At 63.4% G+C, this 92,327-nt stretch carries 83 protein-coding genes and 12 tRNA genes; 69 read left to right on the forward strand and 26 right to left on the reverse strand.

The window, feature by feature from the left end:
* Positions 1-42: 42 nt before the first annotated feature.
* The 3 genes from QSV36_RS02530 to QSV36_RS02540 all read right to left on the reverse strand — a co-directional run bounded on the left by QSV36_RS02530 (position 43) and on the right by QSV36_RS02540 (position 2,629).
* Positions 43-423, reverse strand: coding sequence for a hypothetical protein (locus QSV36_RS02530; RefSeq protein ID WP_289129540.1), 381 nt, complete (start codon positions 421-423; stop codon positions 43-45).
* Positions 424-564: 141 nt separating this feature from the next.
* Entirely contained in the window at positions 565-1,752 is a 1,188-nt protein-coding gene (locus QSV36_RS02535; RefSeq protein WP_289129543.1) for an MFS transporter, read from the reverse strand.
* Between the two features lie 127 nt (positions 1,753-1,879).
* Complete coding sequence (locus tag QSV36_RS02540) at positions 1,880-2,629, reverse strand: 3-oxoacyl-ACP reductase family protein (protein ID WP_289129545.1); 750 nt, start codon at positions 2,627-2,629, stop codon at positions 1,880-1,882.
* Between the two features lie 118 nt (positions 2,630-2,747).
* Here QSV36_RS02540 and QSV36_RS02545 point away from each other — a divergent pair, with 118 nt between their 5' ends.
* A complete protein-coding gene (locus QSV36_RS02545) occupies positions 2,748-3,686 on the forward strand; it encodes a LysR family transcriptional regulator (protein ID WP_289129546.1) in 939 nt (312 codons plus the stop codon).
* Between the two features lie 16 nt (positions 3,687-3,702).
* Here QSV36_RS02545 and QSV36_RS02550 read toward each other — a convergent pair whose 3' ends face one another.
* Together QSV36_RS02550 and QSV36_RS02555 are read right to left on the reverse strand one after the other, a co-directional pair.
* Entirely contained in the window at positions 3,703-4,173 is a 471-nt protein-coding gene (locus tag QSV36_RS02550; RefSeq protein WP_289129547.1) for a GreA/GreB family elongation factor, read from the reverse strand.
* A gap of 2 nt (positions 4,174-4,175) precedes the next feature.
* Positions 4,176-4,568, reverse strand: coding sequence for a hypothetical protein (locus QSV36_RS02555; protein ID WP_289129548.1), 393 nt, complete (start codon positions 4,566-4,568; stop codon positions 4,176-4,178).
* A gap of 129 nt (positions 4,569-4,697) precedes the next feature.
* On the opposite strand from QSV36_RS02555, the gene earP reads away from it, so the two are divergent.
* Both earP and efp read left to right on the forward strand, forming a co-directional pair.
* Positions 4,698-5,843, forward strand: a complete 1,146-nt coding sequence (earP, locus tag QSV36_RS02560; RefSeq protein WP_289129550.1) for an elongation factor P maturation arginine rhamnosyltransferase EarP — start codon at positions 4,698-4,700, stop codon at positions 5,841-5,843.
* Between the two features lie 48 nt (positions 5,844-5,891).
* A complete protein-coding gene (efp, locus tag QSV36_RS02565) occupies positions 5,892-6,461 on the forward strand; it encodes an elongation factor P (RefSeq protein ID WP_170028870.1) in 570 nt (189 codons plus the stop codon).
* Positions 6,462-6,671: 210 nt separating this feature from the next.
* On the opposite strand, the gene QSV36_RS02570 is transcribed toward efp, so the two are convergent.
* The 3 genes from QSV36_RS02570 to QSV36_RS02580 all read right to left on the reverse strand — a co-directional run bounded on the left by QSV36_RS02570 (position 6,672) and on the right by QSV36_RS02580 (position 8,707).
* Positions 6,672-7,100 (reverse strand): organic hydroperoxide resistance protein, encoded by a 429-nt coding sequence (locus tag QSV36_RS02570; protein WP_289129555.1) that lies wholly within the window; start codon positions 7,098-7,100, stop codon positions 6,672-6,674.
* 139 nt (positions 7,101-7,239) lie between these two features.
* Positions 7,240-7,695, reverse strand: a complete 456-nt coding sequence (locus QSV36_RS02575) for a MarR family winged helix-turn-helix transcriptional regulator (protein ID WP_289129558.1) — start codon at positions 7,693-7,695, stop codon at positions 7,240-7,242.
* Between the two features lie 58 nt (positions 7,696-7,753).
* Entirely contained in the window at positions 7,754-8,707 is a 954-nt protein-coding gene (locus QSV36_RS02580) for a LysR family transcriptional regulator (RefSeq protein WP_289129560.1), read from the reverse strand.
* A gap of 110 nt (positions 8,708-8,817) precedes the next feature.
* Here QSV36_RS02580 and QSV36_RS02585 point away from each other — a divergent pair, with 110 nt between their 5' ends.
* Positions 8,818-9,567 (forward strand): sulfite exporter TauE/SafE family protein, encoded by a 750-nt coding sequence (locus tag QSV36_RS02585; RefSeq protein ID WP_289129563.1) that lies wholly within the window; start codon positions 8,818-8,820, stop codon positions 9,565-9,567.
* A gap of 60 nt (positions 9,568-9,627) precedes the next feature.
* Here QSV36_RS02585 and QSV36_RS02590 read toward each other — a convergent pair whose 3' ends face one another.
* Positions 9,628-10,479: a LysR substrate-binding domain-containing protein gene (locus tag QSV36_RS02590; protein ID WP_289129565.1), complete on the reverse strand. Its 852-nt coding sequence runs from the start codon at positions 10,477-10,479 to the stop codon at positions 9,628-9,630.
* Between the two features lie 96 nt (positions 10,480-10,575).
* Here QSV36_RS02590 and QSV36_RS02595 point away from each other — a divergent pair, with 96 nt between their 5' ends.
* A complete protein-coding gene (locus QSV36_RS02595) occupies positions 10,576-10,794 on the forward strand; it encodes a DUF1127 domain-containing protein (RefSeq protein ID WP_225776846.1) in 219 nt (72 codons plus the stop codon).
* Positions 10,795-10,901: 107 nt separating this feature from the next.
* Here QSV36_RS02595 and QSV36_RS02600 read toward each other — a convergent pair whose 3' ends face one another.
* Entirely contained in the window at positions 10,902-12,248 is a 1,347-nt protein-coding gene (locus QSV36_RS02600; RefSeq protein ID WP_252458536.1) for a class II 3-deoxy-7-phosphoheptulonate synthase, read from the reverse strand.
* Positions 12,249-12,352: 104 nt separating this feature from the next.
* Here QSV36_RS02600 and QSV36_RS02605 point away from each other — a divergent pair, with 104 nt between their 5' ends.
* Together QSV36_RS02605 and QSV36_RS02610 are read left to right on the forward strand one after the other, a co-directional pair.
* Complete coding sequence (locus QSV36_RS02605; RefSeq protein WP_289129685.1) at positions 12,353-13,114, forward strand: spermidine synthase; 762 nt, start codon at positions 12,353-12,355, stop codon at positions 13,112-13,114.
* Between the two features lie 353 nt (positions 13,115-13,467).
* The gene (locus tag QSV36_RS02610) at positions 13,468-15,147 is read left to right on the forward strand and encodes a DEAD/DEAH box helicase (protein ID WP_502945625.1); all 1,680 of its coding nucleotides are present in this window, start codon (positions 13,468-13,470) and stop codon (positions 15,145-15,147) included.
* A gap of 415 nt (positions 15,148-15,562) precedes the next feature.
* Here QSV36_RS02610 and QSV36_RS02615 read toward each other — a convergent pair whose 3' ends face one another.
* The gene (locus QSV36_RS02615; RefSeq protein WP_289129572.1) at positions 15,563-16,330 is read right to left on the reverse strand and encodes a DODA-type extradiol aromatic ring-opening family dioxygenase; all 768 of its coding nucleotides are present in this window, start codon (positions 16,328-16,330) and stop codon (positions 15,563-15,565) included.
* A 102-nt stretch (positions 16,331-16,432) separates the two neighbouring features.
* On the opposite strand from QSV36_RS02615, the gene QSV36_RS02620 reads away from it, so the two are divergent.
* Complete coding sequence (locus QSV36_RS02620) at positions 16,433-17,083, forward strand: thiopurine S-methyltransferase (protein WP_289129574.1); 651 nt, start codon at positions 16,433-16,435, stop codon at positions 17,081-17,083.
* 70 nt (positions 17,084-17,153) lie between these two features.
* Here the strand turns inward: QSV36_RS02620 and htpX are convergent, their stop codons facing one another.
* Positions 17,154-18,041, reverse strand: a complete 888-nt coding sequence (gene htpX, locus QSV36_RS02625; RefSeq protein WP_023661073.1) for a protease HtpX — start codon at positions 18,039-18,041, stop codon at positions 17,154-17,156.
* Positions 18,042-18,288: 247 nt separating this feature from the next.
* Complete coding sequence (locus QSV36_RS02630) at positions 18,289-19,500, reverse strand: pyridoxal phosphate-dependent aminotransferase (protein WP_170028882.1); 1,212 nt, start codon at positions 19,498-19,500, stop codon at positions 18,289-18,291.
* Between the two features lie 167 nt (positions 19,501-19,667).
* On the opposite strand from QSV36_RS02630, the gene msrB reads away from it, so the two are divergent.
* Complete coding sequence (gene msrB / locus QSV36_RS02635; RefSeq protein WP_289129578.1) at positions 19,668-20,063, forward strand: peptide-methionine (R)-S-oxide reductase MsrB; 396 nt, start codon at positions 19,668-19,670, stop codon at positions 20,061-20,063.
* A 14-nt stretch (positions 20,064-20,077) separates the two neighbouring features.
* Positions 20,078-20,566: a glutathione peroxidase gene (locus QSV36_RS02640; RefSeq protein ID WP_289129581.1), complete on the forward strand. Its 489-nt coding sequence runs from the start codon at positions 20,078-20,080 to the stop codon at positions 20,564-20,566.
* Here the strand turns inward: QSV36_RS02640 and QSV36_RS02645 are convergent.
* Positions 20,556-22,913: a hybrid sensor histidine kinase/response regulator gene (locus QSV36_RS02645; RefSeq protein ID WP_289129583.1), complete on the reverse strand. Its 2,358-nt coding sequence runs from the start codon at positions 22,911-22,913 to the stop codon at positions 20,556-20,558. The two genes, QSV36_RS02640 and QSV36_RS02645, sit on opposite strands and share 11 nt — an antisense overlap.
* Positions 22,914-23,018: 105 nt before the next feature.
* On the opposite strand from QSV36_RS02645, the gene QSV36_RS02650 reads away from it, so the two are divergent.
* The 5 genes from QSV36_RS02650 (at position 23,019) to QSV36_RS02670 (ending at position 32,862) form a co-directional block, all read left to right on the forward strand.
* Positions 23,019-23,909, forward strand: a complete 891-nt coding sequence (locus tag QSV36_RS02650) for an ATP-binding protein (RefSeq protein WP_289129585.1) — start codon at positions 23,019-23,021, stop codon at positions 23,907-23,909.
* Positions 23,906-24,397 (forward strand): free L-methionine (R)-S-oxide reductase MsrC, encoded by a 492-nt coding sequence (gene msrC, locus QSV36_RS02655; protein WP_289129588.1) that lies wholly within the window; start codon positions 23,906-23,908, stop codon positions 24,395-24,397. Before QSV36_RS02650 ends, msrC begins: the two co-directional genes overlap by 4 nt.
* A gap of 565 nt (positions 24,398-24,962) precedes the next feature.
* On the forward strand, positions 24,963-28,634 hold the full coding sequence (locus QSV36_RS02660) for an Ig-like domain-containing protein (protein WP_289129591.1): 3,672 nt from the start codon (positions 24,963-24,965) through the stop codon (positions 28,632-28,634).
* Positions 28,595-29,320 (forward strand): immunoglobulin-like domain-containing protein, encoded by a 726-nt coding sequence (locus QSV36_RS02665; RefSeq protein WP_289129593.1) that lies wholly within the window; start codon positions 28,595-28,597, stop codon positions 29,318-29,320. Before QSV36_RS02660 ends, QSV36_RS02665 begins: the two co-directional genes overlap by 40 nt.
* A gap of 227 nt (positions 29,321-29,547) precedes the next feature.
* Positions 29,548-32,862 carry an immunoglobulin-like domain-containing protein gene (locus QSV36_RS02670; RefSeq protein ID WP_289129596.1) on the forward strand — a complete coding sequence of 1,105 codons (3,315 nt, stop codon included), beginning with the start codon at positions 29,548-29,550 and terminating at the stop codon, positions 32,860-32,862.
* A 219-nt stretch (positions 32,863-33,081) separates the two neighbouring features.
* Here the strand turns inward: QSV36_RS02670 and QSV36_RS02675 are convergent, their stop codons facing one another.
* A complete protein-coding gene (locus QSV36_RS02675; RefSeq protein WP_289129598.1) occupies positions 33,082-33,849 on the reverse strand; it encodes a hypothetical protein in 768 nt (255 codons plus the stop codon).
* Between the two features lie 285 nt (positions 33,850-34,134).
* Here QSV36_RS02675 and QSV36_RS02680 point away from each other — a divergent pair.
* From QSV36_RS02680 to QSV36_RS02700, 5 genes are all read left to right on the forward strand, one after another.
* Positions 34,135-34,210, forward strand: a tRNA-Glu gene (locus QSV36_RS02680).
* A 4-nt stretch (positions 34,211-34,214) separates the two neighbouring features.
* Positions 34,215-34,290, forward strand: a tRNA-Gly gene (locus QSV36_RS02685).
* 92 nt (positions 34,291-34,382) lie between these two features.
* Positions 34,383-34,458 (forward strand) — tRNA-Glu (locus tag QSV36_RS02690).
* Positions 34,459-34,461: 3 nt separating this feature from the next.
* A tRNA-Gly gene (locus QSV36_RS02695) sits at positions 34,462-34,537 on the forward strand.
* Positions 34,538-34,623: 86 nt separating this feature from the next.
* Positions 34,624-34,699 (forward strand) — tRNA-Gly (locus QSV36_RS02700).
* Positions 34,700-34,802: 103 nt separating this feature from the next.
* Here QSV36_RS02700 and QSV36_RS02705 read toward each other — a convergent pair.
* Both QSV36_RS02705 and QSV36_RS02710 read right to left on the reverse strand, forming a co-directional pair.
* Positions 34,803-35,216 (reverse strand): PA2817 family protein, encoded by a 414-nt coding sequence (locus tag QSV36_RS02705; protein ID WP_289129601.1) that lies wholly within the window; start codon positions 35,214-35,216, stop codon positions 34,803-34,805.
* 89 nt (positions 35,217-35,305) lie between these two features.
* A complete protein-coding gene (locus QSV36_RS02710) occupies positions 35,306-37,753 on the reverse strand; it encodes an acyl-CoA dehydrogenase (RefSeq protein WP_289129602.1) in 2,448 nt (815 codons plus the stop codon).
* Between the two features lie 202 nt (positions 37,754-37,955).
* Here QSV36_RS02710 and QSV36_RS02715 point away from each other — a divergent pair, with 202 nt between their 5' ends.
* From QSV36_RS02715 to QSV36_RS02725, 3 genes are all read left to right on the forward strand, one after another.
* Positions 37,956-38,579 (forward strand): glutathione S-transferase, encoded by a 624-nt coding sequence (locus tag QSV36_RS02715; RefSeq protein WP_289129604.1) that lies wholly within the window; start codon positions 37,956-37,958, stop codon positions 38,577-38,579.
* 145 nt (positions 38,580-38,724) lie between these two features.
* Positions 38,725-39,657, forward strand: a complete 933-nt coding sequence (locus tag QSV36_RS02720; protein ID WP_289129606.1) for an ABC transporter ATP-binding protein — start codon at positions 38,725-38,727, stop codon at positions 39,655-39,657.
* The gene (locus QSV36_RS02725; protein ID WP_225776860.1) at positions 39,654-40,433 is read left to right on the forward strand and encodes an ABC transporter permease; all 780 of its coding nucleotides are present in this window, start codon (positions 39,654-39,656) and stop codon (positions 40,431-40,433) included. The genes QSV36_RS02720 and QSV36_RS02725 overlap by 4 nt, the downstream gene beginning before the upstream one ends.
* Here QSV36_RS02725 and QSV36_RS02730 read toward each other — a convergent pair.
* Positions 40,317-40,943: a DUF2062 domain-containing protein gene (locus QSV36_RS02730; protein ID WP_289129609.1), complete on the reverse strand. Its 627-nt coding sequence runs from the start codon at positions 40,941-40,943 to the stop codon at positions 40,317-40,319. The two genes, QSV36_RS02725 and QSV36_RS02730, sit on opposite strands and share 117 nt — an antisense overlap.
* 142 nt (positions 40,944-41,085) lie before the next feature.
* On the opposite strand from QSV36_RS02730, the gene QSV36_RS02735 reads away from it, so the two are divergent.
* The 8 genes from QSV36_RS02735 to murB all read left to right on the forward strand — a co-directional run bounded on the left by QSV36_RS02735 (position 41,086) and on the right by murB (position 47,995).
* Positions 41,086-43,299 (forward strand): DNA internalization-related competence protein ComEC/Rec2, encoded by a 2,214-nt coding sequence (locus tag QSV36_RS02735; RefSeq protein WP_289129612.1) that lies wholly within the window; start codon positions 41,086-41,088, stop codon positions 43,297-43,299.
* 157 nt (positions 43,300-43,456) lie between these two features.
* Complete coding sequence (gene pocA / locus QSV36_RS02740) at positions 43,457-44,092, forward strand: flagellar polar localization protein PocA (RefSeq protein WP_289129614.1); 636 nt, start codon at positions 43,457-43,459, stop codon at positions 44,090-44,092.
* Positions 44,089-44,523 carry a flagellar polar localization protein PocB gene (pocB, locus tag QSV36_RS02745; protein ID WP_225776863.1) on the forward strand — a complete coding sequence of 145 codons (435 nt, stop codon included), beginning with the start codon at positions 44,089-44,091 and terminating at the stop codon, positions 44,521-44,523. Before pocA ends, pocB begins: the two co-directional genes overlap by 4 nt.
* Positions 44,523-45,524: a tetraacyldisaccharide 4'-kinase gene (gene lpxK / locus QSV36_RS02750; RefSeq protein WP_289129616.1), complete on the forward strand. Its 1,002-nt coding sequence runs from the start codon at positions 44,523-44,525 to the stop codon at positions 45,522-45,524. The genes pocB and lpxK overlap by 1 nt, the downstream gene beginning before the upstream one ends.
* Positions 45,525-45,568: 44 nt before the next feature.
* A complete protein-coding gene (locus QSV36_RS02755) occupies positions 45,569-45,754 on the forward strand; it encodes a Trm112 family protein (RefSeq protein WP_003247142.1) in 186 nt (61 codons plus the stop codon).
* Complete coding sequence (kdsB, locus tag QSV36_RS02760; protein ID WP_289129618.1) at positions 45,751-46,515, forward strand: 3-deoxy-manno-octulosonate cytidylyltransferase; 765 nt, start codon at positions 45,751-45,753, stop codon at positions 46,513-46,515. Before QSV36_RS02755 ends, kdsB begins: the two co-directional genes overlap by 4 nt.
* A complete protein-coding gene (locus QSV36_RS02765) occupies positions 46,515-46,979 on the forward strand; it encodes a low molecular weight protein-tyrosine-phosphatase (RefSeq protein WP_289129620.1) in 465 nt (154 codons plus the stop codon). Before kdsB ends, QSV36_RS02765 begins: the two co-directional genes overlap by 1 nt.
* On the forward strand, positions 46,976-47,995 hold the full coding sequence (gene murB / locus QSV36_RS02770) for a UDP-N-acetylmuramate dehydrogenase (RefSeq protein ID WP_289129623.1): 1,020 nt from the start codon (positions 46,976-46,978) through the stop codon (positions 47,993-47,995). The genes QSV36_RS02765 and murB overlap by 4 nt, the downstream gene beginning before the upstream one ends.
* A gap of 134 nt (positions 47,996-48,129) precedes the next feature.
* On the opposite strand, the gene rne is transcribed toward murB, so the two are convergent.
* Positions 48,130-51,396, reverse strand: coding sequence for a ribonuclease E (gene rne / locus QSV36_RS02775; protein ID WP_289129625.1), 3,267 nt, complete (start codon positions 51,394-51,396; stop codon positions 48,130-48,132).
* Positions 51,397-52,192: 796 nt separating this feature from the next.
* On the opposite strand from rne, the gene rluC reads away from it, so the two are divergent.
* Genes rluC through QSV36_RS02790 form a run of 3 tightly spaced genes read left to right on the forward strand, consistent with a single transcriptional unit; the run spans position 52,193 to position 54,823 of the window.
* Positions 52,193-53,149, forward strand: a complete 957-nt coding sequence (gene rluC, locus QSV36_RS02780; protein ID WP_289129628.1) for a 23S rRNA pseudouridine(955/2504/2580) synthase RluC — start codon at positions 52,193-52,195, stop codon at positions 53,147-53,149.
* Between the two features lie 3 nt (positions 53,150-53,152).
* The gene (locus QSV36_RS02785) at positions 53,153-53,827 is read left to right on the forward strand and encodes an HAD family hydrolase (RefSeq protein ID WP_289129630.1); all 675 of its coding nucleotides are present in this window, start codon (positions 53,153-53,155) and stop codon (positions 53,825-53,827) included.
* Between the two features lie 6 nt (positions 53,828-53,833).
* Positions 53,834-54,823 (forward strand): S49 family peptidase, encoded by a 990-nt coding sequence (locus QSV36_RS02790; protein ID WP_289129633.1) that lies wholly within the window; start codon positions 53,834-53,836, stop codon positions 54,821-54,823.
* A 36-nt stretch (positions 54,824-54,859) separates the two neighbouring features.
* On the opposite strand, the gene QSV36_RS02795 is transcribed toward QSV36_RS02790, so the two are convergent.
* Positions 54,860-55,438, reverse strand: coding sequence for a Maf family protein (locus QSV36_RS02795; protein ID WP_289129636.1), 579 nt, complete (start codon positions 55,436-55,438; stop codon positions 54,860-54,862).
* A gap of 97 nt (positions 55,439-55,535) precedes the next feature.
* Here QSV36_RS02795 and QSV36_RS02800 point away from each other — a divergent pair, with 97 nt between their 5' ends.
* The 16 genes from QSV36_RS02800 to QSV36_RS02875 all read left to right on the forward strand — a co-directional run bounded on the left by QSV36_RS02800 (position 55,536) and on the right by QSV36_RS02875 (position 68,795).
* Complete coding sequence (locus tag QSV36_RS02800; RefSeq protein ID WP_012313431.1) at positions 55,536-56,063, forward strand: YceD family protein; 528 nt, start codon at positions 55,536-55,538, stop codon at positions 56,061-56,063.
* Between the two features lie 13 nt (positions 56,064-56,076).
* Complete coding sequence (gene rpmF / locus QSV36_RS02805; RefSeq protein ID WP_010223221.1) at positions 56,077-56,259, forward strand: 50S ribosomal protein L32; 183 nt, start codon at positions 56,077-56,079, stop codon at positions 56,257-56,259.
* A gap of 3 nt (positions 56,260-56,262) precedes the next feature.
* Positions 56,263-57,273 carry a phosphate acyltransferase PlsX gene (plsX, locus tag QSV36_RS02810; protein WP_353853209.1) on the forward strand — a complete coding sequence of 337 codons (1,011 nt, stop codon included), beginning with the start codon at positions 56,263-56,265 and terminating at the stop codon, positions 57,271-57,273.
* Positions 57,274-57,465: 192 nt separating this feature from the next.
* Entirely contained in the window at positions 57,466-58,404 is a 939-nt protein-coding gene (gene fabD / locus QSV36_RS02815; RefSeq protein WP_289129639.1) for an ACP S-malonyltransferase, read from the forward strand.
* A 15-nt stretch (positions 58,405-58,419) separates the two neighbouring features.
* Complete coding sequence (gene fabG / locus QSV36_RS02820; protein ID WP_003247160.1) at positions 58,420-59,160, forward strand: 3-oxoacyl-ACP reductase FabG; 741 nt, start codon at positions 58,420-58,422, stop codon at positions 59,158-59,160.
* Positions 59,161-59,362: 202 nt separating this feature from the next.
* Positions 59,363-59,599 (forward strand): acyl carrier protein, encoded by a 237-nt coding sequence (gene acpP / locus QSV36_RS02825; RefSeq protein WP_016715141.1) that lies wholly within the window; start codon positions 59,363-59,365, stop codon positions 59,597-59,599.
* A gap of 186 nt (positions 59,600-59,785) precedes the next feature.
* Positions 59,786-61,030, forward strand: coding sequence for a beta-ketoacyl-ACP synthase II (fabF, locus tag QSV36_RS02830; protein WP_012271164.1), 1,245 nt, complete (start codon positions 59,786-59,788; stop codon positions 61,028-61,030).
* Positions 61,030-61,845 carry an aminodeoxychorismate lyase gene (pabC, locus tag QSV36_RS02835; protein ID WP_289129641.1) on the forward strand — a complete coding sequence of 272 codons (816 nt, stop codon included), beginning with the start codon at positions 61,030-61,032 and terminating at the stop codon, positions 61,843-61,845. Before fabF ends, pabC begins: the two co-directional genes overlap by 1 nt.
* 4 nt (positions 61,846-61,849) lie before the next feature.
* Positions 61,850-63,037 carry an endolytic transglycosylase MltG gene (gene mltG / locus QSV36_RS02840; RefSeq protein WP_289129643.1) on the forward strand — a complete coding sequence of 396 codons (1,188 nt, stop codon included), beginning with the start codon at positions 61,850-61,852 and terminating at the stop codon, positions 63,035-63,037.
* 9 nt (positions 63,038-63,046) lie between these two features.
* Entirely contained in the window at positions 63,047-63,679 is a 633-nt protein-coding gene (tmk, locus tag QSV36_RS02845; protein WP_289129645.1) for a dTMP kinase, read from the forward strand.
* Positions 63,672-64,658 (forward strand): DNA polymerase III subunit delta', encoded by a 987-nt coding sequence (locus tag QSV36_RS02850; RefSeq protein ID WP_289129648.1) that lies wholly within the window; start codon positions 63,672-63,674, stop codon positions 64,656-64,658. Before tmk ends, QSV36_RS02850 begins: the two co-directional genes overlap by 8 nt.
* A gap of 30 nt (positions 64,659-64,688) precedes the next feature.
* Complete coding sequence (locus tag QSV36_RS02855; protein WP_289129650.1) at positions 64,689-65,471, forward strand: TatD family hydrolase; 783 nt, start codon at positions 64,689-64,691, stop codon at positions 65,469-65,471.
* 372 nt (positions 65,472-65,843) lie between these two features.
* Positions 65,844-66,479, forward strand: coding sequence for a TetR/AcrR family transcriptional regulator (locus QSV36_RS02860; protein WP_003260720.1), 636 nt, complete (start codon positions 65,844-65,846; stop codon positions 66,477-66,479).
* Between the two features lie 107 nt (positions 66,480-66,586).
* Positions 66,587-67,555 carry a GTP 3',8-cyclase MoaA gene (locus tag QSV36_RS02865; RefSeq protein ID WP_289129651.1) on the forward strand — a complete coding sequence of 323 codons (969 nt, stop codon included), beginning with the start codon at positions 66,587-66,589 and terminating at the stop codon, positions 67,553-67,555.
* A 66-nt stretch (positions 67,556-67,621) separates the two neighbouring features.
* Positions 67,622-68,227 carry a DUF4823 domain-containing protein gene (locus tag QSV36_RS02870; RefSeq protein WP_225776883.1) on the forward strand — a complete coding sequence of 202 codons (606 nt, stop codon included), beginning with the start codon at positions 67,622-67,624 and terminating at the stop codon, positions 68,225-68,227.
* Positions 68,228-68,237: 10 nt separating this feature from the next.
* A complete protein-coding gene (locus tag QSV36_RS02875; protein ID WP_289129653.1) occupies positions 68,238-68,795 on the forward strand; it encodes a DUF1285 domain-containing protein in 558 nt (185 codons plus the stop codon).
* Between the two features lie 56 nt (positions 68,796-68,851).
* On the opposite strand, the gene QSV36_RS02880 is transcribed toward QSV36_RS02875, so the two are convergent.
* Both QSV36_RS02880 and QSV36_RS02885 read right to left on the reverse strand, forming a co-directional pair.
* Positions 68,852-68,927, reverse strand: a tRNA-Asn gene (locus tag QSV36_RS02880).
* 62 nt (positions 68,928-68,989) lie between these two features.
* Positions 68,990-70,186: an amino acid aminotransferase gene (locus tag QSV36_RS02885; RefSeq protein WP_225776885.1), complete on the reverse strand. Its 1,197-nt coding sequence runs from the start codon at positions 70,184-70,186 to the stop codon at positions 68,990-68,992.
* 287 nt (positions 70,187-70,473) lie between these two features.
* Here QSV36_RS02885 and uvrB point away from each other — a divergent pair, with 287 nt between their 5' ends.
* Positions 70,474-72,489, forward strand: a complete 2,016-nt coding sequence (gene uvrB, locus QSV36_RS02890; protein ID WP_289129656.1) for an excinuclease ABC subunit UvrB — start codon at positions 70,474-70,476, stop codon at positions 72,487-72,489.
* A gap of 176 nt (positions 72,490-72,665) precedes the next feature.
* Here the strand turns inward: uvrB and QSV36_RS02895 are convergent, their stop codons facing one another.
* Complete coding sequence (locus QSV36_RS02895) at positions 72,666-74,216, reverse strand: MDR family MFS transporter (protein WP_289129688.1); 1,551 nt, start codon at positions 74,214-74,216, stop codon at positions 72,666-72,668.
* Complete coding sequence (locus QSV36_RS02900; protein WP_289129658.1) at positions 74,206-75,261, reverse strand: HlyD family secretion protein; 1,056 nt, start codon at positions 75,259-75,261, stop codon at positions 74,206-74,208. Before QSV36_RS02900 ends, QSV36_RS02895 begins: the two co-directional genes overlap by 11 nt.
* Positions 75,262-75,404: 143 nt before the next feature.
* Here QSV36_RS02900 and gltX point away from each other — a divergent pair, with 143 nt between their 5' ends.
* The 12 genes from gltX to QSV36_RS02960 all read left to right on the forward strand — a co-directional run bounded on the left by gltX (position 75,405) and on the right by QSV36_RS02960 (position 81,635).
* The gene (gene gltX, locus QSV36_RS02905; RefSeq protein WP_289129660.1) at positions 75,405-76,886 is read left to right on the forward strand and encodes a glutamate--tRNA ligase; all 1,482 of its coding nucleotides are present in this window, start codon (positions 75,405-75,407) and stop codon (positions 76,884-76,886) included.
* Positions 76,887-77,220: 334 nt separating this feature from the next.
* Positions 77,221-77,296: transfer RNA gene (locus tag QSV36_RS02910), tRNA-Ala, on the forward strand.
* Positions 77,297-77,367: 71 nt separating this feature from the next.
* A tRNA-Glu gene (locus QSV36_RS02915) sits at positions 77,368-77,443 on the forward strand.
* Positions 77,444-77,496: 53 nt separating this feature from the next.
* A tRNA-Ala gene (locus tag QSV36_RS02920) sits at positions 77,497-77,572 on the forward strand.
* A 42-nt stretch (positions 77,573-77,614) separates the two neighbouring features.
* Positions 77,615-77,690: transfer RNA gene (locus tag QSV36_RS02925), tRNA-Glu, on the forward strand.
* Between the two features lie 61 nt (positions 77,691-77,751).
* Positions 77,752-77,827 (forward strand) — tRNA-Ala (locus QSV36_RS02930).
* Positions 77,828-77,869: 42 nt separating this feature from the next.
* Positions 77,870-77,945: transfer RNA gene (locus tag QSV36_RS02935), tRNA-Glu, on the forward strand.
* Positions 77,946-78,112: 167 nt separating this feature from the next.
* Positions 78,113-78,652 (forward strand): TetR/AcrR family transcriptional regulator, encoded by a 540-nt coding sequence (locus QSV36_RS02940; RefSeq protein ID WP_289129662.1) that lies wholly within the window; start codon positions 78,113-78,115, stop codon positions 78,650-78,652.
* Positions 78,653-78,665: 13 nt separating this feature from the next.
* Entirely contained in the window at positions 78,666-79,499 is an 834-nt protein-coding gene (locus QSV36_RS02945) for an alpha/beta hydrolase (RefSeq protein ID WP_289129664.1), read from the forward strand.
* Between the two features lie 91 nt (positions 79,500-79,590).
* Positions 79,591-80,025, forward strand: a complete 435-nt coding sequence (locus QSV36_RS02950; protein WP_046617041.1) for an acyl-CoA thioesterase — start codon at positions 79,591-79,593, stop codon at positions 80,023-80,025.
* Between the two features lie 51 nt (positions 80,026-80,076).
* Positions 80,077-81,048, forward strand: coding sequence for a tRNA dihydrouridine synthase (locus QSV36_RS02955; RefSeq protein WP_289129666.1), 972 nt, complete (start codon positions 80,077-80,079; stop codon positions 81,046-81,048).
* Positions 81,049-81,191: 143 nt separating this feature from the next.
* On the forward strand, positions 81,192-81,635 hold the full coding sequence (locus QSV36_RS02960) for an Hsp20 family protein (protein WP_225776893.1): 444 nt from the start codon (positions 81,192-81,194) through the stop codon (positions 81,633-81,635).
* A 93-nt stretch (positions 81,636-81,728) separates the two neighbouring features.
* Here the strand turns inward: QSV36_RS02960 and QSV36_RS02965 are convergent, their stop codons facing one another.
* Complete coding sequence (locus QSV36_RS02965) at positions 81,729-85,025, reverse strand: PAS domain S-box protein (protein WP_289129669.1); 3,297 nt, start codon at positions 85,023-85,025, stop codon at positions 81,729-81,731.
* 60 nt (positions 85,026-85,085) lie between these two features.
* The gene (locus QSV36_RS02970; protein ID WP_289129670.1) at positions 85,086-85,964 is read right to left on the reverse strand and encodes a LysR family transcriptional regulator; all 879 of its coding nucleotides are present in this window, start codon (positions 85,962-85,964) and stop codon (positions 85,086-85,088) included.
* Positions 85,965-86,094: 130 nt separating this feature from the next.
* On the opposite strand from QSV36_RS02970, the gene leuC reads away from it, so the two are divergent.
* The 6 genes from leuC to QSV36_RS03000 form a co-directional block, all read left to right on the forward strand.
* A complete protein-coding gene (gene leuC, locus QSV36_RS02975; RefSeq protein ID WP_289129672.1) occupies positions 86,095-87,528 on the forward strand; it encodes a 3-isopropylmalate dehydratase large subunit in 1,434 nt (477 codons plus the stop codon).
* Positions 87,525-88,169 (forward strand): 3-isopropylmalate dehydratase small subunit, encoded by a 645-nt coding sequence (gene leuD, locus QSV36_RS02980; RefSeq protein ID WP_289129674.1) that lies wholly within the window; start codon positions 87,525-87,527, stop codon positions 88,167-88,169. The genes leuC and leuD overlap by 4 nt, the downstream gene beginning before the upstream one ends.
* A gap of 132 nt (positions 88,170-88,301) precedes the next feature.
* Complete coding sequence (locus QSV36_RS02985; RefSeq protein WP_289129677.1) at positions 88,302-89,066, forward strand: class I SAM-dependent methyltransferase; 765 nt, start codon at positions 88,302-88,304, stop codon at positions 89,064-89,066.
* Positions 89,067-89,120: 54 nt separating this feature from the next.
* Positions 89,121-90,203, forward strand: a complete 1,083-nt coding sequence (gene leuB / locus QSV36_RS02990) for a 3-isopropylmalate dehydrogenase (RefSeq protein WP_289129680.1) — start codon at positions 89,121-89,123, stop codon at positions 90,201-90,203.
* Positions 90,204-90,266: 63 nt separating this feature from the next.
* The gene (gene asd, locus QSV36_RS02995) at positions 90,267-91,379 is read left to right on the forward strand and encodes an aspartate-semialdehyde dehydrogenase (RefSeq protein WP_023660790.1); all 1,113 of its coding nucleotides are present in this window, start codon (positions 90,267-90,269) and stop codon (positions 91,377-91,379) included.
* 699 nt (positions 91,380-92,078) lie between these two features.
* On the forward strand, positions 92,079-92,327 hold a 249-nt coding region (locus QSV36_RS03000; RefSeq protein ID WP_289129682.1), incomplete at its 3' end, for a transposase.

Below are 92,327 nucleotides of genomic sequence, written 5' to 3' on the forward strand. Positions count from 1 at the left end.
GCCGCCTTGCCCATAAAACGATCCGGGTGTTGCGATACTCAGTCAGCCTTTGCTGGCTGGCCGCCGGTGCTGGCGCCAGTTGTCATCGATCTTCGACCAGGTCTTGCCGTCGGTACTGGCCATGAGCTTGCGCCCGTCCTTGAAAGTTGCCAGGAAGGTGGCTTCTTCTTCCTTGCCGCCCAGCCACAGCCCGGCCAGCAGCCCCACTGGCCCGGCCATCAGGGCGCCGGCCACGCCCCAGCCCAGGGCACTGCCCAGGCTACGGCTGGATTCGAGGCTGGCCAACCGCAGGTCGCTGATGCGGGCCAGGGAAATACGCTCGCCCGGGGAAGGGCTGCGCGGGGTCTTGAGTGTGAGCGATCCGTTGCGATACTCGCCTTCACCTTGCAAGAAATCGCCGGATTGCACCGTGAGTCTTGTCATAACGTCGTCCTGTCAGTGAAAGGGCATTGACCAACGCTTACTGAGCGCTGGCCAGCCCGGCAAGTCAACGGCCAGACGACGGAGGGTAGTGCGGTACGTTGTCGCCATGGTTGATACGCGCGAACGACCCAACGCGGTTTTTCAGGCCACCTGCAACAGATGCCTGCGCTTGCGCTCGGCTACCCCCCACGCCAGCAACGCCAGCGCACCAATCACCAACCCTGCGACCACGATGCCCATCCAGCCCTGGTACTGGAACAACTGCGTACCGAGCAACGACCCAAGCGCCCCGCCAATGAAGTAGCAGGTAATGTAGCCGGCATTCAGCCGCGTACGCGCTTCAGGGCGCAGGGCGATCACCGCATTCTGGTTGCTCACGTGCACCAGTTGCACCGCCAGGTCGAGCATCAGCACGCCCAGCAGCAAGGCCAGCAACGACTGCTCGGCAAAGCCCAGCGGTACCCAGGACAGCAGCAACACCACCAGGCCAACCGTGGTGCCCAGTGCGCCCTTGCCACGGTCGGCCAGGCGCCCGGCCCAGTTGGCCGACAGCGCACCCGCCGCACCGGCCAGGCCGAACAGGCCGATCACTGCATCGGAATAGTGGTACGGGTCTTTTGCCAGCAAAAACGCCAGCGGTGTCCAGAACAGGGCGAACAGGCTGAATGCCAGCAGGCCGAGCAGCGAGCGCAGGCGCAGCACCGGCTCTTCGACGAACAGGCGGAACACCGAGCCGATCAGCGCCGGGTATTTCAGCCCGGCATGGCTGTGGTGTTGCGGCAGGCTGCGGTACAGCGCCACGGCGGTGATGGCCATCAGCACGGCAGCCAGCACATAGATGCTGCGCCAGCCGCCCAGCTCGGCCATGAAACCGGCGGCGGTGCGCGCCAGCAGGATGCCCAGCAGCAGGCCGCTCATCAGCGTGCCGACCGCGCGCCCGCGTGAATGAGGCTCGCTGAGGGCCGCAGCCATGGGCACCAGAATTTGCGCCACCACCGAGAACAGCCCGGTCAGCGCGGTGCCGAGGATCAGCCAGGGCAGGCTCGGTGCGCAGGCACTGATGACCAGGCCCAGGGTGGCAATTGCGGTCATCACGGTAATCAGCCGCCGCTGCTCGAACAGGTCCCCCAGCGGTGCCAGCAGCAACAGGCCGGCGCCATAGCTGAGTTGCGCGGCAATGACGATGCTGCCTGCGCTGGCGGTGCTCAGGCCAAACTGTAGGGCGATGCTGTGCAGCAGGGGTTGCGCATAGTAGTTGCTGGCCACGGCCAGGCCGGTGGCGGTGGCCATCAGCAGGATGAGTGCGCGGCTCAAGGTTGGGGTATGCATGCGGTTCTCGTTACGGGCAGGTAAAGGCGAATTATCCACGGAGCGAGTTGAGTGAGCGAATTGCGACAGCCGAGCTGGCCTCTTCGCGGGTCTGCCTGCGAAGGGGCCAGCACAGGCGGGCCTTCAATCAGGCGGCAAAGCCACCATCGACAGTCAGGCTGGCCCCGGTGATGTAGCCGGCCTCGGGCCCCGCCAGGTAAGCCACGAAGCTGGCGATCTCGTCGGCCTCGCCATACCGCCCGATCGCCATCAGCGGGATCAGGCTGTCGGCGAATTCACCGCTGGCCGGGTTCATGTCGGTATCCACCGGCCCGGGTTGCACGTTGTTCACGGTAATGCCTTTCGGCCCCAGGTCACGGGCCATGCCGCGGGTCAGGCCGACCAGTGCCGACTTGCTCATGGCGTAGGGCGCGCCACCGGCAAACGGCATGCGCTCGGCGTTGGTGCTGCCGATATTGATGATGCGCCCGCCCTGGCCCATGTAGCCCGCCGCCGCCTGGCTGGCGACGAACACGCTGCGCACGTTCACCGCCAGCATGTGGTCGAAGTCGGCCAGGTCGAACTCGGTCACGGGCGCCACCGCCAGTACACCGGCGTTATTGACCAGGATATCGAGCCGGCCGAAGGCCTTCACCGTGTCATCTACAGCCAGTTGTACTGCCGCCGCGTCGGCGCTGTCGGCCCGCAGTGCCAGGGCTCGGCCGCCGTTTTCGGTGATTTCCCGCGCCAGTGCTTCTGCCGGGCCGGCGGAACTTACATAGGTGAAAGCCACCTGCGCGCCTTCACGGGCCAGGCGCCGCACGATGGCTGCGCCGATGCCGCGGGAACCGCCCTGTACCAGGGCCACTTTGCCTTCGAGGGTGTGTTGCTTGGACATGCTGATCTCCTGCTGGAAGCCAGGCTGGAATGCCTTGGATGGGCGCAGTATCGGCGCTCGATTAGCTGCTGATAAGATGGCAATCACTATCAGCAGAGTAAACCTTTGGTTGCTAATCATGGCCATGGAGTCGTTCAACGCTTTGGAGTGTTTCATCCGCAGCGCCGAGGTCGGCAGCTTTGCCGAGGCTGCCAGACGCCTGAGCCTCACCCCGGCTGCGGTAGGCAAGCATGTAGCCCAGCTGGAAGCGCGCCTGGGGGTGCGGTTGTTCCAGCGTAGTACTCGCAAGCTGACTCTGACCGAGGCGGGGCAGCGATTTCTCGGGGAGGTCAGTGACAGTTTCCGCACCATCCAGTACGCCGTGGCCAACCTGGCCAGTGCCGAGGGCCAGCCGGCCGGGTTGTTGCGGGTCAGCATGGGCACGGTGTTCGGGCGTTTGTACGTGCTGCCGCTGCTGGGCGAGTTCCTGCGTCGCTATCCGGCCATTACCCCGGACTGGCATTTCGACAACCGCCAGGTCGACCTGATCGGCCAAGGCTTCGATGCCGCGATTGGCGGCGGCTTCGAACTGCCGCCAGGGGTGGTGGCGCGCAAGTTGACCCCGGCGCACCGGGTGCTGGTGGCGGCGCCGGCTTATCTGGCTGGCCATGCACCGGTCACGGAGCCACAAGCCCTGCAGCGGCATGACGGTATCTTGATCCGCTCGCCGCAGACCGGCCGGGTGCGGTCGTGGCCGTTGACCAGCCGCTGGCAGGAGCAGCAGCCGCTGGCGTTGCGTCAGGCGATTACCATGAGCGATTCGGATGCGGCGTGTGCGGTGGCCGAGCAAGCGTTGGGGATTGCCCTGGTGAGCCTGCCGTTCGCGGTCCCGTACCTGGAAAGTGGGCGGCTGCGCCGGGTGCTGCCGGACTGGTATGTGGACGACGGGCACATCAGCCTGTACTTCGCCGAGCACAAGCTGTTGCCGGGCAAGACCCGGGCGTTTGTCGATTTTGTGGTGGAGCAGTTTGCCCAACAGGGCCTGGCCGGGCGGTTCGATGCCTTGCAGGCGCTTTGAAGGTACTGCGCGGCTGTCAGGCTACAGCGACAATCAACAACGTCTGCGGCCCCAGCCGCAGCTCATCATCCACGTGCTTGCCAAGCAACTGCTGCCCCAGCGGTGATCGTGGGGTGATCACCGTGACCAGCCCATCCCCCTCGCCAATCTTCAACCCCGCTGCCTCGGGCCCGAGGAAAACACGGCGCTGCCCGCCATCTTCATCTTCCAGCGTCACCAGGTTGCTCATCTGCACCCCGCGCGCCGGGTCATGATCGCGCAGCAGCAATTGCTGGTAGGTCTGCAGCGCCGTACGTATCTCGGCGCTGCGGCGGGCCTGGCCGGTGGCCAGGTACGAGGCTTCCAGGCCCAGGGTATCGTACTTGTTCTCGGCGATGTTCTCCTCGGCGGTGGCCGCTTCATACGCAGTCTGGGCTGCGCGGGTCAGCACATCCAGGTCATGCTCGAGGGTGGCGACGATCTGCGCCAGCAGGCGGGTCTTGTCCATGATCAGTAACAGAACTCCAGCACATTGGCCTGGCTTTTGTCAGTGGGTGCAGTGCGGTTCTGCTGCAGCCAGAACTGGCACTTGGGGCTGTTGAGGTTGCGCGGGTTACCCTGAGCGGCCTCGGCGGCCTGTTGCTGCTCCTGCTTGTGCAGGATGTCCTGGTAGCGCTGGAACATTTCAGCCTGGGTATCCGCCGCCGGGGCTGGCGGTACAACCGACCGGGAAACGCCGGGCGCTACCGCCTGGGCCAACGGCTGCACCTGCTCTGGCCATAGCTGCAAGGCCAGCCACAGGCTGGCGGCGATAGCCACGGCGCCTAGCCACAGGCCCAGGGCAACGCACAGGATCAACGGCAACGGCTTGAGGGTAATCTTCAATTCACGGTGGCGGGGCATGGCACTGTCCTGGCGGGGTGGGTCGGGGCATTGTCGCATGCGCCTGGGCTTTTTTCCCCGCCGGTGCTTTTGTCGGCGACAATTTATCCGCAGAATTCGCGGTTTTTCCGCTGGGCGAGGGCAAGGCACATGAAAGCCACCTGGGACATTTTCTGCACCGTGGTCGACAACTACGGCGATATTGGCGTGACCTGGCGCCTCGCCCGCCAGTTGGTGGCTGAGCATGGCCTGGCGGTGCGCCTGTGGGTGGACGACCTGGGCGCGTTCGAGCGCCTGTGCCCGGGGGCCGATGCGGCACTCGACCAGCAGTGGCAGCAGGGCGTCGAGATACGCCACTGGCCTGCCGACTGGCAACCGGTGGCCACTGCCGACGTGGTCATTGGCGCCTTCGGCTGCCGCTTGCCGGCTGGCTATATCGAAGCGCTGGCCACACGGCCGCTGCCAGCGCTATGGCTGAACCTGGAATACCTCAGTGCCGAAGACTGGGTGGAGGGTTGCCACGGCTTGCCGTCGCCGCAAGGCAACGGCTTGCGCACGGTGTTCTTCTTCCCCGGCTTTACCGCCGGGACCGGCGGCCTGCTGCGCGAGGCGCCACTGCTGGCCCGCCGCGCCGCTTTCGAGGCCGACCCGGCGCAGCGCACCGCGTTTCTCGCCGGGCTCGGCGTACAGGTGCAGGACGGCGCGCGGCTGATCTCGCTGTTCGCCTACGAAAACCCGCACCTGGCTGGCTGGCTGCAGGCCCTGGCCGAAGATACCCGGCCCAGCCACCTGCTGGTGCCGGAAGGGCGCATCCTCGGCGACTTGTGTGCCTGGCTGGACGAGCCGTCGCTGCCGCTGGGTGCGGTACGCCAGCGTGGTGCACTGACCGTGCAGGTGCTGCCTTTCGTCAGCCAGGACGATTACGACCGCCTGCTCTGGTGCTGCGACTTCAATGCCGTGCGCGGCGAGGATTCGTTCGTGCGTGCGCAGTGGGCGGGGCGGCCACTGCTGTGGCACATCTACGTGCAGGAGGAGAACGCTCACTGGGAAAAACTCGAAGCGTTCCTGGCGCTTTATCGCCAAGGCTTGTCGGACGCTGCCGCCGAAGCCCTGGTCGACCTGTGGCGCGCCTGGAACCTCGACAGCCGCACGCAGCGCGACATGCACGCGGCCTGGACCGAGGTGCTGGCGCATTGGGACGAGCTGCAGGCACATGCCCGACACTGGTGTGCCAAACAGGCCGCTCAGCCGGACCTTGCCATGACGCTGGTACAGTTTTACCGAAATTGGCTATGATACGCGGCCTCGATTTTTATAAATCCATCCAGATTCGGATACTGCGTAATGAAAACTGGTAAAGAACTGAAACCCGGCACCGTACTGCGGATCGACAACGACCCGTGGCTGGTACAGAAAGCCGAATTCACCAAGTCGGGTCGCAACAGCGCGATCATGAAGACCAAGCTGAAGAACCTGCTGACCGGCTACAAGACTGAAACCGTCTACTTCGCCGACGACAAGCTGGACGACGTGATCCTCGACCGCAAGGAAGTGACCCTGTCCTTCATCAGCGGTGACGCGTACACCTTCATGGACACCACCGACTACACCATGTACGAGCTGAACGCCGAAGACATCGACGCCGTTCTGCCGTACATCGAAGAAGGCATGCAGGACGTCTGCGCGCTGACCATGTACGAAGAGAAAGTGGTTTCGGTCGAACTGCCGACCACCATCAGCCGCCAGGTTACCTACACCGAGAACGCTGCTCGCGGCGACACCTCGGGCAAGGTCATGAAGCCTGCCAAGCTGGCCAACGGTACTGAAGTCCAGGTTGCCGACTTCATCGAAATCGACGAGTGGATCGATATCGACACCCGTGATGGCTCCTTCAAGGGCCGTTCCAAGAAGTAATTCTTCTTGTGAAACGCAAAAAACCCGGCCTTGGCCGGGTTTTTTCGTATCTGGATCGTTACCGCATACGCAGGCTTTGCAGGAGCGGCGTTGTGCCGCGATGGGCCGCAAAGCGGCCTCACGATCTCACAGGAATACTGGCTTTTGCAGGGCACTCCTGGGGCCGCTTCGCGGCCCTTTGCGGCGCAAGGCCGCTCCTACAATTGAGCTTTAGACGGTGACATGGAGGCGCACGTCGACGTTACCGCGGGTGGCGTTGGAGTATGGGCACACCTGGTGCGCCTTCTCCACCAGCCCTTCGGCCTCGGCCTGGGCCAGGCCCGGCAGGTTGATGTGCAGGTCGATGTCCAGGCCGAACCCGCCCGGAATCTGGCCGATGCCGACCTTCGCGGTAATCGAGGCATCCGCTGGCAGGGCTTTCTTCTCTTGCCCGGCCACGAACTTCAAGGCGCCGATGAAGCATGCCGAGTAGCCGGCGGCAAACAGCTGCTCGGGGTTGGTGCCGTCACCGCCTGCGCCGCCCAGTTCCTTGGGGGTGCTGAGCTTGACTTCCAGCTTGCCGTCGCTGGAGCGGGACTTGCCGTCGCGCCCACCGGTGGAGGTAGCTTCTGCGATGTACAGCGGATTGACCTTTTGCATCTTGAGCCTCGCTAACGTGTTGTGCGCTTCCACTCGGGGAAGGGCGCGGGTTGGTGTGGGAGTTAAATTAGCGCGCAATTAGTTTGTGCGCAAGATAAATTATCGCCGTTCGTCCGAACGGCTATCCACAGCCAGGTTGTCAGAGGGTCTTCTGCAGGTTCTCGCGCAATTTCAGCAGGTCAGCCTGCAGCTGTTGTAGTTGTTCCAGGCTGTGGCCACTGGCCTTGAGGATGCAATGCGGCACCTCCCTGGCCCGCTGTTGCAGGGCGCGGCCCTTGTCGGTCAGTTGCACCAGCACCACCCGTTCGTCTTCGCGGCTGCGGTTGCGCTGCAGCAGGCCTTCGCTTTCCAGGCGTTTGAGCAACGGCGTCAGCGAGCCGGGGTCGGTAAGCAGGTGCTGGCTGATCTCGCCCACGGTCAGGCCATCGTGCTCCCACAGCACGAGCATGGCCAGGTACTGCGGGTAGGTCAGGCCCAAGGCCTGTAGCAGCGGTTTGTAGACCTTGGTCATCAGCAACGAGGTGGAGTGCAGGGCGAAACAGACCTGGTTGTCCAGCAGCAGCTCGTCACAGGAGGCTTGGGTGTCGGCGTTCATGCAGGTCCTTGAAAGTAATCAATGGGTAAGTCTGGCACGTTGATCATCAGTGCGCGCACTACTCGTGCAGTCCACTGCGCAAAGCCAGGTCCCAGGGTGGAATCGGGCTGAATCGGCTCTTGAGAAATTCGAGCAGCAAACGGCTGCGAGAGTTCGTTTCATGTTCCAGGCGTAGCGCGTAGATACCGCTGCTTTCGGCTTGCGGCAAGCCGCCGTCGCAAAACAGCGGTATCAGCTCGCCGCGCAGCAGGTATTCGCTGATCAACCAGGTGGGCAGGTGGGCGATGCCCAACCCGGCGAGGGCACCGAACAGCAAAGTTTCGGCGTTGTTCGCGGCCATGCGCATGCGCGCCGGGCGGTACAGGCGGGTTTGCCCGGCTACATTGAAGCGCCAGGCAAAGGGCGGCGCCAGGCCATCCCAGTCCAGGCCATCGTGCCCAGGCAGTTCACTGGGGCAGCTGGGTATGCCGCGGCTGGCCAGGTAGGCGGGGCTGGCGCAGGCGATACGCACCATGAACGCGAGTGGCGTGGCGACCAGCCGGGTGTCGGCCAGGGGGCCGGCGCGCAGCACCAGGTCGACTTCGCCGAGGTGGCTGCCATGCAGATCGACGAAGCTGTCGATCAGGCGCAACTTCACGTCCAGCCCCGGGTAGGCCACAAGAAAGTCGGCAATGGCCGGTGCCAGGTGGCGTCGGCCGAATGCGGCAGGGGCGTCGATGCGGATCAGGCCTTCAGGGGCATTGCTCAGCGACACCGCTTCGGCGCGCGCCAGGCGCAGCTCTTCGATGATACGCCTGGCCCGTTCGGCAAAGGCGTTGCCCGCCGGCGTGGCACGTACGGCGTGCGTACTGCGGGTGAACAGACGGCTGCCTACGGCGCCTTCCAGGTTGTCGATACGCCGGGCTACCGCAGAGGGCGTCAGCGGGTGGCGGCGGGCGGCAGCAGAAAAGCTGCCGGTTTCCAGCACATCGAGGAACAGGCTCAGCTGGTCGGTCAGGGTATCGGGGCTCATGGCTGCCTTGCTTGTGCGGATAACGCACAGCCATTGTGCGCTGCTGTGCGTTTCCCCGCCAGCCCACAGTGGTTAGCATGCTCGCATCATGAACAGGCAGTGAGGCCCTGATGATCGAGTGGGTGTTGTATATCGTGCTGGGCGCTGGCTTGGGGACCATGGGTGGCCTGTTCGGCATTGGTGGCGGGTTGATCGCGATTCCGGCGCTGGGCGTGCTGTTTGGCCTGGACCAGCAGCTGGCCCAGGGTACGGCTTTGGTGATGGTGGTGCCGAACGTGCTGCTGGCGCTGTGGCGCTATCACCAGCGTAACCGTATCGAATTGCGCCATGCCGTGCCGTTGTCACTGTGCAGCTTCGTGTTCGCCTGGCTGGGGTCGATCTGGGCAGTGGGGCTGGACGCGCATTCCATGCGCCTGGGCTTTGTCGGCTTCCTGGTGGCGCTGGCGGTGTGGAACGTGGCGCGGATGTTCATGAAAGTCTCGCCGCCAAGCGCCGAGCTGCGTCATGCCTGGCCGTGGCTGGGGGTGCTGGGCAGCTTCGCCGGCACCATGGGCGGCTTGTTCGGGGTGGGTGGGGCGGTGGTGGCCACGCCGATCCTGACCAGTGTGTTCGGCACAACCCAGGTAGTCGCGCAGGGGCTGTCGCTGGCGCTGGCGGCGCCGAGCACCCTGGTGACCTTGCTCACCTATGGGGTGCACCACAGCGTCGACTGGAGCGTGGGCATCCCGTTGGCGGTGGGCGGCTTGCTCAGTATCAGCTGGGGCGTGAAGCTGGCCCATGCGTTGCCGGAGAAGGCGCTGCGGGCAATGTTCTGCGTGTTCCTGGTGGTGTGTGCGGTGATGCTCGGGTTTGAGCTTTGAAGGCTTGGGGCCGCTTTGCGGCCCTGACGCGACGCGAAACAGCTGTTGCGGCAGCCCGGCTTACTTGAAGCCTTCGATGATGTAATCGGCCATGCAATCGGTAATCGGCGATGCGCTCTGGGTGCTGCGCACCAGCATCACATTGGCCACCGGCAATTGCGGCAGCCCTTCGCTCTCGCCCAGTATGCGCAGGTTCCCGCCGATCAGGCTTTGCAACTGCGCCGTTACCGCCAGCCCGGCCGTGACGATGGCGAAGATCGCTGCCAGGCTCGGGCTGGTATAGGCGATGCGGTAATCGATGCCCTGGGCCTCCAGGGCGTTGCAGGTCCACGCCCGGCAGAAACAATCGCTGTTGAACAATGCCAGCGGGATGGGCCGTTGCTCCTGTGGGCAGAAACCCTCGGCGGCAGCCCATGCCAGGCGCTCCTGGCGCAACAGCTGGCCAATCTCGTTGCCTGGCTCGCGGGTGACGATGGTCAGGTCGAGGTCCTGGCGCAGCATCAGTTGCTTGGACGACTCGCAATGCACCTCTACCTGCACCAGCGGGTAGGCCTGGGCAAAGCTCGACAGGATGGTCGGTAGAAAGCGCATGGCGTAGTCGTCCGGCGTGCCGATCCGCACCATCCCGACCATGTGCGGCATGCGCAGTGTATTGAACACTTCGCCGTGCAGTTTGAGGATACGCCGGGCATAGCCCAGCAGCACCTGGCCTTCGGCAGTCAGCCGTACCTGGCGGCCGTCACGCTCGAACAGCTGCCGCTGCAGGATGTCTTCTTCCAGGCGTTTCATCTGCATGCTCACCGCCGACTGGGTGCGGTTGACCACCTCGCCGGCGCGGGTGAAGCCGCCTTGCTCGGCAATGGCGACAAAGGTGCGCAGGACGTCGGCGTCGAGGCTCTGGTACTGGGACATTGCATCAATCTCCGAGATGCATGGCATCAGAAACATTCGTTGGATTGATCTTATGCCCGGCGGCAGACTGGAGCCATCAACACGGAGGGCTTCACGATGAAAGGTCATGTCAGCAGCATCCAGCAACCTGCCTTTTCCCTGAACCACCTGTTGCATGCCGCCGTACAGCAGATGGCGCGGTGGCTGCAGCTGTACCGCCAGCGCCAGCAGCTGGCCAGCCTCAGCGATGCGACCCTGCACGACCTGGGGTTGAGCCGGGCCGACATCCAGCAGGAGGCCGAGCGGCATTTCTGGGATGATCCGCTGCGCAAGTAGGGCAGACCGGTGCAGGTCCCTTCGCGGCCTCGCGCGTTCTCACAGGTACTGCACTGCTCTCGAAGCGTGTGCCCCACCTGTGGGAACGGGCGAGCCCGCGAGCGCTTCTAGCGCCGCACCTGCTTGAGGGTTTCGGCGATCAGGAACGCCAGCTCCAGCGACTGATCGGCATTCATCCGCGGGTCGCAGTGGGTGTGATAGCGGTCCGACAAGGCATCTTCGGTAATCGGCCGCGCACCGCCGATGCATTCGGTCACGTTCTGCCCGGTCATCTCGATGTGGATGCCGCCGGCATGGCTGCCCTCGGCCTGGTGCACCTGGAAGAACTGCTTGACCTCGTCGAGGATCTGCGCAAAGTCGCGGGTCTTGTAGCCACTGCTGGCCTTGATGGTATTGCCATGCATCGGGTCGGAACTCCACAGCACCTTGCGCCCCTCGCGCTCGACCGTGCGGATCAGCCCCGGCAGGTGGTCGCCGACCTTGCCGGCGCCCATGCGCACGATCAGGTTCAGGCGCCCCGGGTCGTTGGCCGGGTTCAGCGTGTCGATCAGGCGAATCAGCTCTTCGGGGTTCATGCTGGGGCCAACCTTGACCCCGATCGGGTTGTGCACGCCGCGCAGGAACTCCACATGGGCACCGTCCAGTTGACGGGTGCGGTCGCCAATCCACAGCATGTGCGCCGAGCAGTCGTAGTAGTCACCGGTCAGGCTGTCCTGGCGCACGAACGCTTCTTCGTAGTTCAGCAGCAACGCTTCGTGGGCGGTAAAGAAACTGGTTTCGCGCAGTTGCGGCGCGCTGTCCAGGCCACAGGCGCGCATGAATGCCAGGGTTTCGTCGATGCGGTTGGCCAGCTGGTGGTACTTGTCCGCCAGCGCCGAGTTGGCGATGAAGTCCAGGTTCCACTTGTGTACCTGGTGCAGGTCGGCAAACCCGCCCTGGGCGAAGGCGCGCAGCAGGTTGAGGCTGGCGGTGGCTTGATGATAGGCCTGCAGCAGGCGCTCCGGGTCGGGGATACGGCTCTTGGCGTCGAAACCGATGCCGTTGACGATATCGCCGCGGTAGGCCGGCAGGGTGACGTCGCCGATGGTTTCATCGCCTGAAGAACGCGGTTTGGCGAATTGCCCGGCCATGCGCCCGACCTTCACTACCGGGCAGCCGGCGGCAAAGGTCATGATGATGGCCATCTGCAACAGCACCTTGAAGGTGTCGCGGATTTTCGCCGCCGAAAACTCGGCGAAGCTTTCGGCGCAATCGCCGCCCTGCAACAGGAATGCGCGGCCTTCGGTGACTTCGGCAAACTGCCGGCGCAGCTCGCGCGCCTCGCCCGCGAACACCAGCGGCGGGTAGCTGGCCAGGGTCTGTTCGACTTTCAGCAGGTGCGCCGCATCGGGGTAGGTCGGTTGCTGCTGGATCGGCAGGGCGCGCCAGCTGTCAGGGCTCCACGGTTGGTTCATCTCGGGCTCGGTCTTGTCAGTTGTAGGCTATGGCCATGTTAACAGTTGGCGCTGTGCTTGTTGCATCGGGGGCGTTGGCGGACAATGCGCGTTTTGCGGGTTGGATGGTGAGCATGGCGGAACGGCAAGAGCGGCTACTGGCACGGGTGGAAGATGCCTTTGGCGTCATCAGCGTGTACGAAGTGGACGACTACCGCTTTCTGGAGTTCGGTGATGCGATCGAGCAGAGCTGCGTGTTCACTGCCGACCCGAGCTGGCTGGAGTACGACTATACCCGCGCCATGCTGGTCGGGGCGTTGTGCCATGAGCAGCCGGAAAGCGCGCTGTTTCTCGGCCTGGGGGCCGGCACGCTGACCCAGGCGTGCATGAAGTTCCTGCCGCTGGATGACATCGAGGCCATCGAGCTGCGCCCGGACGTGCCGCGCCTGGCCATGGAATACCTGGGCCTGGACGACGACCCGCGGCTGTATGTGCGCATCGGCGATGCCCTGGAGTTGCTGCCCTCGGCGGAAAAGGCCGACCTGTTGTTCGTCGACCTGTACACCGACCATGGGCCTGGGGTAGGGCACCTGGCATGGAATTTCCTCGAGAACTGCCAGCGGCAGCTCAACCCGGGCGGCTGGCTGGTGATCAACCAGTGGGCTACCGATGACGGCAAGCCGCTGGGTGCGGCCTTGCTGCGCGGCTTGTACCACCGGCATTACTGGGAACTGCCGGTGAAGGAGGGCAATGTGATCCTGCTGGTGCCGGCGGACCTGGAACAGACGCTGGACTTCGGCGGCCTGCGGGCACGGGCCGAGGCGCTGGCGCCGCGGCTGGGCTACAGCCTGGAAGGGTTGATCCGCGAGATTCGCCCGGCTACCTGATGGCTGTCGCGGTCGCTTTTGCACCGACCTGTCAGGGGCCAGGGGATTATCGATTCAGCTCGCGGTAATTGATGGCCCGATACTGGCCGCATCTTGCGAAAATTTTCCTCACGTCTTTGCACCATTTCGGGTATAGTACGCGCCGGTCTTTTAGCGGGCCGCAAAATCAGGTGGTGCAAACCCTCCGAGTCCAGCTTCGGCTGCGCGTCCGCTAGGCGGACTTTCCCACGTTTTCTTTTTCAATCGTTTTCGCAAATCCCCGCCGCCAAAGCTGCCTGGGTGACCTGTCGGTCTTTCATGGCTTGTGCAGCTTTGGAGCATGGGTCTTTGCGGATGCACCTAGAGGCAGACCCATGACCCAGGAAACCGGCGGCTTCGCCGCTCTCGATCTCAACCCGAACATTGTTGCTGCCGTTCTGGCGACCGGCTACGAAGAGCCGTCCGCCATTCAGCAACAATCGATCCCGATCATCCTCGCCGGTCACGACATGATCGGCCAGGCGCAGACGGGCACCGGCAAGACCGCTGCCTTCGCCCTGCCGATCCTCAACAAGATCGATGTGAGCAAGCGCGAACCGCAAGCCCTGATCCTGGCGCCGACCCGTGAGTTGGCGCTGCAAGTTGCTACCGCTTTCGAAACCTACGCCAAGCAGATGCCGGGCGTGAACGTGGTCGCCGTCTACGGTGGCGCCCCGATGGGCCCACAGCTGCGGGCGATCCGCAATGGCGCGCAAATCGTCGTCGCCACCCCGGGTCGCCTGTGCGACCACCTGCGCCGTGACGAAAAGGTGCTGTCCACCGTGCAGTACCTGGTCCTCGACGAAGCCGACGAAATGCTCAAGCTGGGCTTCATGGACGACCTCGAAGTGATCTTCGATGCCATCCCGGCCAGCCGTCAGACCGTGCTGTTCTCCGCCACCCTGCCATCGTCGATCCGCTCGATCGCCGAGCGTCACCTGCGTGAGCCCAAGCACGTCAAGATCCAGAGCAAGACCCAGACCGTCACCGCGATCGAGCAGGCCCACCTGATGGTCCACGCCGACCAGAAGATCCCGGCTGTGCTGCGTCTGCTGGAAGTGGAAGAGTTCGACGCGCTGATCGCCTTCGTGCGCACCAAGCAAGCCACCCTGGATCTGGCCGCTGCGCTGGAGGCCAAGGGCTACAAGGCTGCCGCGTTGAATGGCGACATCGCCCAGAACCAGCGTGAACGCGTCATCGACTCGCTCAAGGATGGCCGCCTGGACATCGTCGTCGCCACCGACGTCGCCGCCCGTGGCCTGGACGTACCGCGCATCACCCACGTGTTCAACGTGGACATGCCGTACGACCCGGAGTCCTACGTGCACCGTATCGGCCGTACCGGCCGTGCTGGTCGCGATGGTCGCGCACTGCTGCTGGTCACCCCGCGTGAGCGCCGCATGCTGCAGGTCATCGAGCGTGTTACCGGGCAGAAGGTGGCCGAAGCGCGCCTGCCGAATGCCCAGGCCGTGCTGGATGCCCGCATCAAGAAGCTGACCTCGAGCCTGGCACCGCTGGTAGCCGAAGCCGAAGCCACCCATGGCGAGCTGTTCGACCGCCTGACCAACGACCTGGGTTGCAGCGCGCGCGCCCTGGCTGCGGCCCTGCTGCGCAAGGCCACCAACGGCCAGGCGCTGGACCTGGCTGCCGTCGAGCGTGAGCAGCCGCTGGTGCCGAGCTTTGCCCCGCGTGGCGAGCGCACCGAGCGTGGTGAGCGTGGCGAGCGCCCGGAACGCGGTGACCGCGAGCGCCGTGCGCCGATGCCGCTGGCCGAAGGCCGCGTGCGTTGCCGTACTGCCCTGGGTGCCCGTGACGGCATCGCGGCCAAGAACCTGCTGGGTGCGATCCTCAACGAGGGTGGTCTGGCGCGTGACGCCATCGGCCGCATCCAGGTGCGCGACAGCTTCAGCCTGGTCGAGCTGCCGGAAGACGGCCTGGAGAAGCTGCTGTCCAAGCTCAAGGACACCCGCGTGGCTGGCAAGCAGCTGAAGCTGCGCCGCTACCGCGAGGATTGATCCTGGCGCAATGAAAAAATCCCCGGCCCAGGTCGGGGATTTTTTTTGCCCGCCAGGGCCTCATCGCCGGCAAGCCGGCTAACGGTACAGCGACAAGTCGAAGCCTTGTTGAAGCGGATTTATCCACGAAGCAGGCGATGCAGTGGATGGCACGGGCTTCGCCCGTGTTCGCGGGGCAAGCCCGCTCCCACAGGAATAACGCCAGCTTTGAACATTTGAGCAAGACAGCTGCTCCCACGGCCGGCGCTGTATCAATTTCCAAAAGCTGGCGCGGTCCCTGTAGGAGCGGGCTTGCCCCGCGAACACGGGCGAAGCCCGTGCCATTCACCACGGCGTCTTCTTCGCGCACAGCAACCCACAATGTTCAAGCCTGCGGGTACTCTTGTGGCAGCTGGCTTGCCGACGACAAGGCCCTTCAGCCGAACCGATAAATGTCCATCCCCAGCGCCCCCAAGGTAAACCCCTGGTGCACCACCGCAAATTTGCCACCCGCCCCAATGGCAAAGAACAGTGGCAGCAAATGCTCATCGCTGGGATGGTTACGCACCGCATTCGGTGCCAGCTGTCGATAGCCCAGCAGCGCTGCCTGGTCATCAGCTTGCAGCTTTTCCACCACCCAGTCCCTGAACGCGCGTGCCCAAGGCTCGACCACCTCCGGCCCGGCGTGCCAGTCCAGTTCACCCAGGTTGTGGGTGATGCTGCCCGAGCCGATCAGCAGCACGCCCTGGTCGCGTAGCCCTGCCAGCGCCTGGCCCACCCGGAGTTGCAATGCCGGCCCCAAAGCGCTGGGCAGTGAAACCTGCACCACGGGAATGCTCGCATCCGGGTACATCAGCGACAACGGTACCCAGGCGCCGTGGTCGAACGGGCGCTGCGGGTCCAGGCGGGCCGGCAGCCCGGCAGCGCTCAGCAAGGCGCTGACCTGCCCGGCAAGGGCGGGCTCGCCCGGTGCCGGGTACTGCACGGCATACAGCGCCTGCGGGAAACCGTAGAAGTCATGCCACGTCTCGGGCCGCTCACTGCCGGTCACCAGCAATTCGCGGCTTTCCCAGTGCGCCGACACCACCACAATCGCTGTTGGGCGCGCCAGGCTGGTGGCCAGGGCGGCCAGCGCTGGCCCGCTGGCTCCAGGCTGCAGGGCAAGCATGGGGGAGCCGTGGGAAATGAACAGGCTGGGCAGCATGGCAAAGGTCCTGGAGGTTAAGATGCAATCATCTTCGGTCAACTACAGATCGAAATCCAAACCAAGTTTTACCGACCAATCATCGAAAAAACTGGAGTGATCATGGAGCCAGCGTTCTGGCAGCAACGGTGGGCCGATAACCAGATCGGTTTTCATCAGGCGCAGGTGAACCCCTACCTGCAAAAGTATTGGGCGCAGTTGCAGCGGCTGCCGGGCAGCCGCGTGCTGGTGCCGCTGTGCGGCAAGAGCCTGGACCTGGCCTGGCTGGCCGGGCAGGGGCATCGCGTGGTGGGCATCGAGCTGTCGCGGCGGGCGGTGGAGGATTTCTTCCGCGAACATGGGCTTGATGCCGAGGTGCAGCAGCGCGGGGCGTTCGAAGTCTGGCGCAGTGGTGATCTGGAGCTGTGGTGCGGTGATTTCTTTGCGCTGCAGCCGGAGGATGTCGGCGACTGTTCAGGGCTGTATGACCGGGCGGCGGTAATCGCGCTGCCGCCGCAGATGCGTGCGGGTTATCTGCGACGATTGTCGGCATTGCTGCCGGCGGGGTGTCGCGGGCTGGTGGTAACCCTGGATTATGACCAGGCGCTGCTGGACGGGCCGCCGTTCTCGGTCGGGGACGAAGAGCTGCGTCAAGGCTTGGCCGGGTGGCAGGTGGACGAGCTGGAGGTTGCAGAGGTCATCGAGCAGAGCCCGAGGTTTGTGCAGGCGGGAATCAGCAGCCTGTTGGAGAGGGTGTATCAGGTAAGCCGCTGATTGCTGTGTTGCCGATGTGGCGTACACAAAAAAGGGCGACCGAAGTCGCCCTTTCCTGTCACTGGGTGAATCAACCGCGACGGCGCAGGGCCTCGATGCGGTCTTCCAGCGGCGGGTGGCTCATCAGCAGGCCGGCCAGGCCGTGCTTGAGGCCGCCATTGATACCGAACGCCTTCAAGGTGTCGGGCATGTGCACAGGCAGGCCTTGCTCCACGCGCAGGCGTTGCAGGGCACCGATCATCGCTGCGGTACCGGCCAACTGGGCGCCGGCTTCGTCAGCGCGGTATTCGCGGCGGCGCGAGAACCACATGACGATCATGCTGGCGAGGATGCCAAGGATCAGTTCGGCAACGATGGTCGCCACGTAATAGGCAATACCCTGGCCTTCTTCGTTCTTGAAGATGACCTTGTCGACGAAATTGCCGATGATGCGGGCGAAGAACATCACGAAGGTGTTGACCACACCTTGCACCAACGCCAGGGTGACCATGTCGCCGTTTGCCACGTGGCCGATCTCGTGGGCCAGTACCGCGCGCACCTCATCGGGCGAGAAGCGCTCCAGCAAACCCTGCGACACCGCTACCAGCGCGTCGTTGCGGTTCCAGCCGGTGGCGAAGGCGTTGGCCTCGTACGCCGGAAAGATACCCACCTCGGGCATCTTGATACCGGCCTCGCGGGACAGCTCCTCGACCGTTTGCAGCAACCACTGCTCGTGGCGGGTGCGCGGCTGGCTGATGATCTGGGTGCCGGTGGTCATCTTCGCCATCCACTTGGAGATGAACAGCGAGACGAGGGAGCCGGCGAAGCCGAACACGGCGCAGAACACCAGCAGGCTGCTGAGGTTCAGGTCGACCCCGTTGGCGGCCATGAACCCGTTGAAACCAAACAGGCTCAGGGTAATGCTTGCAACCAGCACCACCGCGAGGTTGGTGGCTACAAACAACAGAATGCGCATCATGGTTGTTACGTTCTCCTGACGGACGAGTTGTCGCTTACTGCGGGGTATATAAGGTGCCTGCCGTGCTGATTCAATCGGGTGACTATTTCAAACTGTGTACGGCGGAGTATGGCAGAGGATGGCGTGGGGGCTGTGGGATAGAGCGTTGCAGGATGTAAGAAACGGCTCAGGCCTTGAGATCTCCGGCGGCGTTGAGATCGAGCGCTGCCCGCGCGGCGCTCGATCTCGCCCCCAATCCCGTTGAACCTTACTGCGAATAGCCCTTCAGGAAATTGCCAATCCGCCCGATCGCCGCTTCCAGGTCATCCACCCGCGGCAAGGTCACCACCCGGAAGTGGTCCGGCCACGGCCAGTTGAACGCCGTCCCCTGCACGATCAGCAGCTTTTCCGACAGCAGCAGGTCGAGGACGAATTTCTCGTCGTTGTGGATCGGGCACACCTTCGGGTCGATCTTCGGGAACGCATACAGCGCGCCCATCGGCTTCACGCAGCTCACCCCCGGGATATCGTTGAGCAGTTCGTAGGTACGGTTGCGCTGTTCCAGCAGGCGGCCCGGTGGCAGCACCAGGTCATTGATGCTCTGGTAGCCACCCAGTGCGGTCTGGATGGCATGCTGCGCCGGTACGTTGGCACACAGGCGCATGTTGGCCAGCATGTCGATGCCTTCGATGTAGCTCTGGGCATGGTGCTTGGGCCCCGAGATGATCAGCCAGCCGGAACGGAAGCCCGCCACCCGGTACGACTTGGACAGGCCGTTGAAGGTCAGGCACAGCAGGTCGGGAGCCAGCGAGGCGGTGCTGATGTGCACGGCTTCGTCGTACAGGATCTTGTCGTAGATCTCGTCCGAGAAGACCACCAGGTTGTGCTGGCGGGCCAGCTCGAGCATGCCCAGCAGCAGCTCGCGGGAATACACCGCGCCGGTCGGGTTGTTCGGGTTGATGATCACCAGCGCCTTGGTGTTCGGGGTGATCTTGGCCTTGATGTCGTCGAGGTCGGGGAACCAGTCGGCCTGTTCGTCGCACAGGTAGTGCACCGGTTTGCCGCCGGCCAGGCTCACCGCAGCGGTCCACAGCGGGTAGTCGGGAGCCGGGATCAGCACTTCGTCGCCGTTGTTCAGCAGCGCCTGCATCGACATGACGATCAGCTCGGATACCCCATTGCCGAGGTAGATGTCTTCGATGGTGACGCCTTCGATACCCTTTTGCTGGCAGTACTGCATCACCGCCTTGCGTGCACTGAACAGGCCCTTGGAGTCGCTGTAGCCTTGCGCGGTGGGCAGGTTGCGGATCACATCCTGGAGAATTTCGTCAGGCGCCTCGAAGCCAAACGGCGCCGGGTTGCCGATGTTCAGCTTGAGGATGCGATGGCCTTCCTCTTCCAGGCGCTTGGCGTGCTTGAGCACTGGGCCGCGAATGTCATAGCAGACATTGGCGAGCTTGTTCGATTTGCTGAACTGCATGATGGGATCCCGATTGAGAAAACGCGCAACGCCCCGCCGAAAGGTTTGAAAGGGCAGGAAGCGGGTGCCAGACTGAACGCCTGGCACACGAAGCCAACTAATATACGTGCCACCCGCGCCCCGGAAAAGACGGTGCGCGGTGAAATTCAGCCTGCCGAGGTCCCTACATGCAAAAGATCGAGAAAACCCTGGAAGAATGGCGCTCGATGCTCGACCCCGAGCAGTACCAGGTATGCCGCCTCAAAGGCACCGAGCGGCCATTCAGCGGCAAGTACAACAGTGAGCGCCGTGATGGCATCTACCACTGCATCTGCTGCGGCCTGCCCCTGTTCGATGCGCAGACCAAGTTCGATTCCGGTTGCGGCTGGCCGAGCTTCTACGCCCCCATCGAAGACAGCGCGATGATCGAGATTCGCGACACCTCCCACGGCATGATCCGCACCGAGGTCACCTGCGCCCGCTGCGATGCGCACCTGGGCCACGTGTTTCCGGACGGCCCGCCACCGACCGGCCTGCGCTACTGCATCAACTCGGTGTGCATCGACCTGCGCCCGCGCGACTGACCGGAGCCCGCCACATGGTTGAATCGATGCTGGATATCAAATGCGTGACCCTGGGCGGCGAGCACAAGACGCTCGCTGACTTCCCCGGCAAGGCGCTGTTGGTGGTCAACACCGCCAGCCAATGCGGTTTTACCCCGCAGTACAAGGGCCTGGAGCAACTGTGGCAGGCCTACCGGGCGCGTGGCCTGGTGGTGCTGGGCTTTCCCTGCAACCAGTTCGGCAAGCAGGAACCGGGCGATGCGCGGGAAATTGCGCAGTTCTGCGAGCGCAATTTCGGCGTGAGCTTCCCGCTGTTTCGCAAGGTCGAGGTGAATGGCCCGGGGGCCCACCGCTTGTTCGTCGAACTCAAGCAGCGCGCGCCGGGCCTGCTCGGTTCGCAGAAGATCAAGTGGAACTTCACCAAGTTCCTCGTCGACCCGGCCAGCGGCCAGGTCAGGCGTTATGCCCCCACCACCAAGCCGCAGGCCCTGGAAGCGGACATCGAGCGCCTGCTCAGCCGCTGACGGGCACCCAGTGGTCGATCAGCGCCAGCAACTCTTCGCGGCGGAACGGCTTGGCCAGGTAGTCGTTCATGCCGGCCGCCCGGCAGCGCTCACGCTCTTCGGGCATGGCATTGGCGGTAAGGGCGACAATCGGCAGGTCGGGCCAGCGGCCGCTCTGGCGAATGCGTCGGCTAGCCTCGTAACCGTCCATCACCGGCATGTTGCAGTCCATCAGCACCAGGTCGAATGGTTCCTGCTCCAGCATTTCCAGGGCCTCGGCGCCCTGGGTTGCCAGGTGCACCTGGCAACCGAGCTTGGCCAGCATGCCCTTGGCTACCAGCTGGTTCACCGGGTTGTCCTCCACCAGCAGAATCCGCGCACGGCCTTGTTCGAGGGTGATGGCCGGGCTGGCTAGCGGGTGCTCGGGCTCGAAGCCCTGCAAGGTGCGGCGCAGGGTCTGGTACAGGGCGTTGCGCGCCAACGGCCGGGCCAGCTGATGCAACGGGGCGAGGGCGACCGATTGTTCGCTGGGCAGGAAATTGCCGTAGGCGGTCACCAGCAGGATCGGGGTTTTCAACGCTGGACGCAGTTCGAACAGGCGGTCGAGGTCGTCGGTGATCACCAGGTCGATGCTGGCGGCATCCAGCGTGCTGCTGCGGTCATGGCGCTGATAGGTCAGGCCCCAGGCGGGCAGCAGGTCCTGCAGCAGTTCATCGAGCCCACTGCCGGCCATGCTCAGCGCCGCCACCCGCCCTTGCAGCGGGGCCGGTGCAATCGCCTCGGTGTGCACGGCCAATGGCAGGTCGGCACTGAAACGGCTGCCAAAGCCCGGCCTGGAATCGATGTGCAGGTGGCCCTGCATCGCCTTGCACAGGTTGTAGGTCAAGGTCAGGCCCAGGCCGGTGCCGCCAAACTGGCGGGTGATGCCGGCGCCGGCCTGAGTGAATGGCTGGAAGATCCGTGCCTGGGCTTCCTCGGGGATGCCAATGCCGGTATCGCGCACTTCCAGGCGCACGCCGCCGACGATGGTGCTCAGGCGTACATCGACGCGGCCGAAACGGGTGAACTTCAGGGCGTTGGACAGCAGGTTGCTGACCACCTGGCGCACCCGCGTGGGGTCGCCGAGCACGCTGCTGGGGAAATCGCGGGCGATCAGGCAGGTCAGCTCGACACTTTGCGCAGTGTTCTGCGACAGCAGGTTGGCGGTGTCTTCGACCATCGAACCCATGTCGAACGGGATGCGCTCCAGCTCCAGCTGGCCGGCGTCAAACTTGGACAGGTCAAGGATATCGTTGAGCAACTCCACCAGGACCTTGCCCGAGTCATGGGCAATCGCCAGCTGCTGGCGCTGCTCGCTGGGCAACGGGCTGTCCAGGGCCAGCGCGATCATGCCGAGCATGCCGTTGAGCGGGGTGCGGATCTCATGGCTCATGTTGGCGAGGAAGGCGGCACGCGCCTGGGCCATGTCCAAGGCCCGGCGGCGGGCTTCTTCCAGTTCCTGGTTGGAGCGGCTCAGGCTGTTGTTGCTGGCTTTCAGCTCATTGGTTCGCGCCGAGACGATGTCTTCCAGCTCGTTGAGGTATTGGGTCAGGCGGTTTTCCGCGTTGCGGCGCTGGTCGATCTCGGTGGCCATGCTGACGAACTGCTGGTTGGCGACCTTCACCAGTACACCGATTTCATCGTTCTCATGCCCATGCGGGCAGTCCAGGCGGGTTTGCCGAGGCTTGCGCGGGTCGCGGCCACTGAGCGCACCGATCACCGTCACCAGGGGTTTGGTCAGCATCATGTAGAACAGTGCCAGCAGGATGCCGGTCAGCACCAGGCTGCGGGCGAAACCGTTGACCAGGGTGATGCCGGCGCGGTCGAGGAAGCGGCTGCCGAAGGCATAGGTGTCCACTTCCAGGTACAGGGTACCGAGGTCGTCAGCGGGCATGTGGGTCAGGTACAGGCGATCCTCGAACTGGCGCTGCTCGCCGAACAGGAAGTCGCTCAGCGGCCGGTAGCGGTCCTGCATGCGCGGGCGGCTGACATCGGCCAGCACCATGGCGTTGTTGTCGCTCAGCCGCGCGCGGGTCACCGCTGGCGATTGCAGCAGGCCGCTGGTCAGCTCCAGGGCCAGCTCCGAGTCGATGTTGTAGGCGATGCGTGAGGCCGGGTTGTGGCTGATTTGCAGCAAGGCGCGCACTTCGCGGTTGATGGATGCGTCTTCGCTGGCATAATCGATGCCGATCTGGATGAGACTGAGCAATGTTCCCAGGATGAAGCCGACCAGGACTGTCAACCGGGCTTGCTTGTATGACAGACGATTGGTGAACTTGATATCCATGAGTCCCGAGCCGGTTCCACGTTCCTTGCGCAGCGCAAGCATAGCCGATCACATCCGGCTTCTGGTGGGTCTGTCTGTTCATTTCAGTTGGTCGCCAAGCGGGGGCCGCTTTGCGCCCCCTAATAACTGAAATTTGTAGGAGTCTTCATGGACGCCCGCTTGATAGCTTTCCTGGATCGCGCCGAATCGGTACTGGCGCGCCTCGAACCCCTGTTGCCGGCACAACGCCCGGATATCGACTGGGGCACCACCCTGGCTGCGCGCTGGCAGCGTGATGGCCGCAGCGGCTACCTGCTGCCCCTGCAAGTCAGCCTGGACATCCGCCTGAGCGACCTGATCGGTGTCGACCAGCAGCGTGACCAGCTGGGCCGCAATACCCACCAGTTCATCAGCGGGCTGCCCGCCAACCATGCGCTGCTTTGGGGCTCGCGTGGCACCGGCAAGTCGTCGCTGGTACGCGCCCTGCTGGCCGAACACGCCAGTGCCGGCTTGCGCCTGATCGAAATCGAGCGCGACCATTTGGCCGACTTGCCACGGGTGGTCGAGCAACTGCAGAAACTGCCGCAGCGCTTCATCCTGTTCTGTGACGACCTGTCGTTCGAAGCCGGGGAGGGCGACTACCGGGTGCTCAAGAGCGTGCTCGACGGCTCGCTGGAACAAGCCCCGGACAACGTGCTGCTGTACGCCACTTCCAACCGTCGCCACCTGGTGCCGGAAAAACAGAGCGACAACGAAAACTGGAAAATGGTCGACGGCGAGCTGCACCCCAACGAAGCGGTGGAGGACAAGATTGCCTTGTCCGACCGTTTTGGCCTGTGGCTGTCATTCTACCCCTTCAGCCAGGAACACTTCCTCAACGTGGTCGAGCACTGGATCGGCCAGCTGGCGCGCCCGGCCGGCCTGCGCTGGCAGCGTGACGAAGCCCTGGACATCCTCGCCGTGCGCTGGGCCACCGGCCGCGGTAACCGTAATGGCCGCTGTGCCTATCAGTTCGCCCGCTACTGGGTCGGGCTGCAATTGCTGGAGCAAAGTAAATGATCGACCTCAATGCCAGTGGCGCCGGACTCGACGGCTACGACCTGCTGGCGGCGCAAGTGCAGGCGCTGTTTGCCGACGAGCGCGACTTCATCGCCAATGCCGCGCAGTTCTCGGCGTTTCTGTTTAACCAGGTGGACGACCTGAACTGGGCGGGCTTCTACCTCAACCGCAACGAAGAACTGGTGCTGGGCCCGTTCCAGGGCCAGGTCGCTTGCGTCCGTATTCCGTTCAGCAAGGGCGTGTGCGGAGCCGCGGCGGCCACCCGCCAGACTCAACGTGTGGACGACGTGCATGCGTTCCCGGGGCATATCGCCTGTGACAGCGCGTCGAACAGCGAGCTGGTGATCCCACTGGTGAAGGAGGGCAGGTTGATTGGTGTACTGGACCTGGACAGCCCGAAGGTCGGCCGTTTCAGCGAGGCGGACCAGGCAGGGCTGGAACGGTTGGCAACGATCTTCCTGCAATTGACGGACTGTTCACTGACCTGATTGGTTGGCAAGGTCATTCACCATAAAGGCCCGGTTTCGGGCCTTTTCTCTTCGCTGAACACAGCCATTTAACCTGCCGCGGGTGCATTAAGCACTTTGCATTTCTATCAGTTTTCAAGTTCACACTTGGGCGTCCAATGGTGTGCAACTGGCTACCCTGGCTACAGGCGCAGTTAATAACAGGGGAATCGTCGCACTACACAAGGGTTTGTATTTGAGCGCAGAAACCGCAAACGCTTCTAATGGGGGCTAGAGAATTGCGCGCCATTCCAATAGAAGAGACTGATTGGGTCTGTAGGAAAAATCAGCAACACACCCTAATAAATCTATCTGCTGCGGCTGCAAAAATCTGCTCCCCATGATAAATCAGCAGTTGTATCCAGCCACCTGGCAGTTTTATCAGTAGACAGCCCAGGCTAAAGCTGCCAGTACGTTTACAGCACTAGTAATTTTGCCAGTTGGAAAAGTGTTGCTTGCAACGTTCACTGTTGTTTGTCCGCGTCACCGGGTGGCGACAGGTAACAGCCGTTCAATCGCGCAATCACTTTCCGCAAGAGGCATATTCATGAACCGGTTCGCTGCAAGGCTCTTTCCTCCTCCTGTCGATGGCTCTGTTCCGTTGGTTTTACGGCCATTGTTGATTGCCGGGATGACCACGCCCGTCGCGGCAGCCGATGGCGGTATCAATATCACCACGATCGAAGACGACCCCGATGGTTTAATGTCTGCCATCGACCCTTATCTGGATATGAACGAGGGAGACGAGCTGACGGTGTATATCGAAGGTGACCCGGTCCACTCTATCCCGGTGGGCGGGGCTGATGTGGGCGAACGGATTTTTTTCTACCTGCCCGCCGACAAGTTCAGTGAGGATAAGGAGTGGGTGGACAAGGTGTACTTCGAAGTGCTGCGCAGGGGCACGACGGTGCCCGAGCCGTCGGCAATGCTGCGTCTGCGGGTGAAGCTGTACCGCCCGGGCGGCGTCGACAGGGAACCGCATCTGCCCGGGCACTCGGAGTTGCCACTGCCCGCAGTACCGCAGGATGTCATCGACAATGGCGTGACGGCGGAGTGGGCGGCCAAGGGCGTGCCGGTTACCATCGATGTCTATCCTGACCGTGCCTCGCAGGATGTGGTGGTGTTGCACTGGGGCAGCGAGAAAGTGCAGCGCACGATCAGCGAAGACGAAGCGGCAGGAGACGACCCGGTGGAAATCCTGGTTGGGCAGGAGGTGATCCTGGCTGCCGGTGACTCCGATGAGCTGCAACTGAGCCATTGGCCGCATGATGAAGTCTGGAATTTTGCCAGCGACCGCTCGCGTCCCACCGTCATCAAGGTAGACGCGGGAGCCTGGCGGCTGGAGGCGCCGATCATCAAGGAGGCGTCCAACGGTGTGATCAAGCTGGTGGAGCTCGAAGCCAGTGATGTCACGGTGTATATCCGCACGGACCAGGCGCCGATCGCGGTGGACGACAGCATCGAATTCACCTGGGTCAGTACACCGCCTACCGGCGAGCCGCTTGTTTATCGTCAGACGCTGACGGTCGACAGCGTTCCGTCGATCCTGGAAGCCACGGTTCCCAATCGCCTGGTGCGAGACACGGCTCAGGGCTCGGGCGATGCCTCTTATGTGCTGCGGCCGGCGGATGGCTCGCAAGCGCTGTCGTCAAAGCGGGCGTTTGCCCGAATCGAAGGGGCCATCTACCAGCTACCGGCGCCGACCGTGCTGGAGGCCATCGAAGACGTGATCGACAGTGGTACCGATTCGGCCTGGGTGCTTGCCGGGCCTTATCCACGTATGGCCAGCGGCGATGTGGTCAACCTGGTCTGGCGCGGCAAGCGCGCGGATGGCAGGCCTTACATTTACGAAGATGAGAAGCTCGTCTCCCAGGAACAGGAAGGCGAGGCATTGGAGTTCTTTGTTGAAGGTGAGCATGTCCAGGCGCTCGCCGACGGTACGCTGGAGCTGTACTACCGAGTCACCAACGACCGTTCGACGGTCTATGACTTGCGTGAATCCGATCGCAGTTACTACCGGGTAACCTCGCTGCGTCAGACTTTGCCCGCACCTGAAGTGCTCGAGTCGGATGGCGAGGTGCTGGACCCGGAGTGGATCTATCCCAATGGCGCTACCCTGCGTGTTGACTACACCGGTCTGGTTGCGGACGACGTGCTGACCTACTACTGGCGTAGCGTGTACCCGGCCGGCACGACCAGTGACTGGCTGGAGATCACCCTGGGTCAACAGGGGCGACCGGTGGATTTCCGCATCAGCCCTGCGGTGGTGGAGGTTTCGCGCACCACCTTGATCCTTGCGTATTACACCGTCAAGCGCGCGGGCACCGAGCAGGTCGACATCTCGAACTTCCTCGAACTCTATATCGGCACACCCATCCCCTTGGCCATCACCGCAGCTGTCGACAGCTACGGCGCCGTCGCCAATGGCGGGATCAGCGTCGACACTGCAGTTACCTTGAGCGGGACGGCGCGGGCAAGGTTCGGTGTCGACATGCTCGACGGTGACGATGAGGCAGGGCAGGCGGGAGCGGACGCCGATGGCGTGTGGAATTTCCCGATGACCGACTTGCTGCCGCGCTTGTACAGCCTCAAGGCCAGGGCTCAGTACGGCAGGCGCCTGGTATCGGAGCCATGGGCCTTTACCGTGGTGGAGTATGTCGTGCCCGGCATCACCCGCATCGAGGACTCGCGCCGCGAGCTGGCCGAAGGGGCAACGACGATCGACACGACTGTGAGGGTAACCGGGCTCGCGAGCCGCGGCCTGCAAGTCGACCTGCTTGAAGGTGAAACCTTCCTGCAGACCGTGGACGTCGGTGTGGACGGCGCCTGGAGCACAGATCTCAATGGTTTGACGCTCCGTGAATATGAGCTGAGGGCCAGGGCCTTGTACGGCAACAGGGACCTTTCTGCGCCGCGTTCCTTTGAGGTGGTCGCTGAGCAAGCACCCACCCTGGACAGTGTGCAGGACTCGGGCGGCGAGCTGGCCGACGGCAAGACCACGGTCGATACGCAGATCGTGCTGGCGGGCAAGGCCAGCATCGGGCAGCCGGTGCAGATTCTGGATGGCACCTTGCCCGTCGATACCGCGCAGGCTGATACCCAGGGTGACTGGACCCTGACCTTGCGCAACCTGCAGGTGAAAGGCTACGCCGTCAAGGCCACAGCGCTCTACGGCAGTGGCCAGGCGTCGGGTGTGCGCCGCTTTACCGTGGTCGACTACATTTTTCCGACCATCGACAGTGTCGTGGATTCCAGAGGCGAGGTGCCCGATGGCGGTGCGACGGTCGATACCACGCTTACCCTTTCGGGCGAAGGCAGTGCCAATGAGCAGGTTGAAGTCTTCGATGGCAACGACAGCCTCGGCACGCCGACGGTCAGCCCGGCGGGTATCTGGACGTTGAGGCTCGAGAAGCTACCGATCAAGGTCTATGGCATCAGGGCCAGGGCTCTGTATGGTGCAGGTGAAGAGTCCGCAGTCAGGACGTTTACCGTCTATGAGGAAATCAAGCCGAGCATTACCAGTGTCCAGGACAGCGATGGCGAGGTGGCCCAGGGCGGCACCACTGTACATGAACAGGTCAGCCTGGCCGGCAAGGCCAGCATCAACCAGAGAATCGAGCTTTTCGACGGGAGCCGCTCCCTGGGTGAGCTCCCCGTTGATGCAAGCGGCAACTGGCGTCATGACATGACAGGGCTGGAGCGCCGCGCCTACAGTTTGACGGCCAAGGCATTGTACGGCGCTGGCCTGGTATCGGACGCCCGTACCTTCACGGTGGTGGTGGAAGTGGCACCGAGCATCGTCAGGGTGCAGGACAGTCTGGGTGATGTAGCGAACAACGGCTTCACGTTCGACTCCAGTGTGACGGTCACCGGCAAGGCGAGTATCGGGCAGCGGGTTGAACTGTTCGACGGTACCACGCCCAAGGTCCAGGCACCGGTTGACAGCGGCGGCAACTGGAACGCTGTGGTGTCTGCCCTGGCGGTCGGTCAGCACCTGGTCAAGGTGTGGCCTTGTACGGCAGCCAGCTGGAGTCGGGGGGGCATGGCTTTGAAGTGCGTCAAGGTGCGACCCCGGTCATCAGCCGAGTGGTCGATAGCAAGGGCCAGGCGATCGGCAATGGTGGCCGCACCTATGAAACCGGGCTCACACTCCATGGTACTGCTCAAACCGGGCTGCAAGTGCAGATCCTGGACAATGGCACGGCCAAGACCACTGTAGCCGCGCCGGGAGGCAACTGGCAGGCATCGCTTTCGGCACTTGCCATCGGCCGTCACGCCTTCACGGCGAAAGGCCTCTATGGTAACCAGCCGGTGTCCGGCGAGTGGCTCGTCACGGTCGAGAACAGGCCGCCGTTGGTCATCGATACCAGCACCATGGTGCTCAACGGCAAAGTGTTCGTGCGCGGGGATAATGGCCAAGGTCCCAGTACGCCACCCGCCAACGCGGCGCGGCAACGCGTGGCCAGTGGCGGTGTACCACCCTATACCTACACCTCCAGCAACCCTGGCGTGGCGAGCGTCGATGCCAGCGGCACCGTGAGGTCGCGTGCCAATGGCAGTGCTGTCATCACCGTGAGCGACCAGGCCCAGCAAACGGTGAGCTACAACGTGACGGTACAAAATGTCATTCGCATGTATTTGATGGGGTCCTCCCAGTACATTGTCGGGTGGGATCAGCGCATTTTCATGAACGACTTGCGCGAAGTGTTCAATCAGTACAGGGCAGGCGGTGGACTTGGCCAGATTGGCTGGCCGGGTGGGGTTTACTGGGCGCGGGATCAGTGGGCAGGTTTCAACCCGTTTCCTTTCTGGAAAAACGAGGCCTATCACAAGGATATGAACGGCGGCGGTGAAGGGAAGTCTGCGCAGATAGGTCCATTGTTTAATGGTATCAGGCTAGGTTGAAAATCAACTGGGACCAACAACGCTGAACTTGATGCGCTTGCGTGGGCCATGGAATGGTCACAAAAAATCGGCATTGCCGGCCTTGGTCGGCATGCCGTTTTTTATCCGGGCGAGGCGATGTTCGGAATCTTCGTACTGTCGTACGTATTATTTTTGCCAGTAGCGGGCTTTATCCGCACGGCATGTAATGGCTCTTGCTGATCCATCACTCGGTAAGGAGCTGCGCAATGTTGGACACTGATCAAACGGCAGGCAATACCACTGCTCCAGCTTCGGATGCCGGGGCCTTGCTGCTCGACGAACTCTCCATTCCCGGCGCCACCGGCCCGGTGCCCAGCGGTGAGTGGGGGGTCAACCTTGCCGCTGCTCATGAAAATTTCCCCAGGAATGGCTTGCAGGTATATGTACCGGCGTGGCCGCGAATGGGCCGCGGTGATCGGGTACGGCTCCTGCTTGGTAGTGACGAGGTTGACAGCACGCAGATTTCGGAGGGGCAGGAAAACCAGCGCCAGACGCTCTTCGTTCCGCCAGTACACTTGCAGACGGGTGTTGCTGAACTCAGCTACCGGGTCAAGCGCCTGGGGCAGGTCGAGGAGCCCTCGGCAGTCACCGCTATCTACGTCAAGCTCGAGCGCCCCGGTGGCCAGGACCAGGACGGCTCCAACCCCGGGCATTCCGAACTCAAATTCACCCTGCCGGACGATGTGGTCCAGGATGGGGTGGACATGGAACGCGCCAGGCAGGGCGTGGAGGTCACCATCCTGCCTTATCCGTTCATGGCCGAGCATGACAAGATCCGCCTCAGTTGGGGCGGGCAGTTCGTCTACCATAGCGTGACTCAGTCAGAGGCGAATGATGACAATCCCGTTGTGATCCTGGTCGAGGAAGCGGTGATCCTCGAGGCGGGAGACTCCGACGAAAAGGGCTTGGCGGTAGCTTTTGAGGTTTATGACCTGGTTGACAACCGCTCCGAGGATTGGAGCGCCGAGCAGCGGGTGGTTGTCGACACCGGCAATGCGCGCCTTGCCGCCGGCATTGTGAAGGAAGCCAAGAACAACGTCCTCGACCTGGAGCTTCTGGGGGATGCCGATGCGACCTTGCAAGTGGTGGCTTTCAGTGAGCCGTTCGCGGTGGACGACACTATCGTGGCCTACCTGTCCGGCGAGACCGAGGACGGGCGCCCGGTGAACATCACTTATCCGCCCAAGCCCATCGATAGTGTACCGGGGATAGTTGAAATCACCATTGCCAATGAAGACGTGCGCCAACTGGCCAAGACCCAGGCGAAGTTCAGCTATGAGCTGGTCAAGTCGGTGGCGGCGCGCCGGGCCATGGACGCGCAGGCGTTTCAACGTTATGAACAGCAGCGGGCCGAAGGTAGTTATCAGTCCAGGGGCCAATTCGTCACCATTCAGGGCGAAGCCGTACGCCTCGCCGCGCCGAGAGCGCTGGATGCCGAGCAGGGAACCCTGGACCCGGCATTGCTGGAGACCACCATCGAGGTGCCCTGGGACAGCAGTATGCAAGCGAGCGATGTGATCAACCTGATCTGGGAGGGTGAAAAGCCGGACCTGACGCCATACTTCCCAGCGATTCCAGTCCACGACATCAGTAACGGCGAGGCGGAGCGCAAGGAGCCGATTCGGTTCACGGTCGATGGCAAGCACCTGAAAGCGATCGAGGGCGGCAAGCTGGTGCTGTTATTCATGCTGGAGCGGGGTGGCCAGTCGCCGCGCAGGTCGGAGCGCACGGTTACCTTCAGCGTTGGCGAGCCACGGGCTGAGCTAGACAAGCCAACTGTGAACTATGCAGAGGAACAGGGGAATGGAGAATGGCTGCTCGATCCCGAAAAGGTACCGGTCGGTGGTACCAAGCTGGTGGTGCAGCGGTATGCGCGTATCAAAGAGGGGGATGTTCTGTTCTTCAGTTGGAAGGGCAAGGATGAGGACGCCTCGCTGGAGGATTCGCTCCCTATTACCGCTTCCAATATTGGCCGCGAACAGTTCGAACTGACCATCAGCAAGGCGCTGGTCAGCGCCAATGACGGACATGAAGTGGTCGCGTCCTACCGTGTGGAAAGGGTAGATGGAGGGCTAAGCTATTCCGAACCGTTGACCTTGCGGGTGGGTATGTTTGTGCCGCTCATCACGTCGGTGGAGGACGCCGAAGACGGGCCGATTGCGGATCAAGGGAGCACCTATGAAACGACGGTGACCCTAACGGGACGCGCCAAGGCTAACGAACAAATACAGATCTTTGATGGCGTCGTGGCCGGAGAAACCGTGCAGGTCAACGGCGAAGGGGCCTGGACAACCGACTTGCACGATTTGGTCGTGGGTAGCCATCCCATCAAGGCCAAAGCTTTGTATGGCGACAAGGGTGAGTCTGCAGTGTGGACGTTCAATGTCCTCGCGCAGGTGGAACCGACTATCGAGAGGGTGATGGATGCTTACGGTGAAGTGACTGAAGGTGGTACCACTTTTGCCACCGAGGTAACGGTAGCAGGCAAGGCGACACCAAACCGGCAGATCATATTGAACGATAGGGAGGCGCCTGTCGATAACCCGAAAACCGACCCAGATGGGGACTGGAGCACCACCCTCAGCAGCCTCGAAGCTACCGCGCACAGATTGCAAGCCGTTGCGCAGTATGGAGATGGCTCAAGCTCGAAACCATTCACCTTCACTGTGGAAGCAGCGACCAAACCGATCATTACCAATGTGACCGACAGCAGCGGTACGCCGGTGGAAAATGGCGGGCAGACGCACCTTGCCGATCTGACGCTTGAAGGTACGGCGCATGCAGGCCAGCAGGTGCAAGTACTGGTGGATGGCGAACCGGGTGATACCGCGACGGCAATAGCAGGCAATTGGCAACTGTCAGTGACGGGGTTAAGCAAGGCGCCCCATACGCTGGTGGTCAAGGGCATTTACGGGGCGCAACCGCAATCCGAGCCCTGGCGGGTGGAGATCGTGGATGTGCCGGCGCTTCAGATTGATTCCACGCCGATGCTGCTTGAGACACGGTTCGAGATGTTTGTCTATTACAGCGGTACGGAACTGTTCCGGCCAGGCGAAGCACCGAGCGGCTCCTTCGAGACTCGTCGGGCGACGGGTGGAGTACCGCCCCTGACGTATCGGTCCAGTGCGCCGGACATTGCCCGTGTTGACGAGAACAGTGGGTTGGTCGAATCCTTTGGCAATGGTCGCGCGACCATTACTGTCGAGGACAGCTTGGTGCAACAAGCTGGATATGAAGTGGTTGTCAGCAATGTCATCCAGTTCTTGCTGTTGCCGGAGGCGACCTTCGCGGAAGGGCAGGAGTCTCGGTTGGGCAGTAATACTATTCTTCATCTGCACTCCGGCTTCGGCAGGGCTCGACTTGAATCGTTTGGACTGCTGAAGAGGTACTGGTCTTCAACGGCGTCGGGTATCGCAGGAAAAGGTCTGGCAATTGATTTCGTTCCGGAAGATATAGAACTGCACCATTTAAGTGTAACGACTCGGTTGCCGGCTCTAGGGCCACGCCAACCAGGCGTATGAACCTCCACGAATTCAGTGTGCAAATGCCTAGTGCTTGGGCAGTTGAGTGCTATCGACGCGAACGGCATTGCGGTTTTATCCGCAATGCCGTTTTTTTGCTTAAGGGGTCGATATCGGTAGGCTGTTCTACCTGGCTTTTCTGCCCAGGCATTCGAGGCTCAGCTTCACCCCGCCGGACGAGGTGGTCGTGGGCTCGCTTCGAGCGGCAAAGCCTGCGGGTCAATCGTAGATCACCCGCTTCTTCCAGGTCTCTTCGTCATCGGTCTTCAACCCCTGGGTCAGTTCGTTCTGCTCGTTCTCCGCCGGCTCCATCTTTTCCAGCACCTGGGCATTGGCCCGGGCCAGCAGTTTCTCCAGGTAGGTCAGCTGCTCTTCATAGGCCTTCGGCTCCGGTTGCTTGCGCAGGTACTGCACGCCGCGCTCGAAGGCCAGGCGCGCCTGGCCCGGCTGGCCTTTTTGCAAGGCTTGCTGGCCAAGGTTGTTGAAAAACTCGATATGCAGCAGCACCAGGACATGGCGGATTTCCCTGACCCACTGCTTGGCCTCGGGGGTGGGCAGGAAGCCTTCCTGGGCGGCGCGGGTCACCTGGTTGTGCAGCGCTTCCAGCAAGAAGCGCACGTCCTTGGCCTTGACTTCGGTCTGGATCGGGCTGGGCGGGTTGTTCACCGGAATCTTGCTGCCAAGGGCAATCAGCCCTTCCAGTTCGGCAATGCGTGCCTTGAGTTCGGCGTTGTGCTTGTCCAGCGCCAGCTGGCGCTGGTTGAGGTTGAGTTCCAGGCGGGTCAGCAGCAGCTTCAGCGCCGGGGTCATGAACTGGCCGGGGAAGGTCTCGGTGATTTCGCCACAGCGGCGCAGGCGGTCGGCCAGCTCGATCTTCAGCCGGGCGCGCTCGAGCTTGCTGTTCTCGACCACGTTGTTGAGGTAGCCGATCACGATCAGCAACGCGATACCCGCCACGATGAGCAGGGTGATCAGAAGTGGTGTCACCGTTAATGCCTCGTTGAAGATGAATCACACCCTTGAGTGTAGTAAGTTCGCCTGGGGACGAACAGCCGCCATGTACCTGTACCGGCCTCTTTACGGGCAGGCCTTCCTTATATCGGCCGCCGCCTGCAGATCTGCACCCCGCGCCCGGAAGTCGTTGATTTAAATAAATTTCTACAAAGGGGTTGACGCCCCTACGAAGCATCCATAGAATGCGCGCCACTTGCAGCGTAAAGCACACAGCGAAACGCGGCAGGGAGTGAAAGCAGGCAGCGATGCCAGCAGCGTGTCCCCTTCGTCTAGTGGCCTAGGACACCGCCCTTTCACGGCGGTAACAGGGGTTCGAGTCCCCTAGGGGACGCCAAATTGCGGGAATAGCTCAGTTGGTAGAGCACGACCTTGCCAAGGTCGGGGTCGCGAGTTCGAGTCTCGTTTCCCGCTCCAGTTTATCCGGCAGCGCCTTGCGGCGAGGCAGGAAAAGAAAATCCAGGCTGAATCGTGAGGTTCATGCTCTGGTGCACTGAAAAGTGTTGTGTGTCCCCTTCGTCTAGTGGCCTAGGACACCGCCCTTTCACGGCGGTAACAGGGGTTCGAGTCCCCTAGGGGACGCCAAATGCGGGAATAGCTCAGTTGGTAGAGCACGACCTTGCCAAGGTCGGGGTCGCGAGTTCGAGTCTCGTTTCCCGCTCCAGTTTAAATACTGTGGCGTTCGCACGGTGCAGTGGTGGTGAAGGTCGTAAAGGCGCTTCACGCCGATTAGCGGTAAAGCTTCAAATTGCGGGAATAGCTCAGTTGGTAGAGCACGACCTTGCCAAGGTCGGGGTCGCGAGTTCGAGTCTCGTTTCCCGCTCCAATTCAGAAAACGCCATCTCTTATGAGGTGGCGTTTTTTTTCGTCTCGCGAAAATGCTGCGGGTAAACAGGCCGCGCATGTTTCATCGCAGCCTGGCGTTGCGGTCAGTGTGTGCTGGCGGGGCCTTGCTGGGCGCCCAGCAGCTGCTTTTCCAGGTTCCAGTCGAACGGCTCGCCGGCCTGCTCGGCTTCGTAGCGGCGTTCTTCCAGTTGCTGGTACAGCTCCAGTTCTTCGTCAGGCATGAAGTGCAGGCAGTCACCGGCAAAGAACCACAGCAGGTCGCGGGGCACCAGGTGGGCGATCTGCGGGTAGCGCTGGATCACCTGGCAGATCAGGTCCTGGCCCAGGTACTGGCTTTGCAGCGGGTCTTGCGGCAGCAGGGCCAGCAGTTCGTCGAAGCGTTCGAGGAACAGGGCGTGGCTTTCCTCCGGTACCTGGTCCGCTTCACCCAGGGCAACCAGGATGGTGCGCAGGTGGTTCAGCAGTTGCAGGTGGTATTCCAGATGGGGGTTGGCCATGGTGGCGGTCCTCGGTGTGGTCGAAACGGGCGCGGAGTATACGCAGGATGGGGAAGGGGCCGCAAAGCAGCCCCTCCCGGAAGTGCAGATCAGCGAACCTTGCCCGGTTCCGCCAGTAACTGTGCCTTGTCGAAGGCATCGACATCGATCACAGCGCGGCGTGCCTGTTCCGCAGCGTGCAGGCGTTGCCCCTCGCCTGGCTGCAGCACAGCGCTGTCGACAGCTGCGTCGATGGCCGACTGGCCGGGTGCGGGTTGCACTCGGCCTTCCTTGATTGCCTGATGCAGCGCCTTGTACAGCGGGGCGGTCTCGTCCAGCAAGTCGCTGGCGCGTTGCAGCGCCGCCACCGGGTCGCCGTCGGCCTGTGGCCTGAAGCAGCCTGCAAGCAACTCCTCCAGTGCCGGGTCGCCTTTGCGGCGGCCGATCAGCGCGGCAACCTCGGCATCCAGCTCGTCGCTCGGCCCGGTATGGCGGCGGCCGAAGGGGAACACCAGTACCCGTAGCGCACAGCCGACAAAACGGTTGGGGAAGTTGTCGAGCAGGCGGTCCAGGGCCTTTTCCGCCTGGCCCAGGCTTTCTTCCATGGCCCAGCGCAGCAGCGGCTGCATGTGCTCCGGCGCGCCCAGGTCGTGGTAACGCTTGAGCGCGGCGCTGGACAGGTACAGGTAGCTCAGCACATCGCCCAGCCGTGCGCTCAGGCGCTCGCGGCGCTTGAGTGCGCCGCCCAGCAGCATCATCGACACGTCCGCCAGCAGCGCAAAGGCCGCGGCCTGGCGGTTCAGGGCGCGGAAGTAGCCTTGGCTCAGGGCGTCCCCCGGCACGCTTTCCAGGCGCCCCAGCCCCAGGTTGAGCACCAGCGTGCTGGCCGCATTGCCGGCAGCGAACATGATGTGTTGCATCAGCAGGTCGTCGAATTCCTGCAATGCCTGGTCGCGGTCCTCGCGCCCGGCCAAGGCCATTTCCCTGAGCACGAACGGGTGGCAGCGGATGGCCCCCTGGCCAAAGATCATCAGGTTGCGCGAGAGGATATTGGCACCCTCTACCGTGATGAAAATCGGCGCGCCTTGCCAGTTGCGCCCCAGGTAATTGTTGGGGCCCATGATGATGCCCTTGCCGCCGTGCACGTCCATGGCGTGCTGGATGCATTCGCGACCGCGCTCGGTCAGGTGATACTTGAGGATCGCCGACAGCACCGAGGGCTTCTCGCCCAGGTCGACGGCCTTGGCGGTCAGCAGGCGCGCGCTGTCCATCAGCCAGGCGTTGCCAGCGATGCGCGCCAGCGACTCCTGAATGCCCTCGAAGGCTGCCAGCGGCACATTGAATTGTTCGCGGATGTTGGCGTATTGGCCGGTGACCAGGCTGGTGTACTTGGCCGCGCCGGTGCCCACCGCGGGCAGGGAGATGGAGCGGCCGACCGACAGGCAGTTCATCAGCATCATCCAGCCCTTGCCGAGCATGGCCTGGCCACCGATCAGGAAGCTCAGCGGCACGAACACATCCTTGCCGCTGTTGGGGCCGTTCATGAAGGCGGCGCCCAGTGGCAGGTGGCGCTTGCCAATGTCCACGCCGGGGGTGTCGGTCGGGATCAGCGCCAGGCTGATGCCCAGTTCTTCCTGTTCACCCAGCAGATGGTCCGGGTCGTAGGCCTTGAACGCCAGGCCCAGCAGGGTGGCGACCGGGCCGAGGGTGATGTAGCGCTTTTCCCAGTTCAGGCGCAGGCCGAGTACTTCTTCACCCTGCCACAGGCCCTTGCAGACCACGCCGCTGTCGGGCATGGCGCCGGCGTCGGAGCCGGCCAGCGGGCCGGTCAGGGCAAAGCAGGGAATGTCCTCGCCGCGGGCCAGGCGCGGCAGGTAGTGGTTGCGTTGCTCGTCGGTCCCGTAATGCAGCAGCAGTTCGGCCGGGCCGAGGGAATTGGGCACCATGACCGTGGACGCCAGGTCGCCGCTGCGGGTCGCCAGTTTCATCGCCACCTGTGAGTGGGCGTAGGCCGAGAAACCTTTGCCGCCATATTCCTTGGGGATGATCAGGGCGAAGAACCCATGCTGCTTGATATGCGCCCAGGCTTCGGGCGGCAGGTCCATGTCCTGGCCGATCTGCCAGTCGCTGACCATGGCACACAGTTGTTCCGTCGGGCCGTCGAGGAAGGCCTGTTCTTCTTCGGTCAACTGCGCTGCCGGGTAGGCGAGCAGGGTGCGCCAGTCGGGGCGGCCGCTGAACAGCTCGCCGTCCCACCACACGGTGCCGGCGTCGATCGCTTCGCGTTCGGTCTGCGACATTGGCGGCAAGGTGCGCTGGAACCAGTTGAACACCGGGCCGGTGAAGACCTTGCGGCGCCATTGCGGCAGCGCCACCAGGGCAATTTTCAGCGCCAGCACGATCCACAGCAGGGCCAGCAGCCAGCCGGGGGCACTGCTGAAAATGCCCATCAGCAGCACGTAGGCGGCCATGATGCCAAGAATCTGCAAGGGCGCCAGGCGCCGGTGCGTAAGGTATGCCGCGCCGACCACCAATACCACCAACCACAACAGCAACATAATCGGTCCTCCTTGGAACCAGGGGCTTGAGCCGTCCCGGTTAGCTTAGACGCAACGCTGTGGACGACAGGGTCAGAACAGTGACAAGGGTGGGACGCCGGGAGTTTCAGTGCGCCTTGTCCTGTGCCGGCGATTGGGCCGGTACAGGTGACAGAAGTCTGGAGTAGACTGTGCCACCTCCGCATTTCATAAGGACGTTGCCATGCTGAAGATCTGGGGCCGCAAGAATTCGAGCAATGTGCGCAAGGCGCTGTGGATTGCCCACGAGCTGGGCCTGGCGTTCGAATCCATCGACGCCGGTGGCGCTTTCGGCGTGGTCAATGAGCCGCATTACCGGGCCCGCAACCCCAACGGCCTGGTGCCAATGCTCGAAGACGGTGACCTGACCCTGTGGGAATCCAATACCATCGTCCGCTACCTGTGCGCCGAGTACGGTGCGGAGCAGGGCTGGTATCTCCAGGACCCACGCCAGCGCGCCCTGGCCGACAAGTGGATGGACTGGACCACCTCGTCCTTCGCCGGCCCGTTCCGCCCGTTGTTCTGGGGCCTGCTGCGCACCCCGGAAGACCAGCGTGACTGGGTGGCGATCAACGCTGCGCACAAGCAATGCGCCGCATTGCTGGCCATCGCCGACGAGACCCTGGCCAGGCAGCCGTACTTGTCCGGCGAGCGCATCGGCATGGGCGACATTCCGCTGGGCAGCTTCATTTATGCCTGGTTCGAGATGCCCATCGAGCGCCCGACCATGCGTCACCTGCAGGCCTGGTACGAGCGCCTCAAGGCGCGCCCGGCCTACCAGGCGGCGGTGATGACAGCGCTGACCTGATCGAACACCACGCATGCTTCGATAGTCATTATCAATACATGTGACTGTACTTGTGCGGCCGGGCCAAGCACCATTGGCCGCACTCACTGCGCCAGTGACTTTGCCTGGCGTGTCCTGCACCTTTTTCTCTGGTAAGTGACCCGCTATGAGTTCCGCCCTGTCGATCCGACAGCTGACCAAGACCTACGGCAACGGCTTCCAGGCCCTCAAGGGCATCGACCTGGATGTCACCGAAGGCGACTTCTTCGCCTTGCTCGGCCCCAACGGCGCCGGCAAGTCCACTACCATCGGCATACTCTCGACCTTGGTGAACAAGACCAGTGGTACGGTCAACGTGTTCGGCCATGACCTCGACCGCGAACCGGCTGCGCTCAAGCGCTGCCTGGGCGTGGTGCCGCAGGAGTTCAACTTCAACCAGTTCGAGAAGACCTTCGACATCGTCGTGACCCAGGCCGGCTACTATGGCATTCCGCCCAAGCTGGCCAAGGAGCGCGCTGAACAGTACCTGACCCAGCTCGGCCTGTGGGACAAGCGCGACGTGCAGTCGCGTTCGCTGTCCGGCGGCATGAAGCGCCGGCTGATGATCGCCCGCGCGCTGATTCACGAGCCGCGCCTGCTGATTCTCGACGAGCCCACCGCCGGCGTGGATATCGAGCTGCGCCGCTCGATGTGGAGCTTCCTCACCGAGCTGAACCAGAAAGGCATCACCATCATCCTCACCACCCACTACCTGGAAGAGGCTGAGCAGCTGTGCCGCAACATCGGCATCATCGACCACGGCACCATCGTCGAGAACACCAGCATGCGCCAGTTGCTGGGCAAGCTGCATGTCGAAACCTTCGTCCTTGACCTCAAGCATGACCTGGCCGCGGCGCCGGCGCTGCAGGGCTACCCGTGCCGCCTGCTGACCCCGCATACCCTGGAAGTGCAAGTGGACAAGGACATCGGCATCACCGCCTTGTTCGGCCAGCTGGCGCTGCAGAACATCGAGGTCCAGAGCCTGCGTAACAAGACCAACCGACTCGAGGAGCTGTTCGTGTCCCTGGTGGAAAAAAACCTGTCGAAGGTGGCGGTATGAGTGTCGAGCTGCGCACCAACTGGGTCGCCCTGAATACCATCGTCTACCGCGAAGTGCGGCGCTTCCTGCGCATCTGGCCGCAGACCCTGCTGCCGCCAGCGATCACCATGGTCCTGTACTTCGTCATTTTCGGTAACCTGATCGGCCGGCAGATCGGCGACATGGGTGGCTTCAGCTACATGGAGTACATCGTGCCGGGGCTGATCATGATGTCGGTGATCACCAACTCCTACGGCAACGTGGTGTCGAGCTTCTTCGGCAGCAAGTTCCAGCGCTCTATCGAGGAGCTGATGGTATCGCCGGTATCGCCGCACACCATCCTTGTCGGCTACGTGCTGGGCGGTGTGCTGCGGGGCCTGGCGGTAGGCGTTATCGTGACCTTCCTGTCGCTGTTCTTCACCCATCTGCAGGTGCACCACCTTGGCGTGACCGTGGTCGTGGTGCTGCTGACGGCGACCATCTTCTCGCTGCTGGGCTTCGTCAACGCGGTGTTCGCACGCAACTTCGACGACATCTCGATCATCCCCACCTTCGTGCTGACGCCGCTGACCTACCTGGGCGGGGTGTTCTATTCGATCAACCTGCTGCCGCCGTTCTGGCAGACCGTGTCGCTGGCCAACCCGGTGCTGCACATGGTCAACTCGTTCCGCTACGGCATTCTAGGGGTGTCGGACATCAGCATTGGCACGGCGATCAGCTTCATGCTGGTCGCCACTGCGCTGCTCTACCTGCTGTGCGTTCGCCTGCTGGTCAGCGGCCGCGGCATGCGTGCGTGAACAGCGGAGCTTGCGCCGGCGCCACTGCCGGCCAATCCACCAGCGCCAGTACAGCAGGGTGGTGAAGTAGGCAGCGATGCCCAGGACCACCCCACATACCACCGAGCCCAGCAGGAACGGCTGCCACAGCGTGGCCAGCTGGTCGGTGATCCAGGCGAAGGTCAGCTCTTCGGGCAGGGTGCGTGGCGGGACCTGCATCAGCCAGGCGCCGGTCATGTAGGTGACGAAGAACACCGGTGGCATGGTCAGGGGGTTGGTCAGCCAGACCAGGCTCACAGCGATCGGCAGGTTGCCACGTACCGGAATCGCCAGCGCGGCTGCCAGCAGCATCTGCATGGGGATGGGAATAAGTGCCGCGAACAGGCCCACCCCCATGGCCCGCGCTACCGAGTGCCGGTTCAGGTGCCAAAGGTTCGGGTCATGCAGCAACTTGCCGAAAAAGCGTAAGGACTTGTGTTCCCTAATGCTGGTCGGATCCGGCATGTAGCGTTTGAACAGTCGGCGCGGCATGTAGGCTCCCGGAGCGTTGATCCGGGCAGTATGCCCTGATTCCCGTTCAGCCTCGTTTAGAGTTTGTGACAATTGTTGAGCAAGCGCTGCCGGCAATTGGGCTATGCCTCAGAAGGTGATTTCGCTTCTGGAGCTCTACCTCATGCGCACAGGGATGTTTGCGCTCGCGCTCGGGCTGTTGTGCCTGGGCTTTTTACCCGTGCTGCCGTCGGTCGGGTGGCTGGTGCTGCTCGCGCTTGGCGGTGGTGTGTGCCTGTTTACCCGCCTGTGGCCGCTGGGCTGTTTCCTGCTGGGCCTGTGCTGGGCCATTGGCTCCGCCCAGGCGGCCCTGGATGATCGCCTGGCAGCCAGGCTGGATGGCCGTACCTTGTGGCTGGAGGGCCGCGTGGTCGGCCTGCCGACGCGCACCGCGCAAGGGGTGCGCTTCGAGCTGCAAGGGGCCCGCTCGCGGCGGGCCGAACTGCCGCAGCGCCTGCAATTGAGCTGGTTCGACGGGCCAGCGCTGCGCGCGGGCGAGCAATGGCGGCTGGCGGTGACCTTGCAGCGCCCGACCGGGTTGCTCAACCCGCACGGGCCGGACCCGGAGGCCCGGTTGCTGGCGCGGCGGGTCGGGGCCAGCGGTACGGTCAAGGCCGGGCAACGGCTGGCACCGGTTGTCGGTGGCTGGCGTGACACCCTGCGCCAGCGCCTGCTGGCAGTGGACGCTCATGGCCGCCAGGCAGCGCTGGTAGCCCTGGTGCTCGGCGACGGCTCCGGCCTGCCCCGGCAGGACTGGCAGACGCTGCAGGCCACCGGCACGGTGCACCTGCTGGTGATTTCCGGCCAGCACATCGGCCTGATCGCCGGCTTGCTGTATGGCCTTGTCGCCGGGTTGGCGCGCTACGGGCTGTGGCCGACCTGGCTGCCCTGGCTGCCCTGGGCGTGTGGCCTGGCCATGGCCGCGGCGCTGGCCTACGGCTGGCTGGCCGGTGCCGGCGTGCCGGTGCAGCGTGCCTGCCTGATGCTGGCCGTGGTGCTGCTCTGGCGTTTGCGCTTTCGTCAACTTGGCGCGACCTTGCCGTTGCTGCTGGCGCTGGTGGCCGTGTTGTTGGTTGAACCGTTGGCCGCGTTGTTGCCTGGTTTCTGGCTGTCGTTCGCGGCCGTGGCCACGCTGGTTTATTGCTTCAGCGCGCGGCTGGGCGGCTGGCGCCCCTGGCAGGCCTGGACGCGCGCCCAATGGGTCATTGCCATTGGTTTGCTCCCGGTGCTGCTGGCCACCGGCTTGCCGGTGAGCCTGAGTGCGCCGTTGGCCAACCTTGTGGCAGTGCCGTGGGTCAGCATCGCGGTGCTGCCGCTGGCGTTGCTGGGGACGTTGCTGCTGCCGCTGGGTGGGTTGGGGGAGGCACTGTTGTGGCTGGCGGGCGGCTTGCTGGACGGGCTGTTCCGGCTGCTGGCGCTGGCGGCGCAGCAGCGCTCCGCGTGGCAGCCGCCAGCTCTGCCGCTGTGGGCCTGGCTGCTGGTCTGCCTGGGCACTTGGCTGTTGCTGTTGCCCCGAGGTGTGCCGCTGCGTGGCCTGGGTGGGGTCATGCTGCTGGCACTGTGGGTGCCGAGGGCGACGGTACCGTTCGGGCAGGTCGAAATCTGGCAACTGGATGTCGGCCAGGGCCTGGCGGTGCTGTTGCGCACCCGGCACCACAACCTGCTGTACGACGCTGGTCCGGCCAGGGGCGAAACCGACCTGGGCGAACGGGTGGTGTTGCCTACCCTGCGTAAGCTCGGGGTGGGTAGCCTTGACCTGATGTTGATCAGTCACGCCCACGCCGACCATGCCGGCGGCGCAGCGGCGATACAACGTGGCTTGCCGGTGCGGCGGACGGTCGGTGGTGAAGCGCTTGAAGAGGTCCCGTTGCAGCCTTGTAGCAGCGGCGAGCAATGGGTGTGGGATGGCGTGCGTTTTTCGCTGTGGCGCTGGGCTGACGGGCAGAGCAGCAACGACCGATCCTGCGTGTTGCTGGTCGAGGCGCAGGGCGAGCGCCTGCTGCTGGCGGGTGACATGGAAGCCGCTGCCGAGCAGGCCTGGTTGGCGGCCACCGACACACCCCGTATCGATTGGTTGCAGGCGCCGCACCATGGCAGCCGGAGTTCCTCAAGCGAGGCTTTCATCCGGGCCACAGCGCCGCGCGGGGTACTGGTTTCGCGAGGCCGTAACAACAGCTTCGGGCACCCCCATGCGCAGGTGGTCGAGCGTTATCGGCGGCATGGGGTGGCGATGCATGACACGGCGGTGGAGGGGGCGTTGCGGTTGGTGTTGGGGCGTCAGGGGGAGGTTGAAAGTGTGCGGGGGCAGCGGCGGTTTTGGCGGGATTCGGCACAGTAGGGTGCAGTGGCTTGCAGGTGCTTGCCTTTATATTTTCAGCGCCTGATACCGAACCCAAGGCATACTCCTCTGCCCCAACAATTCCCTGACCTCCGGCAGATGAGCCCCCGGCGCGCCTATGGTAGAGTGGCGGCCTTTTTCCGAGGGGGCGTTTACTGTGTGGGAATTGGTCAAGTCCGGTGGTTGGATGATGCTGCCGATCATTCTGAGCTCCATCGCCGCCATGGCTATCGTCGTCGAGCGCCTGTGGACCCTGCGCGCCAGTCGCGTCACCCCGCCACACCTGCTGGGCCAGGTCTGGATGTGGATCAAGGACAAGCAACTGACCAGTGACAAGCTCAAGGCCCTGCGCGCCGATTCGCCATTGGGCGAAATCCTTGCCGCCGGCCTGGCCAACTCGCGCCATGGCCGCGAAATCATGAAGGAATGCATCGAGGAAGCCGCCTCGCGCGTCATCCACGAGCTGGAGCGCTACATCAGCACCCTCGGCACCATTGCCGCCATGGCCCCGCTGCTGGGCCTGCTGGGCACCGTGCTGGGCATGATCGACATCTTCAGCGCCTTTATCGGCTCGCAGATGACGGCCAACGCGGCAGTGCTGGCGGGCGGTATCTCCAAGGCCCTGGTCACCACCGCGGCCGGCCTGATGGTCGGTATCCCGGCGGTGTTCTTCCATCGCTTCCTGCTGCGCCGCATCGATGAGCTGGTGGTGGGCATGGAACAGGAAACGATCAAGCTGGTGGAAGTGCTGCAGGGCGACCGTGAAGTGGAAGTGGCCGGAGGCAAGGCGTGAAGTTCCGGCGCAATCGCCAGCGGGAGAACGTCGACATCAACCTGGCGTCGCTGATCGACGTGGTGTTCGTGCTGCTGCTGTTCTTCGTGGTTACCACGACCTTTACCCGCGAGACCCAGCTGCGCGTCGAGCTGCCCGAAGCTACCAGCGCCGAGCCGACGCCGGCCGAGCAGGGCAAGCTGGTGGAAATCACCATCAGCGCCGACGGCGTGTACTCGGTGAACAACCATCTGTTGCCCAAGAGCGACCTGGCCACCCTGAGCGAAGCGATCGAGCGTGAATCAGGCGGCGACAACAAGCTGCCGCTGGCCATCAGCGCCGATGGCAAGACCCCGCACCAGGCTGTAGTCACCGCGATGGATGCCGCCGGCAAGCTCGGCTTCAGCCAGTTGCGCATGACCACGGTCGAGGCGGCTCCGGGCACGCCCTGATGGCCTTCACCGATCGCTTGCTCGCGGCCTGGTACGCCGGGCACCCGGCCCTGGCGCTGCTGCGCCCGCTGGAGGCACTGTACCGTCGCGTGGTCATCCGCAAGCGGGCGCGTTTCGTGCGTGGCGAAAGCGCCAGCTACCGGGCCCCGGTGCCAGTCATCGTGGTCGGCAACATCACCGTGGGCGGTACCGGCAAGACGCCGATGATCCTCTGGCTGATCGAGCACTGCCGCCGGCAGGGCCTCAAGGTCGGCGTGGTCAGCCGTGGCTATGGCGCCAAGCCGCCGCAGCTGCCATGGCGCGTGCAGGCCGACCAGCTTGCCGAGCAGGCCGGCGACGAACCGTTGCTGATCGTGCAGCGCAGCGGCGTGCCGCTGATGATCGACCCCGACCGTTCCCGCGCGGTACAGGCATTGCTGGCCAGCGAACACCTCGACCTGATCCTGTGCGACGACGGCATGCAGCACTATCGCCTGGCGCGCGACCTCGAACTGGTTTTGATCGACGCCGCCCGCGGCCTGGGCAACGGCCGCTGCCTGCCGGCGGGGCCGTTGCGCGAGCCGGCGGAGCGCCTGCGTGACGCAGATGCGGTGCTGTTCAACGGTAGTCGCGAAGACCGCGCCGACGGCTTTGGCTTCTGCCTGCAACCGTCCGCCCTGGTCAACTTGCGCACTGGCGAACGCCGCGGGCTCGACCATTTCCCCGCAGGCCAGCGCCTGCATGCGGTGGCCGGCATCGGCAACCCGCAACGTTTCTTCAATACCCTGCTGGGGCTAAACTGGCAGCCGGTGCCGCATCCCTTTGCCGACCATGCGCGGTTCAGTGCCGAAAGCCTCGCCTTCGCCCCGCCGTTACCACTGGTCATGACCGAGAAGGACGCGGTGAAATGCCGGGCCTTCGCCGCCGACGACTGGTGGTACCTGGGCGTCGAGGCACAGCCTACGGCGGCTTTCAGCGCCTGGTTCGACAACCAGTTGCAACGCTTGCTGCGCAAGCCCTGAGCCCGTTTTCAATTTTCGGCCACCTGGCCTAAAGGAAACCTCCAATGGACACCAAACTGCTCGATATCCTGGCCTGCCCGATCACCAAGGGCCCGCTCAAGCTCAGTGCCGACAAGACCGAGCTGATCAGCAAGGGTGCCGGCCTGGCCTACCCGATCCGCGACGGCATTCCGGTCATGCTGGAAAGCGAGGCACGCACCCTGACCGACGACGAGCGTCTGGACAAATGAGCCTGAACTTCACCGTGGTGATTCCCGCCCGCCTGCGCTCCACGCGTCTGCCGGGCAAGCCGCTGCTGCCGATCGCCGGCAAGCCGATGGTCCAGCATGTGTGGGAACAGGCGCGCAAGAGCAGCGCCGGCCGTGTGGTCATTGCCACTGACGATGCCAGCATCGTCGAGGCCTGCCAGGCCTTTGGCGCCGAGGTGCTGCTGACCCGTGCCGACCACGAATCGGGTACCGACCGCCTGGCCGAGGTGGCCGCGCGCCTGGGCCTGCCGGCCGATGCCATCGTGGTCAACGTGCAGGGCGACGAGCCGCTGATCCCACCGGTAATCATCGATCAGGTGGCAGCCAACCTGGCCGCGCACCCGCAGGCTGGCATCGCTACCCTGGCCGAGCCGATCCATGAGCCGGAAACCGTGTTCAACCCCAATGCGGTCAAGGTGGTCAGTGACAAGCACGGCCTGGCCCTGACCTTCAGCCGCGCACCGCTGCCCTGGGCACGTGATGCGTTCGCCAGCGACCGTGACCAGCTGCCGGCGAGCGTGCCTTACCGCCGTCACATCGGCATGTACGCCTACCGTGTCGGTTTCCTGCAGGACTTCGTCAGCTGGGGGCCGTGCTGGCTCGAGCAGGCTGAATCGCTGGAGCAGCTGCGGGCCCTGTGGCACGGCGTGCGCATTCATGTCGAGGACGCCATCGAGGCGCCTGCCGTGGGCGTGGATACCCCGGAAGACCTGGAGCGCGTACGGCGCTTGCTGGAGGCCTGATGCGCGTTCTGTTCGTCTGCCTCGGCAACATCTGCCGTTCGCCCACGGCCGAAGCCGTGCTGCGCCATCAATTGCAGGCTGCCGGGCTTGCCGAGAAGGTGCAGGTGGCTTCCGCCGGCACGGCTGAGTGGCATGTCGGCAAGGCACCCGACAGCCGTACCTGCAAGGCGGCGCTCGCGCGCGGGTATGACCTTTCGCAGCAGCGCGCCCAGCAAGTCAAGGCGGCGCATTTTGCCGAGTATGACCTGATCCTGGCCATGGACGAGAGCAACCTCAGCCATCTGCGCGCCCTGCGCCCGCACACCGCAACCGGCGAGCTTGACCTGTTCCTGCGCCGCTATGGCGCTGCGCTGGATGAAGTGCCTGACCCGTACTATGGCGGCGCCGACGGCTTCGAGCAGGTGCTCGACCTGGTCGAGGCGGCGTGCCAGGCGCTGGTGCTGGAAATCAAGGGGCGGCTATGACACTGCAGTGGCAGGAGCAGGTATCGCTCAAGCCTTACAACACCTTTGGCATCGACGTGAAGGCGCGCTATTTCAGCCCGGCCCATGACGACCAGGAAGTGCGCCAGGCATTGAGCCAGGCGCAGCAGCACGGCTTGCCGCTGCTGGTGATTGGTGGCGGCAGCAATCTGTTGCTGACCAGGGATATCGACGCCTGGGTATTGCACATGGCCAGTCGTGGCCGGCGCGTGCTCAGTGACGATGGCGAACGCATCGTGGTCGAGGCCGAGGCCGGTGAGCCCTGGCACCCGTTCGTGCAATGGACCCTGGCGCAGGGTTATTGCGGGCTGGAGAACCTCAGCCTGATCCCTGGCACGGTTGGCGCCGCGCCGATGCAGAACGTCGGCGCCTACGGCGTGGAAATCAAGGACGTGTTTGTCGGCCTGACCGCCCTGGACCGCGAGACCGGCGCGCTGCGTGACTTCGGTCTGGCGGAATGTGCGTTCGGGTATCGCGACAGCCTGTTCAAGCGCAACCCTGGGCGCTGGTTGATCCTGCGTGTGCGTTTTGCCTTGAGCCGCACCTTGCACGCCCGCCTGGACTACGGCCCGGTGCGTCAGCGCCTGGTCGAGCAGGGCGTGACCGAGCCGACCGCGCAGGCGATCAGCGAGACGATCTGCAGCATTCGCCGCGAGAAACTGCCAGACCCGGCAGAGCTGGGCAATGCCGGGAGCTTCTTCAAGAACCCGGTGGTAGCGGCGGCGCAGGTGGAGCGTATTCGTGCCCAGTACCCCGGTGTGGTGGCTTATCCCCAGGCCGACGGGCAGGTCAAGCTGGCAGCTGGCTGGCTGATCGAGCAGGCCGGCTGGAAGGGCTATCGCGAGGGCGATTCCGGGGTGCATTGCCTGCAGTCGCTGGTGCTGGTCAACCATGGCCAGGCGAGCGGGGCGCAGATGCATGCGCTGGCGCGGCGGATCCAGGCCGATATCCTGGAGCGCTTCGGCGTCGAACTGGAGATGGAGCCCAACCTCTACTGATACCCTTTGAAGGAGCGGCCTTGTGTTGCGAAGGGCCGCTCCTACAAGGCGTGCAGGCGCTGCCATGTAACAGAAGCCCAAGAAAAAGCCCCGCCAGTTCGCACTGGCGGGGCTTTTTCATTCAGCCTTGGCTATCAACCGTGATGAGGCTTTTGCTCATCGGTGGATTCCAGGGCTGGTTCCTCCGCCTTTGCAGCAGCTTCCTGCGCGGCTTTGGCAGCCGCCTCGGCCTCACGCTTGCGGCGACGCACTTCACGTGGGTCGTTCGGTGCGCGGCCGTTGGCCAGCATGACAGTAGCAGGCTCTGCCGCGACAGGGGCTGCGACCGGTGCCGGCTCGACGACCACCGGGGCTGGCTCTGCGGCTGTTACTGCTGGCTGGGCTTCGACAACCGGCGCAGGCTGCTCGGCAACCGGGGCGGCTTCGACCACGGCCGGAGCCTGTTCGATTTCACCGGCCTCGACGGCAGGCGCTTCGACCGCTGCTTCGGTAACCACTGGCTCGGCAGCAGGCGCGGTATCAACCACTGGTTGCGGAGTGACCTCAACCACTGGCTCGGCGCTTGCCTCGACTGCGGCCACAGGCTCGCTGAACGGTTGCTCGACCACGGGTGCCACTGCAACTTCGTCCGCCTTGGCGGCTGCTTCGGCCTGCGCTGCAGGCTGGGCAGCTTCGCTGTTGTCGGTTTCTGCGGCGGCGACTTCAGCGGTAGCCTGCTCGGCCTGCTGGTTGGCCTGGGCTTCGGCTTCGGCGCTGATGTTGCTGCTGGCAACAGCGGCAGTCACGGCCAGGCCGGCTGCCAGCTCGGCACCCAGCTCGGTGGCCTGATGCGCTTGTGGCTGCTCTTCGTGGCCTTCTTCTTCACTGCCTTCGATCAGCTCGCCATTGACGTTGCGCTGACGCTCGCGACGGTTGCTGCGACGACGCTGGCCACGGGAGCGGCGGCGTGGGCGCTCGCCATCGGCGCCTTCCTGGTCGTCCTGCAGCAGCTCCTCGTTCGGCAGTTGCTCTTCGGCCAGCTCGGCAGCCTGCACGGCCGCTTCTTCGGCTGTGCGTGGCTGGCGCTCTTCGCGTGGCGGGCGTGGGGCGCGTTCTTCGCGTGGTGCACGCTCTTCACGTGGCGCACGGTCTTCACGAGGGGTGCGTTCTTCACGTGGCGCGCGCTCTTCACGCGGAGCACGCTCTTCGCGAGGGGTGCGTTCTTCACGTGGGGCACGCTCTTCACGCGGAGCACGCTCTTCACGTGGTGCGCGTTCCTCGCGTGGTGCACGCTCTTCGCGGGCTACACGTTCTTCACGCGGCTGGCGCTCCTCGCGCTCGGCCGGGGTGGCGTCCAGCGGCTCACGCAGTTCACGTACACGCTCTTCGCCACGGTTGCCACGGCGGTCTTCGCGTGGCTGGCGTGGGGCACGTTCTTCACGCGGTGCACGCTCTTCGCGTGGGGCGCGTTCTTCACGTGGCGCACGCTCTTCGCGCGGTGCACGTTCCTCGCGCGGCTGGCGCTCTTCACGGGGTGCACGCTCGGCACGCTCTTCGCGTGGCTTGCGTTCCTCGTCGCGGCGGCCGTTGCGGTTGCGGCTCTGCTGGCGGCCGTTGCGGCGTTCTTCGTTGCGCGAGCTGCGCTCGGTAGCCGGTTTCTCGGCGGCTGGTGCGACCGGTGCGGCGGCAGGCTCTTCCTTGCCGGCGAACAGGCTGACCAGCGATTTCACCAGGCCCTTGAACAGGCTCGGCTCCGGCGCGCTCGGCGCTGGGGTGGCCGGTGCGGCTGGCTGCGGCTCTTCAACGGCGGTCGGAATCGGCGCGTTGGCGCGTGCCGGGGCGGTTTTCACCGCGGCTTCCTGGCGCACCAAGGTGCGGGTCGCGGTTGGCTGCGGCGCTTCTTCGGCTTCGGCAGCGGCGATTTCGTAGCTGGACTGGTTGCTCAGCACTTCCGGGTTGTCGTCGCGCAGCCGCTGGACTTCGAAGTGCGGGGTTTCCAGGTGGTCGTTCGGCAGGATGATGATGCGTGCACGGGTACGCAGTTCGATCTTGGTGATCGAGTTGCGCTTCTCGTTGAGCAGGAACGCGGCTACCGGGATCGGTACCTGGGCACGCACTTCGGCGGTGCGGTCCTTCAGGGCTTCTTCTTCGATCAGGCGCAGGATGGCCAGCGACAGCGACTCGACATCGCGGATGATGCCGGTGCCGGAGCAACGCGGGCAGACGATGCCGCTGCTTTCGCCCAGCGACGGACGCAGGCGCTGGCGGGACATTTCCAGCAGGCCGAAGCGCGAGATGCGGCCAACCTGGACGCGGGCGCGGTCGGCTTCCAGGCATTCGCGGACGCGTTCTTCCACGGCACGCTGGTTCTTCGCCGGGGTCATGTCGATGAAGTCGATGACGATCAGGCCGCCGATGTCACGCAGACGCAGCTGGCGGGCGATTTCCTCGGCCGCTTCCAGGTTGGTCTGCAGGGCGGTTTCTTCGATGTCGCTGCCTTTGGTCGCGCGCGCCGAGTTGATGTCGATGGACACCAGGGCTTCGGTGGGGTCGATCACGATCGAACCGCCGGACGGCAGGTCGACCACGCGCTGGAAGGCGGTCTCGATCTGGCTTTCGATCTGGAAGCGGTTGAACAGCGGCACGCTGTCTTCGTACAGCTTGACCTTGCTGGCGTACTGCGGCATCACCTGGCGGATGAAGGTCAGCGCTTCTTCCTGGGCATCGATGCTGTCGATCAGCACTTCGCCGATGTCCTGGCGCAGGTAGTCGCGGATGGCACGGATGATGACGTTGCTTTCCTGGTAGATCAGGAACGGCGCGGCGCGGTCCTGGGACGCTTCCTTGATGGCGGTCCACAGCTGCAGCAGGTAATCGAGGTCCCACTGCATTTCTTCGCTGCTGCGGCCAAGGCCTGCGGTGCGCACGATCAGGCCCATGTCGCCCGGTACGGTCAGGCCGTTCAGGGCTTCGCGCAGTTCGTTGCGTTCCTCGCCTTCGATGCGGCGGGAGATGCCACCGGCGCGCGGGTTGTTGGGCATCAGCACCAGGTAGCGGCCGGCCAGGCTGATGAAGGTGGTGAGGGCGGCGCCTTTGTTGCCGCGCTCTTCCTTCTCGACCTGGACGATGACTTCCTGGCCTTCGCTCAGCACTTCCTTGATATTGACCCGCCCTTCGGGGGCCTTCTTGAAGTATTCGCGGGAGATTTCTTTCAGCGGCAGGAAGCCGTGACGTTCGGAGCCGAAGTCGACGAAGGCGGCTTCGAGGCTGGGTTCGATGCGGGTGATCTTGCCTTTGTAGATGTTGGCCTTTTTCTGCTCACGCGCGCCGGACTCGATGTCCAGGTCGTAGAGACGTTGGCCGTCCACCAGGGCTACACGCAACTCTTCGGGTTGAGTTGCGTTAATCAGCATTCTTTTCATGTTGTACCGTCGGTTTCCGGGCTGCCGGAAACGGCGTTCGGCACACACGACGTCTCATGGTCGGTGCCAAGGTGCGCAAAGGGTGGCCGGGCCACCCCCGTGTCGAGCAACGTTCGGCACCAGCCGGTTGCCCAGCCTGCCGTTGTCGCGACGACGCGTCCTGTTTGCTGCGGTGCCAACAAGGCCCCGGTGGCTTCGAATTGGAATCCGAATCAACCAAGCGGGCCTTGTGCACTCAGTCAGGAGGAGGAATCAACCTTCAGCCGTGGACGCCCGGGGGCATCTGTTCAGGACCTTATCCGCTCGCCAGCCGTCAGTGGGCTGGTGGCCGGACGCGGTGCTACACGGTCCGAGGGCTGTGCATCTCCACCCTGCACGTATCCCTGATAATTCGGGTGCTGCCGCGCGCTGAATCCGCAACGGGTTGCATTTTTCGCCAGCGCAGGTTCTGCGCTGGCGCCATTCATGTCCAAGGCAGGTATTTCCGAAGCATTCGCCGGGCGTTGCGTGGAAGCGACGGGCGGGCAGAGGTGCAGCGAAAAGAATCGGGTAAGCAGGTGAAACACCGCACTTGTCGTTTTTTTTCGGTCTTCTCTACACGGCGCTGGTGGCGATTCCAGGCAATTCGGTAAACTGGCGAAAACCCCGTAGGACGGCCTCGCGTCCTGGAGAATTGCGTTGGTCAGGGACCGGCAACGAGCCTGGTGCCACTGGCCTGCCGCTTTTGGCGGCGTTCGCGACTATAGCAGCAATGATTAAGTGCTTCAATTCCATAAAAAATTGTTATGATCCCGCCATGACGACCAATACCCCTCCGACTTCCGGCGTTCAGCTGATCGAAGTCGCGCCGGAACTTGCCGGCCAACGCATCGACAATTTCCTTATCACGGCCCTCAAGGGCGTGCCCAAGACGCTGGTCTACCGCATCCTGCGCAAAGGTGAAGTGCGGGTCAACAAGGGCCGCGTCAAGCCGGAATACAAGATCCAGGCTGGCGACATCGTGCGGGTACCGCCTGTCCGCCTGCCCGAGCGCGACGAGCCGGCGCCGGTGGCCCAGGGCCTGCTGCAGCGCCTGGAAGCCGCCATCGTCTATGAAGACAAGGCGCTGATCGTGATGAACAAGCCGGCCGGCATCGCCGTGCACGGCGGCAGCGGCCTGAGCTTTGGCGTGATCGAGGCACTGCGCCAGCTGCGCCCGGATGCCAAGGAGCTGGAACTGGTGCATCGCCTGGACCGCGACACCTCCGGCCTGCTGATGATCGCCAAGAAACGCAGCATGCTGCGCCACCTGCATGCCGCACTGCGCGGTGATGGGGTCGACAAGCGCTACATGGCGCTGGTGCGTGGCCATTGGCCGACTTCGAAGAAGCAGGTCAGCGCGCCGTTGCTCAAGAGCAACCTGCGTTCCGGCGAGCGCATGGTCGAGGTCAACGATGAAGGCAAGGAGGCCTTGACCCTGTTCCGCGTGCTGCGCCGCTTTGGCGAGTTCGCCACTATTGTGGAGGCACGCCCGGTCACCGGTCGCACCCACCAGATTCGCGTGCACACCCTGCATGCCGGGCATATGATCGCCGGCGACAGCAAGTACGGCGACGAAGACTTCAGTCGCGAAATTCGCGAGCTGGGTGGCAAGCGCCTGTTCCTGCACGCTTATGCGCTGACCGTGCCGCTGCCGGACGGTGGCGAGCTGAAGCTCGAGGCGCCGGTGGATGAGGTGTGGGCCAGAACCGTTGAGCGTCTGAGTGCGTCCTGACCTATGAAAAAGGGCTATGAGCTACTGATCTTCGACTGGGATGGCACGCTGGCCGACTCCATCGGGCGCATCGTCGAGGCCATGAACGCCGCCGCCGAGCGTGCCGGTGAGGGGCAAAGCAGCGATGATGCGATCAAGGGCATCATCGGCCTGGCCCTGGGCGAGGCGATCCACACCCTGTACCCGCACCTGGTGCCTGCGCAAGTCGAAAGCTTCCGTCAGCACTATGCCGATATCTACATGGCCCTGGATCAGCAGCCCTCGCCGCTGTTCGATGGCGTGGTGGAGTCGCTGGATGCCTTCCGTGCCGAGGGTTACCGCCTGGCGGTGGCCACCGGCAAGGCGCGCCGTGGGCTGGACCGGGTGCTCAAGGCCAATGGGCTGGAGCAGTTCTTCGACATCACCCGCGCAGCCGACGAGACCCGCGGCAAGCCGCACCCGCGCATGCTCGAGGAAATTCTCGGCCATTGCGCTGTCGAACCGGGGCGCGCGCTGATGGTTGGCGATTCGGCGTTTGACCTGCAGATGGCCAGCAATGCCGGCATGCATTCGGCGGCCGTAGGCTATGGCGCCATGTCGCTGCAGGCGCTGGCCGAGTTCGGGCCGCAGGTGTGCCTCGATCACTTTTCCCAGTTACGCGAGTGGCTGGGCGGTTCCGTAATCCCTTTTCCAAGGTAGGTAAGCATGGCAGACGAATGGAAAGCTCCTGAGGCCGAACCCGAGGAGCGCGAAGCGCGCAAAAGCTGGCAGTTGCTGGAAAAGACCCTGCTGGCGAACGTTCAGGAACATCGCCGGTCGCGCCGCTGGGGGATCTTCTTCAAGCTGCTGACCTTCGTCTACCTGTTCGGCATCCTGGCGTTGTTCACGCCGCTGATGGACATGGACAAGGCCGCGTCGCGCAGTGTCAGCCACACCGCGCTGGTCGAGGTGCGCGGGATGATTGCCGATCAGGAACCCGCCAGCGCCGACAATATCGTCAAAAGCCTGCGCGAGGCGTTCAGGGACGGCAAGACCAAGGCCGTGGTAATGCGCATCAACAGCCCGGGTGGCAGCCCGGTGCAGGCGGGCTATGTGTATGACGAAATCCGCCGTCTGCGTGCCGAGTACCCGGCCATCAAGCTGTACGCGGTCATCGCGGACCTGGGGGCTTCCGGTGCCTACTACATCGCCAGTGCGGCGGACGAGATCTACGCCGACAAGGCCAGCCTGGTGGGTTCCATCGGGGTGACTGCGGCGGGTTACGGCTTTGTCGGTACCATGGAGAAGCTGGGTGTCGAGCGGCGTGCCTATACCTCGGGCGAGCACAAGGCCTTCCTCGACCCGTTCTCGCCGGAAAAGCCCGACGAGACCCGGTTCTGGCAGGGGGTGCTGGATACCACCCACAAGCAATTCATCGCCATGGTCAAGCAGGGGCGTGGCGAACGCCTGAAGGACAGGGAGCACCCGGAGCTGTTCAGCGGCCTGGTCTGGTCGGGTGAGCAGGCCAAGGAGCTGGGGCTGGTCGATGGGCTCGGCAGTGCCAGCTACGTGGCGCGCGAGATCGTCGGCGAGAAAGAGCTGGTGGATTTCACCGTACAGGAATCGCCGCTCGACCGTTTCTCCAAGCGCGTAGGGGCCAGCGTGGCCGAGCACCTGGCGATGTGGATGGGGTTCCAGGGGCCGCAATTGCGCTGAACGAGATTGTCGGGGCCGCAATGCGGCCCCAAAGCCTCAAGGGATGACCACGCCTTCCTTGGTCAACATATCCACCAGCCGAATCAAAGGCAGCCCAATCAGGCTGGTCGCATCACACCCGTGCGTGCTCTGGAACAGGCTCACCCCCAGCCCCTCCGCCTTGAAGCTGCCAGCGCAATCCAGCGGCTGCTCTGCTGCCACATAGCGCTCCACCTGCTCGCGGCTCAGTTCACGCAAGGTCACGGTAAACGGCACGCAGTCCACCTGGCATGCTCCCGTGGCGCTGTTCAGCAATGCCAGCCCGGTCAGAAAGCTCACTTGTTGCCCGCTGCATTCCAGCAGTTGCTCGCAGGCGCGCTCGAAGGTGTGCGGCTTGCCCAGTACCTGTTCGCCCAGCACCGCAACCTGGTCCGAACCAATGATCAGGTGCGCGGGGTGACTGCCCGCCAGCGCTTCTGCCTTTTGCCTGGCCAGGCGGCGCACCAGCTCTGCCGCCGGTTCGCCATTCAGGCGCTGTTCGTCTATGTCAGGGCTTGCCCAGGTGAAAGGCAGGCGCAGGCGTGCGAGCAGTTCGCGGCGATAGGCAGAGCTGGAAGCCAGTAGCAGGGGAAGCATGGTAGACTCCTGAATCGGTTGAACCAAATTCTATCACGCACGATGCCGCCGAATTTCCTTTGACAGGGGCGGGGGGCATCCCTAGAATGCTGCGCCTATGTTGAATGACCCGATTCCACCTCACGTTGACCCGCGCAAATTGGCTGATCGTGGCGTAACCCTCAACGGTTCGCTGCAACTCGCTGATTTGGAAAGACTCTGCGACCCGCTTTCCGACAATGTCGGTACGGTGCAGGCGAAGTTCGATTTTGAACGAGATGAACAGCACGTGGTGGTTATCCACAGCGAGCTGGACGTCGAGGTCAAGATGGTTTGCCAGCGTTGTCTTGAGCTGGTCACCCTGCCGATCCACAGCGAATGCACATACGCCGTGGTGAAGGAGGGTGCGAATACCCAGTCGTTGCCGAAAGGCTATGACGTGCTGGAACTGGGCGAAGATCCATTGGATCTGCAGGCATTGATCGAGGAAGAGCTTCTGCTCGCCTTGCCGATCGTGCCTGCTCACCATCCGGAAGAATGCCAGCAGCCGGCGGGCGCAGACGAGCCCGAATCGAGCAAGGACGAGGTATCGCGGTCCAACCCGTTCAGTGTTTTGGCGCAGTTAAAGCGTGACCCAAACGTTTAGGAGTTAATCAATTATGGCTGTTCAGCAGAACAAAAAATCCCGCTCTGCCCGTGACATGCGCCGTTCGCACGACGCCCTGTCGGAAAACGCGCTGTCGGTAGAGAAAACCACCGGTGAAGTACACCTGCGCCACCACGTTTCGCCAGAAGGCGTATACCGTGGTCGCAAAGTGATCGACAAGGGCGCTGACGAGTAATCCTTGTCCGCTCAGATCATCGCGATCGACGCAATGGGCGGGGACTTCGGTCCCCGCAGCATTGTCCAGGCTAGCATTGCCTGCCTTTCGGCTACTCCCTCGCTGCACCTGACCCTCGTCGGTCAACCCTCCCTCCTTGAAGATCTTGTCAGCGGCCTTGCGGCTGCGGATCGCGCGCGTCTGCAGATTGTGGCCGCCAGCGAGGTGGTCGGCATGGACGAGCGGCCCTCCCAGGCGTTGCGCGGCAAGCCCGATTCGTCGATGCGCATTGCTCTCGAACTGGTGCGCGATGGCAAGGCCCAGGCCTGCGTCAGTGCTGGCAACACCGGCGCGCTGATGGCGCTGTCGCGTTTCGTGCTCAAGACCCTGCCGGGGATCGATCGGCCTGCCATGGTGGCGGCGATCCCGACCCAGTCTGGCTATTGTCAGCTGCTCGACCTGGGGGCCAACGTCGACTGCAGCGCCGAAAACCTCTATCAGTTCGCCGTGATGGGCTCGGTGGCCGCGCAGGCGTTGGGTGTGCACAGGCCGCGTGTGGCGCTGCTGAACATCGGCACCGAAGACATCAAGGGCAACCAGCAGGTCAAGTTGGCGGCCAGCCTGCTGCAGAATGCTCGCGGGCTCAACTACGTCGGCTTCGTCGAAGGCGATGGGTTGTATCGTGGCGAGGCCGATGTGGTGGTCTGCGACGGGTTTGTTGGCAATATCCTGCTCAAGTCCAGCGAAGGCTTGGCAACCATGATCGGTGCACGCATCGAGCAGTTGTTCAAGGGTGGCCTGTTGTCGCGGGCCGCTGGCGCCATGGCGATGCCGCTGCTCAAGCGCCTGCAGGCCGATCTGGCGCCGGCGCGGCACAATGGGGCAAGCTTCCTCGGGTTGCAGGGCATCGTCATCAAGAGCCATGGCTCGGCGGGCGTGCAGGGCTTCCAGAGTGCCATACAGCGGGCGTTGATCGAGATCCAGGAAAACCTGCCGCAGCGCTTGCACGGGCGGCTGGAGGACCTGTTGCCTTGACGTGTACCGGCCCCTGCGTGGGGTACCCCCGCGCAGGGGCCGGTACAGGCTGACAAAGACTTTAGGCATATCGCCGATGAAGTGCTTAAATGTGACCGCTTGGTCCGCGTCTCCATCCAAGCTTTCAGATTCCGCGCCTGGCCCAGGGCCTGGCGCACCCTATCCGACGACAAGATCATAAGGGCTTGTTCAATGTCTGCATCTCTCGCATTCGTCTTTCCCGGTCAAGGTTCCCAGTCGCTGGGCATGCTCGCCGAGCTCGGCGCCGAGAAGCCAGTGATCATCGAAACCTTCAAGGAAGCTTCCGAGGCACTCGGTTACGACCTGTGGAAGCTGGTCCAGGAAGGCCCGGAAGAGCAACTCAACCAGACCGACAAGACCCAGCCGGCCATTCTCACCGCGTCCATTGCGCTGTGGCGCCTGTGGCTGGAAGAAGGCGGCGCACAGCCCGCTTTCGTTTCCGGTCACAGCCTGGGTGAATACAGTGCCCTGGTCGCTGCGGGCAGCATCAGCCTGAAAGACGCCGTGCGCCTGGTCGAACGTCGTGGCCAGCTGATGCAGGAAGCCGTGCCGGCCGGGCATGGCGCCATGGCCGCCATTCTTGGCCTGGACGACGCCGTGGTGGTTGAGATCTGCGCCGAAGCGGCCGAAGACGAGGTGGTCAGCGCGGTCAACTTCAACTCGCCAGGCCAGGTGGTCATCGCCGGCAACAAGGCCGCGGTGGACCGTGCCATGGAGCTGTGCAAGGCCAAGGGTGCCAAGCGCGCCCTGCCACTGGCGGTCAGCGTACCGTCGCACTGCGCGCTGATGAAGCCGGCTGCCGAGCGCTTTGCCGACTCGGTCAACGCCATCGAATGGAAGGCCCCGCAGATCCCGGTCGTGCAGAACGTCACCGCTGCCGTCGCCGCTGATCTCGACGCCCTCAAGCAGGACCTGCTGGCGCAGCTGTACCAGCCGGTGCGCTGGGTCGAATGCGTGCAGACCCTGGCGGCCAACGGTGCCGTCAACCTGGTCGAGTGCGGCCCCGGCAAGGTGCTGGCCGGCCTGAACAAGCGTTGCGCCGACGGTGTGACCACCTACAACCTCAACACCCCTGACGCCGTCGCCGCCACCCGCGCGGCGCTGGCCTGATTTGGAGAAGCTTGCATGAGCCTGCAAGGTAAAGTTGCACTGGTCACCGGCGCCAGCCGTGGCATTGGCCAGGCCATCGCCCTCGAGCTGGGTCGCCAGGGTGCGACCGTGATCGGTACCGCCACTTCGGCTTCCGGCGCCGAGCGCATCGCGGCCACCCTGAAAGAGCACGGTATCACCGGTACCGGCATGGAACTGAACGTGACCAGCGCGGAGTCGGTCGAGGCTGTGCTGGCCGCCATCGGCGAACAGTTCGGCGCGCCTGCCATCCTGGTCAACAACGCCGGCATCACCCGTGACAACCTCATGCTGCGCATGAAGGACGACGAGTGGTTCGACGTGATCGATACCAACCTGAACAGCCTCTACCGTCTGTCCAAGGGCGTGCTGCGTGGCATGACCAAGGCGCGTTGGGGTCGTATCATCAGCATCGGCTCGGTCGTCGGTGCCATGGGTAACGCCGGCCAGGCCAACTACGCGGCCGCCAAGGCGGGCCTCGAAGGTTTCAGTCGCGCCCTGGCGCGTGAAGTGGGCTCGCGTGGCATCACCGTCAACTCGGTGACCCCGGGCTTCATCGATACCGACATGACCCGCGAACTGCCGGAAGCGCAGCGTGAAGCCCTGCAGACCCAGATCCCGCTGGGCCGCCTGGGCCAGGCCGACGAAATCGCCAAGGTGGTTTCGTTCCTGGCATCCGACGGCGCAGCCTACGTCACCGGCGCTACCGTGCCGGTCAACGGCGGGATGTACATGTAACACTGCAACTCAATGTGACGGATTTCGTAAAAAAAGAGTCATACTGCGAGCCTAAAATCCGTTATAAAGCTGCAACCAGATTCCAGGCAGCGGGTACGGTGACTGGCCTGAAAGTGCGTTTAGCTTGAAAAGCGAACGTCTTTCTATAAAATTAGCCACCGGCCAGCTGCCTGACATATATCCATTAGGAGTAAACCTAGGTATGAGCAACATCGAAGAACGCGTCAAGAAAATCGTCGCCGAGCAACTGGGCGTCAAGGAAGAGGAAGTGACTCTCGAGAAGTCCTTCGTCGATGACCTGGGTGCCGATTCGCTTGACACCGTTGAGCTGGTGATGGCTCTGGAAGAGGAATTCGAGACCGAAATCCCTGACGAAGAAGCCGAGAAGATCACTACCGTTCAAGCTGCCGTAGACTACGTCAAAGCCCACCAGGCCTAAGACGCTCTAGTCGACGCTACTTGTCGGGGAAAACCGCACTGCCTTCGCCGGCGTGCGGTTTTTTCTTTGCGAGCGCCCGTGTTTTCCAGGCTGCCTCGTTCACCGCGCACCAAGAGCCTGTTGCCATTCCATTCCTGCGCTTGAATGCAATGGCAAGAGACTCTGTTATTAGAAAAGGAGAGTACTGTGTCGCGTAGACGCGTCGTGGTCACCGGTATGGGTATGCTGTCGCCACTGGGTACCGATGTACCGAGCACCTGGCAGGGCATTCTGGCTGGCCGCAGTGGCATCGGTCCGATCGAACACACGGACCTGTCTGCCTACTCCACCCGTTTTGGCGGCTCGGTGAAAGGCTTCGAGGTCGAGCAATACCTGTCGGCCAAAGAGGCCCGCAAGCTCGACCTGTTCATCCAGTACGGCCTGGCGGCCGGTTTCCAGGCAGTGCGTAATGCCGGCCTGGAGGTCACCGACGCCAACCGCGAGCGTATCGGCGTGGCCATGGGCTCGGGTATCGGTGGCCTGACCAACATCGAGGAAACCAGCCGTACCCTGCACGACTCGGGGCCGCGGCGCATTTCGCCGTTCTTCGTGCCAGGCTCGATCATCAACATGATCTCCGGCTTCCTGTCGATCCACCTGGGCCTGCAGGGGCCGAACTATGCCATCGCCACGGCGTGCACCACCGGCACGCACTGCATCGGCATGGCCGCGCGCAACATTGCCTACGGTGAAGCCGACGTGATGATCGCCGGTGGCGCCGAAATGGCTGCCTGCGGCCTGGGCATGGGCGGTTTCGGTGCCTCGCGTGCACTGTCCACCCGCAACGATGAGCCAAGCCGGGCCAGCCGTCCGTGGGACAAGGGCCGTGACGGCTTCGTGCTGTCTGACGGTGCCGGTGCCTTGGTGCTTGAAGAGCTGGAGCACGCCAAGGCGCGCGGCGCGACCATCTATGCCGAGCTGGTCGGCTTCGGCATGAGCGGTGATGCCTACCACATGACATCGCCGCCGGACACCGGTGAAGGCGCTGCCCGCTGCATGGCCAACGCCCTGCGCGATGCCGGCATCCAGCCGGAAGAGGTCAGCTACATCAACGCCCATGGCACCTCGACGCCGGCAGGCGACGTGGCCGAAGTGGCGGCGATCAAGCGCGTGTTCGGTGAGCATGCCTACAAGCTGGCGGTCAGCTCGACCAAGTCGATGACCGGCCACCTGCTGGGCGCTGCCGGTGCGGTGGAAGCGATCTTCAGCGTCCTGGCCATCAACAGCCAGATGGCGCCGCCGACCATCAACCTGGACGAGCCGGACGAAGGTTGCGACCTCGACTTCGTGCCGCACCAGGCGCGCAGCATGCCGATCGACGTGGTGCTGTCCAACTCGTTCGGTTTCGGCGGGACCAACGGTTCGCTGGTATTCCGCCGGTTCGCCGGTTGATGCACAGCTGGATCGACGGCCAGCCCGCAGCTGCAGTCAACCTGCAGAACCGCGGCCTGGCCTACGGCGATGGCCTGTTCGAGACCATCGCCGTGCACGGTGGCCGGCCCAGCCTGCTGGATGGCCACCTCGCCCGCCTGGCGCTGGGTTGCCAGCGTCTGTCCATCAATGCCGACCTGGCACGGGTGCGCGACGAACTCCTGCGCTATGCCAGCCAGCTTGGTGATGGCGTTGCCAAACTCATCCTTACCCGGGGCGATAGCCAGCGCGGCTATGCCCCGATTGCCGATGCCGTGCCACGGCGTATCCTGCAGGGCAGCCCGTTGCCCAGCTATCCTGTGGAACATGCCGAGCAGGGTGTGCGGCTGTTCCTGTGCCAGACCCGGCTTGGCGAGCAACCCCTGCTGGCCGGGTTGAAACACCTCAACCGCCTGGAGCAGGTGCTGGCCCGTGCCGAATGGCAGGACAGCGAACATGCCGAAGGCTTGATGCGGGACGGGCACGGCAGGCTGATCGAAGGGGTGTACAGCAACCTGTTCCTGGTGCGCGACGGCCAGCTGTTCACGGCTGACCTCAGCCGTTGCGGTGTCGCCGGCGTCATGCGCGCGGCACTGCTGCAAGAGGCCGTGCGGCTGGGCATTCCGGCGCAGGTCTGCGACCTGCCGTTCGAGGCGCTGGAGCAGGCAGATGAAGCATTTGTTTGCAATAGCGTCTACGGTGTCTGGCCTGTGCGTGGTGTAGCCGCGCTAAACTGGTCGCCGGGCCCGCTCACTCGTAAACTGCAGGCCGTTGCCCGTACGTTACTGGAAACCTGAATTCGTGAGACGCAAATTCCTGCTGCTGCTGGAAATGAGCCTGATCCTCGCCGGCCTGGCCGTGGGCTGGTCGGCCTGGAAGGTCAACTCGGTGCTGGAGCAGCCCTTGCACGTGACGCAGGAACGCCTGCTCGACGTGCCCAATGGTACCAACCCCAACCGCATGTTCTATCGCATGCAAAGCGAAGGGTTGCTGGACGACGCCGTCTGGTTGCGCCTGTACTGGCGCTTCAACATGGCCGGCACGCCTTTGCACACCGGTGAGTACCGCCTGACCCCCGGCATGACCGTCGAGCAGCTGTTCGATGCCTGGCGGCGGGCCGACGTGGTCCAGTACAACCTGACCCTGGTCGAAGGCTGGACCTTCCGTCAGGTGCGTAGCGCCGTGGCCAGGCATGAAAAGATCAAGCACACCCTGGATGGCCTGTCGGATGCCGAAGTCATGGACCGGCTCGGCCATACCGGCGTGTTCCCTGAGGGGCGCTTCTTCCCCGACACCTACCGCTTCGTGCGCGGCATGAGTGACGTCGAGCTGCTGCAGCAGGCATACATGCGCCTGGATGAAGTGCTGGCCAAGGAGTGGGCAGAGCGCGCCACCGATCTGCCGTACCGCGACCCGTACCAGGCCCTGATCATGGCCTCGCTGGTGGAGAAGGAAACCGGTATCCCCCAGGAGCGCGGGCAGATTGCCGGCGTCTTCGTGCGGCGCCTGCGCCTGGGCATGATGCTGCAGACCGACCCGACGGTGATCTATGGCATGGGTGAACGCTACAACGGCAAGATCACCCGCGCCGACCTGCGCGAGCCAACGCCGTACAATACCTACACCATGACCGGCCTGCCGCCGACGCCGATCGCCATGGTCGGCCGCGAGGCGATTCATGCGGCGCTCAACCCGTCCGATGGCACCAGCCTGTACTTCGTCGCCCGTGGCGATGGCAGCCACGTATTCTCCGACGACCTCGACGACCACAACTCGGCGGTGCGCGAGTTTCAGCTCAAGCGCCGTGCCGACTACCGTTCCAGCCCTGCGCCACAGCCCCAGCCAGGTGCCGACGAGGCCGCCGCGCCCGAAGCGCCGGCGGTGGATGAGCCGGCGGAGCAGCCAGCGCCCGATCAGCCGCCTGCACAGGATGCCCCTGTCGGCGGCGCGCAAGCGGCGGAACGGCCGACGCCTGACGAACAACATTAAGGACTGCCTGTGAGCGGCTTGTTTATTACTTTGGAAGGCCCCGAAGGCGCGGGCAAGAGCACCAACCGTGACTACCTGGCCGCGCGCCTTCGCGAGCACGGCCTGGACGTGGTGCTGACCCGTGAACCTGGTGGTACACCGCTGGCTGAGAAGGTGCGTGAATTGCTGTTGGCGCCCAGCGATGAAAGCATGGCGGCCGACACCGAACTGCTGCTGGTGTTCGCTGCTCGTGCCCAGCACCTGGCCCAGGTGATCCGCCCGGCGCTGGCCCGCGGGGCTGTGGTGTTGTGTGATCGCTTTACCGATGCCACCTATGCCTATCAGGGCGGCGGCCGCGGTCTGCCTGTGGAGCGTATCGCCAGCCTGGAGCAATTCGTCCAGGGTGACCTGCGCCCGGACCTGACCCTGGTCTTCGACCTGCCGGTCGAAGTGGGCCTGGCTCGCGCCGCGGCGCGCGGCCGTCTTGACCGTTTCGAGCAGGAAGGCCAGGCGTTCTTCGAAGCGGTGCGCCAGGCTTACCTGCAGCGCGCCCAGCGTGCGCCACAGCGCTACAACCTGCTGGACGCAGCCCAGCCTCTGGCCACCGTGCAGCGCGCCATCGATGCGCTGCTGCCTGGTATCGTGGAGCGATGCCGTGGCTGAGGCCTTTCCCTGGCAGCAGGCTCTCTGGCAACAACTGGCTGGCCGCAGCCAGCACGCTCACGCATACCTGCTGCATGGGCCGCAGGGTATCGGCAAACGAGCCCTGGCCGAGCGCCTCATGGCGTATCTGCTGTGCCAGCAGCCCCAAGGCCTGGAGGCCTGTGGCGGATGCAAGTCCTGCCTGTTGCTGAAGGCCGGCAGCCACCCGGACAATTTTGTCCTCGAGCCCGAGGAAGCCGACAAGCCGATCAAGGTCGACCAGGTGCGCGATCTGGTGGCTTTCGTGGTGCAGACAGCACAGCAGGGTGGGCGCAAGGTAGTGCTGATCGAACCGGTGGAAGCGATGAACATCAACGCCTCCAACGCCCTGCTCAAGAGCCTCGAAGAGCCTTCCGGCGATACCGTGCTGCTGCTGGTTTCCCATCAGCCCAGTCGCTTGCTGCCTACCATCAAGAGCCGCTGCCAGCAGGTTGCCTGCCCGCAGCCCAGCCTGGCGCAGAGCCGGGCCTGGCTGGCGAGTGCGCTACCTGACAGTGACGAGGCCGAGCGTGATGAATTGCTGACGCTGGCTGCCGGCTCACCGTTGCTGGCAGTCAGCCTGCAGGCGCAAGGCGTGCGCGAGCAGCGGGCCCTGGTGACCGACGGGGTGAAGAAGCTGCTCAAGCAGCAGCAATCGCCCAGCCAGCTGGCCGAGGCCTGGAACAACGTGCCGCTGTTGCTGCTGTTCGACTGGTTCTGCGATTGGGCGCAGCTGATCTTGCGCTACCAATTGACCCAGGACGAGGAGGGGCTAGGCTTGGCCGATATGCGCAAGGTAGTGCAGTACCTGGCGCAGAAGAGCCGTCAGGCCAAGGTGCTGGAGGTGCAGGCGTGGCTCCTGGAGCAACGCCAGAAGGTGCTAGGCAAGGCCAACCTCAATCGCGCCCTGTTGCTTGAGTCGCTGCTGGCACACTGGCTGCAATTGCCGGGCGCCCGCTGATTTTCATTTTTCCATGTGTGCCGTCATCCCATGCTCGTAGATTCCCATTGCCACCTTGACCGGCTTGACCTCAGCGCTCACCAGGGCTCTCTCGATGCTGCCTTGCAGGCGGCGCGTGAGCGCGGGGTCGGGCATTTCCTGTGTATCGGCGTCAGTGCCGAAAATGCCGGCGCGGTGAAGGCGCTGAGTGAGCGGTATGCTGATGTCGACTGTTCGGTGGGCGTGCACCCGTTGGACCTGGCCCCAGGCGAAACCCCGGCGCTGGAATGGCTGCTGCGCGAGCTGGCCCACCCGCATGTGGTGGCGATTGGCGAAACCGGGCTGGATTACCACTACGAGCCGGAGGCTGCCGAGCTGCAGCAGGCTTCGTTCCGCCTGCACCTGGAGGCTTCGCGGCAGACCGGCAAGCCGGTGATCGTGCATACCCGCGCGGCGCGCGCCGACACCCTGGCGCTGCTGCGCGAGGCTGCTCTGCCGCAGGCGGGGGTGTTGCACTGCTTCACCGAAGACTGGGCGATGGCCAAGGCTGCGCTGGACCTGGGGTATTACATCTCGCTCTCTGGCATCGTCACATTCCGTAATGCCGATGCCCTGCGTGAGGTGGCGCGGCAAGTTCCGGTCGATCGGCTGCTGGTGGAAACCGATTCGCCGTATCTGGCGCCGATCCCGCATCGCGGCAAGCCGAACCTGCCACAGTACGTGCGCGAGGTAGCGGAGTATGTGGCGTCGTTGCGCGGGGCCAGTTATGAGCAGTTGGCCGAACAGACCACGGCCAACTTCAAGCGCTTGTTCCCGCTGGCACGCGTGGCTTGATTCACAAAGGGTAGGGGCCCGTTGCCCACCCTCATGCCCCCTGCAAGCGCACAAAAAAAACCCGGGTTCTGGGGGGGGAATCCGGGTTAAGACCATTAGGAGTAAAACAAAGGTACGCGGTCCCTGAGCACCTTTATCGGCGCGCCACTTGGGGGGGATGCGCCGCGCCAACACTTGAAGTATTGGCCAGGTTTGGCGCAGTGCCAGTGCCTGTTGGTCGTTTTTTAAACAGATTTGGAATACGCCGGCGTTTCATTCCTCCCGCAGCGCATGGCTGTATGCATCATGAAACATAGACATGCGTGGATGATCCGTGCAATTTGCCGCAAGTTAGGCATAATAAACCGCTTCGATTGTCATCCAGTCCTTCCTATGCAGAAAGAACCTCGTAAGGTCCGTGAGTTTCGCCGTCGCGAACAGGAAATCCTCGATACCGCGCTCAAACTGTTCCTTGAACAGGGTGAAGACAGCGTCACCGTCGAGATGATCGCCGACGCCGTGGGCATCGGCAAAGGCACGATCTACAAGCACTTCAAGTCCAAGGCGGAGATCTACCTGCGCCTGATGCTCGACTACGAGCGCGACCTGAACGCGCTGTTGCATTCGGCCGACGTTGACCGCGACAAGGAAGCCCTGTCGCGCGCCTACTTCGAGTTCCGCATGCGCGATCCGCAGCGTTACCGGCTGTTCGACCGTCTGGAAGAAAAGGTGGTCAAGGGCAACCAGGTACCGGAAATGGTCGAGCAGTTGCACAGCATCCGTGCTTCCAACTTCGACCGCCTGACCCAGCTGATCAAGGGCCGTATCAGCGAAGGCAAGCTCGAAGACGTGCCGCCGTATTTCCACTACTGCGCTGCCTGGGCGCTGGTGCATGGCGCCGTGGCGCTGTACCACTCGCCGTTCTGGAGCAACGTGCTGGAGGACCAGGAAGGCTTCTTCCAGTTCCTCATGGACATTGGCGTACGCATGGGCAACAAGCGCAAACGCGACCCGGAACCCTCGAACTGAAGCATTTCGAGGAGGCCACCTGAAACCGGCATCAGGTGGGGGGGCTTGCAAAAACCTGATTTATGAGTCAGGTTTTGTCGGCCCCATCACCCATGCCGGAGTCATTCATGATCGTCGATCGTCAAGGCAGGCGATTTCGCAACCTGCGTGTCAGCCTGACGGCTGCCTGCAATTATGCCTGCACCTACTGCGTCCCCGACGGCAAGCGCCTGGTGGCGGCGCAGGACGAGTTGCCGGCAGCTTCTCTGGCCCGTGGCGTCGCCTACCTTATCGAGGCGGCTGGCATCGAGCGCTTGCGTATCACTGGCGGTGAGCCACTGGTCAGCCCGCGTCTGGAGAACTTTCTGGCTGCCGTGGCCAGGCTCGAGCTCAACGATATCTCGCTGACTACAAATGGCCAGCTGCTGACGCGCAAATTGCCACAGCTGCAGGCGGCGGGTATTCGCCGGCTCAATGTTTCCCTTGATACGCTGGATCCTCGGGCCTTTCGCCGTATTGCCCGAGGAGGAGACCTGGCCAGTGTGCTGGCGGGTATGGAGCAGGCTGGCGCGCTTGGCATGCAGGTCAAGGTGAACATGGTGCCGATGCGCGGGCACAACCTCGACCAGGTGCTGCCGCTGTTGGACTACTGCCTGGCGCGCGGGTTCGAACTGCGTTTCATCGAGCTCATGCGCATGGGCCACCTGGCCCGTGACCACAACGCCTTCCTGCAGCAATTCGTCGGCCTTGATCAGTTGCTGGCCCTGATCGCTGACAAGCATGCCTTTGCCCAGGTGGACGCGCCGCTCGACGCCACCGCCCTGCGTTATCAAATCCCGGGCAAAGGCCATTTCGGTGTAATCGCCAACGAGAGCCTACCGTTCTGCCGCAGCTGCTCCCGGCTGCGCCTGTCGTCCACGGGCTGGCTGCATGGCTGCCTGTCTTCGGGGAGTCGCCACTTCGTTGGCGACTTGCTGGAAAAGCCCCGCCACCAGGCGCTCCCGGCCCTGCAACGCCTGCTGGTCAAGGCCCTGGCAGACAAGCAGGATGTAGCCTTTTCCGGTGACGTGATGGTGATGAAGGTGATCGGCGGCTGAAGCTGGCGCAAAAGCTGCATCCGCCGGCTATCCGCCGGTTTTTCGTCGCCGGCCACTGGAGGAAAGATGCGTAGCCTGGTTTTGCTGCTGGCGCTGATGGCGCTGGGCGGTTGCATGAATGTCAGCGATATGGGCGAGGGCGTCCGCTATCACTTGAGCGATGCCGGTTTGCTGGACCACAGCGATACCCGTCGCACCCTGTCGATTCGCCTGCAGCCCGACTCGTTCATCTTCATCGGCCAGGGCGCGTTCGTGCCGCCGGGCAAGGGGCCGGTGCCACGGCAGAACGCAGTGGCCGAGCAGGCGTTCAAGAGTTTCGTCGAATACTTCCCGCTGGTACGCCGTGCCCAGGGCCCGCTGGGCCTGGAAGAGGCCATCGCCCAGGCGCGCTCGGTGGGGGCCGATTATGTGCTGTACACCCGCTTTGCCCGTACCGACGACCGAATCGGTAATGGCGACGAGTGGTACGACGAACAGGCGGTCGACCGCTTGGGCTGGGACACTGGCGTGGTGCAGATGATGCTGATCGAGACCAACACCCGTTACCTGATCGACACCGCGCGTATCAAGAGCCGTGGCGGTTTGTTGACGTTCCATGACAACACCCCGGAGGATTTGCTTGCGGCACCGATGCGCGAGTACGCTCGTAGCCTTCTGGGGATGAGTGAGTGAGGCAGGTGTGATGAGCAATTCCGGCAAGGCCAATGATCTGCTGGCGCAGGTTCCCAAGGTCAAGGGCCTGCCGCCAGTGCATCTGTGGAACCCGGATTTCTGCGGTGACATCGACATGCGCATCGCCCGCGATGGCACCTGGTATTACCTGGGCACCCCCATCGGGCGCAAGCCGATGGTGCGGCTGTTTTCCACCATCATCCGCCGCGATGGCGATGCCTACTACCTGGTCACCCCGGTGGAAAAAGTGGGCATCCGCGTTGACGATGCGCCGTTCGTGGCGGTGGCGCTGGACGTACAAGGGGAAGGGGAGCAGCAGGTGCTGCGCTTCACCAGCAATGTGGAGGATCAGGTGGAGGCCGGGCCTGCCAATCCGCTGCGGGTGGTGACCGACCCGCAGACCCAGGAGCCGTCGCCGTATGTGCTGATGCGCAGCAACCTCGATGCCCTGATCCATCGCAATGTGTTCTACCAACTGGTGGAGCTGGCGGTACCGCGGGAGATCGACGGTGAGGAGTGGCTCGGTGTGTGGAGCCACGGTGTGTTTTACCCGATCGGACGCTGCTGACGGCGATGCAACGAAAAAGCCCCCGGTGCTTGCGCATCCGGGGGCTTTTCAGTATTTGGCTCCGCGACCTGGACTCGAACCAGGGACCCAATGATTAACAGTCATTTGCTCTACCGACTGAGCTATCGCGGAATCTGCGCGTATCTTACTGATTGCCAGGGGGAAGTCAAGCCACCCCCTGGCACATCAAGTAGTTACAGCACTTCGACGATGGCCTTGGTGACCACGTGGATGTTGCTCTGGTTCAGTGCGGCTACCGCGATGCGGCCGGTGTCCAGGGCGTAGATGCCGAAGTCGTTCTTCAGGCGGGCGACCTGTTCAACGGTCAGGCCCGAGTAGGAGAACATGCCGACCTGGCGGCCAACGAAGCTGAAGTCGCGCTTGGCGCCGTACTGGGCCAGCAGCTCGACCATCTGCTTGCGCATGCCGTGGATGCGCTCGCGCATTTCGGCCAGTTCGGTTTCCCACATCTGGCGCAGTTCGGCACTGTTCAGCACGGTGGCAACGATGGTCGCGCCGTGGGTCGGCGGGTTGGAGTAGGTGGTGCGGATCACACGCTTGACCTGCGACAGTACACGGGTGCTTTCGTCCTTGGATGCGGTGACGATCGACAGCGCACCGACGCGCTCACCATACAGCGAGAACGACTTGGAGAACGAGCTGGAGACGAAGAACTCCAGGCCCGATTCGGCGAACAGGCGCACGGCAAAGGCGTCTTCGGCGATGCCGTCACCGAAGCCCTGGTAGGCCATGTCGAGGAATGGCACGTGGCCCTTGGCCTTGACCACTTCCAGCACGTTTTTCCAGTCGTCCAGGTTCAGGTCGACACCGGTCGGGTTGTGGCAGCAGGCGTGCAGTACCACGATCGAGCCGGACGGCAGCTTGTTCAGGTCTTCCAGCATGCCGGCGCGGTTCACGTCGTTGGTCGGCGCGTCGTAGTAGCGGTAGTTCTGCACCGGGAAGCCAGCCGATTCGAACAGGGCGCGGTGGTTTTCCCAGCTCGGGTCGCTGATGGCGACCACGGCGTTCGGCGAGATACGCTTGAGGAAGTCGGCGCCGATCTTCAGCGCGCCGGTACCGCCCACGGCCTGCACGGTGACCACGCGGCCAGCGGCCAGCAGCGGCGACTCGGCGCCGAACAGCAGCTTTTGTACAGCCTGGTCGTAGGAGGCGATGCCGTCGATCGGCAGGTAGCCGCGCGAGGCGTGCTGGGCAGCACGCTGGGTCTCGGCTTCGATCACGGCACGCAGCAGCGGAATGCGGCCTTCCTCATTGCAGTAAACGCCTACGCCCAGGTTGACCTTGTCGGTACGTGGGTCGGCGTTGAATGCTTCGTTGAGGCCCAGAATAGGGTCGCGGGGTGCCAGCTCGACAGCGGAAAACAGGCTCATTGTTACCTTGGCTCTGATTGGAGTGTGATAGGACGTACACGCTCCAGCCGAATGCACTGAAGCGGTGCACAAACGGGGTGTCAGTATAGTGATACCGACCGGTCACCGCGACACTATGGCGCAGCTTTTCCCGCCATTTGCGCAAATATTTTTCGACCATTGGTCTAAATGCCAGGTCCACCGTAACAAGCACTCACAGCTATCCCTTGAAAGCACCCCCGGGCGTGCGTATTTGGGTATAGACTACTGGCTAAATTTACAGTTGCTGCAACACCGCGAGGTCCCTCATGTCCGAGTTCCAGCTCGTCACCCGTTTCCAGCCGGCCGGCGATCAGCCCGAGGCCATCCGCCAGATGGTCGAAGGTATCGAGGCGGGGTTGTCGCACCAGACATTGCTCGGGGTGACCGGCTCGGGCAAGACGTTCAGCATTGCCAACGTCATCCAGCAGGTGCAGCGCCCGACCTTGGTGCTGGCGCCGAACAAGACCCTGGCTGCGCAGCTGTATGGCGAGTTCAAGGCGTTCTTTCCGAACAACGCGGTGGAGTACTTCGTTTCCTACTACGACTACTACCAACCCGAAGCCTATGTGCCGTCGTCCGACACCTTCATCGAGAAGGACGCATCGATCAACGACCATATCGAGCAGATGCGCCTGTCGGCAACCAAGGCGTTGCTGGAGCGGCGCGATGCGATCATCGTCACCACGGTCTCGTGCATCTACGGCCTGGGCAGCCCCGAGACCTACCTGAAGATGGTTCTGCACGTCGACCGCGGCGACAAGCTTGACCAGCGTGCGCTGCTGCGACGCCTGGCCGACCTGCAATACACTCGCAACGAGATGGACTTCGCCCGTGCCACCTTCCGCGTGCGTGGCGATGTAATCGACATCTTCCCGGCCGAATCGGACCTCGAGGCGATCCGTATCGAACTGTTCGATGACGAGGTGGAGAACATCGCTGCCTTCGACCCGCTGACTGGCGAGGTCTTCCGCAAGCTGCCGCGCTTCACCTTCTACCCCAAGAGTCACTACGTAACCCCGCGGGAAACCCTGCTGGATGCAGTCGAGGGCATCAAGGAAGAGCTCAAGGATCGCCTGGAGTACCTGCACAAGGCCAACAAGCTGGTGGAGGCGCAGCGCCTGGAGCAACGCACCCGCTTCGACCTGGAGATGATCCTCGAGCTGGGCTACTGCAACGGCATCGAGAACTACTCGCGCTACCTGTCCGGACGCCCGGCCGGTGCGCCGCCGCCGACCTTGTACGACTACCTGCCGCCTGATGCCTTGCTGGTCATCGACGAGTCCCACGTCAGCGTTCCGCAGGTAGGCGCCATGTACAAAGGCGACCGCTCACGCAAGGAAACCCTGGTCGAATACGGTTTCCGCCTGCCCTCGGCGCTGGACAACCGGCCCATGCGTTTCGACGAGTGGGAGGCGGTCAGCCCGCAGACCATTTTCGTCTCCGCCACGCCAGGCCCCTACGAGGCCGAGCACGCCGGGCGCGTGGTCGAGCAGGTGGTGCGCCCGACCGGCCTGGTCGACCCTCAGGTGGAAGTGCGCCCGGCGCTGACCCAGGTCGACGACCTGCTGTCGGAAATCCGCAAGCGCGTGGCACAGGGTGAGCGAGTGCTCGCCACCACGCTGACCAAGCGCATGGCCGAAGACCTCACCGACTATCTGGCCGACCACGACGTACGGGTGCGTTACCTGCACTCGGACATCGACACCGTCGAGCGGGTGGAGATCATCCGTGACCTGCGCCTGGGGACCTTCGACGTGCTGGTAGGCATCAACCTGTTGCGTGAGGGCCTGGACATGCCCGAGGTGTCGCTGGTGGCGATCCTCGATGCCGACAAGGAAGGCTTCCTGCGTTCCGAGCGTTCACTGATTCAGACCATCGGCCGCGCGGCGCGCAACCTCAATGGCCGGGCCATCCTGTACGCGGACCAGATTACCGGTTCGATGCAGCGGGCCATCGACGAAACCGAACGCCGCCGCGAGAAACAGATCGCCTTCAACCAAGCCCATGGCATTGTGCCCAAGGGCGTGGTCAAGGACATCACCGACATCATGGAAGGTGCGACCGTGCCTGGCGCGCGCAGCAAGAAGCGCAAGGGCATGGCCAAGGCGGCGGAGGAGAGTGCCCGTTACGAGGCCGAGCTGCGTACGCCAGGCGAGATCACCAAGCGCATCAAGCAGCTGGAAGAGAAGATGATGCAGTTCGCCCGCGATTTGGAATTCGAGGCCGCGGCGCAATTGCGCGACGAAATTGCCCAACTGCGCGAGCGGTTGATCACCAGCTGAAGTCTGGCGCTGACCTTGTGGGAGCAACTGTCTTGCTCACATGTTCAAAGCTGGCGTTATTCCTGTGGGGAGCGGGCTTGCCCCGCGAACACGGGCGAAGCCTGTGCCATTCACTGCGTCGCCTGCTTCGCGGGTAAACCCGCTCCCACAGGGATCGCATAGCCTCTGAATTTGGCTCAATGGGCTTCCCCAGCCTTCAATCCCTCCGGCAACTTCCGGGTCAGCAAGACCGCCACCATGCTCACCGCCAGCCCGATCCCCACAAAGTGGAACGCATCGTTGTAAGCCATGATCAATGCCTGTTTATGGGTAATCTCGCTCAACTTGCCCAGCGCCGCATTGTCATTCCCCAGCCGCTCCGCCAGTTGCGCCAACCGCTCGGCCACCAGCGGGTTGCTCGGCACCACAGCTTCCCTCAAATAATCGAAGTACACCTTGGTCCGTGCATCCAGCAGCGTGGCCAGTAGCGCAATGCCGATCGCCCCGCCCAGGTTGCGCAGGATATTGAACAGGCTCGACGCCGACCCGGCATCCTGCGGCTGGATATACGCCGTGGCGATCAGCGAGATGGTCACCATGATCATCGGCTGGCCGATGGCGCGGATGATCTGGATATGGTTGAACTGCGGCCCGGCGAAATCCGGATTGAGCACCCCCGAGCCGAAACTGGCGGCACCGAACAGGCAGAAGCCCAAGGCGCACAACACCTTGGGCGACACCACTTTCATCAACTGCGGTACCAGCGGGATGAGGAATAGCTGCGGGATGCCCATCCACATGATCACCTCGCCGATTTGCAGGGCGTTGTAGCCCTGCACTTGCGCCAGGTACAGCGGCAACAGATAGATCGAGCCATACAGGCCCACGCCCATGCCCAGGCTGGCGATGCTCGACAGGCCGAAGTTGCGGTTGCCGAGGATGCGCAGGTTGATCAGTGGCTGTGGCCTGGAAAACTGCAGGATGACAAAAGTGATCAGGCTGACCAGGGCGATGCTGCCGAGGCCGACGATCAGTTGCGACTCCAGCCAGTCCTTGCGGTGGCCTTCCTCCAGAAACACCTGCAGGCAGCCCAGCCCCAGCCCCAGGGTGACGATACCGGCGTAGTCGGTGCTTTTCAGCAGCTCCCAATGTGCGTCCTTCTTCTCCAGCCCGTACAGCAGGCCAGCGATCATTACCAGGCCGGGCGGGATGTTGATGTAGAAGATGTATTCCCAACCCCAGTTTTCAGTCAGCCAGCCACCCAGGGTGGGGCCGATCGAGGGGGCGAATGTGGCGGTCATGGCAAACATGGCCATGCCCTTGGCACGGTGGTGCTCGGGCAGCTTGATCAGGGTCAGGGTGAAGGCCAGCGGGATCAATGCGCCGCCGGTAAAGCCCTGCAGGGCGCGGAACAGGATCATGCTTTCCAGGTTCCAGGCCATCGAACACAGCAGCGACGCCAGCAGGAAGCCGCCGGATACCCAAACCGCCAGGCGCCGCGCCGACAGTAGTTGCACCAGCCAGGCGGTGAGCGGAATCATGATGATTTCCGCCACCAGGTACGAGGTGGAAATCCACGAGCCTTCCTCCAGCGTCGCCGACAATGCACCCTGGATGTCCTTCAGCGACGAGTTGGTGATCTGGATGTCCAGTACCGCCATGAAGGCGCCGAGCATTACGCTCATTACCGCGATCCAGTCGCGCCGGGTCGGCTCCGCAGTGGGCCTGAGCAACACGTCACCGGCCATTTCGGCCTTCGTCTTCACTGCGCAGGTCGACGGTGGCGGTCACCGACATGCCCGGGCGGATGCGCCCGTGCAGCGGGTTGTCGGCGCGGAAGGTCAGCTTGACCGGAATGCGTTGCACCACCTTGGTGAAGTTGCCGGTGGCATTGTCGGGTGGCAACAGGCTGAATTGCGCGCCAGAGGCGGCGAACAGGCTGTCGACCCGGCCTTCGATCGGTGTGTCGGGGTAGCTGTCGAACAACAGTTCAGCGCGTTGCCCGGGCAGCATGCGGCCGATCTGGGTTTCCTTGAAATTGGCCTGCACCCAGATGTCTTCGTCCGGCACGATCGACAGCAGGTAGGCACCGGCCTGCACCACCTGGCCGTCGCGTGCGCTGCGCTGACCAATGGTGCCGCTGATCGGCGCATGGATTTCACAGCGGGTCAGGTTCAGTTCGGCCTGGGCGAGGTCGGCGCGGGCATTGACGATTTGCGCATCGAGGCGCTTGAGTTCGGCGCTCAGCGCGTTGACCTGCTGGCGCTGGCTTTGCAGGTCGGCGCGGGCCTTGTCGACCTGCGAGCCGGCTACATGGCTGTCGGCCGACAACGTGGTGACCCGTTCCTCCGAGACGAAGCCCGGCTTGCGCAGCTTCTCGGCGCGGCTAAGGTCCAGGCGCGAGCGGTCGAAGGTGGCCTGGCTGGCCGCCACCTGGGCCTGGCCGGCGGCAATCAGGCTGGCCTGCTGGGTGAGGCGGCTTTGTGCCTGCACCTGCTCGGCCTCGCGGCTGGCCAGGGCGGCGCGAGCCCGTTGCACGGCAAGTTCGAAGTCGGCAGCCTCCAGGCGCACCAGCAGGTCGCCCTTGTTCACGTGTTGGTTGTCTTCGACCGCGACAGCATCGATACGTGCGCCCAACTGGCTGGAAATGCGCGTGATCTCGCCCTGCACGTAGGCGTTGTCGGTGCTTTCGTAGAAGCGCCCCTTGAAGTACCAGTGGCCCAAAAAGGCGAGGGCAATGGCTGCCACCAGGATGAAGAAGGCCAGCAGGCGACATTTGAGTTGGGCAGGCATGAGCACTATCGTTCCAGAAATGTAAACAAATTTAACAGCGGCATGGGGGGCATCGACAAGTGTCGTTCGCGCCATTGCTGGAGCCCGGTGCCTGCCTCCTGCTAACATCCCGCCTTTGTTTCATCTTTCGTTCGAGACCCTCCATGACCACCGTACGCACGCGTATCGCGCCATCGCCTACCGGCGACCCCCATGTCGGCACTGCCTACATCGCCCTGTTCAACTACTGCTTTGCCAAGCAGCACGGCGGTGAGTTCATCCTGCGCATCGAAGACACCGACCAACTGCGCTCCACGCGCGAGTCGGAACAGCAGATCTTCGATGCCCTGCGCTGGCTCGGCATTGAATGGAACGAAGGCCCGGACGTCGGCGGCCCGCACGGCCCGTACCGGCAGAGCGAGCGCGGCGAGATCTACGCGAAATATGCCAAGCAGCTGGTTGACGCCGGCCATGCCTTCTATTGCTTCTGCACCGCCGAAGAGCTGGAGCAGATGCGTGCCGAACAGCAGGCCCGTGGCGAAACCCCGCGCTACGACGGCCGCGCGCTGTTGCTGAGCGCCGAGGAAGTGCAGCGCCGCCTGGACGCTGGCGAGCCGCACGTGATCCGCATGAAGGTGCCGAGCGAAGGCGTGTGCGTGGTCCCGGACATGCTGCGTGGCGATGTCGAGATCCCGTGGGACCGCATGGACATGCAGGTACTGATGAAGAACGACGGCCTGCCGACGTACTTCCTGGCCAACGTGGTCGACGACCATCTGATGGGCATCACCCACGTGCTGCGCGGCGAAGAGTGGCTGCCATCGGCGCCCAAGCTGATCAAGCTGTACGAGTACTTCGGCTGGGAGCAGCCCAAGCTGTGCTACATGCCGCTGCTGCGTAACCCGGACAAGTCCAAGCTGTCCAAGCGCAAGAACCCGACCTCGGTGACCTTCTACGAGCGCATGGGCTTCATGCCCGAGGCGATGCTCAACTACCTGGGCCGCATGGGCTGGTCGATGCCGGACGAGCGGGAGAAGTTCTCGCTGGCGGAAATGGTCGAGCACTTCGACCTGTCGCGTATCTCGCTGGGTGGCCCGATCTTCGACATCGAGAAGCTGTCCTGGCTGAACGGTCAGTGGCTGCGCGAGCTGCCGGTCGAAGAGTTCGCCGCACGCCTGCAGAAGTGGGCGTTCAACCGCGACTACATGATGAAGATCGCCCCGCACGTGCAGGGCCGGGTGGAAACCTTCAGCCAGGTTGCCCCGCTGGGTGGTTTCTTCTTCGAGGGTGCGCTGAAGCTCGACGCCAAGCTGTTCGAAAGCAAGAAACTGTCGGCCGACCAGGTGCGCCAGGTGATCCAGCTGATCCTGTGGAAGCTCGAAAGCCTGCGCCAGTGGGAAAAGGAACGCATCACCGGGTGCATCCAGGCCGTGGTCGAGGCGCTGGAACTGAAGCTGCGTGACGCCATGCCGCTGATGTTCGCCGCCATCACCGGCCAGGCCAGCTCGGTGTCGGTGCTCGATGCCATGGAAATCCTTGGCCCGGACCTGACCCGCTACCGCCTGCGCCAGGCCCTGGACCTGCTGGGTGGGGTGTCGAAGAAAGAAAACAAGGAATGGGAAAAGCTGCTGGCGTCCATCGCCTGATAGCGCTCCAAAGGCCTTGGCTGAGCCCGGTAGGAGCGGCCTTGTGCCGCGAAGGGACCGCAACGCGGTCCCGCGTTTTCAGCTTTAACGCAAAAATTGCCGGGGCCACTTTGCGGCCCTTTCGCGGCACGAGGCCGCTCCTGCACGGGCGCTGCCCTTCGATTTACCAGGGCAGGGCGGTAAGTGATTGTTATCTGTGAAAATTTTTTTGAATATTTTGAAAAATTAGTTTGACAGCCCTGCAATCCGATCTTAATATGCGCCCCGTCCACAGCGATGAACGAAAACGAAACGTCAGGCACCCAGCCAGCGCTTCGGTTCAGAGCGACATTGTGGGGCTATAGCTCAGCTGGGAGAGCGCCTGCATGGCATGCAGGAGGTCAGCGGTTCGATCCCGCTTAGCTCCACCAAATTCCGTTTGACAGCCAAGGCTGTCGAGCAAGACCGGGTCCAGCAACCGGGTCTTGAAGGTAGAAGGTTCGTCCCCTTCGTCTAGTGGCCTAGGACACCGCCCTTTCACGGCGGTAACAGGGGTTCGAGTCCCCTAGGGGACGCCAGTTTTGCACAAGCGATGTTTCACGATGTCGCTGGGCCGAGAGGCTAGAAATCCGGGGCTATAGCTCAGCTGGGAGAGCGCCTGCATGGCATGCAGGAGGTCAGCGGTTCGATCCCGCTTAGCTCCACCAATTTTGCCGCGGTTCGCGCAAGCGGATCGGCACGAAGGTTACGTCCCCTTCGTCTAGTGGCCTAGGACACCGCCCTTTCACGGCGGTAACAGGGGTTCGAGTCCCCTAGGGGACGCCACTTTTCCTGCGTTTTGCAGGGCTTAAAAAGGCTCGTCGGTTATTGATGAGCCTTTTGTTTCGGGGCTATAGCTCAGCTGGGAGAGCGCCTGCATGGCATGCAGGAGGTCAGCGGTTCGATCCCGCTTAGCTCCACCATTTCTGCCAGGGTTCACGCACGTGAATCTTCGCGAAGGTTACGTCCCCTTCGTCTAGTGGCCTAGGACACCGCCCTTTCACGGCGGTAACAGGGGTTCGAGTCCCCTAGGGGACGCCACTTTTACCCGCGTATTGCGGGACCTTTAAGGCTCATTCGCTTATTGAATGGGCCTTTTGTTTTTTCCCCTCAAAAATGCCTGGCCGACAAATGGCCGCTGAATTCGCTTGCGAAAAAATATGACGAGAATAATATTTCGGTCATCATATTTCATCGGTGAGTTTCTGATGAGCGACAAGAAAAGCAGAACCCGCGAACGCATTCTCGAAGCGGCGCGCAGCGCCCTGGTCCAGCATGGACCGGCCGAGCCCAGCGTCAGCCAGGTGATGGGAGCGGCAGGGCTGACTGTCGGGGGGTTCTATGCCCATTTCGACAGCAAGGACGACATGATGCTCGAGGCGTTCCGCCAACTGCTGGTCGAGCGCCGGGCGTTGCTGGCCCAGCTCGATCCCAGCCTCGACGGTGCCGAGCGACGGGCCTTGGCCGGCGCCTTCTACCTGTCGCGCAAGCACCGCGATGCCGAGGTGCATGCCTGCCCGTTGCCCAACTCGCTGGGTGAAATGCAGCGCCTGCCAGAGGCTTTTCGCGAGGTGCTGGCCGAACACATCGAATTGATGACAGCCGCCATGGTCGACCGCCCCGAAGACGCCGACAAGGCTCTGGCCGACTTGGCCCTGATGATAGGTGGCCTGGCCCTGGCCCGCGCCCTGGGCAGCAGCGAGCTGTCTGACCGCATTCTACGCGCCGCCAAATCGGCGGTGCTCTGACGGGAGCATGGCGATGACGAACCTGAGCTGGATTCGTGGTGTCAATGGCGCCTTGGGCCACCTGGCCCCGGAGCACGTTGCGGGCAAGATGCGCCGTGCATTCATGACCCCGCGCAACCTGCCGCCAAGGCAGTGGGAGCTGCCCGTGCTGGCCAGCGCCGAACGCATCACCCTGCGCTTCGGCTTGTCCGCGTTGCGTTGGGGCAAAGGGCCGACCGTGCTACTGATGCACGGTTGGGAAGGACGCCCGACCCAGTTTGCCGCCTTGATCGAGACCCTGGTCCAGGCCGGGCACACCGTGGTCTCGCTGGACGGGCCGGGGCATGGTCGTTCACCTGGCCAGCAGGCGCATGTGGTGCTGTTTGCCCGGGCATTGCTGGAGGCTGCCGCCGAATTGCCGCCGCTGCGCGCGGTGATTGGCCATTCCATGGGCGCTGCCAGTGTGTTGCTGGCGTTGCAGATGGGACTGCGCGCCGAAGCGGCGGTGAGTATTGCTGCGCCGGCGCAACTGCTCGGCGTACTGCGTGGTTTTGCCCATCGCCTGGGGTTGCCGGCCCGGGCGCGGGCCGCGTTCATTCGCCAGGTGGAGCGGGACGTCGGCATGCAGATTGCGCGGCTCGATGTCAGTGGCTATCAGCTGGAGTTGCCGGGGTTGGTGGTGCATGCCGCCGATGACGCACTGGTGCCTGCCAGCGAAGCCCAGGCCATTCACAAGGCCTGGTTCGACAGCCGGCTGTTGCTGCTGGAGGAGGGCGGGCACCAGCGCGTATTGGCTGATCCGCGCCTGGGTGAGGCCGTGCTCGAACTGCTGGCCCAGGCCGCTGCGCCAGCGCGGCAAACTGCCTGATCGACGCGCCGGGCTTCCAGGCAGGCACAGAAGGTCTGGACATTCCCGCCCAGGTCGCTGCTAAATCCGCTTTTGCGCCAAGGAAGCGAACATGAGCTGGGACCTGGCAACACCTTTCGTCATCGATCTGCGCGTCGGTAGCGAGGATATCGATGGCCTCGGCCACGCCAACAACGCCGTCTACGTGACCTGGCTGGAGCGCTGCGCCTGGCGCCACTCGCAACGCCTGGGCCTGGACCTGGCCGAATACCGCCGGCTGGACCGGGCCATGGCCGTTGTTCGCCACGAGATCGATTATCTGGCCGCCGCCTATGAAGACGACGAGTTGCAGCTGGCCACCTGGATCATCGACTGGGACCAGCGCCTGCGCATGACCCGGCGCTTCCAGCTCAAGCGCCCGCGCGACGGCGTGACCCTGCTGCGCGCCCAGACCACCTTCGCCTGCATCGAGCTGTCCAGTGGCAAGCCCAGGCGCATGCCGGCGGAATTCCTCGACGGTTACGGCCCGGCGCTGATCGGCGCCTGAAACGCCGGCAATCTTTGTTAGACTGCCGGCTTTTTCCGCCGAGACCCCGACATGCAAATTGCCCTGGCCCCCATGGAGGGGCTGGTCGACAACATCCTGCGCGACGTGCTGACCCGCGTCGGCGGTATCGACTGGTGCGTCACCGAGTTCATTCGCGTGTGCGACCGTCTGCTGCCGCCTGCCTCGTTCGACAAGCTGGCGCCTGAGTTGCGCAATGGTGCCCGAACTGCCGCCGGGGTACCCATGCGTGTGCAATTGCTGGGCTCCGACCCGGTGTGCCTGGCGGAAAACGCCGCGCTGGCCTGCGAGCTGGGGGCGCCGGTGATCGACCTGAACTTCGGTTGCCCGGCCAAGACTGTGAACAAGTCGCGCGGTGGGGCGGTGCTGCTCAAGGAGCCGGAATTGTTGCACGCCATTGTGCGTGAAGTGCGCAGCGCCGTGCCGGCGCATATCCCGGTAACGGCAAAGATGCGCCTGGGCTTCGACAGCCCCGATGGCGCGCTGGACTGTGCCACCGCGCTGGCCGAGGGCGGCTCGGCGCATCTGGTGGTGCATGCGCGGACCAAGGTCGAAGGTTACAAGCCGCCGGCCCATTGGGAGTGGGTGGCGCGGGTACAGGATGTGGTCAAGGTGCCGGTGTTCGCCAATGGCGAGATCTGGACCGTGGACGACTGGCGGCGCTGCCGTGAAGTCAGTGGTGCCGAACACATCATGCTTGGCCGCGGGCTGGTCTCGCGCCCGGACCTTGGCCTGCAGATAGCCGCGGCGCGGGATGGGCGGGAGTACCTGCCGCTGGCCTGGAACGACCTGCTGCCGTTGCTGCGCGAATTCTGGCGCCAGGCCCAGGCCAAGCTGTCGCCGCGTTATGCGCCGGGACGGATGAAGCAGTGGTTGGCGATGCTGACCCGCAGTTACCCGGAGGCGGTGGTGCTGTTCGCCGAGTTGCGTCGGGAAGACGACTGCGCGCGTATCAGTCGCCTGCTGGGGGTTGAAGCGCAAGCGGTGACGGCATGCGTTGCCTGATCCGGCGTTTGCGTGGGCACTGATGCAAGATTTTTTTGCTGCCCCTCTTGAAAGCCGTTCTGCCGCCCCTATCTCTTGAGTACGCGATGCCGAAGTCGGGTCGCGTAGTGACTTTACTTGCTGAATCTCAGGAGTTAATGACCATGAACACTGCTTTCTCTCTCGCTCCACTGTTCCGCCATTCCGTAGGGTTCGACCGTTTCAACGACCTGTTCGAATCTGCGGCACGTAACGAGGCCGGTAGCAGCTACCCGCCCTACAACGTGGAAAAGCATGGCGATGACCAATACCGCATCGTGGTAGCCGCAGCCGGCTTCCAGGAGCAGGACCTCGATCTGCAGGTCGAGAAAGGTGTCCTGACCGTGTCCGGTGGCAAGCGCGACAATGGCGCCGAAGAGGTGACCTACCTGCATCAGGGTATTGCGCAACGCGCCTTCAAGCTGTCGTTCCGCCTGGCCGACCATATCGAAGTCAAGGCTGCCGGCCTGGCCAATGGCCTGCTCAGCATCGACCTGCTGCGCATCGTGCCTGAAGAAGCCAAGGCCAAGCGCATCCCGATCAACGGCGAACAGCCAGCGCTAAACTGATCGCGGCGAGGTGAAAAAGGGCACCCCCAGGGGTGCCCTTTTTTGTGTCCGCTGTAATGGCCCTTGTGCGCTCCTACAGCGAGCGTGTCAGGTTCAGTAATCTGCCGGAGCCTCCAGCAACATCTGCCGAAACTCCGGCAAGGGTAACGGCCGGCTGTGCAGGTATCCCTGGTACAAGTGACACCCCAACCGTTCCAGAAACTCCAGCTGCTCGCTCAGTTCCACCCCTTCGGCAATCACTGCCAGGTCCAGGCTGCGGGCCATGGCCACGATGGCGCGGACGATTTCGGCATCGTTGGGGTCCATCGGCGCATCGCGCACGAAGGTCTGGTCGATTTTCAGGGCGTCCACCGGCAGGCGCTTCAGGTAGGTCAGCGAAGAGTAGCCGGTGCCAAAGTCGTCCATCGCGAAACTCACCCCGTGGCGCTTCAGCTCGCGCATCTTGCTGATAGTATCCTCCAGGTTCTGGATGACGATGCCTTCGGTGATTTCCAGCTTCAGCATCTGCCGGGGCAAACGGTAGTCGTCCAGGCTGCGCAGCACGCGTCCGACGAAGTCGTTCTGGCGGAACTGTCGTGGGCTGATGTTCACGCACAGGCTGAAAGTGTCTGCCTCGACCAGCCCGTCGGCCAGCATGCGGGCACAGGCGTCGCAGGCTTCGTCGAGAATCCAGCTGCCAACTTCCAGGATCAGGCCACTTTCTTCCAATACCTGAATGAATTGCGCCGGTGGCTGCTGGCCCAGCTCCGGGTGGTGCCAGCGCAGCAGTACCTCGGCGCCGACGATGCGGTTGTCACGAGCATCGACCTGCGGCTGGAAGTGCAGCGCCAGTTCGCCGCGGGCCAGGGCCAGGCGCAGGTCGTTCTCCATGCGCAGGCGTTCGCTGGCCGCTTTCTGCATGGTGGTGTGGAACAGCTGGGTGGTGTTGCGCCCGGAATCCTTGGCCCGATACAGGGCGATATCGGCACGCTTGAGCAGGTCGGCCGGCGTGGCGCCATGGTCCGGGATCAATGCGACGCCGATGCTGGGCGTCACCTGCAGGCGCTGGCCGTCCAGTGACATCGGTTCGGCCAGCAGTTCACGCAGGGTATCGGCCAGTTCACGCACTTTTTCTTCGACCAGATCACGGCTGCCTTCCAGGCCGCTCAGCAACACCACGAATTCGTCGCCACCCAGGCGTGCCACGGTGTCCTCCAGGCGTACGCTGGCTTCCAGCCGCGCGGTGATGATCTTCAGCACCGTGTCGCCCACCGGGTGGCCCAGCGAGTCGTTGATGTGCTTGAAATGGTCGAGGTCGAGGAACAGCAGCGCGCCGCGCAGGTTGTGGCGCTTGAGCAGGGCGATCTGTTGGCTCAGGCGGTCCATCAGCAAGGCGCGGTTGGGCAGGTTGGTCAATGGGTCGTGGTAGGCCAGGTGGCGAATCTGCGCTTGTGCGTTCTTCAGCTGACTGACATCGCGGGCGTTCAGCAGCAGGCAGTCGACCTCGTTGAGGGTGATGGGCTCGACCGACACCTCCACGGTGAGGATATCGCCACGCTTGTTGCGCCCGAGCATCTCGCGGTGGTGTACCCGGCCGCGCTCGCGCAGCTCTGCCAGCAGGGCGCTGCGTTGCTTGTCGTCGGCCCAGATGCCGACCTCGTACACTGTGCGGCCGACCACTTCGGCAGCGCTGTAGCCAGTCAGGCGGCAGAAGCCGTCGTTGATTTCCAGGTAACGGCCGCTGTAGCGTTCGGTGATGGTGATGGCGTCAGGGCTGGAGTGAAAGGCTTTGGCGAACTTCTCCTCGCTGGACTTGAGCGCTGCCTCGGCCCGTTGCTGCTGGGTGATATCGCGCAGCGTTGTCACGCTGCAGGGCTGGCCGTCGACGGTGATGAGGCGGCTGGAAATCACGCAGGTCAACGGCCCCCCGTTGCGGTGGTTGACCACCACGGCGACGTTGCTCAGGGCCTGTTCACGGATCACCCGCTCGATGCGTTGCGCCCGCTCGAAGGTCTCGGCCCACAGGCCGATTTCCTCGGCGGTGCGGCCGATGACCTGGTCTGCGCTCCAGCCGAAGGTCTGGGTGAACGCCGGGTTGATCTCGATGAACTGGCCGGTGTCCTGGCGGTTGACGCAGATCGGGTCGGGGCTGACCTGGAACAGGCTGGCGAACTTCTCTTCCGAAGCGCTCAGGCGCTGTTCGCGTTCCACCTGGTCGGTGATGTCGAGCAAGGTGCCGGCCATGCGCAGCGGGTTGCCCTGCTCGTCGCGGTACAGCCGGGCGCGGCTTTCGATATAGCGCGAAACGCCGTTTTCCAGTTGAACCTGGTAGGTGATCTGGTAGTTGCCGGCAGGCCCCTCGCGCAGGCTGCGGTAGGCCTGGCGCATCACGTTGCGCTCCTGCTCCGGCACGCCTTCGAAAAACGCGTCGAACGATTCGTGAAAGGGGATCGGCGGCAAACCGTGCAGTTGTGCGGCGCGGGCCGAGCCATAGAGCATGCCGCTGGGGATATGCCAGTCCCAGGTGCCCAGCTGTGCCGAGTCCAGTGCCAGGTCGAGGCGCTCCTGGCTGTCCTTCAGGGCCTGCTCGGCGCGTTTGCGTTCGGTGGTGTCCATGAACGTGCTGAGGAGATAGGTCACACCCTCCAGCTCTATGCCCTGGGTGCAGAGGATGCCGTCATGGATCTTGCCGCTGACGGCGCGGAACTGGACTTCCAGGCTCAGCGGGCCGCTGTTGTTACGGGCCAGTTCCAGCAGTTGCTGGCGCTGTTCGGGGTTGGTCCACAAGCCCAGTTCCAGGCTGGTCTTGCCGATCACCTGGCTACCAGGCCAGCCGAACATGTTTTCGAAGTGCTGGTTGACCTCGAAAATCATGCCGTCGTCACGGCGGGTCAGCAGGATGGCGTTGGGGCTGAGGTGAAACAGGGTGGCGAAGCGCTTTTCCGAGTTGATCAGTGCTGTTTCCCGTTCGCGCTGGCGGGTGATTTCACGAATGACCCCGATCATCTGCGGGCGACCTTGCTGGTCGTGGGTCAGGCTGCCGTTGATTTCCAGCCAGTGCAGGCTGCCATCGGGCCAGCGGATGCGGTGACGCATGGCTTTTTCCGCCGGCTCGCCGTTGACCACGGCCTGGAACAGCTGGCGGGTACGGGCGCGGTCCTCCTCCGGCAGCAGGTCGAGGTAGTCGATATCGCTGGATAGCGGCTTGTGCGGGTCGAAGCCGAACAGCGCCTGGGTGCCACGCGACCAGCTCACCCGGCCGGTCTGTATGTCCCACAGCCAGGCGCCCAGCCGCGCCCCGTTGAGTGCGGCCAGCAGTTGCGGGGCGTTCTGCCAGGCCTGTTCCGACTCCTGGGGATCGGCCGCCGGGATACGCGGCAGGCGCGGAAAACGGTTCGCTGATTTGGGCATCGGTACCAGACCTTTGGCGTATGACGCGTCCTTTGGGATGAAAACCGGGCTGACGACCGGTCAGGCGGGCCCCGCGTGGCTGTCGAGCAAGGCCATGAATGCCCTGGCCGCGTTCGATAACGTACGCTCAGTGTGCAAAATGTAGCCTAGCTGGCGCGACAGCTGTATGCCCGGCAAAGTGATGGGTGCAACCTGTTCATCAAGCATGGTGCGCGGCAGCACGCTCCAGGCCAGGCCGATCGACACCATCATCTTGATGGTTTCCAGATAATTGGTGCTCATGGCGATGTTCGGGGCCAGGCCCTGGCTTTCGAACAGGCGCTGGACGATATGGTGGGTGAAGGTGTTGCCGCCCGGGAACACCGCCGGGTGACGGGCGACGTCGGCCAGACTGACCGCCTGGTTGGCGGCCAGTGGGTGCTCAGGCGCGGCCACGAAGTCGAGGGCGTCGTCCCACACCGGCATGGCCTTGACCAGGTGATGTGGCTCGGGCGCAAGGGTGATCACCGCAATCTCGGCGCGGCCATGCAGAATTTCATCGTAGGCCTGTTCCGAATCCATGAACTGAATATCCAGTGCCACGGCCGGATATTGGCGGGTGAACGCGCGCAACAGCGGCGGCAGCCGGTGCAGGCCGATGTGATGGCTGGTGGCCAGGGTCAGGCGACCGCTGACTTCGCCGGTCAGGTTGGTCAGCGCCCGGCGGGTATCATCGAGCACATTGAGAATCTGGTAGGCGCGCGGCAGCAAGGCGCGGCCAGCCTCGGTCAAGGTGACTTCGCGGCCCAGCCGGTCGAACAGGCGCACCTCCAGTTGCTGTTCCAGCCCGGCGATGCGTTTGCTGACCGCCGGCTGGGTCAGGAACAGGCGTTCGGCTGCCCCGGAAAAGCTTCCGGTTTCGGCGATGGCAATGAAGGCGCTAAGGTTGGCCAGGTCCATGATCTGAATTCCTGTTGGTTATCCAAAGCATAAAAATTATGAATTTGAGTTATTCAATCTAACGCCCTAGCATCGACCGCACAAGCCAAGGGGTCTTTGGCATAGAAAGACGCTGATGAGGAACAGTCTGATGGCTGGCAAAACGCTCTACGACAAACTCTGGGAAGCCCATGAGGTCAAGCGCCGTGATGACGGCTCGTCCTTGATCTACATCGACCGCCACATCATCCACGAAGTGACGTCGCCCCAGGCCTTCGAAGGCCTGCGCCTGGCCAACCGCAAGCCGTGGCGCATCGACGCCAACATTGCAACGCCGGACCACAACGTGCCGACCACGCCGGAGCGCAAGGGCGGTATCGAAGCCATCGTCGACCAGGTGTCGCGCCTGCAGGTGCAGACCCTCGACGAAAACTGTGACGAGTACGGCATCGTCGAATTCAAGATGAACGACGAGCGCCAGGGCATCGTCCACGTCATCAGCCCGGAGCAGGGGGCCACCTTGCCGGGCATGACCGTGGTCTGCGGCGACTCGCACACCTCCACCCACGGCGCCTTCGGTGCCCTGGCCCACGGCATCGGTACCTCCGAGGTCGAGCACGTGCTCGCGACCCAGTGCCTGGTCGCCAAGAAGATGAAGAACATGCTGGTGCGCGTGGAAGGCCAGTTGTCTGCCGGCGTTACTGCCAAGGACATCGTCCTCGCGGTGATCGGCAAGATCGGCACCGCCGGTGGTAACGGCCACGCCATGGAGTTCGCCGGCAGCGCCATTCGCGAATTGTCGATGGAAGGCCGCATGACCATCTGCAACATGTCCATCGAAGCCGGTGCCCGCGTCGGCCTGGTGGCGGTGGACGACACCACCGTCGCCTATGTCGAAGGCCGCCCGTACGCGCCCAAAGGCGAACAGTGGAAGCAGGCGGTCGCAGCCTGGAAAGGCCTGGTTTCCGACGCTGACGCGGTGTTCGACACCGTGGTCGAGCTCGACGCTGGGCAAATCAAGCCGCAGGTCAGCTGGGGCACTTCGCCGGAGATGGTCCTGGCCGTCGACCAGCGCGTACCGGACCCGGCTGCCGAGCCGGACCTGATCAAGCGTGGTTCGATCGAGCGTGCCCTCAAGTACATGGGCCTGGCCGCCAACCAGGCGATCACCGACATCAAGCTCGACCGCGTGTTCATCGGCTCTTGCACCAACTCGCGCATCGAAGACCTGCGCGCCGCAGCCGCAATCGCCAAGGGCCGCAAGGTCGCGGCCAACGTCAAGCAGGCACTGGTGGTGCCGGGCTCGGGCCTGGTCAAGGCCCAGGCCGAACGCGAAGGCCTGGACAAGATCTTCCTCGAAGCCGGTTTCGAATGGCGTGAACCAGGCTGCTCGATGTGCCTGGCGATGAACCCGGACCGCCTGGAGAGCGGCGAGCACTGCGCGTCCACCTCCAACCGCAACTTCGAAGGCCGTCAGGGCGCCGGTGGCCGTACCCACCTGGTCAGCCCGGCGATGGCCGCCGCCGCCGCGGTGACCGGCCACTTCATCGATGTCCGCGAGTTGATCCAAGGGAGCGCAGCATGAAAGCCTTTACCCAGCACACTGGCCTCGTCGCCCCGTTGGACCGCGCCAACGTCGACACCGACCAGATCATCCCCAAGCAGTTCCTGAAGTCGATCAAACGCACCGGCTTTGGCCCCAACCTGTTCGACGAGTGGCGTTACCTGGACGTGGGCCAGCCCTACCAGGACAACAGCAAGCGCCCGTTGAACAAGGAATTCGTGCTCAACCACGAACGTTACCAGGGCGCCAGCGTGCTGTTGGCGCGGGAGAACTTCGGTTGCGGCTCCAGCCGTGAGCACGCGCCGTGGGCGCTGGACGAGTACGGTTTCCGCAGCGTGATCGCGCCGAGCTTTGCCGACATCTTCTTCAATAACAGCTTCAAGAACGGCCTGCTGCCGATCATTCTCAGTGATCAGGAAGTCGACGAGTTGTTCAAGCAGGTCGAAGCCAACCCGGGCTACCAGCTGGTCATCGACCTGCAGGCGCAGGCCGTCACCCGCCCGGATGGCAAGGTGCTGCACTTCGAGATCGACGCATTCCGCAAGCACTGCCTGCTCAACGGCCTGGACGATATCGGCCTGACCTTGCAGGACAGCGACGCGATCAAGGCTTTCGAAAGCAAGCATCGCGCAGCGCAGCCTTGGCTGTTCCGTGATGCCTGATTGTTTGTAGGTGGCAGTACCGGCCTCTTCGCGGGCATGCCCGCTCCCACAGAGAGCAGCGCTGTACCTGTGGGAGCGGGCATGCCCGCGAAAGGGCCGGTACAGGCGGCAAGAAACCAAAAGGATCGAGACATGACCAGCACCACCCACACCGATGTGGTCCAACGCCAGTTCGGCGAACAGGCCAGTGCCTACCTCAGCAGCACCGTGCACGCCCAGGGCAGCGAATTCGCCCTGCTGCAGGCCGCGCTGGCGGGGCAGGGCCATGCCCGCGTGCTGGACCTGGGCTGCGGTGCCGGCCATGTCAGTTTCCAGGTCGCCCCGCTGGTGGCCGAGGTGGTCGCCTACGACCTCTCGCAAGCCATGCTCGACGTGGTCGCCAGTGCCGCTGCCGAGCGCGGCCTGGCCAATATCACCACCGAGCGCGGTGCCGCCGAACGCCTGCCGTTCGCCGATGCCTCGTTCGACTTCGTCTTCAGCCGCTATTCGGCGCACCACTGGAGCGACCTGGGGCTGGCCCTGCGCGAAGTGCGCCGGGTGCTCAAGCCGGGCGGCGTGGCAGCCTTCATCGACGTCATGTCGCCGGGAAGCCCGTTGCTCGACACCTACCTGCAAACGGTGGAAGTGCTGCGCGATACCAGCCACGTACGTGACTACTCCGCCGCCGAATGGCAGCGCCAGGTCAGCGAGGCCGGGCTGCACGTGCGCAGCCACACCCGCCAGCCGCTGCGCCTGGAGTTCGCCAGCTGGGTCGAGCGCATGCGCACCCCCGAGCCGATGCGTGTGGCCATCCGCCAGTTGCAGCAAGCCATGGGCGAGGAAGTACGGCAGTATTACCAGATCGAGGCCGATGGTTCGTTCAGCACGGATGTGCTGGTGTTGTGGGCCGAGCGTTAAGAACTTTTCGGTGTGGCCCGCTTGGCCGCACCGCGTGAATGGATAGAGGAAAGCATGAGCAAGCAGATTCTGATTCTCCCAGGTGACGGTATCGGCCCGGAAATCATGGCCGAGGCGGTCAAGGTACTGGAACTGGCCAACGACAAGTTCCAGCTCGGTTTCAGCCTGGCCCACGACCTGATCGGTGGCGCCGCCATCGACAAGCACGGCGTGCCGCTGGCCGACGAGACCCTGGAACGTGCGCGCAAGGCCGATGCCGTGCTGCTGGGCGCCGTGGGCGGGCCGAAGTGGGACAAGATCGAGCGTGACATCCGCCCGGAGCGCGGCTTGCTGAAGATCCGTTCGCAACTGGGGCTGTTCGCCAACCTGCGCCCGGCCATCCTCTATCCGCAACTGGCCGATGCCTCGTCGCTCAAGCCGGAGATCGTCTCGGGCCTCGATATCCTCATCGTCCGTGAACTGACCGGTGGTATCTACTTCGGTGCACCGCGTGGCCAGCGCGAGCTGGAGGGCGGCGAACGCCAGGCCTACGACACCCTGCCGTACAGCGAAAGCGAAGTGCGTCGCATTGCCCGGGTCGGCTTCGACATGGCCCGCGTGCGCGGCAAGAAGCTGTGCTCGGTGGACAAGGCCAACGTCCTGGCGTCCAGCCAGCTGTGGCGTGAAGTGGTCGAGGACGTGGCCAAGGACTACCCGGATGTCGAGCTGAGCCACATGTACGTCGACAACGCTGCCATGCAGCTGGTGCGGGCGCCCAAGCAGTTCGACGTGATGGTGACCGACAACATGTTCGGTGACATTCTGTCGGATGAAGCTTCCATGCTGACCGGTTCCATCGGCATGCTGCCTTCGGCGTCGCTGGATGCCGACAACAAGGGCATGTACGAGCCGTGCCACGGCTCGGCGCCGGACATCGCCGGCCTGGGTATCGCCAACCCGTTGGCGACCATCCTGTCGGTGTCGATGATGCTGCGCTACAGCTTCAACCAGGCGGTTGCCGCCGAAGCGATCGAGAAGGCCGTGAGCGTGGTCCTGGACCAGGGCCTGCGCACCGGCGACATCTTCTCGGAAGGCTGCCGCAAGGTGGGTACGCAGGAAATGGGCGACGCAGTAGTCGCAGCGCTGCGGAATCTGTAATCTCTCTGGCCCGCCATCCAAAATTCCCGGTGGCGGCCCACTTTTAGCAAAGGTGTAGTTGCGATGAAACGTGTAGGTCTGATCGGTTGGCGCGGTATGGTCGGTTCCGTGCTCATGCAGCGGATGCTGGAGGAGCAGGACTTCGACCTTATCGAGCCGGTGTTCTTCACCACCTCCAACGTCGGTGGCCAAGGCCCGAACGTGGGCAAGGATACTGCTCCACTCAAGGACGCTTATTCGATCGAAGAACTCAAGACCCTCGACGTGATCCTGACCTGTCAGGGCGGCGACTACACCAACGAGGTCTTCCCCAAGCTGCGTGAAGCCGGCTGGCAGGGTTACTGGATCGATGCCGCTTCGTCCCTGCGCATGCAGGATGACGCGGTAATCATCCTCGACCCGGTCAACCGCAAGGTCATCGACCAGCAACTGGACGCTGGTACCAAGAACTACATCGGCGGCAACTGCACCGTCAGCCTGATGCTGATGGGCCTGGGTGGCCTGTTCGAAGCCGGCCTGGTCGAGTGGATGAGCGCCATGACCTACCAGGCGGCGTCCGGTGCCGGCGCGCAGAACATGCGTGAGCTGATCAAGCAGATGGGCGCAACCCACGCTGCCGTGGCCGATGACCTGGCCAACCCGGCCAGTGCCATCCTCGACATCGACCGCAAGGTTGCCGAAACCATGCGCAGCGAAGCGTTCCCGACCGAGAACTTCGGTGTGCCGCTGGCCGGCAGCCTGATCCCGTGGATCGACAAGGAACTGCCGAACGGCCAGAGCCGCGAAGAGTGGAAGGCCCAGGCCGAGACCAACAAGATTCTCGGCCGCTTCAAGAGCCCGATTCCGGTCGACGGCATCTGCGTGCGCATCGGCGCCATGCGTTGCCACAGCCAGGCGCTGACCATCAAGCTGAACAAGGACGTGCCGCTCGCCGACATCGAAGGCATGATCAGCCAGCACAACCCATGGGTGAAGCTGGTGCCGAACCAGCGTGAAATCAGCATGCAGGAGCTGACCCCGACCAAGGTGACCGGGACCCTGAACATTCCGGTTGGTCGCTTGCGCAAGCTGAACATGGGGTCGCAGTACCTCGGTGCGTTCACCGTCGGTGACCAGCTGCTGTGGGGTGCGGCCGAACCGCTGCGCCGCATGCTGCGGATTCTGCTGGAGCGTTGATCGTTCTGGTTTGACCGAAAACCCGCGCTGGCGACAGTGCGGGTTTTTTATTTCCTGTCCTGCCACGTCTCAGCTTGGTTTTTACTTTTACTGTTACTTTTGCTTTTTGCTTTTTGCTTTTTGCTTTTTGCTTTTTGCTTTTTGCTTTTTGCTTTTTGCTTTTTGCTTTTTCTTCTAAGCGCGCGATAGTTCAGGCGCCGCCGAATGCGACTTCAGGAGGCCGAGCGAAGGGCATGCGGAGGGAGGTGACGGGCATGGATGCCCGTCAAGCGCTGAGGCCCCATGGATGGGGCCTGCAGCGCGTCCTCCCGGGAGCATGCCCGTAGCGAGGGGACCCCGGAGCGTAGCGTAGGGGCCGGATGATGGGAGCCATGTACGGGTTACTTTTTGTCGCGTTTGACAAAAAGTGACCCGCCGTAAGGGCGGAAAGGTGATTAAGCGCCACCTTTGAAAATGAATGTTGACCTTGTTGTTGAAGCCTACGCCTGAAAGCAAAAGAAAAGCAAAAGCAAAAGCAAAAAGCGGGGTAGCACCGGTTTTTATCGCGCGCAAAGTCCATTGGCGATGGCGACGCTGACTCACCTTTTCGCCCTTACGGCGAGTCACTTTTTGCCAAACGCGGCAAAAAGTAACCATGGGCCTGCCCCGTGACAACGGACGCCAAGAAGCGATACTTACATCGCTATCTTGGAGGTTGTCATGTACCCAACCACTCGCCGCAATTACACCGATGAGTTCAAAATTCAGGCCGTTGCGCTGGCTGAAACGCTTGGCAGGACGGAAGCTGCTCGCCAGCTGGAGATGTCTGTGAAGACGTTGGACAACTGGGTCAATGCTTCCCGCAACGGCCAGCCATTGAGCTCTCCTGACCGTCGCGCAATCACCAGAGAGGACAGCGAGTTAGCACGATTGCGAGCCGAGAACGCCGAGCTGAAACTGGAGCGTGAA

This window comes from Pseudomonas sp. BCRC 81390 (genome assembly GCF_030341915.1).
GTDB lineage: Bacteria > Pseudomonadota > Gammaproteobacteria > Pseudomonadales > Pseudomonadaceae > Aquipseudomonas.

Coding starts and splice junctions, on each gene's coding strand:
- QSV36_RS02960 (WP_225776893.1), top strand. CDS start 81,192: ATGAACACTGCTTTCTCTCTCGCTCCACTGTTCCGCCATTCCGTAGGG.
- QSV36_RS02940 (WP_289129662.1), top strand. CDS start 78,113: ATGAGCGACAAGAAAAGCAGAACCCGCGAACGCATTCTCGAAGCGGCG.
- fabD (WP_289129639.1), top strand. CDS start 57,466: ATGTCTGCATCTCTCGCATTCGTCTTTCCCGGTCAAGGTTCCCAGTCG.
- QSV36_RS02945 (WP_289129664.1), top strand. CDS start 78,666: ATGACGAACCTGAGCTGGATTCGTGGTGTCAATGGCGCCTTGGGCCAC.
- msrC (WP_289129588.1), top strand. CDS start 23,906: ATGATCGACCTCAATGCCAGTGGCGCCGGACTCGACGGCTACGACCTG.
- kdsB (WP_289129618.1), top strand. CDS start 45,751: ATGAGCCTGAACTTCACCGTGGTGATTCCCGCCCGCCTGCGCTCCACG.
- QSV36_RS02855 (WP_289129650.1), top strand. CDS start 64,689: ATGCTCGTAGATTCCCATTGCCACCTTGACCGGCTTGACCTCAGCGCT.
- murB (WP_289129623.1), top strand. CDS start 46,976: ATGACACTGCAGTGGCAGGAGCAGGTATCGCTCAAGCCTTACAACACC.
- QSV36_RS02555 (WP_289129548.1), bottom strand. CDS start 4,568: ATGCCCCGCCACCGTGAATTGAAGATTACCCTCAAGCCGTTGCCGTTG.
- QSV36_RS02955 (WP_289129666.1), top strand. CDS start 80,077: ATGCAAATTGCCCTGGCCCCCATGGAGGGGCTGGTCGACAACATCCTG.
- QSV36_RS02795 (WP_289129636.1), bottom strand. CDS start 55,438: ATGCTTCCCCTGCTACTGGCTTCCAGCTCTGCCTATCGCCGCGAACTG.
- QSV36_RS02615 (WP_289129572.1), bottom strand. CDS start 16,330: ATGCTGCCCAGCCTGTTCATTTCCCACGGCTCCCCCATGCTTGCCCTG.
- QSV36_RS02865 (WP_289129651.1), top strand. CDS start 66,587: ATGATCGTCGATCGTCAAGGCAGGCGATTTCGCAACCTGCGTGTCAGC.
- htpX (WP_023661073.1), bottom strand. CDS start 18,041: ATGATGCGCATTCTGTTGTTTGTAGCCACCAACCTCGCGGTGGTGCTG.
- QSV36_RS02895 (WP_289129688.1), bottom strand. CDS start 74,216: ATGGCCGGTGACGTGTTGCTCAGGCCCACTGCGGAGCCGACCCGGCGC.
- pabC (WP_289129641.1), top strand. CDS start 61,030: ATGCACAGCTGGATCGACGGCCAGCCCGCAGCTGCAGTCAACCTGCAG.
- QSV36_RS02585 (WP_289129563.1), top strand. CDS start 8,818: ATGATCGAGTGGGTGTTGTATATCGTGCTGGGCGCTGGCTTGGGGACC.
- rne (WP_289129625.1), bottom strand. CDS start 51,396: ATGAAAAGAATGCTGATTAACGCAACTCAACCCGAAGAGTTGCGTGTA.
- QSV36_RS02970 (WP_289129670.1), bottom strand. CDS start 85,964: ATGGACCTGGCCAACCTTAGCGCCTTCATTGCCATCGCCGAAACCGGA.
- QSV36_RS02870 (WP_225776883.1), top strand. CDS start 67,622: ATGCGTAGCCTGGTTTTGCTGCTGGCGCTGATGGCGCTGGGCGGTTGC.
- leuB (WP_289129680.1), top strand. CDS start 89,121: ATGAGCAAGCAGATTCTGATTCTCCCAGGTGACGGTATCGGCCCGGAA.
- QSV36_RS02550 (WP_289129547.1), bottom strand. CDS start 4,173: ATGGACAAGACCCGCCTGCTGGCGCAGATCGTCGCCACCCTCGAGCAT.
- QSV36_RS02660 (WP_289129591.1), top strand. CDS start 24,963: ATGAACCGGTTCGCTGCAAGGCTCTTTCCTCCTCCTGTCGATGGCTCT.
- QSV36_RS02595 (WP_225776846.1), top strand. CDS start 10,576: ATGAAAGGTCATGTCAGCAGCATCCAGCAACCTGCCTTTTCCCTGAAC.
- QSV36_RS02575 (WP_289129558.1), bottom strand. CDS start 7,695: ATGAACGCCGACACCCAAGCCTCCTGTGACGAGCTGCTGCTGGACAAC.
- QSV36_RS02600 (WP_252458536.1), bottom strand. CDS start 12,248: ATGAACCAACCGTGGAGCCCTGACAGCTGGCGCGCCCTGCCGATCCAG.
- QSV36_RS02545 (WP_289129546.1), top strand. CDS start 2,748: ATGGCCATGGAGTCGTTCAACGCTTTGGAGTGTTTCATCCGCAGCGCC.
- rluC (WP_289129628.1), top strand. CDS start 52,193: ATGACGACCAATACCCCTCCGACTTCCGGCGTTCAGCTGATCGAAGTC.
- fabG (WP_003247160.1), top strand. CDS start 58,420: ATGAGCCTGCAAGGTAAAGTTGCACTGGTCACCGGCGCCAGCCGTGGC.
- QSV36_RS02605 (WP_289129685.1), top strand. CDS start 12,353: ATGGTGAGCATGGCGGAACGGCAAGAGCGGCTACTGGCACGGGTGGAA.
- QSV36_RS02885 (WP_225776885.1), bottom strand. CDS start 70,186: ATGAGCCTGTTTTCCGCTGTCGAGCTGGCACCCCGCGACCCTATTCTG.
- lpxK (WP_289129616.1), top strand. CDS start 44,523: ATGGCCTTCACCGATCGCTTGCTCGCGGCCTGGTACGCCGGGCACCCG.
- QSV36_RS02670 (WP_289129596.1), top strand. CDS start 29,548: ATGTTGGACACTGATCAAACGGCAGGCAATACCACTGCTCCAGCTTCG.
- QSV36_RS02645 (WP_289129583.1), bottom strand. CDS start 22,913: ATGCTTGCGCTGCGCAAGGAACGTGGAACCGGCTCGGGACTCATGGAT.
- QSV36_RS02620 (WP_289129574.1), top strand. CDS start 16,433: ATGGAGCCAGCGTTCTGGCAGCAACGGTGGGCCGATAACCAGATCGGT.
- msrB (WP_289129578.1), top strand. CDS start 19,668: ATGCAAAAGATCGAGAAAACCCTGGAAGAATGGCGCTCGATGCTCGAC.
- QSV36_RS02590 (WP_289129565.1), bottom strand. CDS start 10,479: ATGTCCCAGTACCAGAGCCTCGACGCCGACGTCCTGCGCACCTTTGTC.
- acpP (WP_016715141.1), top strand. CDS start 59,363: ATGAGCAACATCGAAGAACGCGTCAAGAAAATCGTCGCCGAGCAACTG.
- leuD (WP_289129674.1), top strand. CDS start 87,525: ATGAAAGCCTTTACCCAGCACACTGGCCTCGTCGCCCCGTTGGACCGC.
- QSV36_RS02965 (WP_289129669.1), bottom strand. CDS start 85,025: ATGCCCAAATCAGCGAACCGTTTTCCGCGCCTGCCGCGTATCCCGGCG.
- QSV36_RS02735 (WP_289129612.1), top strand. CDS start 41,086: ATGCGCACAGGGATGTTTGCGCTCGCGCTCGGGCTGTTGTGCCTGGGC.
- QSV36_RS02860 (WP_003260720.1), top strand. CDS start 65,844: ATGCAGAAAGAACCTCGTAAGGTCCGTGAGTTTCGCCGTCGCGAACAG.
- QSV36_RS02720 (WP_289129606.1), top strand. CDS start 38,725: ATGAGTTCCGCCCTGTCGATCCGACAGCTGACCAAGACCTACGGCAAC.
- QSV36_RS02900 (WP_289129658.1), bottom strand. CDS start 75,261: ATGCCTGCCCAACTCAAATGTCGCCTGCTGGCCTTCTTCATCCTGGTG.
- uvrB (WP_289129656.1), top strand. CDS start 70,474: ATGTCCGAGTTCCAGCTCGTCACCCGTTTCCAGCCGGCCGGCGATCAG.
- gltX (WP_289129660.1), top strand. CDS start 75,405: ATGACCACCGTACGCACGCGTATCGCGCCATCGCCTACCGGCGACCCC.
- QSV36_RS02650 (WP_289129585.1), top strand. CDS start 23,019: ATGGACGCCCGCTTGATAGCTTTCCTGGATCGCGCCGAATCGGTACTG.
- QSV36_RS02765 (WP_289129620.1), top strand. CDS start 46,515: ATGCGCGTTCTGTTCGTCTGCCTCGGCAACATCTGCCGTTCGCCCACG.
- QSV36_RS02785 (WP_289129630.1), top strand. CDS start 53,153: ATGAAAAAGGGCTATGAGCTACTGATCTTCGACTGGGATGGCACGCTG.
- QSV36_RS02580 (WP_289129560.1), bottom strand. CDS start 8,707: ATGAGCCCCGATACCCTGACCGACCAGCTGAGCCTGTTCCTCGATGTG.
- QSV36_RS02755 (WP_003247142.1), top strand. CDS start 45,569: ATGGACACCAAACTGCTCGATATCCTGGCCTGCCCGATCACCAAGGGC.
- QSV36_RS02640 (WP_289129581.1), top strand. CDS start 20,078: ATGGTTGAATCGATGCTGGATATCAAATGCGTGACCCTGGGCGGCGAG.
- QSV36_RS02800 (WP_012313431.1), top strand. CDS start 55,536: ATGTTGAATGACCCGATTCCACCTCACGTTGACCCGCGCAAATTGGCT.
- QSV36_RS02875 (WP_289129653.1), top strand. CDS start 68,238: ATGAGCAATTCCGGCAAGGCCAATGATCTGCTGGCGCAGGTTCCCAAG.
- QSV36_RS02610 (WP_502945625.1), top strand. CDS start 13,468: ATGACCCAGGAAACCGGCGGCTTCGCCGCTCTCGATCTCAACCCGAAC.
- QSV36_RS02630 (WP_170028882.1), bottom strand. CDS start 19,500: ATGCAGTTCAGCAAATCGAACAAGCTCGCCAATGTCTGCTATGACATT.
- rpmF (WP_010223221.1), top strand. CDS start 56,077: ATGGCTGTTCAGCAGAACAAAAAATCCCGCTCTGCCCGTGACATGCGC.
- QSV36_RS02540 (WP_289129545.1), bottom strand. CDS start 2,629: ATGTCCAAGCAACACACCCTCGAAGGCAAAGTGGCCCTGGTACAGGGC.
- QSV36_RS02710 (WP_289129602.1), bottom strand. CDS start 37,753: ATGTTGCTGTTGTGGTTGGTGGTATTGGTGGTCGGCGCGGCATACCTT.
- QSV36_RS02570 (WP_289129555.1), bottom strand. CDS start 7,100: ATGCAAAAGGTCAATCCGCTGTACATCGCAGAAGCTACCTCCACCGGT.
- QSV36_RS02715 (WP_289129604.1), top strand. CDS start 37,956: ATGCTGAAGATCTGGGGCCGCAAGAATTCGAGCAATGTGCGCAAGGCG.
- efp (WP_170028870.1), top strand. CDS start 5,892: ATGAAAACTGGTAAAGAACTGAAACCCGGCACCGTACTGCGGATCGAC.
- QSV36_RS02530 (WP_289129540.1), bottom strand. CDS start 423: ATGACAAGACTCACGGTGCAATCCGGCGATTTCTTGCAAGGTGAAGGC.
- QSV36_RS02535 (WP_289129543.1), bottom strand. CDS start 1,752: ATGCATACCCCAACCTTGAGCCGCGCACTCATCCTGCTGATGGCCACC.
- QSV36_RS02790 (WP_289129633.1), top strand. CDS start 53,834: ATGGCAGACGAATGGAAAGCTCCTGAGGCCGAACCCGAGGAGCGCGAA.
- QSV36_RS02725 (WP_225776860.1), top strand. CDS start 39,654: ATGAGTGTCGAGCTGCGCACCAACTGGGTCGCCCTGAATACCATCGTC.
- QSV36_RS02705 (WP_289129601.1), bottom strand. CDS start 35,216: ATGGCCAACCCCCATCTGGAATACCACCTGCAACTGCTGAACCACCTG.
- asd (WP_023660790.1), top strand. CDS start 90,267: ATGAAACGTGTAGGTCTGATCGGTTGGCGCGGTATGGTCGGTTCCGTG.
- QSV36_RS02730 (WP_289129609.1), bottom strand. CDS start 40,943: ATGCCGCGCCGACTGTTCAAACGCTACATGCCGGATCCGACCAGCATT.
- earP (WP_289129550.1), top strand. CDS start 4,698: ATGAAAGCCACCTGGGACATTTTCTGCACCGTGGTCGACAACTACGGC.
- QSV36_RS02950 (WP_046617041.1), top strand. CDS start 79,591: ATGAGCTGGGACCTGGCAACACCTTTCGTCATCGATCTGCGCGTCGGT.
- leuC (WP_289129672.1), top strand. CDS start 86,095: ATGGCTGGCAAAACGCTCTACGACAAACTCTGGGAAGCCCATGAGGTC.
- QSV36_RS02985 (WP_289129677.1), top strand. CDS start 88,302: ATGACCAGCACCACCCACACCGATGTGGTCCAACGCCAGTTCGGCGAA.